The sequence below is a fragment of the Streptomyces sp. NPDC048650 genome, from assembly GCF_043199095.1.
Taxonomy (GTDB): domain Bacteria; phylum Actinomycetota; class Actinomycetes; order Streptomycetales; family Streptomycetaceae; genus Streptomyces.
In genome coordinates, this window is the sequence record NZ_JBICVM010000003.1 from 361,697 (window position 1) to 477,039 (window position 115,343).

The window sequence follows — 115,343 nt, forward strand, 5'->3', positions numbered from 1 at the left end:
CGTACGTCGCCTTCCAGGAGCTGGCCACCCGCATCTCCCACCGCAACACCGGCCACCACTCCGGCGACCCCGTCTGCGACCGGATGCTCGCCCGGATCGCCACCGACGAGAACCTGCACATGGTCTTCTACCGCAATCTGCTCGGCGCGGCCTTCGAGATGGCCCCCGACCAGACCATGTCCGCCGTACGGGACGTCGTCACCGGCTTCCGGATGCCCGGCCACGGCATGCCCGGCTTCGAGCGGGCCGCCGCCCGGATGGCCATCGGCGGCATCTACAACCTGCGCATCCACCACGACGATGTGCTCCAGCCCGTGCTGCGCTTCCTCAAGGTGCTGGAGATCGGCGGACTCGGCCCCGCCGGGCTGCGCGCGCAGGAGGAGCTCGGGCTGTACATGAACGGCCTGGACGGCCAGGCGCGGAAGTTCGACGAGCGGCAGGAGGCCATCCGGGCCCGTCGGGCGGCCAAGAAGGCGTCGTGACCCGCGGATCGGCTGAACCGCGGAACCGGCCAATCGTTCAGTTCTACTGAATGAATCAGGCGTAATTATTCGATGGACCTGATGATTGCCGGACTGTCACGGTGGACCTCCCACCACCGAACGGAGAGGAAACCGTGGCAATCCTGGAGAGGGTCCGCACGCGTCGCGCCGTGCCGACGGAGGGCGGGCGCACCCCGTCCGCACCGGCAGCCGGCCTGGTGCTCGCCCTGACGGCGACCGTCATCTGGTCCGGCAACTTCGTCATCGCCCGCGCCCTGCACGACACCGTGCCGCCCGTGCAGACCGCGTTCTGGCGCTGGATCATCGCGCTGCTGGCGGTGGCCCCGCTCGCCCTCGGGCAGGTCCGCCGCCAGTGGCCGGTCATCCGCCGGCACCTCGGCTTCCTGGCAGTGGCCGCGCTGCTCGGCGTCACCCTCTTCAACACCCTCATCTACCAGGCGGGCCGCAGCACCTCGGCCACCAACATGGCCATGATCGCCGCCGCCTCGCCGGCCATGATCGCCCTGTTCGCCCGGGGCGGGGAGAAGCTCGGTGGGCGGCGGACCGTCGGCATGGTGATCGCGCTGGCGGGAGTGGTGACGCTGGTCGGCAAGGGTTCGCCGGCCGCGGTACTGCGCCTCGACCTCGCCCCCGGGGACCTGTGGATGGTGGCCGCCACCGCCGCCTTCGCCGGCTACAGCGCGCTGCTGCGCCGCCGCCCCGACGGGATCGGCGGCCTGGCGTTCCTCTTCATGACCTTCGCCCTCGGGGCGGCCCTGCTGGCCCCCGCCTACGGCGTCAGCCTCGCCGTCCAGGGCGGCTTCGAGCCGACCGCCGGCACCGTCGGACCCCTGCTGTACATCGGCATCCTCTCCTCCGCCGTCGCCTACTTCACCTGGAACAAGGCCATCGCCCTGGTCGGCGCCACCCGCGCCGGGGTCGTCTACTACCTCCAGCCGGTCTGCGTCGCCCTGCTGTCCCTCGCGGTCCTCGGCGAAGCCGTCGGCGTCACCCAGGTGGCGTGCATGGCCGCGATCATCGCGGGCGTCGCGCTCGGCGCCGGGAGCAGACGCTGACTGCGTACGCTGCCCGCATGGCCGACTGGGACATCAAGAAGCTGCGCATCCTGCGCACCCTGCAAGAGCTGGGCACGGTCACCGCGACCGCCGAGGCGCTGCACATGACGCCCTCGGCGGTCTCCCAGCAGCTGACCGGGCTGGCCCGGCAGCTCGGGGTCACGCTCCTGGAGGCCCACGGCCGGCGGGTCCGGCTGACGGATGCCGCGCAGCTGGTGCTGCGGCACGCCGAGGCGGTCTTCGCCCAGCTCGAGCGGGCGGACGCGGAACTGCTCGGCTACCTCCAGGGCGAGGCCGGGCAGGTGCGGGTCGGCGCGTTCTCCACCGCCATCCCCGCCCTGGTGGTGCCCGCCGTGCAGGAGCTGCGCCGGACACATCCGGGCCTGTCGGTCGCCGTACGGGAGACGGAGGCGGAGGCCGCGTACGAGCTGCTCGCGGAGGGCAGTGTCGATCTCGCGCTGTCGCTGGCCGCGCACGCCCCCACGCCGCGCGACCCCAAGTTCAGCCGGGTCTCGCTGCTCGCCGACCCCCTGGACGTGGCGCTGCCGGCCGGCCATCCGCTGGCCGCGGAGCCGGGGCTGCGGCTGGCCGATCTCGCGGGCGAGCCCTGGATCTTCGGCAGCAGCGGCCCCTGGTCGCAGATCACCACCACCGCGTGCGAGAGCGCCGGCTTCGTGCCGGAGCAGGCGCATGCGGCCGCGGACTGGGGCGCGATCCTGGCGATGGTCGCGGCCGGGATGGGGGTGGCGCTGGTGCCCCGGATGGCGATGGCCGGCGGCCGCGGGGAGCGGGGCGGCGCCGGGGTCGCCCTGCGGGTGCTCCACGCCGACCAGCCGCGCCGCCACGTGGTGGCGGCGGCCCGTCGCGGCTCCGAGGGGGCGCCGGGCCTGGCCCGGGTGCTGGCCGCGCTCCGGCAGGCGGCGGAATCCCAGGCGCCCGGGGAATCGCCGCGGCATCCCGGCTGAAACCCCAAAACCGTTCAGCTCTACTGAACGTAACTGTCAAATACTTTCGATGGACCTGAGGGTTCCGCCTCTGCGACCGTAGAACGGTCCGCACCTCCCTCCCCACCGAAGGGCAACGATGACCGTCACCCCGGCCGCCGACTCCACCGATCCGCACGCCAACGACGCCAACCCGTACGGTGGCGGAGACCCCTACGCCGACTACCGAGGCGGGGACTTCCCCTTCACCTCGCTCGTCGATCTCGCCGACCGCCGCTTCGGCGCCGGTGTGATCGCCGCGAACGACGAGTTCTTCGCCGAGCGCGAGAACCTGCTGAAGTCCACGCCGGCGGTCTTCGACCCCGAGCACTTCGGCCACAAGGGCAAGATCATGGACGGCTGGGAGACCCGGCGCCGCCGCGGCGCCGACGGCGAGCACCCCTTCCCGACCGACGACGAGCACGACTGGGCGCTGATCCGCCTCGCCGCCCCCGGTGTGATCCGCGGCGTCGTCGTCGACACCGCCCACTTCCGCGGCAACTACCCCCAACAGGTCACCGTCGAGGCCACCTCGCTGCCCGGCAGCCCCAGCCCCGAGGATCTGCTCGCCGACGGGGTGAAGTGGGAGGAGCTGGTACCGCGCACGCCGGTACGCGGCCACGCCGCCAACGGCTTCGAGGTCACCGCCGAACGCCGCTTCACCCACCTGCGCCTCAAGCAGCACCCCGACGGCGGCATAGCCCGCCTCCGGGTCCACGGCGAGGTCGTGCCGGACCCGGAGTGGCTCGATGTGCTCGGCACCCTCGACCTGGCCTCGGTGATGAACGGCGGCACCGTCGAGGACGCCTCCGACCGCTTCTACTCCTCGCCCACCCAGATCATCCAGCCCGACCTGTCCCGCAAGATGGACGACGGCTGGGAGAACCGCCGCCGCCGCGTCAAGAACACCAACGACTGGGTCCGCTTCCGCCTCGCCGCGCAGGGCGAGATCCGCGCCGTCGAGATCGACACCGCGTACCTCAAGGGCAATTCGGCCGGCTGGGCGGCTCTGTACGGCTGCGACGGCGACCCGTCCGACGAGTCCGCCTGGTTCCCGATCGTCCCGAGGACGAAGCTCCAGCCCGACACCCCGCACCGCTTCACGCTGCCGGAGACGGTCACCGCCACCCACGTACGGCTCGACGTCTTCCCGGACGGCGGCCTCGCCCGGATGCGCGTGCACGGCAGCCTCACCGAAGCCGGCCGCGCCGCGCTCGGCCGCCGCTTCGACGAGCTCAACGGCTAGGGGACACCCCCAGCAGGCACGCGCTCTTTCGCCGGGCCCCGAGGAGGGGAGGGGCCCGGCGAACCACGATCCGCCCGGCGGACGGCAACGCGACTGGCGCCCGTCCGCCGGGCGACACCATGTGCGGCGGGGAGGGGGCCGGCGCCGCCGGGCCCCTCCCCACGCGCGGCGGTCAGGCCGCCGCGTCCGCCGCCTGCGCCTTCAGCGCCCGCTCGACACCGGACCGGGACTCGGTCACCAGTCGGCGCAGGGCCGCGCTCGGCTGCGCCGAGGCCAGCCAGGCGTCCGTGGCGTCCAGGGTCTCCTGGGAGACCTGGAGCGTCGGGTAGAGCCCGACCGCGATCTGCTGGGCCATCTCGTGGCTGCGCGAGTCCCACACCCGCTTCACCGCGTCGAAGTACCGCGCGGTGTACGGCGCCAGCAGCTCCCGCTGGTCGGTCTGGACGAAGCCGCCGATGACGGCCTCCTGCACGGCGTTGGGGAGCGTGTCGGAGTCGACCACCGACGCCCATGCCTCGGCCTTGGCCTCGTCCGTCGGCCGGGCCGCGCGGGCCGTCGCCGCATGCCGCTCGCCCGCGGAGGTGCGGTCGCGCTCCAGCTCGGCCGCGATGGCCTTCTCGTCGGCGCGCCCGGTGGCCGCCAGACGCTGCAGCAGCAACCACCGCAGCTCGGTGTCCACCGCCAGCCCCGCCAGCGTCTCGGTGCCGTCCAGCAGACCCTGCAGCAGGTCGAGCTGGTCGCCGGTACGCGCCGAGACGGCGAACGCGCGGGCCCACGCCAGCTGGTGGTCGCTGCCCGGCTCGGCCGCCCGCAGCTGCTCGAGGGCCGCGTCGGTCCACTGCGCCAGGCCCGTCGCACGCCACTCGGGGGCCGCGTACAGGTCCAGCGCCAGCCGCACCTGACGGTGCAGCGACTGGACGACGCCGATGTCCGACTCCTTGCCGATACCGGACAGCACCAGCGACAGGTAGTCGCGGGTGGCCAGTTCGCCGTCCCGGGTCATGTCCCAGGCCGAGGCCCAGGACAGGGCGCGCGGCAGGGACTCGGTGAAGTCGCCGAGGTGCTCGGTGACGACCTTCAGGGACTCCTCGTCCAGGCGGACCTTCGCGTAGGTGAGGTCGTCGTCGTTGAGGAGGATCACGGCCGGGCGGGGCTTGCCCACCAGCTGTGGTACGGCGGTCAGTTCGCCGTCCACATCCAGTTCGATCCGCTCGGTGCGGACCAGCCTGCCGTCCCGCAGCTCGTACGCGCCGACGGCGATCCGGTGCGGCCGCAGCACGGGCTCGCCCTTGGCGCCGGACGGCAGCGCCGGGGCCTCCTGCCGGACGGCGAAGGAGGTGACGACGCCGCTCGCGTCCACCTCGATCTCCGGCCGCAGGATGTTGATCCCGGCCGTCTCCAGCCACTTCTTCGACCAGGTCTTCAGATCCCGCCCACTGGTCTCCTCCAGCGCGCCGAGCAGGTCCGAGAGCCGGGTGTTGCCGAAGGCGTGCGCCTTGAAGTAGGACTGCACGCCCTTGAAGAACTCGTCCATGCCGACGTACGCGACCAGCTGCTTGAGGACCGAGGCCCCCTTGGCGTACGTGATGCCGTCGAAGTTGACCAGGACGTCGTCGAGGTCGTTGATCTCGGCCATGATCGGGTGGGTGGACGGCAGCTGGTCCTGACGGTAGGCCCAGGTCTTCATGGAGTTGGCGAACGTCGTCCACGAGTGGGGCCACCTCGAGCCCGGCGCGTAGGCCTGGCAGGCGATCGAGGTGTAGGTGGCGAACGACTCGTTCAGCCACAGGTCGTTCCACCACTCCATGGTGACCAGGTCGCCGAACCACATGTGCGCCAGTTCGTGCAGGATCGTCTCCGCGCGCACCTCGTACGCGGCGTCCGTCACCTTCGATCGGAAGACGTACTGGTCGCGGATGGTCACCGCGCCCGCGTTCTCCATCGCACCGGCGTTGAACTCCGGCACGAAGAGCTGGTCGTACTTCGCGAACGGGTAGGCGTAGTCGAACTTCTCCTCGAACCAGGCGAAGCCCTGCCGGGTGACCGCGAAGATCTCCTCGGCGTCCAGGTGCTCGGCCAGCGAGGGCCGGCAGTAGATGCCCAGCGGCACCGTCCGCCCGTCCGCCTCGTACGTACTGTGCACGCTGTGGTACGGGCCGACGATCAGCGCGGTGATGTACGTCGAGATACGCGGAGTGGGCGCGAAGCGCCGGACATTGCCGCTCGGCTCCGGCGTCGGGGAATTGGAGATCACCGTCCAGCCCTCCGGGGCCTTCACGGTGAACTGGAAGGTCGCCTTGAGATCCGGCTGCTCGAAGGAGGCGAACACCCGCCGGGCGTCCGGCACCTCGAACTGTGTGTAGAGATAAGCCTGTTGGTCCACCGGGTCGACGAACCGGTGCAACCCCTCACCGGTGTTGGTGTAGGCGCAGTCCGCCACGACCGTCAGTTCGTTGCGGCCGGCCCGCAGGCCCGCCAGCGCGATCCGCGAATCCTTGAACACCGCGGCCGCGTCCAGCGCCTCGCCGTTGAGCACGATCTCGTGCACGGCCGGCGCGACCAGGTCGATGAAGGTCTCCGCGCCCGCCTCGGCCGCGTCGAAGCGAACCGTCGTCGCGGAGCGGTACGTGCCGCCCTCCTGCGCACCGGAGAGGTCGAGGTCGATCTCGTAAGCGTCCACGCTCAGCAGCCGTGCCCGCTGCTGTGCTTCGTCGCGGGTCAGATTCGTGCCAGGCACCCGGCCATCTCCTTCGCATTCGTCATCGCATCGGACTCTTCGGCCATCCTTCCACGCGGCCGGACACGCCGGGCGGACGGAGCCGCGGACGCGCTCCGACGTGCTCCGGGCCGCCGTCCGGTGGCCCGGACAAGCCGTCGATCATGACGTCCGAATCCCGCCAGCGAAGGCTCCGCGAAAGTCGCAGACTGGACACATGATCAAGTACCTCCCCCGCCCCATTCCCTCCGCCGCACTCCAGGAACTCCGGGCGGCCGACGACGCCGGCCGGCCCCTCGCCCCCTTCACCGCGGCGGGGGCCGACGCCCCCGTCGACTGCGTCGGCAGCCCGCTCCGCTGCTGCCTGCGGGACATCGCCCCCGGCGAGCGGATCGCACTCGTCGCGTACGCGCCGCTCCGGCGCTGGGCGGCCGCCACGGGGGCCGCACCCGGCGCGTACGACGAGCAGGGCCCGGTGTTCATCCACGCCGGGGAGTGCGCGGGGCCGGACGGCGACGGCGCCGGATATCCGTTCGCGCGCGAAGGGGCGCTGCGAACGCTGCGCCGCTACAACGCCGAGGGGCAGATCGTCGGCGGGCGCTACTTCGAGGTGCCGGCGGCGCCCGGGAGCGGGTTCGACGACGCCCTGGACGAGGCGTTCGCCGACCCGGAGGTGTCGCTCGTGCACGTACGGGCGCTGGAGCACGGCTGCTTCCAGTTCGAGGTGCGGCGCCCCTGAGGCGCGGCCGCCGCACACACGCCGGGTGCCCGTACGGAAGCGGTTCCGTACGGGCACCCGGCGTACATGTACTGGCGGGGGCGGGCCGGCGTCAGCCGCGCAGCTCCGCCGCGACCAGCTCCGCGATCTGCACGGCGTTCAGTGCCGCGCCCTTGCGGAGGTTGTCGTTGGAGAGGAACAGCGACAGGCCGTTCTCGGCGGTCTCGTCCGCGCGGATGCGGCCCACGAAGGACGCGTCCTGGCCGGCCGCCTCCAGCGGGGTCGGCACGTCGGAGAGGGTGACGCCGGGGGCCTTGGCCAGCAGCTCCTGGGCGCGTGCGGGGCTCAGCGGACGCGCGAAGCGGGCGTTGACCTGGAGGGAGTGGCCGGTGAAGACGGGGACCCGGACGCAGGTGCCGGACACCTTCAGGTCCGGGATCTCCAGGATCTTGCGGCTCTCGTTGCGGAGCTTCTGCTCCTCGTCCGTCTCGTTCAGGCCGTCGTCGACGATGGAGCCGGCCATCGGCAGCACGTTGAAGGCGATCGGGGCGACGTAGGTGTCGGGCTCGGGGAACTCCACCGCGCGGCCGTCGTGCACCAGCTTGCCGGCGTCCTGCTCGATGGCCTTGCGGGCCTGTCCCTCGAGCTCCGACACGCCGGCCAGCCCGCTGCCGGACACCGCCTGGTAGGTGGCGACGATCAGCGAGACCAGACCGGCCTCCTCGTGCAGCGGGCGCAGCACCGGCATCGCGGCCATGGTCGTGCAGTTCGGGTTGGCGATGATGCCCTTGGGCCGGTCGGTGATCGCCGACGGGTTGACCTCGGAGACCACCAGCGGGACCTCGGGGTCACGGCGCCAGGCCGAGGAGTTGTCGATCACGACGGGGCCGGCCTTGGCGACCTTCTCCGCCAGGGCCTTGGAAGTGGCGCCGCCGGCCGAGAACAGCACGATGTCCAGTCCCGAGTAGTCGGCGGTGGCCGCGTCCTCGATCGTGATCTCGGTGTCCTGCCAGGGCAGCGTGCGTCCGGCGGACCGGGCCGAAGCGAACAGTCGCAGCTGCTCGACCGGGAAGTTCCGCTCGGCGAGAATGCCCCGCATCACGCCGCCGACCTGTCCGGTGGCTCCGACGATTCCGATCCTCATGGGACTCCCTCTTTTTCCGGCCTGATGGAGATGTCTGCGTGGGAACATCTGCTCAGTAGTGCTCCCATCATGTGTGTGAACCCCGTCGCCTTGTCCAATCCGTTCCATTCCGTGGAGCGTGGGTAGGCGCGTCCGATTGAGGACCGACGGACGGCGGATGCCACGGAGGGTTGCGCCCGCGCTGCGCAGGGTGACTTCCGCGGCGGGAGTGGGCCGGTCGGGTTACCCCGCTACATGAACACCGGATGGCCGTCATGCGTTGCCGCGCGCGCGGGGCGATGGCGGGCCGGTGGCGCCGTGATCCCTGTGCGGTGATGGGCGAGCGGCGTTGCGGTGCCGTTCACTCGCAGGTCATTCCCGATGCCAACCATCCCAGGTGACAGGGCAGTTGTGCTGCCCGGCCGCCTTCGTGTTCGCTCTCGGGGAGTTCGCGCATGTCCCGTATACGGTCCGCCGCCGCCACTCTCGACCGCCGTACCTTCCTCGCCGCCACCGGCGCCATCGGTGCCGCCACCGGGCTGGGGCTCACCCTCGGCCCCGGAGGCGAGCGGCCCGCCGCGGCCGCCACGCCGGGCCCGGCCCCGGCGGCCCCCGGCCCGGTGTCCGCCCCCGCCGTCCCCCGCACCCCGTACGCCAAGGGCACCACCCTCGGCAGCGTCGCCACCCCGCGCGGCACCAGCGGCTACCGCCGCCTCGCCGACGGCCCCGCCTGGAGCCGGGTCGTGCGCGCCGAGCTGGCCGCCGCCCGCAGCGGGCGCGACCGGCGGCGCACCGCGCTGGCCTCGTTCGTGCAGTTCACCGACCTGCACCTGGTCGATGTGCAGAGCCCGCTGCGCTACGAGTACCTGCGCTCCGAGACCGCGAGCGCCTGGCGGCCCCAGGAGGCGCTCTCCGTCGCCGGGGTGATCTCGCTGATCGAGCGGATCAACGCGCTGCCGGGCGGGCCCGCCACCGGCGCCCCGCTGTCCTTCGTGATGACCACCGGCGACAACACCGACAACAACTCCAAGCTGGAGCTGGAGTGGTTCCTGACCGCGATGAGCGGCGGCCGGATCACCCCCAATTCCGGCGACCCGCGCCGCTACGAAGGCGTCCAGGACAGCGGCCTGGCCCTCTACTGGCAGCCCGACAGCGCCCTGCGGGACGCCGACAAGAAGCTCGGGTTCCCACACCTGAAGGGTTTCCTCGACGCCGCGATCCGCACCGTGCACAGCCCGGGGCTGCGGCTGCCCTGGTACTCCACGGTCGGCAACCACGACTCGCTGCCCGGCGGCTGCTATGCGCCCGGCGACCCCTTCTTCACCGAGATCGCCACCGGCGGCCGCAAGCTGGAGACGCTGCCCGCCGCCGAGGCGGCGAAGGTGTGGAAGGCGGTCAAGAACGGTCTCGACCCCAAGGGGCAGGACTTCAAGCGGCTGCTGAAGGCGCACGCCAAGAAGGCCCGCCCGGTCACCCCCGACGAGCGGCGCGCCCCCTTCACCCGCGCCGAGTACCTCAGGGCCCACCTCGACCCGGCCCGCACCGGCCCCGGCCCGCACGGCCACGGCTACACCGCCGCCCACCTCGCCGAGGACCGGCTCTACTACACCTTCCCGGTCTCCGACCACGTCCTCGGCATCAGCCTGGACACCACCGACCCGGGCGGGCACTACACCGGCTCGGTCGGCGACGCCCAGCTGCGGTGGCTCGAGCGCACGCTCCAGGAGAACGACAAGGGCGACCGGCGCCACGTGCTGGTGTTCAGCCACCACACCAGCAAGACGATGAACAACACCCGCCCCGACCCGGCCCGGCCGCACGAGAAGCGGCACGGCGGTGCCGAGCTGGTCGAGGTGCTCTCCGCCCATCCCGCCGTCGTCGGCTGGATCAACGGCCACAGCCACAAGAACGACATCACCGCGCACGGCGGCTTCTGGGAGATATCCACCGCCTCGCACATCGACTTCCCGCAGCTGGCCCGGGTCATCGAGCTGGTGGACAACCGCGACGGCACGCTGTCGCTGTTCACGACCCTGGTCGAGTCGGCGGCCCCGCACCGTACGGACTTCACCGACCTCTCCCAGACGGGCCTGTCCGCCCTCTACCGCGAGCTGTCGTGCAATGCGCCCGAGGCCCGCACCGATCTCGCGGGCACGGCCCGGGACCGCAACGTCGAGCTGCTGCTGAAGCGCGTCTAGCACCGCAGGGTGTGGTGGACCGGGGCAGGAGCCGTGGTGGGTTGCGGTGAGTGGTCGGCCGGGAAGCCGGGGCGTTCGGGCCGTGCTACCGGGGCAGTACGACCACATACGCGCTCGGGTCGCGGTCCTCGGCCGCCATCAGGGCGGTACGCACCACCGTGGCCTGCTCGGCGGGGGCGTCGCGCAGGGCGCGCGGCCGGCAGCGCACCACCGTGATGCCCAGCCGCTCCAGGTGCTCGCGCTTGCGGTCGTGGGGGGCGTGCGGTGCGTCGGCGTCCGCGCGCGGCGCCCGCGTGTCGATCTCCAGGGCCACCGCGTGCTGGGGCCAGTAGGCGTCCATGCCGCCCAGGTGCGGGCCGCCCGGCAGTCGCAGATCGACGTTCCAGCAGGGGTCGGGCAGGCCGTGGTCGCGCACCATCGCGTACAGCCGCTGCTCGGCCAGCGCCCGGCCCTCGGCCATCAGGGTGTCCACCGCGTCCACCACATGCGGCCGGGTCAGCAGCCGGGCCCGGCTCAGCTCGCGTACCAGCGCGGCGGCTTCGCAGTGCCCGCCGCGCACCGCCTCGGTCAGCAGCCGGCGCACCGACGACGCGTCGGTGAGCCCGCCGACCGCGTCCGCCAGTGCGCGCGGGACCGGCGCGGTGGGCACCCCGGTCACCTCCTGCGGCACCGGCAGCTCCGGTGCCCGCACGATCTGCGCGAAGCCGGTCGAGCGCAGCCGCCGGGTGCGCGCGACCAGGACCTCGATGCGGTCCAGGGCGATCAGCGGGGGAGCGGTGGTGAAGCCGTGGAGGGCGAGCGCCGCCAGGCCGGTGATCATCGCCGCCGGGGCGTCCGGCCGGCCACCGCTCTGCGGGGGCACCGTCGGTCCCCGGTGGCGGGCGTAGAGCAGCACCGCGTGCAGCCGTTCCTCGCTGGTGGGCGCCCCCGGGTGGAGCAGGTACACGCCGGGCAGGACCTGCTGCCAGGGACCGCCGGCCCGGCAGCGCTCCGTGGTCTGGGCGGGCAGTACGCCGTGCTCGCGCAGTTGATGGGCGGTCAGCACCTGGCAGCGGGTGTCGGAGAGGTGGCGGAGGGGGAGCGGGGAGACCGGGGTGTCGTGGTTCATGACCCGGCCATTCCCGCCCCCGCTCCGCCCGATAACCGCTGTTACACGCCCGTGCCACAAACCGGACAACCCTGTCCTCAAGTACGGGCGTTCGACTGCCGAAAGGGGCTGGTCGCGAAGCGGGTTACGGCCGGGGGCCGGCCGCCTCGTCACAAGCCTGTGCGCGCAGCGCGCGGCCGAGATCGTCCCGCTCCTCCGCGACCATCCGGCGCAGCGCGGGCGCCGCGTCCGCGTGCTCCGCCAGCCAGGCGTCGGCCGCGTCCAGCGTGGACTGCGCCACCAGCCAGCCCGGGAACAGTCCGCGCACCACCGACATGGCGATCTCGATGGACCGCTCCTGCCACACCCGCTCGACCATCTCGAAGTAGCGCGGTGCGTACGGCGCCAGCAGCTCCCGCTGCCCGAACTGGACGAACCCACTGATGGTGGCCTCCACCAGGGCGTTCGACAGCGCGTCGGACGCGACCACATCGGCCCACGCCTGCGCCTTGATCCCGGCGGACGGCCGTGCGGCGAGGCAGCGGATCTGGTGGCGCTTGCCCGAGGCGGTGTCGTCGCGGGCCAGCTCGGCGGCGATCACGGACTCGTCCGCGACGCCGTGCGAGGCCAGCGGCTCCAGGAACGTCCAGCGCAGTTCCTGGTCCACCGTCAGGCCGTCGATCCTCGCCGTACCGTCCAGCAGCCCCTGGAGCAGCTGCAGGTCGGCCGGGCTCGACGCCACCGAAGCGAAGTGCCGCGCCCAGGCGAGCTGGTGCCCGCTGTCCGGCTCGGCGAGCCGCAGCTCGCGCAGCGCGCCCTCGGCCAGCTCCCGGGCCGCGGCCTCGCGCCGGCCCGGCGCGGAGTACTGCTCCAGCGCCACCCGGGCCTGGGCGTGCAGCGACTGCAGGACGCCGATGTCGGTCTCCCGGCCGGCGAAGCGCAGCACCAGGTCCAGATAGTCGCGGGCCGGCATCAGCCCGTCGCGGGTCAGGCCCCACAGCGCGGCCCAGCACAGCGCCCGCGCCAGGGGGTCGGCGAGCTCGCCGAGCCGGGCCCGCAGAGTGGTCAGCGACCCCTCGTCGAACCGGATCTTGCAGTACGTGAGGTCCTCGTCGTTGACCAGGATCAGCTCGGGCCGCTCGGTCCCGGCCAGCTCCGCGACGACCGTGCGCGGCCCGGAGACGTCCACCTCGGCGCGGGCGTAGCGCACCAGCGCGCCGTCCTCCCGCCGCCGGTACAGGCCCACCGCGACCCGGTGCGGTCGCAGTTCGGGGTGCGAGGGGGCCGCCTCCTGGAGGATGCTCAGTTCCGTGATCCGGTCCTGTGCGTCGTAAGTGGCCTGCGGTGTCAGCGAGTTGACTCCGGCCGTCTCCAGCCAGGCCCGCGACCAGGCGGCCATGTCCCGTCCGGACGTCTCCTCCAGGACGGACAGCAGGTCCGCGAGGCGGGTGTTGCCGTACGCGTGCCGCTTGAAGTACCGCCGCGCCCCTTCGAGGAACGCGTCCTGTCCGGCGTAGGCCACCAGCTGCTTGAGCACGGCCGCACCCTTGGCGTAGGTGATGCCGTCGAAGTTCAGCTTGGCGTCCTCCAGGTCACGGATGTCGGCGGTGACCGGGTGGGTGGACGGCAGCTGATCGGCGCGATAGGCCCACGACTTGCGGCGGTTGGCGAAGGTGATCCAGCCGTCCCGGAAGCGCGTCGCCTCCACCAGCGAGAACGCGCCCATGAAGTCCGCGAACGACTCCTTGAGCCACAGGTCGTCCCACCACTGCATGGTGACCAGGTCGCCGAACCACATGTGCGCCATCTCGTGGAGGATGACGTTGGCCCGGCCCTCGTACGACGCCTGGGTCACCTTCCCCCGGAAGATGAACTCCTCGCGGAAGGTCACACAGCCGGGATTCTCCATCGCCCCCAGGTTGTATTCCGGCACGAACGCCTGGTCGTACTTCCCGAACGGATACGGGTAGTCGAAGTGGTCGTGGAAGAAGTCCAGTCCCTGCTTGGTGACGGTGAAGACGTCGTCCGCGTCGAAGTGCCGGGCGAGCCCCTTGCGGCACAGCGCGCCCAGCGGGATCTCCAGCTCGGTGCCGTCCTCGAAGGTGCGGCGGTAGCTGTCGGCGACGTAGTGGTACGGGCCGGCGACCACGGCCGTGATGTACGTCGAGATCGGGCGGGTCGCGAGGAACCGGTGCCGGCCCTCCTCCGGCTTGCCCTCCGCGGCGCCGTTGCTGAGCACGGTCCACCCGTCCGGGGCGGTCACCTCGAACGTGAACGGCGCCTTCAGGTCGGGCTGTTCGAAGTTGGCGAAGACCCGGCGCGCGTCGGCCGGCTCGTACTGGGTGTAGAGGTAGACCTCGCCGTCCTCGGGATCGACGAAACGGTGCAGTCCCTCGCCGGTCCGGCTGTAGGCGCACTGCGCGTCGACGATCAGGGTGTTCTCGGCGGCCAGCCGGTCCAGGGCGATCCGGGTGCCGTCGAAGACCTCGGCCGGGTCCAGCTCCCGGCCGTTGAGGGTGACGGACGTGACCGACGGGGCGAGCAGATCCGCGAAGGTCGCGGCGCCCGGCTCGGCGCAGCGGAAGCGGATCGTGGTCCGGGAGCGGAAGGTCGCGGCCGTCTCGCCGGGCAGTACCGCTGAGCGGACGTCCAGCGCCACGTCGTACCCGTCAACGCTCAGCAGCCGGCCCCGCGTCCGGGCCTCGTCCCGGGACAGATTCTCACCTGGCACGACGTGACTCCCTCGTCCTCGTCTCGAATATCGAACACTGGGAATCATGGCACGGTGGCCGGTTGTTGAACCGTCCGCACGGCAGGAACCGTCCGTGGCACCACACCACACGGCACTGCACCGCTCTGCACCGCACCGCACCGCTCGCCTGAGGAGACCCCGTGTCCGACGCCGCGAAGACCCCAGCTGACTTCTGGTTCGACCCCCTCTGCCCCTGGGCCTGGATGACCTCCCGCTGGATGCTGGAGGTCGAGAAGGTCCGCCCGGTCGAGGTGCGCTGGCATGTGATGAGCCTCGCGGTGCTCAATGAGGACCGGCTCGACGAGCTGCCCGAGGAGTACGCGGAGAACATGCGGCCCGGCGGCAAGGCATGGGGCCCGGTCCGGGTGGCGATCGCCGCCCAGCAGCTGCACGGCGACGAGGCGGTCGGCACGCTCTACACCGCGCTCGGCACCCGCTTCCACAACGAGGGCCTGGGAGTCGGCCGTGCGTCCATCGAGGCCGCCCTCCAGGATGCGGGCCTGCCCGCCGACCTGATCGAGTACGCCGACAAGGACACCTACGACCAGGAGCTGCGCGCCTCCCACCGGGCCGGCATCGAGCTGGTCGGCCAGGAGGTCGGCACCCCGGTCATCGCCGTCCCCGGCTCCGACGGCGACCAGATCGCCTTCTTCGGCCCGGTCGTCACCCCGGCGCCCAAGGGCGAGGAAGCGGCCAAGCTGTGGGACGGCACGCTGATGGTCGCGTCGATTCCCGGCTTCTACGAGATCAAGCGGACGCGGACGCAGGGCCCGATCTTCGACTGATGCGGAGACACGAAGCCCCCGCGAGTCACGTCCTCGCGGGGGCTTCGCTCATTCCGCCTGCCGGGTGAAGGTTGAGAAGACGATCACGAGGCAGGACGCGGCGGAGGCGCTACGGGGGACCGCGACGTCGCGTCGTCCGCCGCGTCGCGGGCGGACGGGACGTCGTGGGCCACCCCTACGGCCTCACGGCGCCAGCAGCAGGTTGTTGGCGCGCTGCTTGGCGGACGTGTAGCGCTTGGCCACGTCCTGCCAGTTGACGACCTGCCACATCGCCTCGATGAAGTCCACCTTCTGGTTCTTGTACTGGAGGTAGAAGGCGTGCTCCCAGGCGTCGAAGACCAGGATCGGCACCGAGCCCTGGCCGACGTTGCCCTGGTGGTCGTAGATCTGCTCCACGATCAGCCGGCCGGTCACCGGCTCGTAGGCGAGCACGCCCCAGCCGGAGCCCTGGGTGGTGGCGGCGGCCTTGGTCAGCTGCGCCTTGAAACCGGCGTAGGAGCCGAAGCTCTCCGAGATGGCGTCGGCCAGCTCGCCCACGCCGTCCTTCTCGTGCGGCTCGCCGCCGCCGTCACCGGACATGTTGTGCCAGTAGATGCTGTGCAGGATGTGCCCGGAGAGGTGGAACGCGAGGTTCTTCTCCAGGCCGTTGATGCCGCCCCAGGACTCCTTGTCGCGGGCCTCGGCCAGCTGCTCCAGCGTGTCGTTCGCGCCCTTCACATACGCCGCGTGGTGCTTGTCGTGGTGCAGCTCGATGATCTCGGGGCTGATGACCGGTGCCAGTGCGGAGTAGTCGTAGGGGAGTTCCGGAAGTGTGTAGGTCGCCATGCCGATCCCGCCTCCAAGCTGCATACATGCAGTAGTTGCAAACAATGTGCAAGAGCACGCTATCAGCAGGAGCGATCACGGGACGGTCGCGGGGAGCGGCCCGGTCCCAAAGACGTAAGGCGGGGCGGGACCTTTGCAGGAGGTCCCGCCCCGCCTCACGGGGAAGCCGGTGTGCGCTACGCGCCGCTCCGGGCCACCGCCCGCTGCCGGATCAGCCCGACCACGGTCAGCACCACTCCGAAGCCGCCGGTGAACAGCAACTGGATGCGCTGGTTGTCGTCGCGCAGCATCAGCAGCAGGACGCCGACGATGCCCACCAGCGCCACGATGGTCAGGACGGGGAAGGCCCACATCTTCACCACGAGCTTCTCCGGCGCCTCACGTTCCAGCTGCCGCCGCATCCGCAGCTGCGCCACGGCGATGAAGCCCCACACCACCAGCACGGCCGCGCCGACCATGTTCAGCAGCCACTTGAAGAGCGTCTCGGGCCACAGGAAGCTGAAGAGGACCGCGAGGAAGCCGAAGGCGGAGCACAGCAGCACCGCGCGGCGCGGCACGCCGCCGCTGACCTTGCCGAGGAAGGCCGGCCCTTGGCCGCGGGAGATGAGGGAGTACGCCATCCGCGAGGCGCCGTAGAGGTTGGCGTTCACCGCCGAGAGCAGCGCGACCAGGATGACGACGTTCATGATCTGGCCGGCCGCCGGGATCTCGAGGTAGTCCAGGACGGCGACGTAGGGGCCGCTCTTCGCGATCGAGGGGGCGCTCCACGGGATGACGGTGACGATGATGGCCATCGAACCGACGTAGAAGAGGGCGATCCGCCACATCGCCGTGCGCACCGCGCTGGCCACGCCGCGCACCGGGTCCTTGGACTCGGCGGCCGCGATGGTGACCGTCTCCAGCCCGCCGTACGCGAACACGGAGGCGAGCAGGCCGACCATCAGACCGTCCACGCCCTTGGGCAGGAAGCCGCCGTCGCCGGTGAGGTGTGAGGCGCCCGGGGCGCCGGTGCCGGGCAGGGCGCCGAAGATGGCGAGCAGGCCCAGGATCAGGAAGATGCCGATCGCCGCGACCTTCAGCGCGGCGAACCAGAACTCGAACTCACCGAAGTTGCTGACCGCCGTCAGGTTCGTCCCGGTGAAGAGCACCATGAACAGCAGCACCCACATCCACGGCTGGCTGCCCGGGAACCAGTGGACCATGATGTCCGCGGCGCCCAGCGCCTCGGCCGCCACCGCCACACACAGCAGCGCGGTGAACATCCAGCCCACCGTGAAACCGGCCCAGGAGCCGATGGAGCGCTCGGCGTGCACCGAGAAGGAGCCGGAGGCCGGGTTCGCCGCAGCCATCTCGCCGAGCATCCGCATGATCAGCATGACCAGCGCGCCGGATATCGCATAGGCCAGCACGATCGAGGGACCCGCGGCGGCGATGCCCTCGCGGGAGCCGACGAACAGGCCGGCACCGATCACGCCGCCCAGGGCGATCATCGAGAGGTGGCGCTGCTTGAGGCCGTTCGACAGCGCGGGGCCGCCGTCCTGACCGCCCTGGACCGCGTCGGTCTGCTGGCGCGTCGGCGCAGCGGACGAGGGTGTCCGATTCATGTCGTACCTGTCCCAGTATGTGAGAGCGAAGCGGGGTGATACTGCGTTCTCCCGGGGCAGCCGACGGCTCAACTCCAGGGGTCCTGCGGTGAAGCGCGCTCAGTTTGAGCGCCGCTGTCCGCTCAGGGCAACAGTCGTGCAGCGAATGTTCGCTATTCAGACGAGATCGTGACCGTGTGTGTCCGCTTCGTCGTCCATTGCGACGCGGTGTGAGCCCCGCCTCAGCCCCGGAACCGCCGGGTGCGCTCAGGCCCGCGCCCGCCGCGCCCGCACCTCCCGCAACCCCGCCACCGCCAGCACCGCCGCCGTCGCCCCGGCCGACCACAGCAGCTGCGGCCGCGCCGCGTCATCGGTCAACATCAGCACCAGCACGCCGCTCATCGCCACCAGCGCCACCCAGGTCAGATACGGGAACGCCCACATCCGCAGCGTCAGCGTCCCGGGCGCCTCCCGTTCGATACGCGGACGCAGTCGCAGCTGCGAGACGGCGATCAGCCCCCACACGAACAGCAACACCGCGCCCACGGCGTTGAGCATGTAGAGGAACACCGAGTCCGGCCACTTCAGATTGAGCAGTACGGAGACGAACCCGAAGGCGACCGACGCCAGCACCGCGCGTCGCGGCACCCCGCCCCCCGACACCTTCAGCAGCCCGCGCGGCGCCTCGCCCCGCTCGGCCAGCGAGAACACCATTCGCGAGGACCCGTACAGATTGGCGTTCAGTGCCGACAGCAGCGCCACGAAGACCACGATGTTCATGATCTGCCCGGCGCCCGGCACTCCGATGCTGTCCAGCACCGCGACGTAGGGGCTCTGCCCCGGCCGCATCGACGACCACGGCAGCAGCGTCACGATGACCAGCATCGAGCCCACATAGAAGAAGAGGATCCGCCACACTGCGCTGCGCACCGCGCGCCCGACCGCCCGTACCGGATCGTCCGACTCGGCCGCCGCGATGGTCACGACCTCCAGCCCGCCGAAGGCGAACACCACCGCCAGCACACCGGAGATGACGCCCGACCAGCCGTTCGGCAGGAAGCCGCCCTGACCGGTGAGGTTCGCCGTGCCCACCGGATCGGTGTCCGGCAGCACCCCGAAGACCGCCAGCAGGCTCAGCACGAGGAACAGCACGATCGCCGTGACCTTCAGCGCGGCGAACCAGAACTCGAACTCGCCGAAGTTCTTCACCGCCGCCAGGTTGGCCACCGTGAACACCGTCATGAAGACCAGTACCCAGGCCCACTGCGGAACGCCGGGCACCCACCCGTTCGCGATCTGCGCCGCGCCGGTCGCCTCCACCGCCAGCACCACCACCAGCAGGAACCAGTACAGCCACCCCACGCTGAAGCCCGCCCAGCGCCCCAGGGCCCGCTCCGCATGCACCGAGAACGCACCGGAGGCCGGCATCGCCGCCGACATCTCCCCGAGCATCCGCATGACCAGCATCGCCAGCGCGCCGGCGATCAGATACGACAGCACGATGCCCGGCCCGGCCACCGAGATGCCCGCGCCGGAACCCACGAACAGGCCCGCCCCGATCACCCCGCCCAGGCCCATCATGGTCAGGTGCCGCTGCTTGAGGCCGCCGGACAGCGGCTCCCGCTCGCCGGCACCCCCGCCGAGCGGGGCGGTCCCGGTGGGGTGCGTGGTGTCGTGCATGGGCTCGTACTCTCGCAAGGTGTGCTTTGGGGGAACTCCACAGGACTCCGCGGGGCGCCCCCAGTTTCCCCGCCCGCCGCGCGCTACCACAAAACCGGCCCCCTGCCGGGGCACGGGCCGTGATGAGCGTCACGCGAGCGGTGCGGAGGCCCGGCACGCCAACAGGTCTGGCCGTTCCGGTGGTGGGGCAGAACTCTCCAAGCGGGCCGGTGCGGCTTTGTCGCCGCCACACGATGATCGCCACCGGCTCCCTGGACTAACGTCAACGCGACCCGTCCTGCCCGGACACCACTCACCACCCGCGGAGCCCCGATGAGCACTGCAGCCTTCCCCCGCCCCGATGCGGTCCTCGCCGACCTGCTGCCCGCCACCACCGCCACCCGCGCCCGCGTCCGCGACGCCGCGCTGGTCACCGGCGGCGCCGTGCTCACCGGCATCGCGGCCCAGATAGCCGTCCCGGTTCCCGGCTCCCCGGTCCCGGTCACCGGCCAGACCTTCGCGGCCCTCCTGCTCGGCGCCTCGCTGGGCGCGCGCCGCGGCCTGCTCTCCCTCGCGCTCTACGCCCTGGCGGGCATGGCAGGCATGCCGTGGTTCGCGGGCGGTGCCTCGGGCGCGGGCGGCGCCACCTTCGGCTACGTCCTGGGCATGCTGCTGGCCGCCACCACCGTGGGCGCCCTGGCCCGGCGGGGCGGCGACCGGGGAGTCCTGCGGACGGCCGCCACGATGGCCGCCGGCACGGCCCTGATCTACGCGGTCGGCGTCCCCTACCTCGCCCTGAGCACGGGCATGTCCTTCGGCCAGGCGGTGGCCGTCGGACTCGTCCCGTTCCTCATCGGCGACGCCCTCAAGGCCGCACTGGCCATGGGCGCGCTGCCGGCCGCGTGGAAGCTGGCGAACCGCCGCTGACCCGGCCGCGGACGCACCCGGGCCCCGCCTCACCGCACGGTGAGGCGGGGCCCGTTGCGCTGTCTACCGCGGTGCCGGCTGCGCGTCGGCACCCGCCGGGTCCGCGGCGGCCGTCCGCGGCCGCCGCCGGTCCAGCTCCAGCCCGATCACCAGCACCACGACGGCCGCGACCACCGAGAGCACCATCTGCTTCCGCCCGTCGGGGGCGTAGAACATATAGCCGATGACGAACACGATCAGCGCGATCGTCGCGTAGGTCAGCCACGGGTACAGCCACATCCGCACCGTCAGCCGCTCCGGCATCTCCCGCTCGATGACCCGCCGCATCCGCAGCTGGGAGAAGCAGATGACCAGCCAGACGAAGAGCGCGACGGCACCCGACGAATTGAGCAGGAACTGGAAAACGGTGTCCTTCGACGTGTAGCTGAAGATCGTCGCGATGAACCCGAAGGCCACCGACGCCCAGATCGCGACGGCCGGGACGCCCCCCTTGTTGACGGTGGCGAACGACTTCGGCGCATCCCCCCGCGCCCCGAGCGAGAACGCCATCCGCGAGGCCGTGTAGAGCCCGGAGTTCAGACACGACAGCACGGCGGTCAGCACCACCACGTCCATCACGGTGCCCGCATACGGAATGTCCAGCGACTTCAGCACGGCCACGTACGGGCTCTTGTCCACCGCCGGGTCGTTCCACGGCAGCAGCGTCACGATCACCGCGATCGACCCGATGTAGAAGATCGCGATCCGCCAGATCACGCTGTTGACGGCCTTTCGCACGGCCAGCACCGGATTGGGCGACTCGCTGGCCGCCAGCGTCACGATCTCGCTCCCCATGAAGGAGAAGACCACCAGCAGCATGCCGGAGAGGATCGCCCCGGGACCGTGCGGCAGGAAGCCGCCGTGCCCGGTGAGGTTGGCCGCCCCCACCGCGTGGTCGCCGGGCGGCAGCCCGCATATCGCCAGCGCGCCGACCACGATGAACACCACGATCGCGACGACCTTGATGCCGGCGAACCAGAACTCGAACTCTCCGAACGAACCGACCGAGATCAGGTTGGTGCCGGTCAGCACGATCATCACCAGCAGCGCCCAGGCCCACTGCGGGACGGCCGGGACCCAGCCGGTGAGGATCGCGGCCGCGGCGGTCGCTTCGACCGCCAGCACCACCGACCAGAAGAACCAGTACAGCCAGCCGATGGTGAAGCCGGCCCAGCGGCCCAGCGCCCGGTCGGCGTAGGCGGAGAACGATCCGGAGGTGGGGGAGGCCGCGGCCATCTCTCCCAGCATCCGCATGACCAGCACGACCAGCAGGCCGGTCAGTGCGTACGAGATCAGAATGCCGGGCCCGGCGGCGGCGATACCGGCCCCCGAGCCGACGAACAGGCCGGCGCCGATGACCCCGCCGATCGCGATCATCGACAGGTGGCGGTTCTTGAGTCCTGCCTGCAGCCCGTTCTGCGACTGCCCCCCGGTGGGTCCGCCGCCGGGTTCGCCGGCATTCGGGACCGCTGGGGTGGTGAGGCTGCCCCCCGCTCCTTCAGAGCGTGGGGGAGGGTGCGCGCCCATGTGCACCGTCCTTGAGTGGTTCATGGATGGGAACCCCCGTATTAGAACGTCGTTGATCCGTCGTTTGGAAGGCCTGCGGCCGGATCGTTGCCGGAAACGCCGGTCGATTGCCCGATGCGCATGCGTACGGAAGGCGGGGGTGGCCTCCCGTACACGCCGGCACGGCACGACCCGGCGGCGCCTACCCGGGGCGGGCCGTGTCACACTCATCGCATGCGCGTGTACCTCGGCTCCGACCATGCAGGTTTCGACCTCAAGAACCACCTCGTCGAGTGGCTCAAGGCCCATGGCCACGAGCCCGTCGACTGCGGCCCCCACATCTACGACGCCCAGGACGACTACCCGCCGTTCTGCCTGCGCGCCGCGGAGCGGACCGCAGCCGACCCGGACGGCCTCGGCATCGTGATCGGCGGCTCCGGCAACGGCGAGCAGATCGCCGCCAACAAGGTCAAGGGTGTCCGCGCCGCACTGGCCTGGAGCGTGGAGACCGCCCGGCTGGGCCGCGAGCACAACAACGCCAACGTCATCTCCGTCGGCGGCCGGATGCACACCCAGGACGAGGCGACCTCGTTCATCGAGGTCTTCCTGAGCACCCCGTACTCCGGCGAGGAACGCCACACCCGCCGCATCGAGATGCTCTCGGTCTACGAGACCACCGGCGAACTCCCGGCCGTTCCGGCACACCACCCGCAGCCGTAACACCCCGTCCGCACCGTCACACCGTTCTTCCCCCTGTCCGCGAACAGGAGGCGCCGGGCCGCTGCGGCCCGGCGCCCGGGCGCCGCGGCACCGGCCGGCCGCCGGCGTCCCGGCGCCGCCCCGCTCGAGAAGGAGCCCCGTGCCCGAGGGCCACACCATCCACCGCCTGGCCCAGGACTACGCGGACCGCTTCCTGGGACACCAGGTCCGGGCGACCAGCCCGCAGGGGAAGTTCTCCGGCGGCGCGGCCCTCGCCGACCGGCAGGTGCTGACCGCCACCGAGGCCCACGGCAAACACCTCTTCCTCGGTTTCGCCCGGGAAGCCGGCGCCGCCCAGGCCGACTGGATCCACATCCACCTGGGCCTCTTCGGCAAGCTCGGCTTCGGCGCCGCGCCCGCCCCGCCGCCCACCGACACGGTCCGCCTGCGCCTCGCGACGCCCACCGCCTACGCGGACCTCCGCGGCCCCACCACCTGCGCCCTCATCGCCGCCCCCGAGAAGCGGGCGATACACGACCGCCTGGGCCCCGACCCGCTCCGCCCCGGCGACGACGGCGAACGGGCCTGGCGGCGCATCAGCCGCAGCCGCAGCACCGTCGCGGCCCTGCTCCTGGACCAGAAGGTCATCGCGGGCGTCGGCAACGTCTACCGCGCCGAGGTCCTCTTCCGCCACGGCATCGACCCCTACCTACCGGGCCGCGACCTCACCCGTCCCCAGTGGGACGCGATCTGGCAGGACCTGGCCGCCCTCATGCGCGAGGGCGTACGCCACAACCGCATCGACACCGTCCGCCCCGCACACACACCGGAGGCGATGGGCCGCCCGCCCCGGGTCGACGACCACGGCGGCGAGGTCTACGTCTACCGCCGCGCGAACCAGCGCTGCCATCTGTGCGGCGCGCAGATCCGCACCGCGGAACTGGCCGCCCGCAACCTCTTCTGGTGCCCCGGCTGCCAGCCGGCGACGGGCGCCTGACCGGGCCCGACGCAGGCCGGAACGGGCGGTCGCCCGCGCGCCACCGCCCGCCCGCGTGCCGCGGCCGCCGGGCCCCTCAGAACCCGTGCGGCAGCCACGGCGCCACGTCCGACCCGAACGCCGTCGAGGCCGCCCCCACCGCACCGGGCCGCAGCTCCCGCACCCGCCCGGCAGCGGCCAGCGACGACAGCGTGAAACCGCCCAGGTAGGCGGAGCCCAACTCCCGCACGGACAGGGCGAGATCGGCCGCATCGGTGGTCCGTTCGCAGCGCGCGCCCGTCCCGTCGCCGGACAGCCGCCACCGGCCCTCGTTCCAGGGGCAGAACGGATCGGCGACCTCCAGCACCACGTCCACCGGCGTCCGGTACGTCCGTGCCGCCAGTGCCGCGCCCACCTCCACCGGCCGCACGAACAGCGACTCCCGCAGACCGATCCCACAGCGCCGCATGTCCGCCACCAGATGCGGCAGCGGATCGTCCACCGGCCGCGACCGCACCGATATCGACGACGTCAGGTCGATGCCGAACAGATAGCGCCACAGCGCCGCGTACACCACCGGATCCAGCGCCTGGGCGTCCCGCAGCCGCACCGTCCCGCACGGTCCGGCGGCGTCCTGTTCCGGCGTCACCGCATAGCGCGCATACCCTCGCACCTCGCCGTCCACCTCGGCCAGCACACACTGCAGCCCCCCGGCGCCGCCGCGCGCGGCGGGCGGGTCGAGGAGGCCGAACCGATCCCGGCCCGGATGCCGCGCCACCATCCCCGGCCGTGCCGGCACGAGCCGCCCGTAGACCCGCTCGCACGCGTCCAGGCCCGCCTCCGGATCCACCAGCCGTATCCGCACGCCGTCCACTCCCGGCAGCTCGGGCGGGGCCAGCCGCAGCGTGTCCACCGTCATGCGCATCTCCACGGTGGCCGGGCCGTAGCCGAACCGCCCGTAGATCGCCGGCTCCGTCGCGGTCAGCACCGCCAGCGCCTCGCCCCGTTCACGGACGTCGTCCAGCTGATGCCGCATCATTGACCGCAGCACTCCGCGCCGGCGGTGCGTCGGCAGTACGGACACCAGGGTGACGCCGGCCGCCGCCACCTCCGCCCCGCCCGGCACGGTCAGCCCGAACGTGAAGGCCGAGGCGGTGCCGACCCAGCCGTCGCCGTCCCGGGCACCGAAGGACCGGTCGACCTCGGTGACGCCCCGCCACACGGCGACCTCGTCCGGCTCCGAGGGAACCCCGCCGAACACCACGTCCAGTGCGCCGAACCACGCGTCCCACTCGTCCGCCCCCAGCGCACACAACTCTGTTGTCATGGACCATCCCTAGCAGGACGCTCTCCGGCCGCGCGACCGCATTTCGAACGCCGTTTCCCGGCAATTCCCGGCGGTGACGTGCGGCGAATCGACGCACCGCCGAACGGGTGGATAAGGTCCCAGAGCGATGACAAGCGGCCCGGGAACGCAATCACGAACGGACCCCCTGACCGCCCGGATGCACAAAGGTCTGCACCGGGCCAAGATCGGCGTGCGCAAGGCGGGGGTCGACTACTTCCGCGGCGACGGCTCCGACCGGCTCGCCCTGGCAGCCCTGCTGATCGCCATACCCGCCATCGCCGCGGGCACGCTCTGGCGTCCGGAATGGCTCGCCCCCACCGCACTGGTCCTGCCGGTCATCGCCGGCGGACTGCTGTTGCGCCCGGCCAACCTGCTCGTCCTCTACAGCGCCTCGGCCGCCGCTCTGGTCGTCGAGTCCGCACTGTTCGGCCCGTACGACCAGGGACCGGACCGGATCACCCCGGGCACCGTCCTGGTCGTGGCCGCCGTCGGGTTCTTCGGCCTGCTCATCGCCCAGTTCCGCAGCCGGGTCGGGGTGCCCTGGCGGCGCGGCGGCACCATGCTCTTCGACCTGCGCGAACGCATCCGGGTACAGAGCAAACTGCCCCGGCTGCCGGAGGGCTGGCACCACGAGATGGCGCTGCGCCCGGCCGGTGGCCAGTCCTTCTCCGGCGACTTCGTCGTCGCCTCCCGCACCCACGGCGGCGACATCCTCGAGGTCGTCCTCACCGACGTCTCCGGCAAGGGCATGGACGCCGCCTCCCGCGCCCTCCTCCTCTCCGGCGCCTTCGGCGGACTGCTCGGCTCCCTGCCGCCCCACGGCTTCCTCCCCGCCGCCAACGGCTACCTCCTGCGCCAGGACTGGGAGGAGGGCTTCGCCACCTCCATCCACCTCGTCCTCGACCTGGAGTCCGGCGACTACGAACTGCTCTCCGCTGGCCATCTGCCCGCCCTCCAGCTCAGCGCCGGCTCCGGCCGCTGGGAGGAGAAACCGGGCGAGGGGCCGCTGCTGGGGGTCTACGACGGTGCCCAGTTCGACCCGGTCAAGGGCACGCTGCGCCCCGGCGACGTCCTGATGATGTTCACCGACGGCCTGGTCGAGGCCAGCGACCGCGACCTCGCCGAGGGGATCGACCGCCTCACCGGCGAGGCCGACCGCTATGTCACCAGCGGCTTCGCGGGCGCCGCCTGGCATCTGATCGAGGCCGTCGCCAAGGACGTCAACGACGACCGGGCGCTGCTGCTGATCTGCCGGGACGCCTGACCGTCGCACCCGCCCGGCGCGCGGCGTCGGCCGGTGATCCGCACCGGCATCGGGTCATCACGGGGCGGGGGGACGGGCGAACCCCGTGGGCACGCCGCCCCCGTCTACGCGCCGGCCCGCACCCGCGCCGTGTCGGCCGGGTCCTTCTTGAATGCCCACGCCATCGTCGGCTCCATCGCCCACCGGAACGCCCGGCGCACCGGCGGCGTGCACAGCGCCGTGACGACGGCCGCGGCGATGAGGGTGACCGCGATCTCGCCGAGCGGCGAGTGCAGCCACGCGTAGTCGTCGAACCAGCCCCAGAACCGCGAGCCCTTGGCCAGGAAGCCGTGCAGCAGGTAGCCGTAGAGCGTCCCCGCGCCCAGCACCGTGAACCACATCTGCCGCCGGGGCACCCAGGAGTAGAAGCAGGCCGTCATCACCAGCGAGCAGCCGAAGAGGGCCAGCGTCATGATCACGCCGGCCCACCAGGTGGTACCGAGCTCCTGCGCACTGTCCCGGTGGTAGAACCACGCCGAAGTCATCCGGGGCGCCGCCCAGTAGGCCGTCACGACGGCGGCCGCGAAGATCGGCACCGACGCGATCCGTACGGACCGCCGCTGCACCCAGGTGAAGTGCTCCTGCCGCAGGTTCAGTCCGAGCACGAAGAACGGCAGGAACTGGAGCACCCGCTGGAGATCCAGGTCGTCGCCGATGTCCGGCGAGACGGAGGCGAGCACCGCGATCGCCAGCGCCAGCGGGACCGGCCGGCGCACGATCTTCCAGAGCGGGGTGGTCAGCCGCCAGATGAACAGTGCGATCAGGAACCACGTCAGGAACCAGGGGTCCAGGAGGCTGATCGGATGCCCGGGATCGTCGTCCGCCCAGCGCTTGAAGAACGCGTAGGCCGTCTCGAAGAGGACGTAGGGGACGGCGACGCCGGTGATCAGCCGCTGGAGCCGGTCCTTGCGCATGTCGAAGCTGCGCGAGAAGTAGCCGGAGATGATGATGAACGCCGGCATGTGGAAGGTGTAGACGGTCATGTAGAGCGCCTCGGCGGCGCGGCTGCCGTCGGTCAGCGGTTCCCACACGTGCCCCATCGCCACGAGGACGATGGCCAGGTACTTCGCGTTGTCGAAGAACGCGTCCCGGCCGGTCCTGGGCGCGGGCGCCGGCTGCGGTGCCGGTGTGTCCTCCGCGACGGCCGTCTCCGTGGCCGGCGGGAGCTCGCGTCGCGGTGTGGGGGCAGCGGGAAACATCTGAGGCACGATAGCGCCGGACGGCGAATGCGTAAAACCACTGTGGCGTTATTCGGTATTACCCCCGGTGTGACGCCGCATACGGCGCGGATAAGACGCGCAATCGCCCGTGAGATTCCTCGCAGAATCCCGTCGCGCCCGGCGTCACCGCCTCCTCAACCGACGCTCCATCGAGCCGATTTGTCCCACATCGACCTCTCAAATTGGTTGATATCCCCCGAGAGCGTCCCGGAAGGAATGTCCGCTTCCTAGGTGATATGCCCGCAGCATTCGTCACGTCGTGGTGACGGGCGCCACGCGTGGGAATTCACCGCACCGCCCACCCGTCGACCGCCTGGAAGATGGCGCGGAATGATCGCCGTGAATTACCGGCGCCGGGCCCGGCGACCTATGGGTCCGCCCGTCGAATTCCCGCCTTCCGCCGCCCGTTGGCGGCCGGCCCGGCGCCTCGGGGGCGGCCCCGCCACCCCTGGCCACCCCCGCGCCGTGACCGGGGGCGGGAATCGGGCAAAGCGTTGGCCGATGATTCGTCACCCGCCTGCGTTGGGAAAGGAGTTGGTGGCACGATGGGGCCGGGGGGGTGTGCGCGGCATGCTCCCGGGCCGGTGAGGCGTTCCGACCAAGGGTGTGATCAGTGTGGCTCTTTCACTGTCAGTGGTGCTGATGTTGGGGATCATCCTCATCGTGCTGATCAGACAGAAGTCGATCAAAGCGGGCCCCGCGATCATCGCCATACTCTTCGGCTTCTTCCTCGCCTCCACGGGGATGGCGCCGTCGATCACCCGGTTCCTCAATTCCCTCGCGGACACCATCAACCACATCACCTTCTAGGCGGCACACCCCGAAGGCCTGCACCGCCCCTCAAGCGGTCCGCCCGCCCCCGGTACGACCCAGTGCGTCACGTACGGCTTCCTCGCTACGCCCCACCAGCGCCGAACCGTCGTCCGCGGTGATGATCGGCCGCTGGATCAGCCGCGGGTGCGCGGCCAGCGCCTCGATCCACCGACCCCGCTCCGCCGCCGTGCGCTCCCAGGCCCCGATCCCCAGCTCCTCGGCCTCGGCCTCCCGGGTCCGGGTGATGTCCCACGGCTCCAGGCCCAGCCGCTCCAGCACGGCCTCCAGTTCGTCCGCGGTCGGCGGCTCCTCCAGATAGCGGCGCACCGTGTAGCCGGCGCCCTCCTCGTCGAGGAGGTCCACGGCGGAACGGCACTTGGAACACGCGGGATTGATCCAGATCTCCATGCCGGTCAGCCTAGGCGCGCCATGGAACGCGAAGAACCCCAGGCCATCGGGCCTGGGGTCCTTTCTTGAGCGGGCGACGGGAATCGAACCCGCGTAGCCAGTTTGGAAGACTGGGGCTCTACCATTGAGCTACGCCCGCGAGCGCCGCCGGTCACCGGACCGCGGCACGCAGTGCATCGTAGCGGGTCGGGGCGGCCCGCCGCACACCGCATGCCGGGTGGATCCGCCGTCCCGAATTCTGGCAACCGTACGGCCTTCGGCCATGTACCCTACGTGTCGCACCGACGGGGTGTGGCGCAGCTTGGTAGCGCGTCCGCTTTGGGAGCGGAAGGTCGTCGGTTCGAATCCGGCCACCCCGACCAGTATTTTCCGGCCGACCCTTCGGTCAGGCCCTCAGGGCCCGCCATCACGACCGCGCGGCGGCCGGCAGACCGCGGCCCTTTCAAGATCGCGTTGTCGGCGCCATCCTCCCTGCGGTTACTATGCAATCTGCGTGCCCGCGTGTCTCTGTATCCGGGCGCGATCGACCGGACCACACATGAGCGGGCCCGGAAGATCTCAGGCAAAACCCCAGAAGTCAGCCCCAAGGAGACCGAACCGTGAAGAGCGCCGTGGAGAACCTGAACCCGACCCGGGTTCGGCTCACTGTCGAGGTGCCCTTCGAGGAGCTCAAGCCCAGCCTCGACGCGGCGTACAAGAAGATCAACCAGCAGGTCACGGTGAAGGGCTTCCGCCAGGGCAAGATCCCGGCCCGCGTCATCGACCAGCGGTTCGGTCGCGGCGCCGTGCTCGAGGAGGCCGTCAACGACGCGCTCCCGAAGTTCTACACCGAAGCGGTCAACGAGGGTGAGCTCAACGTCCTCGGCCAGCCCGACGTCGACATCACCGAGCTGAAGGACGGCGAACTGCTGGCCTTCACCGCCGAGGTCGACATCCGCCCCGCCCTCGAGATCCCGGACTACTCCGGCATCGAGGTCGAGGTCGACGCCATCGAGGTCTCGGACGAGGACATCGACAAGTCGGTCGAGCAGCTGCGTGAGCGCTTCGCGACCACCTCGCCGGTCGAGCGCGCCGCCCAGGAGGGCGACGTCCTGACGCTGGACCTCGAGGCCAAGGTGGACGGCGAGGTCCTGGAGGACGGTGTCGCCCAGGGCGTCAACTACACCGTCGGCTCCGGTGAGCTCCTCGACGGCATCGACGAGGCCGTCACGGGCGTCGAGGCCGGTGGCAGCACCACCTTCACCTCCGAGCTCAAGGGCGGCTCCGCCGAGGGCAAGGAGGCCGAGGTCAAGGTCGACGTGACCGAGGTCAAGTCCCGCGAACTGCCCGAGCTGGACGACGACTTCGCGCAGCTGGCCAGTGAGTTCGACACCCTCGAGGAGCTGCGCGACGACAGCCGCAAGCGCCTCGCGCAGATGAAGAAGTACGACCAGGCCACCCAGGCGCAGGAGAAGGTCCTGGACGAGCTGCTCAAGCTCGCCGAGGTGCCGATCCCCGAGAAGCTGCTCGCGGACGAGATCGAGACCCGCAAGCACAACCTGGTGAACCACCAGCTCGGCCAGATGGGCCTCGACCTCGCCAAGTACCTGGAGATCCAGGGCAAGACCGAGGAAGAGTTCGACGCCGAGACCAAGGAGCAGGCCGAGAAGGGCATCAAGACCCAGTTCATCCTCGATGAGCTGGTCAACAAGGAGAAGCTGAACGTCAGCCAGGAGGAGCTCACCGAGCACCTCATGCGCCGCGCGCAGTCCTCCGGCATGTCCCCCGACCAGTTCGCCCAGGCCGTCGTCGAGGGTGGCCAGGTGCCGATGCTCGTCGGCGAGGTCGCCCGCGGCAAGGCGCTCGCGGTGGTCGTCGAGGCCGCCACGGTCAAGGACACCAACGGCGAGGTCATCGAGCTGGACGACGAGGACGAGACCGCCGAGACCGTCACCGAGGGCAACGACGAGGCCGCGGCCGACGAGAAGCCCGAGGCCTGAGCCTCGGCCGCCACACGGCACTGCTGACCACGGGCCCGAACACGCACGTCCGCGTGTTCGGGCCCGTAGTCGTGCCGGGCCGGTGAGCCTGCGCTCACAGCGAACAGTTCTCGATGCGGGATGGCGTTGTCCGACCTGCGCGTTAGGGTCCGTAGATACGAGGGCAGGGGAGTCCCTGAAACCGCGCCGGGGCCACATACGGCGCCGCCTCCCCACGCCCCAGCAGACGACGCTGAGACGGCCTGGAGCCGTCCGACAACGAGCAGGTGGACACGTGACGATCCCGATGCCTTCCGCCGCCGCTGAGCCGACCTTCGGTGGCCTCGGCGACCAGGTCTACAACCGGCTGCTCGGCGAGCGGATCATCTTCCTCGGCCAGCCGGTCGACGACGACATCGCCAACAAGATCACCGCGCAGCTGCTTCTCCTCGCCGCGGACCCGGACAAGGACATCTTCCTCTACATCAACTCCCCGGGCGGCTCGATCTCGGCCGGCTTGGCGATCTACGACACCATGCAGTACATCAAGAACGACGTGGTGACGATCGCGATGGGGCTCGCCGCCTCCATGGGGCAGTTCCTGCTGAGCGCCGGCACCCCGGGCAAGCGCTTCGCGCTGCCGAACGCCGAGATCCTCATCCACCAGCCCTCCGCCGGCCTGGCCGGCTCCGCGTCGGACATCAAGATCCACGCCGAGCGGCTGCTGCACACCAAGAAGCGGATGGCGGAGCTGACGGCGTTCCACACCGGCCAGACCGTCGAGCGGATCACCCAGGACTCGGACCGCGACCGCTGGTTCTCCGCCGACGAGGCCAAGGAATACGGCCTGATCGACGATGTGATGACCTCCGCCGCCGGCGTTCCGGGCGGGGGCGGCACCGGGGCCTGAGCCCCGTACCACTCGCCCTACAGCCCCCAGCCCACTTGATCGCCACCAGGACGGTGAACACCACGATGAACAACTACCCCGGCAGCGGCCTCTCCCAGGGCGCGGAGTCCGAGTTTTCCGGCCCGCGCGCCGAGTCCCGCTACATCGTCCCGCGCTTCGTCGAGCGCACCTCGCAGGGCGTGCGCGAGTACGACCCGTACGCGAAGCTCTTCGAGGAGCGCGTGATCTTCCTCGGCGTGCAGATCGACGACGCCTCGGCCAACGACGTCATGGCGCAGCTGCTGTGCCTGGAGTCGATGGACCCGGACCGGGACATCTCGATCTACATCAACTCGCCCGGCGGCTCCTTCACGGCGCTCACGGCCATCTACGACACGATGCAGTTCGTGAAGCCGGACATCCAGACGGTCTGCATGGGCCAGGCGGCCTCCGCCGCGGCCGTGCTGCTCGCCGCCGGTACCCCCGGCAAGCGGATGGCGCTGCCGAACGCCCGGGTGCTGATCCACCAGCCGTACAGCGAGACCGGCCGCGGTCAGGTCTCCGACCTGGAGATCGCCGCCAACGAGATCCTGCGGATGCGTTCGCAGCTGGAGGACCTGCTGGCCAAGCACTCCTCCACGCCGATCGAGAAGATCCGCGACGATATCGAGCGTGACAAGATCCTGACCGCCGAGGAGTCCCTGGCGTACGGTCTGGTCGACCAGATCGTCTCGACGCGGAAGTCCTCCGTCTCGATCGGCTAGCGATCTTGGCGAAGTGAGCCGGAGTGTTGCCCCCTTGGACCGTGTCCGGGACCGAGTGAACCGAGTCGGTCCAAGGGGGGCCCGTACGGGGGGCCCGGCAAGGTACCGTCGATAGGCAAGCACCCGGGTCCGTGGAGCAATGCGGATCCCAGGCGAAGGGGAAGCACCTCGTGGCACGCATCGGTGACGGCGGCGACCTGCTCAAGTGCTCATTCTGCGGAAAGAGCCAGAAGCAGGTGAAGAAGCTCATCGCGGGACCTGGTGTGTACATCTGCGACGAGTGCATCGACCTCTGCAACGAAATCATCGAGGAAGAGCTCGCCGAGACCTCCGAGGTGCGCTGGGAAGAGCTTCCCAAGCCCCGGGAGATCTACGAGTTCCTCAACGGCTATGTCGTCGGCCAGGAGCCCGCCAAGAAGGCGCTCTCGGTCGCCGTCTACAACCACTACAAGCGGGTGCAGGCGGGCGAGAACGGCGGCGGCCGCGGCGACGAGGGCATCGAGCTCTCCAAGTCCAACATCCTGCTGCTCGGCCCGACCGGCTCCGGCAAGACGCTGCTGGCGCAGACGCTCGCCCGGATGCTCAACGTCCCCTTCGCGTTCGCCGACGCCACGGCGCTGACGGAGGCCGGCTATGTCGGCGAGGACGTCGAGAACATCCTGCTCAAGCTCATCCAGGCCGCGGACTTCGACATCAAGAAGGCCGAGACCGGCATCATCTACATCGACGAGATCGACAAGGTCGCCCGCAAGAGCGAGAACCCGTCGATCACGCGGGACGTCTCCGGTGAGGGCGTCCAGCAGGCCCTGCTGAAGATCCTGGAAGGCACCACCGCCTCGGTCCCGCCGCAGGGTGGCCGTAAGCACCCCCACCAGGAATTCATCCAGATCGACACGACGAACGTCCTGTTCATCGTCGGCGGCGCGTTCGCCGGTCTGGAGAAGATCATCGAGGCCCGGTCCGGCGCCAAGGGCATCGGCTTCGGCGCCACGATCCGCTCCAAGCGCGAGATCGAGTCCAAGGACCAGCTCCAGGAGGTCATGCCGGAGGACATGGTGAAGTTCGGGATGATCCCCGAGTTCATCGGCCGTCTCCCGGTCCTCACCTCCGTCCACAACCTCGACCGCGAGGCCCTGCTGCAGATCCTGGTCGAGCCGCGCAACGCCCTGGTCAAGCAGTACAAGCGCCTCTTCGAACTCGACGGCGTGGAGCTGGACTTCGACCGCCCGGCCCTCGAGGCCATCGCCGACCAGGCGATTCTCCGCGGCACCGGCGCCCGTGGCCTGCGGGCCATCATGGAAGAGGTCCTCTCGTCGGCGATGTACGAAGTCCCGTCGCGCAAGGACGTCGCCCGGGTCGTCATCACCGAGGACGTCGTTCACTCGAACGTGAACCCCACCCTGGTGCCGCGCACCCGCGGTGACTCGGGGGAGCCGCAGGAGAAGAGCGCGTAGGCACGCGCACCGTTCGTACGAACCGCCCGGCAGCCGGAGTGCTGCCGGGCGGTTCTGCGTCGCCGGGCCCGACGCTTTGCGCGCGGGGTACGCGAAAGGCTCCCGACGGCGACGAGTAGCCCTGGCGGGAGCCTTTGTGGTCAGCGCTCGGCCGGCCGGTTGCTACTTCTCCTTGCGGACCTCGTTGCGGATCTTGGCGGACTTCTCGGCCAGCTCCTCGAGCCCCGGTGCATGTGCGGTGACCGACCCGGTCTTCGGGTCCAAGGCGTCCGACATGATGACCGTGCCGATCGCGCTGCTGTCGCCCCAGATGCACATGTTGGCATTGGCGGAGATGCTCATGCCGCCCTGGGAGAAACTGATCTTCAGCGCCTTGCACTTCATCACTGCACCGTCGAAGTCGGCCGGCGAGAAACTGTCCGGCCCTTCCACCGTCTCCACCTTGCCGCCTTCGGACTTCATGTTCTTCTCGAGCACCTGGTCCTGCTGGGCGAATGCCTGATCGATGGCGCCTTCCGGGTCGGCGACCTTCCCGTAGATGCCCGTCAGATCCAGGCTCATCTTGCTGTCATTGGCGTACTTGCCCTTGACCATCTTGGCCTCGGTGATCCCCATCGCCTTGGCTTCTTTGTCGTTGGAGAAGTCCTTCGGCTCGCTGCTCCCGCCGAACTCGTCCTTCTTGGTGAACTCCCCGCTCAGCAGCTTGTCCGGCATCGAGATCGTGTACGGCTTCACATCGCCGCCGCCCGACCCGAACGCGAAGTACGCCCCCACGCCGATCGCCGCGACCACGGCCACCGCGCCGATGATCAGGCCGATCTTCTTGCCGTTGCCGCCGCCCTCGGGGCCGCCCTGGGGAATCGCGCCGTAGGGCGTCTGCTGCTGGCCGTACGGGCCGGGCTGCTGGCCCTGCTGGGGGTAGCCGTAGCCCGGCTGCGGGGCCTGGGGCTGGCCGTACGGGCCCGGCTGCTGGGGCTGCTGCGGGTAGCCGTAACCGGGCTGCTGGGGCTGCTGCGGGGGCACCTGGCCGCCCTGCTGGGGGTAGCCGTAGCCGGGCTGCGGGGCCTGCGGCTGGCCGTACGGGCCGGGCTGCTGGGGCTGCTGGCCGTACGGGCCGGGCGGCGGCTGGTTGTAGCTCATGGAGCGGTTCCCCTCGTGACAACTGATGGCAGCCGACCTGTGTGCTGCCCGCATGAGATTTTTTATGCGCTGCCGACATCCTGTACGACGCCACCGACAGCCGGTGCCCCGGGGGCGAAACCGATTCGAACCTGCGACATACGCGCCCGTACACTGTCCGTCGTGACCGAGAACACTCAGCAGAGCAACCACAGCGCCCCCGAACTGCCGACTCAGTACACGCCGGCCGACGTAGAGGGGCCGCTGTACGAGCGCTGGGTAGAACGGGGTTACTTCGAGGCGGACGAGAAGAGCGAGAAGCCGCCGTACACCGTCGTCATCCCGCCGCCGAACGTCACGGGCTCGCTCCACCTGGGGCACGCCTTCGAGCACACCCTCATCGACGCCCTCACCCGCCGCAAGCGGATGCAGGGCTACGAGACCCTCTGGCAGCCGGGCATGGACCACGCCGGCATCGCCACCCAGAACGTCGTGGAGCGCGAGCTCGCCAAGGAGGGCATCTCCCGTCACGACCTGGGGCGCGAGGCGTTCGTCGAGCGGGTCTGGCAGTGGAAGAACGAATCCGGCGGACAGATCTCCGGGCAGATGCGACGGCTCGGCGACGGCGTCGCGTGGTCCCGTGAGCGCTTCACCATGGACGACGGCCTGTCCAAGGCCGTCCAGACCATCTTCAAGCGGCTCTACGACGACGAGCTGATCTACCGCGCCGAGCGGATCATCAACTGGTGCCCCCGCTGCCTGACCGCCATCTCGGACATCGAGGTCGAGTATCAGGACGACGACGGCGAGCTCGTCTCCATCCGGTACGGCGAGGGTGACGCGTCGATCGTCGTCGCGACGACCCGGGCCGAGACGATGCTCGGCGACACCGCCGTCGCGGTTCACCCCGAGGACGAGCGGTACGCCCATCTCATCGGTACCGAGATCGAGTTGCCGCTGACCGGCCGCCGGATCCCGGTCGTCGCGGACGAGCACGTCGACCCGGAGTTCGGCACGGGTGCGGTGAAGGTCACCCCGGCACACGACCCGAACGACTTCGAGATCGGCCGCCGGCACGACCTGCCGATGCTCGCCGTGCTCGACGAGCGCGGCGTGATCACGGCCCACGGCCCCTTCCAGGGCCTGGACCGCTTCGAGGCCCGTTCCGCGATCGTCGGCGCGCTGCGCGCCGAGGGCCGGATCGTCGCCGAGAAGCGGCCGTACACGCACTCCGTCGGACACTGCTCGCGCTGCAAGACGACCATCGAGCCGCGGCTGTCGATGCAGTGGTGGGTCAAGGTCGGCCCGCTGGCGAAGGCCGCCGGTGACGCGGTCCGGGACGGCAGGGTCGCGATCCACCCCAAGGAGATGGAGTCGCGGTACTTCGGCTGGGTCGACAACCTTCACGACTGGTGCATCTCGCGGCAGTTGTGGTGGGGTCACCGCATCCCGGTCTGGTACGGCCCCAACGGCGAGGTGGTCTGCGTCGGTCCGGACGACGAGGCCCCCACGGGCGAGGGCTGGACGCAGGACACCGACGTCCTCGACACGTGGTTCTCCTCCGGCCTGTGGCCGTTCTCCACGCTGGGCTGGCCCGAGCAGACACCGAGCGTCGAGAAGTTCTACCCGAACTCCGTGCTGGTCACCGGCTACGACATCCTGTTCTTCTGGGTCGCCCGGATGATGATGTTCGGGCTGTACGCGATGGACGGCACCCCGCCGTTCCACACCATCGCGCTGCACGGCATGGTCCGTGACCAGTTCGGCAAGAAGATGTCCAAGTCGTTCGGGAACGCGGTCAATCCGCTGGACTGGATGGACGCCTACGGCTCCGACGCCGTCCGCTTCACGCTCGCCCGCGGCGCCAACCCGGGTGTCGACGTCCCGATCGGTGAGGACTGGGTCCAGGGGTCCCGCAACTTCGCCAACAAGATCTGGAACGCCACCCGCTTCGCGCTGATGAACGGCGCGACGGTCGAGGGCGAACTGCCGCCCGCCGAGCAGCTGTCGGCGACCGACCGGTGGATCCTGTCCCGGCTGAACTCCGTCGTCGCCGAGGTGGACGCGTACTACGACGACTACCAGTTCGCGAAGCTGTCGGACGTCCTCTTCCACTTCGCCTGGGACGAGGTCTTCGACTGGTATGTCGAGCTGTCGAAGACGACGTTCATGGCGGGTGGCCCGGCCGCCGACGCCTCGCGCCGGGTGCTGGGCGAGGTCCTGGACGTCACGCTGCGGCTGCTGCACCCGATCGTCCCGTTCGTCACCGAGACGCTGTGGACGACGCTGACCGGCGGCGAGTCGCTGGTGATCGCCGAGTGGCCGAAGGACTCCGGATTCCGGGACGCGGGCGCGGAGCGGGAGGTCGAGACCGTGCAGCAGGTCGTCACGGAGGTCCGCCGGTTCCGCTCCGACCAGGGGCTGCAGCCGGGCCAGAAGGTCCCCGCCCGGCTGGACCTGTCCGGTACGGCGCTGGCGGCGCACGAAGCGGCGATGCGTGCGCTCCTGCGGCTGCAGCCGGCCGGTGACGACTTCAGCGCCACCGCCTCGCTGCCGGTCGCGGGCGCGACGGTCGCGCTGGACCTGTCCGGCGCCATCGACGTCGAGGCGGAGCGGAAGCGGCTGACGAAGGACCTGGCGGCCGCCGAGAAGGAGAAGGCGCAGGCCACCGCCAAGCTCGGCAACGAGGCGTTCCTGGCCAAGGCGCCGGAGAAGGTCGTGGACAAGATCCGCGGCCGGCTGGAGGCCGCGGAGGCGGACATCGTCCGGATCACCGCGCAGCTGGCGGCTCTGCCCACGGCGTAGCACCGGTATCGGCCGCAGGCCCCTCGCCCCCACGGGCGGGGGGCCTGCGGCGTCCCCGGCCGCCCCGCCGGCCCCTCTCCCGGACCGGCCAGAGCAGGACGTACGCCGTGGAGAGGGCCACGAACGCGAGGCGGATCAGGCCGCGGGCGGCGTCGTCGGACACCAGGAAGACGCTGCCGTAGAGGGTGATCAGCGCCAGCCAGCTCCACCAGGGGACCAGCCGGCGCTGGCCGATGACGTCCCACAGCAGCGTGCCGAGCAGGACGGACGCGGTGTAGTACGTGTAGACGCTGGGGTCGAGGACGATCCGGGCGTTGGCGCCGAGGAGGACGACGGCGGCCCAGCGCCCGCGCAGGACGGCGACGGCGCCCAGGGTGAGGCCGAGAGCCGCCTGGGCGGGCCGGTCCCAGCCGGGGGTCTCCGGGTCGCCCACGCCCAGCCAGCGCAGCGCGGACGCCGGATGGTTGGGGATGGCGAACTTCGCCGCAGCGAAGGACTGGGAGTCGCCGACGAAGAACGGCAGCCAGGCGAGGGCCACCAGCCCCGCGCACCACAGCCCGGCCCGCAGCCACTTCTCCCGGGGGAGGGCGAGGAGCAGCGGCAGGAAGGCCAGCGCGGTCGGCTTGGAGTCCATGGCGAGGGCCAGGAAGGCGCCGGTGAGGGCGGCGTCGCCGCGGGTGACGGCGCGTACCGCGAGGGCGGTGAAGAACAGCGCCAGGACGTCGTCGAGATGCCCGAAGCGGACCGCGACCTCGGTCCACATCGGGATGAAGGCCAGCCCGGCGATCAGTACGCGCTGCCGCAGCCGCTGGTGGTTGGTGCCGGTGCCCAGGAAGTGATGGGCGGCGCTGCGGCCCGCCAGCACCACGATGACCAGGCCGAGCAGCGACATCAGGGCCGCCGCGAGGAACTGGCCGGTGGCCTCCGGGAAGGGGTTGAACAGGCCCGCGGTCAGAAAACTGAGCGGGCCCATCTGGAGCTCGGGGTGGTGGGCGTAGAGGTTGAGGCCGCCGGTGCCGTCGCCCGAGGCGCCCGCGTAGATCAGTTCGCCGCCGGCGCGCAGATAGTGCCAGGAGAAGCCGCCGTGCGGCTCCACGACGACGAACCACAGCACGGCCCAGGCGGTGAGCAGCACCAGATGCATCCGCTGACTGATTGCCGGCACCCGTCTTCCGCTCCTGCCTTCCGGTCCGCCCGCGATGCGGTGATCGTCCGGGGCGCACACGCCCCACCGTCGAAGAGGGGGAAACGCGGCGAAAAGTTGTCCCGGACGGCCGACCGGCCCGGTGCGGCCGTCTCTCATGGCGCTCTCATGGCGCTCTCATGAACGCCGGGCACGGTGGACCGGAATGCCGGAATGCCGGAATGCCGGAATGCCGGAGTCCGGCAGCGACCGCCCGCCAGCCACCGAGGAGCCGCGCCCGATGAACAAGCCACTGCGACGGGCCGCGATCTTCTGCCTGGCGCTGATACTCGCCCTGATGGGCTGGGTCACCTGGCTCCAGGGCGCGAAGGCCGGTGACTACAAGGACGACGCGCACAACCCCCGGGTGACGATCGGCAAGTACTCCGCTCCGCTGGGCAACATCCTCGTGGACGGCGAACCGGTCACCGGGTCCAAGGCCACCTCCGACACGCTCAGGTACAAGCGCACCTACAAGGACGGCCCGCAGTACGCGCCGGTGACCGGCTTCACCTCGCAGATCTTCGGAAGCAACCAGCTGGAGAGCCTGTACGGCAAGGTCCTCGACGGCTCCGACAGCCGGCTGCAGAGCCCCGCCGACGCGCTGAGCCGTGAGCGGGCCAAGGGCGGGGACGTGGCCACCACCATCGACGCCCGGGTGCAGAAGGCCGGCTACCGGGCGCTGGGCGACAAGAAGGGCGCCGCCGTCGCCATGGACCCGGCCACCGGCCGGATCCTGGGCATGGTCAGCACGCCGTCGTACGACCCGGGGACGTTCGCCGGATCGTCCGGAGCCGACCAGAAGGCATGGCGGAAGATGTCCGGCGACGCGGAGCACCCCGAGGTCAACCGGGCGCTGCGGCAGCCGCTGCCGCCCGGCTCCACCTTCAAGCTGGTGGTCGCGGCGGCCGCGCTGGAGAACGGTCTGTACTCCTCCGTGGACGAGCCGACCCGCAGCCCCGACCCGTACCCCCTGCCGAACAGCCGCACCAAGCTCACCAACGAGAACGCCTCCGCGCCCTGCAAGAACGCGGACATCCGCACCGCGCTCCAGTACTCCTGCAACACCGTCTTCGGCAAGATGGCCGTCGACCTGGGCAAGGACAAGGTGAAGGCGCAGGCCGAGAAGCTCGGCTTCAACGACGGCAAAATCGACACCCCGGTCCGCGCCGGCAAGAGCGTCTATCCCTCCGACATGGATGCCGCGCAGACCGCGCTGTCCGGTATCGGCCAGTTCAACGACCAGGCGACGCCGCTGCAGATGGCGATGGTCTCCTCGGCCATCGCCAACGGCGGTGAGCTGAAGACCCCGCAGTTGGTGGACAAGCTCACCGACGGCGGCGGCAACACCGTCCAGCAGAACGGCCCCAAGACCTACCGCAAGGCGATGTCGGCGGACACCGCCGGGCAGCTGCGGTCGGCGATGCGGACGGTCGTGGACAAGGGCACCGGGTCCGGCGCGAAGATCGGCGGACTGACCGTCGGCGGCAAGACCGGTACCGCCCAGCACGGTGTCGACAACAGCGGTACGCCCTATGCCTGGTTTGTCTCGTACGCACGCAACAGCGCGGGGCACCAGGTGGCGGTCGCCGTGATGGTCGAGGACGGACACGCGGCCCGCAACGAGGTCTCCGGCAACGGGCTGGCCGCGCCGGTCGCCCGCGCCATGATGAAGGCGGCGCTCTCGTAGCGGAAGACGCCGCTCTCGTAGCGGAAGGCGCTGCTGTCCAGGAGCGATGCGGCGGGGGCGGCGCGCCGCGAGGGCTGTCCGAGGTGCCTCGTAGACTTGTCGTCGTGAGTGAGCGCCCCCAGAACGACGACCCTGACCCGACCGACGACTTCGACGAGATGGTCGAGGCCGAGACCGACCGCGACCCCGATCTGGCGGTGATCGAGGCCGGCAGCCGGACGCTGCGCGCCCAGGCCGGCCCGCCGCAGGGCGACGGCGTTCCCGCCCGGCCCACCGACCCCGAGGTCGACCGTGCGCTGCGCGAAGTCGAGGAGGAGCTGGCCGGCCGCTGGGGCGAGACCAAGCTCGACCCTTCGGTCCAGCGCATCGCGGCGCTGCTGGACATCCTCGGCTCGCCGCAGCGCGCGTACCCCTCGATCCACATCACGGGTACGAACGGCAAGACCAGCACGGCCCGCATGATCGAGTCCCTGCTGGGCGCCTTCGAGCTGCGCACCGGCCGCTACACCAGCCCGCACGTCCAGTCGGTCACCGAGCGGATCAGCCTGGACGGCGCCCCGATCCCGGCCGAGCGGTTCATCGAGACCTACCGCGACATCGCCCCGTACGTGGAGATGACCGACGCCCGGCAGGAGTACCGCCTCTCGTTCTTCGAGGTGCTCACGGCCATGGCCTTCGCGGCCTTCGCGGACGCCCCGGTGGACGTCGCGGTCGTCGAGGTCGGCATGGGCGGCACCTGGGACGCGACGAACGTCATCGACGGCGACGTCGCGGTGGTCACCCCGATCTCGCTGGACCACACCGACCGGCTCGGGGAGACGCCCGAGGAGATCGCCGGCGAGAAGTCCGGGATCATCAAGCAGGACGCCACCGTCGTGCTGGCCCAGCAGCCGGTGGACGCCGCGTCGGTGATGCTCAAGCGCGCCGTCGAGGTGGATGCCACGGTCGCCCGCGAGGGCATGGAGTTCGGGGTGATCTCCCGCGAGGTGGCGGTCGGCGGCCAGATGCTGACGCTGCGCGGGCTGGGCGGCGAGTACCCGGAGGTCTTCCTCCCGCTGTACGGCGCCCACCAGGCGCACAACGCCGCGGTGGCGCTCGCCGCGGTCGAGGCGTTCTTCGGGGTCGGCTCGGACCACGCCCGGACGCTGGACATCGACACCATCCGCGCGGCGTTCGCCGCGGTCTCCTCGCCGGGCCGGATGGAGATCGTCCGCCGCAGCCCGACGGTCGTCCTGGACGCGGCGCACAACCCCGCTGGCGCGCAGGCGGCGGCCGAGGCGGTCACCGAGGCATTCGGCTTCAGCCGTCTGGTGGGTGTGGTCGCCGCCAGCGACGGCAAGGACGTACGGGGCGTGCTGGAGGCCTTCGAGCCGATCTTCGCCGAGGTCGTGGTGACCCGTAATTCCAGCCATCGTGCGATGGACGCCGATGAGCTCGCGGCGGTCGCCGTCGAGGTGTTCGGCGCCGAGCGGGTCCAGGTCGAGCCGCGGCTTGACGACGCCCTGGAGGCGGCCATCACCCTCGCCGAGGAAGAGGGCGAGTTCTCCGGAGCGGGCGTGCTGGTGACCGGCTCCGTGATCACGGTCGGCGAGGCCCGGCTGCTCATGGGGAGGAAGTGACGATGCGCACCCTGTGTGCCAGCACTCTCATCGGTGAGTTCTTCGTGATCGGGTTCGCCGGTCTGGTGGCGATGCAGCTCAGCGACGTGCCGACGGCCACGATCTGGACGGTCAGCGGTGTCGCGATGCTGTTCAGCATCCTGCTGTGCGGGATGCTCGGCCGGCCCGGCGGGATCCAGCTCGGGTGGGCGCTGCAGGCCGCCCTGATCGCCAGCGGCTTCGTCGTGACGACGATGTTCTTCCTGGGCGTGGTGTTCGCCGCCCTGTGGTGGGCCTCGGTGCACTACGGCCGCAAGATCGACGAGGCCAAGGCCCGGTGGGCCGCGCAGGCCGAAGCGGGGGCGTCCGCGGCGGGCTGAGCCGCCCGGCGCCGGCCGCCGGACCCGTGCGCGGCCGGCGTCGACCGGAACGGCCCGGTGGGGTGGTGGGGGCGGGCGTACCCGGCAGGGCATGCCCTGTAGCCTCGGTGCACCCGCTGACCGTTTGTACGTATACAGGGAGCACCTCCGTGAGCCAGCGCACGCTCGTCCTTCTCAAGCCCGACGCCGTTCGCCGCGGTCTGATCGGCGAGATCATCGGCCGTATCGAGAAGAAGGCCGGCTGGACGGTCGCCGCGATGGAGCTGCGCACCCTGGACCGCGAGATCCTCGAGCAGCACTACGCCGAGCACGTGGGCAAGCCGTTCTACGAGCCCCTGGTCGGCTTCATGTCCTCCGGTCCGGTCGTCTCACTCGTCGTCGAGGGGGAGCGGGTCATCGAGGGAGTGCGTGTCCTGGCCGGACCGACTGACCCGATTGCCGCACCGAGTGGGTCCATTCGTGGGGACTTTGGCACGATCACCCGAGAGAATCTGATCCACGCCTCGGATTCCGAAGAGTCCGCAGAGCGCGAGATCAAGATTTTCTTCCCCGGAATCTCCTGACGCCCCGTCAGGCGCATACCCCTTGTGACCAGGGGCGACCGATGGAATCATCGGTCGCCCCTTGGCATATGCGACTCGATCGGGGGAACGCATCCTTGCGACACGACGTCACCGTTAATGGGGGCGGGTGCGTGTACGGCTGACAATGGCGCTCAAGGCTCCACCGTGTTCGAGTGGGTGGCACGGCGAGACTACGATGGAGCTTCCGCGCCAGACAGCGCATCACCTCCTGCCGACCTCAAGTAAGCATTCGCTCCAGTTGGGAAGGCCAGACGTATCCTCATGGGGAACAACATGTCGTTCATCGGCCGTGACATGGCTGTCGACCTCGGGACCGCCAACACGCTGGTGTACGTCAGGGGCCGCGGCATCGTCCTCAACGAGCCGTCGGTCGTGGCCATCAACACCAACACCGGCGGCATCCTGGCGGTCGGCGCCGAGGCAAAGAAGATGATCGGGCGCACGCCCGGCAACATCGTCGCCGTGCGGCCTCTCAAGGACGGCGTCATCGCCGACTTCGAGATCACCGAGCGGATGCTCCGCTACTTCATCCTCAAGATCCACAAGCGGCGCTATCTGGCCCGCCCGCGGGTGGTGGTGTGTGTGCCCTCCGGGATCACCGGAGTGGAGCGCCGCGCCGTCATCGAGGCGTCGACCCAGGCCGGCGCCCGCCAGGTCCACATCATCGAGGAGCCGATGGCCGCGGCGATCGGCTCCGGCCTGCCGGTCCACGAGGCCACCGGCAACATGGTCGTGGACATCGGCGGCGGCACGACCGAGGTCGCGGTCATCTCGCTGGGCGGGATCGTCACGGCCCAGTCCATCCGGGTGGCCGGCGACGAACTCGACAACGCGATCATCCAGCACATCAAGAAGGAGTACAGCCTCCTGCTGGGCGAGCGCACCGCCGAGAGCATCAAGATCACCATCGGTTCGGCGTACGACCTCGAGCAGGACGAGCACACCGAGATCCGCGGCCGCGACCTGGTCTCCGGGCTGCCCAAGACCGTGGTCATCTCGGCCGCCGAGGTCCGCAAGGCCATCGAGGAGCCGGTCAACTCCATCGTCGACGCGGTCAAGACGACCCTCGACAAGTGCCCGCCGGAGCTCTCCGGCGACGTCATGGACCGCGGCATCGTGCTCACCGGAGGCGGCGCCCTGCTGCGTGGCCTCGACGAGCGCCTGCGCCGCGAGACCGGCATGCCCATCCACATCGCCGAGGACCCGCTCGACTCCGTCGCGCTCGGTTCCGGCAAGTGCGTCGAGGAGTTCGAGGCGCTCCAGCAGGTCCTCGACTCCCAGCCGCGCCGCTGACACCTCCCGGTCCGGTCCCCCCCCGCGGCGCACCGCAGGACGCGCCGCGGGGCCGGCACCACCCTCGCAGTACCCGATTCGTCCGCTGAATCGTTGATATACAGGCACCACGGCTCCGCACAGGTTCCGCATCCCGACAGACACGGTGCGCGCTGACGCTTCATCAGCCGGCATCGCACACAAGGCACAACGCTCAACTCCCGAACGAGACCGGCGCGGGCCCGCAGTCGGCCGGTCCTACGAGGAAGGACACGGCCGCCGCACGTGAGGGACACACGAGAGAGCCGGCTGCTGCTGGTGCTGCTGGTCGCGATCGCGTTCGCGCTGATCACGGTCGATATCCGCGGCGGCGAACAGTCCCCGCTCGATGGCGCCCGGCAAGCCGCAGCCTCCGCCTTCGGCCCGGTCGAGAGCGGCGTCGCGCGCGTCGTCAGCCCGGTCGGCAACGCCGTCGGCGCCGTACGGGACTCCGGGGAGCGGCACAGCCGCATCGCCCAGTTGGAGCACGAGAACGCCGCCCTCAAGGCCAGGCTCGGCTCCTCCGACCGCAACCGCAGCCGCGCCGCCCAGCTGGACAAGATGCTCAAGAGCGCCGGCACCGGCCGCTACGGCATCAAGGGCGCCGAGGTCATCGCCATCGGCGCCGCCCAGGGCTTTTCCTGGACGGTCACCATCGACGCCGGCAGCCGCGACGGCATCGCCCGCGACATGACCGTCCTCAACGGCGAGGGTCTGGTCGGCCGGGTCACCACCGTCGGCGCCGACACCGCCACGGTGCTGCTCGCCAACGACCCCGACTTCACGGTCGGCACCCGCATGGAGAAGACCAACGAGATCGGCTTCGCCAACGGCCAGGGCGGCCGCTCGCTGCGCGTCCAGCTGCTCAACGGCAAGGCCGCGGTCAAGCGGGGCGACCGTCTGGTCACCTTCGGCTCCAGCGCCGACAAGCCGTTCGTCCCCGGCGTGCCGGTCGGTCAGGTGGTCAAGGCCGAACCGTCCAACGGCGACCTGACCCGCACCCTCCAGGTCCGCCCGTACGTCGCCTTCTCCCAGCTCGACATCGTCGGCGTCGTCGTCCAGCCGCCCCGTACGGACCCGCGCGACACCGTCCTGCCGGCGAAGCCGGCGAAGCCGAAGCCGGCGCCGACGGTCACCGTCACGGCCACCCCCTCCGCGAGCGCCCCACCCAGGAGCTGACCGATGCACCTCAACCGGATCCTGCTCGCCACCCCTCTGGTGGTCGTCGCCCTGGTCGTCCAGGTCAGTGTCCTGGCCCGGCTCCAACTGCCCGGTGCCGTGCCGGACCTGCTGCTCCTGGTCGTGCTCGGCCTCGCGCTGGTCTACGGTCACGTCGGCGGCTGCCTGGTGGGCTTCGGCGCGGGACTGCTCGCCGACCTCGCCCCGCCCTCCGACCACGCCATCGGCCGGTACGCGCTGGTGCTCTGCGTCATCGGCTACGTCGCCGGCCTGACCAGGCCCGACTCCGGCCAGCACCGCTCGGCCACCATCCCGCTGATGGTCGTCATCGGCGCCGCCATCGGCTCGACGCTCATGTACGCGGGCGTCGGCGCGCTGGTCGGCGACACCGCCGCCCGGCACGTCGGCCTGGTGGGGCTGCTGCTCAGCGCCACCCTCTACGACCTGCTGCTCGCGCCGTTCATCGTGCCCCTGGTGATGGCCGTCGCCCGCCGGATGGAGAACGACCCGCTGGCCGCGGACGGCTCCGGCGGCTCGGGCGGCCGGGAGCCCGCCTACGGCTGGCTGAGTACCGGCAGCGGCTTCCGCTCCACCCGCGGCGGCCTGAAGAAGAGCGGCCGGATCGGCGGCCAGCGCGGCGGGCTGCTCGGCAGGCCGACCCGCGACAAGGCCCGTCTCAAGGGGGTCAAGCGGCTGTGAGCTGCGGACTCGGCTCACCGGCCGCGGGGACGCGGCCGGCCATCGGACAGACAGTGGGGGCGCTGTGAGCAACCCCCTCCCGCCGCCCGGCCACCACCCCTCGAGGAGGCGCTTCGCGCCATGAGCAACATCCCTGAGACGGGGCGGACCTCCCGGGTCACGGTCCGCCTCATCGCGATCCAGATCCTGGTCTTCTCCCTGCTGCTCACCCTCGGTGGCCGGCTGTGGTACCTGCAGATCCGCAACGGCCAGGAGTACGCCAACGAGGCCAAGTCCAACCACGTCCAGCAGGTCGTCGAGCCCGCCACCCGCGGCTCCATCCTCGACGCGCGCGGTGTGCCGCTGGCCGACAACCAGACCCGTCTGGTCGTCTCCGCCAGCCGCACCGAACTGCTGAAGATGAAGGACGACGGCAAGGGCGTCCTCGGCCGGCTCTCCAAGGTGCTGGGCATGTCCGAGCAGGAGATCCGGAACAAGGTCCGGCTCTGCGACGCCAAGACCCCGCAGCCGTGCTGGAACGGCTCCCCGTACCAGCCGATCCCGATCACCGACGAGGCCACCACCCAGCAGGCGCTCCAGATCCGCGAGCGCAGCGAGGACTTCCCCGGTATCAGCGCCGAGCCCACCGCAGTACGTCGCTACGCCGCTCCCGGCAACGCCAACACGGCCCAGGTCCTCGGCTATCTCTCCCCGGTCACCGACGCCGAGATCAACAAGGCCAAGGACAGCCGTTCGCCGCTGCTGCGCTCCGACCAGATCGGCCGGTCGGGGATGGAGCGGACGTACGACAGCGATCTGCGCGGCAAGGCCGGCGTCACCCGCTACGAGGTCGACAACCTCGGCCGGGTCATCGGCAAGGCGAAGAGCGACCCGCAGGTCCCCGGCGCCAATGTGATCACCAGCATCGACGCCCGCGTCCAGGCCCTCACCGAGCGAGAGCTCGACCAGGCGATGAAGGACGCGCGCAAGGAGCACGACAAGATCACCGGCACCAACTACAAGGCGGACTCGGGCGCCGCGGTCGTCATGGAGGCCAAGACCGGCCGGGTGGTGGCGATGGCGTCCAACCCCGCCTACGACCCCAACGCCTGGGTCGGCGGTATCTCCGGCAGGGACTACGCCCACCTCACCGGCAAGAAGTCCAACTACCCGCTGCTCAACCGCGCCATCCAGGGCCAGGCGGCCCCCGGCTCCATCTTCAAGGTCATCTCGACCACGGCCGCGGTCAACGCCGGCTACCCGTTCGACGGGCACTACCCGTGCACCAGCTCCATGAACATCGGCGGCCAGACCTTCAAGAACTTCGAGTCGGAGAACTTCGGGCCGATCAGCCTCGGGCGGGCGTTGGAGGTCTCCTGCGACACCGTCTTCTACGGCCTTGCCTACAAGCAGTGGCAGAAGGACGGCGGCAACAAGCCCAAGGATCCCGCGGACTGGTTCTACCGGACCGCCCACCAGTTCGGCCTCGGCAAGGAGACCGGCATCGACCTCCCCAACGAGGTCAGCGGCCGGGTTCCGGACCGCCAGTGGAAGAAGGACTACTGGAAGGCCAACAAGGACGGCTGGTGCGCGCAGGGCAAGCACGCGGACGACTATGTCTCCAAGATCGCCAGGGAGAACTGCGAGTCCGGCATGAAGATGCGCGCCGGTGACTCCGTCAACTACTCCATCGGCCAGGGCGACACCCTCGTCACCCCGATCCAGATGGCCACCATCTACGGCGCCCTCGCCAACGGCGGCACGCTCTACAACCCGACCGTCGGCAAGGCCGTCGTCAGCCCCGACGGCAAGCACGTCCGCCAGATCAAGCCGCAGTCGCACGGCAAGCTGCCCGACAGCCCCCAGACGATCAAGCAGATCGACGGCGCGCTGGCCGGTGTGGCCACCCGCGGTACCGCCGCCTGGCGGTTCGGCGGTTGGCCCCAGGACAAGATCCCGATGCACGCCAAGACCGGTACCGCCGAGGTCTACGGCAAGCAGACGACGTCCTGGTTCGCCACGTACACCAAGGACTACACGGTCGTCATGACGATCTCCCAGGGTGGTACGGGCTCCGGCGCGTCCGGTCCGGCCGTCCGCAAGATCTACAACGCCCTCTACGGCGTCAACGACAAGGGCGACATCGACAAGAAGGCGGCACTGCTCCCGCGGCCGGAGCCCAGGCTGCCCACGATCGAGGACGACGGCACGATCCAGGCCCAGGCCATCAAGCCGTACGTCCCGCCGAAGCCGTCCTCGTCCGCATCGGGGAGCCCTCAGTGACGACCAGTCCTACGTCCCGGACGTTCTCCATCCGCCGCTACACCCCCGAACTCGGCACCTGGGGAAAGATCACCGCGCGCGATTCGGTGGTCCGCAAGCTCGACTGGGTGCTGCTGCTGGCCTGCGTGGCGCTGTCCATGATGGGCGCGGTGCTGGTCTTCTCGGCCACCCGTAACCGCACCGAGCTCAACCACGGCGACGAGTACTTCTTCCTGCTGCACCACCTCCTCAACACCGGCATCGGGCTCGCGCTGGCCGCCGCCACGATCTGGCTCGGCCACCGCACCCTGCGCGGCGCGATCCCGGTCCTGTACGGGCTGTCGGTCATCCTGGCGCTGCTCGTCCTGACGCCGCTGGGCGCCACCATCAACGGCTCCCGCTCCTGGCTCGCGATCCCCGGCGGCTTCTCCCTCCAGCCCGCCGAGTTCGCGAAGATCACCATCACGCTCGGCATGGCGATGATCCTCGCGGCCCGCGTCGACGCCGGGGACCGCCCGCATCCCGACCACCGCACCGTCGTTCAGGCCCTGGGCCTGGCGGGCGTGCCGGTGGCGGTCATCCTGCTGATGCCGGACCTCGGCTCGGTCATGGTCCTGGGCGCCATCATTCTGGGCGTACTGCTCTCCTCCGGCGCCTCCAACCGCTGGATCCTCGGCCTGCTGGGCACCGGCGTCGTCGGCTGCCTCTCCATCTGGCAGCTCGGCCTGCTCGACGACTACCAGATCGCCCGCTTCGCGGCCTTCGCCAACCCGAGCCTCGACCCGGCCGGCGTGGGCTACAACACCAACCAGGCGCGCATCGCCATCGGCGGCGGCGGGCTGACCGGCTCCGGCCTCTTCCACGGCAGCCAGACCACCGGGCAGTTCGTCCCCGAGCAGCAGACGGACTTCATCTTCACCGTCGCCGGCGAGGAACTCGGCTTCCTGGGCGCGGGCCTGATCATCCTCCTGCTGGGCGTCGTCCTGTGGCGCGCCTGCCGGATCGCCCGCGAGACCACCGAGCTCTACGGCACCATCGTCGCCGCCGGCCTCATCGCCTGGTTCTCCTTCCAGGCCTTCGAGAACATCGGCATGACGCTCGGCATCATGCCCGTCACCGGGCTGCCGCTGCCCTTCGTCTCCTACGGCGGCACCTCGATGTTCGCTGTATGGATCGCCATAGGGCTGCTGCAGTCGATCCGGGTGCAGCGGCCGGTGTCGGCGGGATGAGACGGGGCCCGGGTCTACCGATCCGGGCCCCCGCCCGCGTGCAGCTCGAACCACAGCGACCCCGACCGGGGCGGCCCCTCGCACGGCGTGGTGCCCCAGTGGCCGGCGAGATGGGTGAACAGCGACAGCCGGTGATCGGACTCCGTCGCCGGGGCGGGCGCCGAGTCGTGGACGCTGATGTGCACGCCGCGCGGGGTGGTCAGCACCCGCATCAGGATGTCCTCCGTCGGCGGGGTGCGCAGATGGGATCGGGTGACCGCCTCCGAGGTCAGCAGCACCGCGGTGTCGAGCAGGGCCCGCAGCGGGGTGCCGCGGAGTACGGCGCGGACGAAGTCCCGGGCGACCTTCGGGGCGGCGGGGCCGCTCGGCGTGGTCAGCAGGCAGGGACGCCCGCCGTCCGGGACGCGGCCGGGCGTCCCGACGAGGACGGGAACGGTATGGCGGTGCACGGGTGTCTCCCTCTCCGAGGGTCGGGTGAATACCTGGCGCCACCCTGAGTGGAGGCCCGGTGACACAACGTAATTCACCATCCGGTCCGCGCGCCAGTGTTCCCCGCGCCGCGAACGCGCTGCCGGACGGGTGGTCTCCCGCGGAACGGATGACTAGATTCGACGCATGGCGGACACCGTGCGCGAGATCGAGCGGAAGTACGAGGCCACCGACGACACACCACTGCCGGACCTGACCCTGGGGGGCCGGGTCGCGGCCGTGGTGGAGCAGGGCGTCACCGCCCTGGACGCCACCTATTACGACACCGCCGACCTCAGACTCGCCGCGGCCGGCATCACCCTGCGCAGGCGGACCGGCGGCGAGGACGCGGGCTGGCACCTCAAGCTGCCCGTCGCGCCGGACGTCCGCGACGAGGTGCGGGCGCCGCTGTCCGACGAACTGCCGCAGGAGCTGGCGGCGCTCGTACGGTCGCGGACGCCCGGCCGGGAGCTGCTCCCCGTCGTGCGGCTGCGGACGCGGCGCACGGTACATCTCCTGAAGGGCGCCGACGGCGCCCCGCTCGCCGAGCTCGCGGTCGACGCGGTGCGCGCCCGGCCCGCCGACCGGCCCGGCTCCGAGGCCCGCTGGCACGAGATCGAGGTGGAGCTGACCGCACAGGACGCCGACCCGACCCTTCTGGACGAGATCGGCGAGGCGCTGGAGGCCGCCGGGATCCGGCCCGCCGCCTCCAGGTCGAAGCTCGCGCGGGCGCTGGCCGAGACGGGACAGGAGCCGCGCCCCGGTGCTCCGGGGGAGCGGCCCGGCGCGCCGGGCAAGCGGTCCGGCGGGAAGCCGCCCACCGCCGGGGACGTCGTGCTGCGGTACGTCCGCGAGCAGGTGCGGGTGATCGTCGAACTGGACCCGGCCGTACGCCGCGACCTGCCCGACGCCGTGCACCGGATGCGGGTCGCCACCCGGCGCCTGCGCAGTGCGTTCCGCTCGTACACCAAGGTCCTGGACCGCTCCGTCACCCGCCCCGCCGGTGTCGAGCTGAAATGGCTGGCCGCGGAGCTGGGAGTCGACCGGGACCGCGAGGTGCTGACCGCGCGGTTGCGGGACGCCCTGGCCGGGCTGCCCCGGACGCTGCGGCTCGGCCCGGTCTCCGCGCGCCTGCGCCTCTGGTCGCAGCGCCGGCGTCTGAACTCCCGGCGGGAGGTGCTCGCCGTACTGGACAGCGAGCGCTATCTGGAGCTGCTGCGGACCCTGGAGGCGCTGCTCGCCGCGCCGCCGCTGCGCAAGGCCGCCGCGCGGCCCGCGCCGCAGGTGCTCGCGAAGGCCGTACGCAAGGACCATGCGCGGCTGGCCGCACGCGTCGAGGTGGCGCTGCGGACCCCGCGGGGAACGGCCCGGGACGAGGCGCTGCACAGTGCCCGCAAGGCCGCCAAGCGCGCGCGGTACGCGGCGGAGGCGGCCCGCCCGGTGCTCGGCGGACCTGCGAAGAAGTTCGCCAAGCACACGAAGCGGGTCCAGCAGGTGCTCGGCGACCACCAGGACAGCGTGGTGGCCCGCGCCGCGCTCCGCGAGCTGGCGACCCAGGCCCACCGGGCCGGCGAGGGCGGGTTCACCTTCGGGCTGCTCCACGGGCGCGAGGAGGCCCTGGCGGCGGAGCGTGAGCGGGAGCTGCCCGGCGTCTGGGCGAAGCTCGTGCGGTCCGCGCCGGCCGTCGGGACGAAGGCCGTCGGGAAGAAGGCCGTCGGGAAGAAGGCATAGCCGCGACGGCGGGCCGTACGCTGGGCGTCCCGGGGGCGACGCCGAGCGGGTTACGCTTGTGAGTCGCCCCTTGTCAGCTCACGAAAGTTCGTCGAGATGCCTGCCGAATCGGTCTTCCCACAGCTAGAGGCCCTGCTCCCGCATGTGCAGAAGCCCATCCAGTATGTCGGCGGTGAGCTGAACTCCACCGTCAAGGACTGGGACGCCTGCGATGTCCGCTGGTCGCTCATGTACCCGGACGCCTACGAGGTCGGGCTCCCCAACCAGGGCGTCATGATCCTCTACGAGGTCCTCAACGAGCAGGAGGGCGTCCTCGCCGAGCGCACGTACAGCGTGTGGCCGGACCTCGAGGCGCTGATGCGCGAGCACGACGTCCCGCAGTTCACGGTGGACGCGCACCGCCCCGTCTCCGCCTTCGACGTGCTCGGCGTCTCCTTTTCCACGGAGCTGGGCTACACCAACATGCTCACCGCCCTGGACCTGTCCGGCATTCCGCTGGAGGCCAAGGACCGCACCGAGGACCACCCGCTGATCCTCGCGGGCGGCCACGCGGCCTTCAACCCCGAGCCGATCGCGGACTTCCTGGACTGCGCGGTGGTCGGTGACGGCGAGCAGGCCGTACTGGAGATCACCGGGATCATCCGGGCGTGGAAGGCCGAGGGCCGCCCGGGCGGCCGCGACGAGCTGCTGCTGCGCCTCGCGAAGACCGGCAGCGTCTACGTTCCGAAGTTCTACGACGTCGAGTATCTGGCCGACGGCCGGATCTCCCGTGTCGTACCGAACCGCTCCGGCGTCCCGTGGCGGGTCTCCAAGCACACCGTCATGGACCTCGACGAGTGGCCCTACCCCAAGCAGCCGCTCGTCCCCTTGGCCGAGACCGTGCACGAGCGGATGTCGGTCGAGATCTTCCGTGGCTGCACCCGCGGCTGCCGTTTCTGCCAGGCCGGCATGATCACGCGTCCCGTGCGGGAGCGAAGCATCACCGGCATCGGCGACATGGTGGAGAAGGGGCTCAAGGCCACGGGATTCGAGGAGGTCGGCCTGTTGTCGCTGTCCTCCGCGGACCACACCGAGATCGGCGATGTCGCGAAGGGCCTCGCCGACCGGTACGAGGAAGACAAGATCGGCCTGTCGCTGCCGTCGACCCGCGTCGACGCCTTCAACATCGATCTCGCCAACGAGCTGACGCGCAACGGCCGTCGCTCGGGTCTGACCTTCGCCCCGGAGGGCGGCTCGGAGCGCATCCGCAAGGTCATCAACAAGATGGTCTCCGAAGAGGACCTGATCCGGACGGTCTCCACCGCCTACGGCAACGGCTGGCGGCAGGTGAAGCTCTACTTCATGTGCGGTCTGCCCACCGAGACCGACGAGGACGTCCTGCAGATCGGCGATATGGCGGTCAACGTCATCGCCGAGGGCCGCAAGGTCTCCGGACAGAACGACATCCGCTGCACGGTCTCCATCGGCGGCTTCGTCCCCAAGCCGCACACCCCGTTCCAGTGGGCACCGCAGCTCTCCGCCGAGGAGACCGACGCCCGGCTGACGAAGCTGCGGGACAAGATCCGCGGCGACAAGAAGTACGGCCGCTCCATCGGCTTCCGCTACCACGACGGCAAGCCCGGCATCGTCGAAGGACTGCTCTCCCGCGGCGACCGCCGCATCGGCTCGGTCATCCGCGCCGTCTACGAGGGCGGCGGCCGCTTCGACGGCTGGCGCGAGCACTTCAGCTACGACCGCTGGATGAAGGCCGCCGAGGAGACCCTGCCCGCCTTCGGTGTCGACGTCGCCTGGTACACCACCCGTGAGCGCACATACGAAGAGGTGCTGCCCTGGGACCACCTGGACTCCGGTCTCGACAAGGACTGGCTCTGGGAGGACTGGCAGGACGCCCTCGACGAGACCGAGGTCGAGGACTGCCGCTGGACCCCGTGCTTCGACTGCGGTGTCTGCCCGCAGCTGGACCTCGACATCCAGATCGGCCCCACGGGCAAGAAGCTGCTGCCGCTGAGCGTCGTCAAGTAGGCACACCCGCAAGCCCCTTCGGCCCGGCCCCGCACCGCGCGGTGGCCGGGCCGCGGCGTGCTCGCACACAATGAGCCGATGTCACCGACGCTGATCGTCCCCACCCTCGCCGTCCACGCCTCCTTCCTCGCCGCGATGGACGAGTTCCGGGCCGACGGCACGGCGGACGTCCCGTACTCCGGCCTCGCGCGGGAGCTGCGGACCTGGGGGACGCGGTGGCGGTCGGCCGAGGGGTTCGCGGCGTATGTGGACGTGGTCGCCGGCGTCGCCTCCGAGGAGCGCCCCGACGGCGTCGTCCCGAAGAGCACCCGCTGGTGGGCCGACGGCGACACCTACCTGGGGCGCATCACCTTCCGCCACCGGCTCACCCCCTCCCTCCTCGACCGGAGCGGCCACATCGGCTACGCGGTGCGCCCCGGCGCCCGACGCCGCGGCCATGCCACCGCGATGCTGCGCGCCGCCCTGCCGTTCGCCCACCACGAGCTGGGCATCGACCCGGTGCTGATCACCTGCGACGACACCAACACCGCCTCGCGTAGGGTCATCGAGTCCTGCGGCGGGGTGTTCGAGGACCAGCGGGGCGAGCGGCGGCGGTACTGGATCCGTGCCGATGTGCCCACCGGCTGACGAAGCGAAGGACGAGGGGGAGTCCGATGGAGCCCACGGGGACGGACGGGCGGGTGCCCGCACATCGGGAGCCGGGCGAGGGATGCCTGACCGTGGTGGTGCGGATTCCCGTGCGGATCGTGGTGCTGGTGCTCGTGGTGCCGGTGCGGCTGCTGTGGGATGCGCTGACGGTCTGCGCCAAGGCCGTGGAGCGCACGGCGCTGCGGCCGGTGGGCCGCGCGCTGGCCTGGTCGTGGCGCCGTCTCGTCGTCGCCCCCGCCGGGTGGATCCGGCGGTACCTCGTCGTCGCCCCACTGGCGTGGCTGGTGCGGTATCTGGTGGTGGTGCCCGCGCGGTGGTGGTACGGCTGGGTGCTGGCCCCGGTCGGGCGCGGTTTCGCCTGGTTGGCGCGTGGGGTCGGTGTGGCGCTGGTGTGGCTGGGTATGGCGCTGTTCGTCTGGCCGTGGGTGGCGCTGTGGCGGTATGTGCTCGCGCCCGTCGGACGGGGGATCGGCCTGGCGCTGGCGTGGCTGGTGCGGTATCTGGTGGTGGTGCCCGCGCGGTGGTGGTACGGCTCGGTGCTGGCCCCGGTCGGGCGCGGTTTCGCCTGGTTGGCGCGTGGGGTCGGTGTGGCGCTGGTGTGGCTGGGCAAGGCGCTGTTCGTCTGGCCCTGGGTGGCGCTGTACGCGTATGTGCTCACCCCGCTCGGCCGAGCCGCCGCCCTGCTGGCCCGGGGCGTCGCGGCGGCCGTCGCCGCGCTCGTCCGATGGACCGTCGTCGTTCCGGCCCTCGCACTGTGGCGGTTCGTGCTGCGCCCGGCCGGGCGGGCGCTGGCCGCCGCGGTGACCGTAGTCGGTCGCGAGATCTCCGACGCGCTGGGGCACTGCTGGCGGGCCGCCGGGTTCGTCTCCCGCGCCGTCGGCCGGCTGCTGCGGACGGTGCTGCGGTGGACGTTCGTCGAACCGGCCCGCTGGATGTACCGCACCCTGCTCACCCCGCTCGGGCACGGCATCTGGCGACCGGTCCGCAGCGCCCTGGGCAGTGCCGGGCGGGCCACCCGGGCGGCGCTGAGCGCCGCCCGCCACCACGCGCGCCAGACCCGTCAGGAGATCCGCCGCGCCCTCTTCGGCGCGCCCGGCGAACGGGCACCGGGCCCGGCCGTACCGCCCCGGCGGGAACCAGCGCGTTCCGAGGCACGTACTCTAGGTAAGACGTCCGGGCGCGACTAGTCCCTGTGCATGCGGGGAGGATCCGGACCAGGCGACGCTGGTCAGGCGTCATCCGGAGCGGCCCCCGCGCATGCGGGGCGGTCCGCCGGCAGCGCCCTCACACCAAGGAGAAGTAACACTGGGCAAGCGACAGCCCGAAGGCCCGCCGCCCGCACCGGCGGTGCAGCGCATCCGACTGCGCTACACCAAGCGCGGCCGCCTCCGGTTCACCAGCCACCGCGACTTCCAGCGTGCCTTCGAGCGAGCGCTGCGCCGCGCCAGGGTCCCCATGGCCTATTCGGCGGGTTTCTCCCCGCACCCCAAGGTGTCGTACGCCAACGCCGCCCCGACGGGTACGGGCAGCGAGGCCGAGTATCTGGAGATCCAGCTCACCGAGCGCCGCGATCCGGCCGAGCTCCGCGAACTCCTGGACGCCTCCTTGCCGACGGGGCTCGATGTCATCGACGCCGTCGAGGCACACACCAGCGGACTCGCCGACCGCCTCGAGGCCTCGGTGTGGGAGATCCGGCTCGACGACGTCGCGGCCGAGACGGCCGGTGCGGCCGTCGAGGCGTTCCTCGCCGCGGAGGAAGTGCAGGTCGAGCGGCGCACCAAGAACGGCATGCGCAGCTTCGACGCCCGCGCCGCGGTACTGAGCCTCGAGGCCGCCGACTGTCCGGGCGATAGGCCCGACGGCAAAGCCTGTGCGATACTGCGGCTGGTTGTTCGGCATCTGACACCTGCCGTGCGACCCGACGACGTCCTGTCCGGCCTCCGCGCTGCGGCCGACCTGGCGCCGCCGGTCCCCGCTGCGGTGACCAGGCTGGCGCAGGGGCTGCTCGATGCGGAGTCCGGCGCGGTGACCGACCCGCTGGCGCCCGACCGCGACGCTGCCACGGCCGCCCCACCCATGGCCGCCGGGCAAAGCGCCGCGAAGGCAGCGAGCGGGGTCTCCCCGGAAGCCGGGGAAGGTACTGCGTAGGACCGCCGTCGTCGCGTCGCCGGTCAGCCAGGGAGCCACCCCGGCCCGGCAGGCGCACTGACCAGGAGACTTTCGCCGGCTCCGACCTACGGGCCCGGCGAGCGAGACGACAGCTCCCGTGCGGCGCCCACGCCCCCGGACAGCGGAACCGCGCTCATCACGCGGGCCGCCGCCGGAATCAGGCGCGGCGCCCGGGAGCGTGACGGGAGAACCGCCCGCATGCTCGAACCAACTGAGCCCAACGGATCCACGCAGTCCGCGGACCGTGGCGTTGACGACAACAACTCACCCAGCGACACCCTGCCGCCGCGCCGCAGGCGCCGGGCGGCCTCCCGGCCGGCCGGTCCGCCGGCGGCCGGCGCCGCCGAGGCCGCGGTGGTGAGCACCGAGAGCCCGGCGGCGGCGCAGCCCGCCGTCGACGAATCCGCCGCCTCCGCGGTCACCACCGGGGATGCGGCCAAGCCGGCCCGCACGCGCCGTCGTGCGACCCGTAAGGCCACCGCGCCCGCCGGATCGCCGCAGGCCACCGACGTCGAGCCGGTCGCCGAGGCCACTCCGGTCGCCGAGGCAGCTCCGGCCGTGGCCGAGGCGCCGCAGGCCGAGGAAGAGGCCAAGCCGGCCCGCACGCGCCGTCGTGCGACCCGTAAGGCCACCGCGCCCGCCGGGTCCCCGCAGACCGCCGAAGCCGAGCCGGCCCCGGTTGCCGTACAGGCGTCCGAGCCGGTCGCCGAGGCAGCTCCGGCCGTGGCCGAGGCGCCGCAGGCCGAGGAAGAGGCCAAGCCGGCCCGTACCCGCCGTCGTGCGACCCGTAAGGCCGCCGCGCCCGCCGGGTCCCCGCAGACCGCTGCGGCCGAGGAGATCGTGGCTCCGGCCGCTCCGGCTCCTGCCGCCGCGCCCGTCGAGGAGCCCGTCGAGGAGGCGCCCGCCGAGGACGCCAAGCCGGCTCGTGCCCGCCGCCGCGCCACCCGCAAGGTGACCGCGGCCGAGAGCGCGCCGCAGGAGGCGCCCGCCGCCCCCGTGGCGGAGCCCGAGGCCGCCGAGCCCAAGCGCCGGGGACGGCGCCGTGGCGAGCCGGTCGCCGAGGCACCCCGTACCGAGGAGGAGGCCGCGCCGGAGGCGCCGGCCCGTGGCCGTCGCCGGGCGCAGCGCCCGCCGACCGCCGTGTTCCAGGCCCCGGTCTTCACGGAGCCGATGTTCCAGACCCCGGAGAGCGCGGCTGCCGCGCACGCCGCCGCCCGCCAGGAGGACGCCGCGGCCGAGCCCGAGCCCGAGCCCGAGGAGCAGGCTGCCGCCGTCCCGCGCCGCCGGCGTCGCCGTGGCGCCCCGGCCGAGCCGCAGGCCGTCGCGCCGGTGGAGGAGTCGGAGGCCGAGGAGGCCGACGAGGCCGAGGAGGAGTCCGGGCAGGGCGAGTCCGGGCACGCCGACGAGGAGTCGGGCGAGCGTCCCTCGCGCCGCCGTCGTCGTGGTGGCCGCCGCCGCCGTCGCGGTGAGCTGGCCGACGGAGCCGAGGAGCAGGTCTCCGCCGCCGGGGAGCCGGAGGCCGAGGAGGCCGCCGAGCCCGAGGAGGAGGCCGAGGAGTCGTCGGACGCCGACGACCACTCCGGTGGTGGCTCCAGCAGCAGTCGCCGTCGTCGTCGCCGTCGTCGCCGCACCGGTGACGCCGGTGAGCCCGAGTCCGGCCAGGGCGACGACCCGGAGCGCACCGTCGTCAAGGTCCGTGAGCCCCGGAAGAAGGACGAGGGGACCAGCGCCGACGAGGTGCAGTCGATCAAGGGATCGACGCGTCTGGAGGCCAAGAAGCAGCGCCGTCGCGAGGGCCGCGAGCAGGGCCGCCGCCGGGTGCCGATCATCACCGAGGCGGAGTTCCTGGCGCGCCGCGAGGCGGTCGAGCGGGTGATGGTCGTCCGGCAGAGCGGCGAGCGCACCCAGATCGGTGTGCTGGAGGACAACGTCCTCGTCGAGCACTTCGTCAACAAGGAGCAGGCGACCAGCTACGTCGGCAACGTCTACCTGGGCAAGGTGCAGAACGTCCTGCCGTCCATGGAGGCCGCCTTCGTCGACATCGGCAAGGGCCGCAACGCCGTCCTGTATGCCGGTGAGGTCAACTTCGAGGCCCTGGGCATGTCCAACGGCCCGCGCCGCATCGAGACCGCGCTGAAGTCGGGCCAGTCCGTGCTGGTGCAGGTCACCAAGGACCCGATCGGCCACAAGGGCGCCCGGCTCACCAGTCAGGTCTCGCTCCCCGGCCGCTACCTGGTCTACGTGCCCGAGGGCTCGATGACCGGTATCAGCCGCAAGCTCCCCGACACCGAGCGGGCGCGGCTGAAGCAGATCCTCAAGAAGATCGTTCCCGAGGACGCGGGCGTCATCGTGCGCACCGCCGCCGAGGGCGCGAGCGAGGACGAGCTGGCGCGCGACGTCCAGCGGCTGCAGGCGCAGTGGGAAGAGATCCAGAAGAAGGCCAAGAGCAACAGCTCGAACGCGCCGACCCTGCTCTACGGCGAGCCGGACATGACCGTCCGGGTCGTCCGCGACATCTTCAACGAGGACTTCTCCAAGGTCATCGTCAGCGGTGACGAGGCGTGGGAGACCATCCACGGCTATGTCGCGCACGTCGCCCCGGACCTCACCGACCGGCTGCAGAAGTGGACTTCGGACGTCGACGTCTTCGCGACGTACCGCATCGACGAGCAGCTGATGAAGGCCCTGGACCGCAAGGTCTGGCTGCCCAGCGGCGGTTCGCTGGTGATCGACAAGACCGAAGCCATGGTCGTGATCGACGTCAACACCGGGAAGTTCACCGGCCAGGGCGGCAACCTCGAGGAGACCGTCACCAGGAACAACCTGGAGGCGGCCGAGGAGATCGTGCGCCAGCTGCGGCTGCGCGACCTCGGCGGCATCGTCGTCATCGACTTCATCGACATGGTGCTGGAGTCCAACCGGGACCTGGTGCTGCGGCGGATGCTGGAGTGCCTGGGCCGGGACCGGACGAAGCACCAGGTGGCCGAGGTCACCTCGCTGGGTCTGGTCCAGATGACCCGCAAGCGGGTCGGCCAGGGCCTGCTGGAGTCGTTCTCGGAGCCGTGCGTGCACTGCAACGGCCGCGGCGTCATCGTGCACATGGACCAGCCGACGTCGGCCGGCGGTGGCGGCAAGCGCAAGAAGAAGGGCAAGGGCGCCCAGCCCGAGCCGCACGTCCACGAGGCCGAGGCGGTGGAGTCGACCCAGGACGACGCCGCGCCCGAGCTGGAGCCCGCCCCGGTGTCCGAGGCCGAGCTGCAGCCCGCGGTGGCCGAGGCGGACGAGTGGTTCAGCAGCCCGGCGGAGGCCGAGGCAGCCGTCGGACGCAGCCGTGGTCGCCGCCGCGTGAGCCGGAAGGTCTCCGCTCCGGCGGGCGCCCCCAAGGCCGCGGAGGAGGCCGCCGCGATCGTGGTGCCGGTCGAGCCGGTGGCGGAGGCCGCCGCCGGGCCGGCGCCCGTCGTGGAGCCGGTCGCGGAGGCGCCCGTGGCGGCGCCCGTGCCGCCGCGCGCACGTCGCCGGGCGACCCGTAGGGCGAGCGCTCCGGCAGGTTCGCCCGAGGCCGCCGGTGAGGCCGCCGCGATCGTGGTGCCGGTCGAGCCGGTGGCGGAGCCCGCCGCCGAGGCCGTCGCCGAGCAGGTCACGGAGCCGGCCGAGGCCGGGGACGAGGCGGCGACCGGCAAGAAGACGGCGAAGAAGGCGGCGGCGAAGAAGACCGCGGCCAAGAAGACGACCGCGAAGAAGACCACGGCCAAGAAGACGGCGGCCAAGAAGACCACGACCGCCAAGAAGGCCACGGCCACGAAGAAGACCACCGCGAAGAAGGCCACGACGAAGAAGGCGGCGGCCAAGAAGACCGCTGCCGCCGAGCAGGCCTCGGCCGCGTCGGTGTCGGCTTCCACGGAGGACTGAGCGGCACACCGTGCCCCGGGCCGTCAGCGGCCCGGGGCCGGTTTGACCCCCTGGTCGAGGCCCCGTAACCTTGACCGTCGGTGTCTGTGTGACACCAAACCCCTGAGCAAACACCTCTCGGTTCGCCGAGGGAGGCCGCTCGTCCACTCGGATTCCACGGGCCGTCCCGAGCCCGTGTGAGCGGCTGGCATCAGAGGATCCGTCCCTAGCGAAAGAGAGTTCCGCGTGTACGCGATCGTGCGCACCGGCGGGCGCCAGCAGAAGGTTGCTGTCGGCGACGTCATCGAGGTAGACCGCATTTCCACCAGCAAGGTCGGCGACACCGTCGAGCTCTCCACGCTGCTGGTCGTCGACGGCGACGCGGTCACCAGCGACCCGTGGGTCCTGGCGGGCGTGAAGGTCCAGACCGAGGTCGTCGACCACCACAAGGGCGACAAGATCCGGATCCAGAAGTACAAGAACAAGACCGGTTACAAGAAGCGGATCGGCCACCGCCAGCTCCACACGGCGCTGAAGATCACCGGCATCGACGCTCCGGCGAAGTAAGGGACTGAGGAGACATGGCACATAAGAAGGGCGCATCGTCCACTCGGAACGGTCGCGATTCCAATGCTCAGCGGCTCGGCGTGAAGCGCTTCGGCGGTCAGGCCGTCCTCGCCGGTGAGATCCTGGTCCGCCAGCGCGGCACCCACTTCCACCCGGGCACGGGCGTCGGCCGCGGCGGCGACGACACCCTGTTCGCCCTTGCTGCCGGTGCGGTGCAGTTCGGCACCCACCGCGGCCGCAAGGTCGTGAACATCGTTCCGGTCGCCGAGTAATTCGGCCGGACCGAGCGATAGCTCAGCATCAGCATCACTCAGGGGCGGACCGCCTTTTCCCGCGAGAGCGGGAAGGCCGGTCCGCCCTTGCGTGTTAGTACAGAGACATGCGCGCAGTACAGCGACATACCCGTAGTTACCTGGAGGAACCCCCACCATGACCACCTTCGTGGACCGCGTCGAGCTGCACGTCGCCGCGGGTAACGGAGGCCACGGCGTGGCCTCCGTGATGCGGGAGAAGTTCAAGCCGCTGGGCGGCCCGGACGGCGGCAACGGCGGCCGTGGCGGTGACGTGATCCTGGTCGTCGACCAGGACGTCACCACGCTTCTCGAATACCACCACCACCCGCACCGCAAGGCCACCAACGGCCAGCCGGGCGCGGGCGACAACCGCTCCGGCAAGCACGGCGAGGACCTGGTCCTGCCGGTCCCCGACGGCACCGTCGTCCTGGACCGCGCGGGCAATGTGCTCGCCGACCTCGTCGGCCAGGGCACCACCTTCGTCGCCGGCCAGGGCGGCCGCGGCGGTCTCGGCAACGCCGCGCTGGCCTCCGCCCGCCGCAAGGCCCCCGGCTTCGCGCTGCTCGGCGTGCCCGGCGAGGCCCGCGACATCGTGCTGGAGCTCAAGACCGTCGCGGACGTCGCGCTGGTCGGCTACCCGAGCGCCGGCAAGTCCTCGTTGATCTCGGTGCTCTCCGCCGCCAAGCCCAAGATCGCCGACTACCCCTTCACCACCCTGGTGCCCAACCTCGGTGTGGTGACGGCCGGTTCGACGGTCTACACGATCGCGGACGTCCCCGGTCTGATCCCCGGCGCGAGCCAGGGCAAGGGGCTGGGCCTGGAGTTCCTACGGCACGTCGAGCGCTGCGAGGTGCTCGTCCACGTCCTGGACACCGCGACCCTGGAGGCCGACCGCGACCCGCTCTCCGACCTCGACACCATCGAGGAGGAGCTCGAGCAGTACGGCGGCCTGGAGAACCGACCCCGGATGGTCGTCCTCAACAAGATCGACGTCCCGGACGGCAAGGACCTCGCCGACATCATCCGCCCCGACCTCGAAGAGCGCGGCTACCACGTCTTCGAGGTCTCCGCGGTGGCCCACATGGGCCTGAAGGAGCTGTCCTTCGCGCTCGCCGACGTCGTCTCCAAGGCGCGCGCGGCCAAGCCCGTACAGGAGTCCACCCGTATCGTCATCCGGCCCAAGGCCGTGGACGACACCGGCTTCACGGTCACGGAAGAGGGCGAGAACTTCTACCGGGTGCGCGGTGAGAAGCCCGAGCGCTGGGTCCGGCAGACCGACTTCAACAACGACGAGGCCGTCGGCTACCTCGCCGACCGCCTCAACCGCCTCGGTGTCGAGGACGCGCTGCGCAAGACCGGCGCGCACGCGGGCGACGGCATCGCCATCGGCCCCGAGGACAACGCCGTCGTCTTCGACTGGGAGCCCATGATGGCGGCCGGCGCGGAGATGCTGGGCCGGCGTGGCGAGGACCACCGCATGGAAGCGCCCCGGCCGGCCGCGCAGCGCCGCAGGGACCGGGACGAGGCGCGGGACGAGGCCGACCAGGAGTACGACGGCTTCCGGCCGTTCTGACGGTCCGCGCGGCTGCACAGCAAGGGGAAGGCCCCGGGAGGATCTCCTCCCGGGGCCTTCCCCGTTGTCGTGAAGCCGCTGAGCGGGCCGTGGCGGCCCCGCTGCCGGCTAGACGGCGGCCGGTGCGTCCGGGGCGTCGCTGGGCTCGTGCCCGGCCGTCCCGGCGGCCTCCACGTCGTTCTGCGAGCGCTGCCCGGGAATGCCCGCCAGCCGGCTCTCCATCCGTACGCGCCGCTCGTCCGCCTTCGCGGACAGCGCCAGCGCGGCCTCGTTGAAGCGGACCGCGGACGGCGGGTCGGACGGGCCGAGCAGGTGCTCCTTGAGCTCGGCGCGCTCGGCGGCCAGGGTGTCCCGCTCCGGCGTGCGAACGGCCGCCAGGAGTTCGGCCAGGCCGTCCGCCTCGGGGGTGAGGATGGTCGCCGCGCGGACCGTCGGGAAGTTGGCCCGGAAGTCGCCCTCCTCCATCCCGGAGGTGTTGGCGACCGCGTACGGCTTCTCGCTGGTCAGGTAGTCGGAGACGACGCTGGAGACGTCGCTGATCAGCACGTCGGCCTGGTTGAAGCAGCCGAAGATGCCCGGCTTCGCGGTGGTGATGATCAGGTGCTGCCAGTCCGGGAAGGAGTTCCAGTACGCCTCCTCCCAGGCGTCCACGGCGGCCGACACGGCGGCCGCGCGGCCCTCCGGCGGGGTGCCCTGGAGCCGCATCCGCTCCAGCTCGTCCGCGCTCTTGCGGAAGCCGGAGGTGGTGAGCGCCTTGAGCTCCTCGGCACGACGGGCCAGCTCGGCGGCGGCCTCCGGGCCGGGCTGCGCACCGCTGCGTCGGGTGTTGGCCTCGGTGATCATCGCCTGGATACGGGCGTTGGCGGCCTTCGCCCGCAGGTCCACGGAGCCGGTCATCGGGTGCGGCTTGTACAGCAGGCGGACGTTCTCGTCGGCGAGCAGCTCCCGGACGATGTTCTCGCCCGCCAGGATCACCGAGGTGTTGCCCGGGTTGCCGTCCCAGCCCTCCCAGGTCGGGGCGTACAGCACGGTGGTGAGGCGGTCCGCCGGGGCGCCGTCCTGCCGCTGGACCGGCCGGATCGGGGACAGCTGCGGGCGGCCGACCTCGACGACGTCCTTGTCCTCGACGCCGATGTCGGCGAGCTGGTAGCGGTCACGTGCCGCCGAGCCCGCCACCCAGACCTCGTCGTACGCCTTCGCGTAGGGGTTGCAGGAGGACAGCTTGTCGCTCTCACCGTGGTTGATGAAGGCGTGCTTGATGGAGGGGATGCGCAGGATCTGCGAGGTCTTGCCGGAGTTCGCCGGGTGCAGCAGGACCTTGAGCGCGGAGTGCTCCAGACGCATCAGGTTGGCGACCTTGGGGAGGCAGACGATCGGGATGTCCGTGGCCTCGATCTTCTGCACCATGAAGCGCTCGCGCAGCACGATGATCGGCTTGCCGTCCAGGTCGGCGAGGGTGCTCAGCCACATGTTGGCCTGATAGGCGGAGGAGGCGCCGCCGGAGAAGTACATGCCGACCGTGGGCTCGTACTCGGCGAGCCAGTTGTCCAGCCACTCCAGGGCGCGCTTCTCGCCGATCACCCGCTTCTTGGGCAGCAGCCAGGTGCCCAGGTAGAGGGTGCCGCCGGCGGAGAGGACCAGGGAGAGCGCCAGGCCGATGCCGCCCCAGGTGGCGTCCGTGGTGATCGAGGTCAGCATCATGCCCGCCGTGGTGGGCACCGAGAAGCGCAGCAGCCGCCGGCCGGTCTGGCGGGAGAGGATGCGCGGCGGGGCATCGGAGAGCCGCAGCGTGCTCGCGTCGATGTTCCGCGTCACGAACGGCAGACTGCGGGTCCGTCGCACCAGCACCGCGACCGCCTGGCACACGAAGTGGGTGCCGTAGAAGAGCAGCAGGGTGATGGTGAGCGGCGCCTGCTCCTCGAGCGGGTTGATGCCGTCGATGTGCAACAGGCCGACCAGTATCAGCATGTCGCGCAGCAGCTGGCGGACCGTGACGTCGAAGCGGATCCGGCCGAGCACGGAGAGCAGGCCGGGCTGCTTGTGCTGGAGGATCAGGTCGAGTCCCAGGTTGACCACGGATGCGGCGATGAACAGCGGGATGACGGGCAGCAGCGCACCGACGAGCTGAGCGGTGAACGCGAGCATCATCGCGAAGAGGGCCGCGAGCTGTACGGCTCGGCGGGGGGCGATTCCGGCGGAAGGCACGGGGGAGGGCTCCTGGCAGCAATAAAGGTCAGGGGGAGGCCGAGGGGGGCGGCCGGGTCCCGCGCTGCGACGCCGCCTGAGCGGCGAAACGGGACCGGTGGACACCCGACCGTATGACCTTGTTGGCCTTGGTGACAATCTGCTGTGGCTCTCATCACCGCGAAAGCGGACCAATCGAACGCAACCCTTCGGCCGCACCGTCCGTCTTACGATTTTCCAGAGAAGTGCGGTACCCCACAGATGCAGTAGTGCAGTACCCCACAGATACAGGGGACGGGGCGCGGGCATCGGCACGGCGAACGCCGGTGTCCATACGGGCGTCCGCCAGACGATATCCCGGCGCACCGGCAGGCCGGCCTGCCGTAGATTGCGCCCGTAGGAACCGTACGGCGGACCGGCACGGGCCGTCCGGCGGCGGCACCGGCGAGCACAGGGGTTGGACAGGTGGCAGGCGCAGCAGGCGCAAGGCAGGACGTGGCGGACGCCCGCCGGATCGTGGTCAAGGTCGGTTCGTCCTCCTTGACGACGGCTGCCGGAGGACTGGACGCGGACCGCGTGGACGCGCTGGTGGACGTGCTGGCCAAGCACCAGGACAAGGAGATCGTGCTGGTCTCCTCCGGCGCCATCGCCGCCGGGCTCGCCCCCCTGGGGCTGGAGCGCCGCCCCCGTGACCTGGCCCGGCAGCAGGCCGCCGCGAGCGTCGGCCAGGGTCTGCTGGTCGCCCGCTACACCGCGTCCTTCGCGCGCTACGGCCGCCGGGTCGGCCAGGTCCTGCTGACATCCGACGACACCAGCCGCCGTGCCCACTACCGCAACGCGTACCGCACCCTCGACCAGCTGCTGGCCATGGGCGCCGTACCGATCGTGAACGAGAACGACACCGTCGCCACCGACGAGATCCGTTTCGGCGACAACGACCGGCTGGCCGCGCTCGTCGCCCACCTGGTCCGCGCCGACCTGCTGATCCTGCTCTCCGACGTCGACGGCCTCTACGACGGCGACCCCGCCACCCCCGGCACGTCCCGGATAGCCGAGATCACCGGCCCCCAGGACCTGGCGGGCGTCTCGATCGGGAGCGCGGGCAAGGCCGGCGTCGGCACCGGCGGCATGGTCACCAAGGTCGAGGCGGCCCGGATCGCGGCCGCGGCGGGCGTCCCCGTCGTCCTGACCTCCGCCGTGCACGCCGCGGACGCGCTGGCCGGCGGCCCCACCGGCACCCACTTCCTGCGCACCGGCCGGCGCTCCGCCGACCGGCTGCTGTGGCTGGCGCACGCCTCCACGCCGCGGGGTGCGCTCGTCCTGGACGACGGTGCGGTGCGAGCCGTCGTCGACCGTCACTCCTCGCTGCTGCCCGCCGGTATCGCCTCCGTCGAGGGTGAGTTCTCCGCCGGGGACCCGGTGGAGCTGCGGGACGGCGGAGGGTGCGCGGTGGCCCGCGGGCTCGTCAATTTCGATGCTCGGGAAATCCCACGTTTGATGGGTCGTTCGACCCGGGATCTCGCCCGTGAGCTGGGCCCCGCCTATGAGCGTGAGGTCGTGCACCGCGACGATCTGGTGCTGCTCCACCACTGAGAACGTGCCGCTGCCCCGACCGCCGTCACGCTGGGCGAACAGACCGGCTGCGGGGTGTGAAGTCCGGCCTTTCCGCGGGGACCTTCGGGAAAACGGCCCCGCGAGGGCCCGCGGGCTGGTCAACTTTGTTGCGGGGGCGCCGTCGGGGAGCGGCGCCCGCAGCGCGCGAGCGCACACGTCGAAGTACGACCGCACCGATCGGCTCCGCGCCCCCGGGACGGACCGATTCGCATCACAGGAGGCCGCCGGTGAGACGAGGGCGCCCAGGGGCTCCGCCCCGAGGGACGGCGGAGCGCACACTGACCAGCGTCCGGGCCGGTGAGGACGCCGGCCGCCCGGACGACGAGCGCAGGGAGCGGAACGGCACGGCGGTGCCGGCGCCGCAGGGCGAGCGCCGGGAGGTGTCCCGGCTGTGGCACATCACCCTGAGCGTCTCGGGCGCCGAGGCTCCGCTGAAGGAGGTCCGGCGGGCGCTCGAACAGCTCGCCCACGACCATCCCTTCCTGCTGACCAGCCGTTACGCCAACGACCATGCCGAGATCCGGTACTGGGAGGAGGCGCGGGATCTGCACGACGCCGCGGCGGTCGCGCTGCGGCTGTGGGGCGAGCACCGCTCCACGGCCAAGCTGCCGCCGTGGGAGATCGTCGGCCTGGAAGTCATCGACCGGGAGACCTACCACCAGCGGATCGCGGAGGGCTACGGCCCGCCGCCGGCGTCGCCGGTCGGCGTCCACCCGTACTGACCGGCCCCGGGTCTCTTCGGTGGGCGTCGTCCACAGGCCCGGACCGCCGGTGTGACCCGTGTCCCGCACTGTGAAATCCGGCATGGCCGCGGTCCGCCGCCGAGCTAGGCTGCGGCCATGACCAGCAGCGCATCGCAGTCCTCGCCCGTCCTCGAGACCGCCCGCCGAGCGAAGGAGGCGGCCGCCGTCCTGGCGCCGCTGCCGCGCACGGCCCGCGACGGAGCGCTGCTCGCCATCGCCGACGCCCTGGTGGCGCGCGCCGAGGAGGTCGTGGCCGCCAACGCCGAGGACGTCGCCAAGGCGCGCGCCGCCGGGACCTCGGAATCGATCGTGGACCGGCTCACCCTGACCCCCGAGCGGATCGCGGCGATCGCCGCCGACGTCCGCGAGGTGGTGGCGCTGCCCGACCCGGTGGGCGAGGTGGTGCGCGGCTCGACCCTGCCCAACGGCCTGGATCTGCGTCAGGTCCGTGTCCCGCTCGGCGTGATCGGCATCATCTACGAAGCCCGGCCCAACGTGACGGTCGACGCCGCGGCCCTGTGCCTGAAGTCCGGGAACGCCGTGCTGCTGCGCGGCTCGTCCTCCGCGTACGCCTCCAACTCCGCTCTGGTCCGGGTGCTGCGGGACGCCGTCGAGGGTGCCGGGCTGCCCGCCGACGTGGTGCAGCTGGTGCCCGGTGAGAGCCGTGAGTCGGTGCGCGAGCTGATGCGGGCCCGCGGTCTGGTGGACGTCCTGATCCCGCGCGGCGGCGCCTCGCTGATCCGGACGGTCGTCGAGGAGTCCACCGTCCCGGTCATCGAGACCGGCACCGGCAACTGCCATGTCTACGTCGACGAGGCCGCCGACATCGACATGGCCCTCGACATCCTGGTCAATTCCAAGGCGCAGCGCCCCAGCGTGTGCAATTCCGCCGAGACGGTCCTGGTGCACGCCGGGATCGCGGAGAAGTTCCTGCCGCGCGCCCTGGAGGCCCTGACCCAGGCCGGGGTGATCGTGCACGGCGACGCCGCCTGGCAGCAGGCCGGCCCCGGGCTGGTCGCCCCCGCCACGGACGAGGACTGGGCGGCCGAGTACCTCTCGTACGACATCGCGGCCGCCGTGGTGCCCGATCTGGACGCGGCGGTGGCGCACATCCGCCGCTGGACGTCCGGCCACACCGAGGCCATCGTCACCACCTCGCAGGCGGCCGCCCGCCGGTTCACCCAGTTGGTGGATTCCACCACCGTCGCGGTCAACGCCTCCACCCGCTTCACCGACGGCGGTCAGTTCGGCTTCGGCGCGGAGATCGGCATCTCGACACAGAAGCTGCACGCCCGCGGCCCCATGGGCCTGCCGGAGCTCACGTCCACCAAGTACATCGTCACCGGCGACGGTCACACCCGCTGATCCGGCCCTTCGGATTCCCCGTTCTCTGGGGAAATCTCCCTGCCCAAAACGAGCGGCCGGGGCTAACCTGGACGGGTGCCGGACGACGTGGGGGGCAAGCCGTTCCCGGACGGCGAAGAGCCCGACGAGTACCACCACGGGAGCCACGGAAGCGCGGATGAGGAATTCGCTGCCGTGGTCTTCGACGAGGAATTCGTCCGGTCGGCACGCATCCACGAACCCTCCGCGGTCGAGCGGATGCTGGCCGCCGCCGAGGCGCACGCCGAGGCCGAGGCAGCCCGCTCCGGGTCCGGCTTCGGCCCCGAGGGCGCGGAGGGCCCAGGGCGCCGGGACGACGGCGTACGGAGCGCCGACGACTACGACGTGTACGGCGATTACGGGGAGTACGGACCGTACGGCCCCTACGGAGGGTCGCTGCGGCCCTACCGCGGCGGGCCCCGCTGGCACCGGCCGATGGCCTGGGTGCTGGCCGTGGTGATGGGCATAGGGCTGGTCGCGCTGGCCTTCAGCGCGGTCTACCGCGGGGCCTCCGGCAAGAACCAGAGCCCGGCACCGCGGCCCGCGTCCAGCGAGCCGTCCTCCAACGGCCCCACGGGCGTCCGGACGATACGGCCGGGCCTGCTGCCCTCCGCCTCGGCGGAAACCGCGCCGCCGTCGACCTCCACGGCGCCCAGAGCGCACTGACCGGGTACTGACCGGATGCGCGGCGGGCGGAAGCCACCGGTGGGCCAGGGCGCTCCGGTGCGGGAAACGGAGCGATCCGGCGAAGTTGGCGTCCGTCCCGGCGTTTACCAGCGCCTCGGCGGACCTACCCTAGTTGTATGACCGGGCCTGGTGACCCTCCCGAAGGGACGCCCCACGGCGCCCCGGGAGGCGGTGAGGACGAGTACCGATCCGTTGTGTTCGACGAATCGTTTGTGCGCGCCGCGCGACTGCAGGAGTTCTCCGCCGACGAGCGGCTGGGCGAGCATCATTCGCCCGCCGTCAAAGCGCGTCACCGCTGGCTGCCGCGTGCCACCGGCGGCTCCCGGCAGGCGATCCTGCTGGTGCTGCTGATCGTGCTCGCCTTCGGCACCGCCGTCTACATGGGCATCCGGCACCCCTACCAGACCCCCGACACAGTCCGGGTGCAGCCGCTGCGCTCCGCTGTCGTCCCTCTCGCGCCGGCCGGCAGGGTGCCCGGCGCGACGCCCCAGGACCTCTTCGCACACAGCCCGGCGAAGGACTTCAAGACCGGTGCCGCGGGCGTCAACCTGCCCCCGGTGGCCCGTACGGAGCACTTCTCCGACGGCCAGATCGTCTCGGCCCTGACCATCGTGAAGGACTACATCGTTCGCTCCTCGCTGGACCCGGGCACCCTCACCGGCGGCTCGGTGCGGCCCGTGCGGCTGTTGCTCGACACCGGCCAACTCGATCAGTTCGACCGAAGCGTCGCGCACCCCGATGACAACGGCCGCTACGCGGCGACCGGCTGGCTGGTCCGCTTCGATCCCCAGGAGATCAAGCTCGCCGACCGGGACGTACGGGTCAACGGCACGCTCTCGGCAGCGGAGTTGAGCCCGGACGCGCTCGACGTCACCGCCGACTACACCTTCGTCTACGCCGTGAAACCCACCGGCCGGGCGCGGACCGCCCCCGCCGCCCACGGGGTGGGCAAGGTCACGCCGGGTGCCGCCTCGCTGTTCACCGTCCGACGTGAGGTGCACTTCCGGATCGACCGGGGCGACCTGACCGACCACCGCCTGGAAGTCCTGCAGAGCAACCTCCAGGCGGGGCCGCTCGCCTGCTCCTCGAAGCCGGCCGACACCCTGCACCCGCTGCTCGCGGGGCAGGCTGCCGGGGCCGACCGGCCCTCCGGCACCGACCCGTACGCCAGGAGCCGGGCCAACCCCTCGCTCTGCGGACAGCTGGCGCTCAGCGCCCAGCCGGACCCGAGCCGTCCGATCCGTTAGGGCCGTCCGAGCCGTTGGTGCCGCCCGAGTCGTCGGGTCGCGAGCCGCCGCGGAAGACCGTGTCGCGGAGCTTGCCGCCCAGGTCGCCCGCGCCGCCCGCGATGTCGCGCACCAGGCCCATGAGCGGGTCCTTGCTGTTGCGCACCGAGTCGGCGTAGTGGGCCGCGGAGTCCCGGAAGGAGTCGGACACCGAGGTGTCCTTGTCCTCGTCCCGGCGCGGGTAGTGGCCGTCCATGATCCGCTGGTAGTCGCGGCTGGCGGCCCACTTCTTGAGCTCGGCCGCCCGCACGGTGGTGAACGGGTGGCTGCGCGGCAGCAGGTTGAGGATCTTCAGCACGGAGTCGCGCAGATCGCCGCCCGCTTCGTACTCCTCCGCCTGCTTGAGGAAGGCGTCCACATTCATCTCGTGCAGATGATTGCCGCCGGCCAGCTTCATCAGGCCGCGCATCGAGGCCCGCAGATCCTGCCCGACCAGCAGTCCGGCGCGGTCCGCCGAGAGCTCCGACTTGCGGAACCACTCGCGCAGTGCGGTCACGATCGCCATGACCGCGACACTGCCCAGCGGGATCCAGGAAACCTTCACCGCCACATTCGTCAGGAACAACAGAATCGTGCGGTACACGGCATGCCCGGACAGGGCGTGCCCGACCTCGTGGCCGATGACCGCCCGCATCTCCTCCTCGTCCAGGAGCTCGACCAGGCCGGTCGTCAGCACGATGACCGGCTCGTCCAGGCCGATGCACATGGCGTTGGGGTTCGGGTCCTGGTTGACGTACATCGGCGGGACCTTCTCGAGGTCCAGGATGTAGCAGGCGTCCCGCAGCATGTCGTTGAGGTGCGAGAACTGCTGGTCGCCGACGCGGACCGAGTCCGACAGGAACATCAGCCGCAGGCTGCGCTCCGGCAGTAGCCCGCTGAGCGTCTTGAAGATCGTGTCGAATCCGCTCAGCTTGCGCAGCGCCACCAGCGCCGAGCGGTCCGCCGGGTGTTCGTAGGAGCGCGATGAGATGCCGGGAAACCGCCTGCGGTCCCGGCTGGGTACGTTTTCGCTGCCGCCTGGGCTCTCCGTCATTGGGGCCTCCCCCTGTTCGACTGCGTGTGGTTCAGCCTAGAGGACGCCGCTGAGGGCCGATTGGATGCTCGGGCGTACGCTGGCGATCGCACCAATGCCCGTACACGCTCGTACAAAAGGGATCACATCCATGCTGCATTCGAGCATGCTGTTCGCCGCCGCCCAGCAGGTCTCCCAGGACGACGGCCCCGGCTGGATACTCCGCGCCGTGATCATCGCCGGAGTTCTGGGCGCGGTGTTTCTCGCCTGGTTCCTGCTGCGCGGTTACGGCAGCCAGGACTGACCACCGCAGGTGCCCCCGGGCGTCCGTGGGTGGAGTCGCCGTGGGCCCGCGGTGAGGAGACGCTTACGATGTGGCGGAAGGTACCGCCCGACCCCAGCCCGGATTGGTTCTGTCGACAATGAGCCTGCACTCCACTGCACAGTCCCTGGTCTCCCTCGCCGAAGGCGATCACGCGGGTGGCGGTCACGCCAGCCTCAGCCCGTACCTGACCGGCGGCGGCGCCCTGTTTGTCCTGCTTCTCCTGCTGTGGATCACCACCCGCTTCAACCGCGACCGCTGAGCCCGGCACCGGGCCCCCGTCATCGCACGGCGCCCAGTAGGGTCTGCACGCATGGGAGAGCACACAGGGCCCGTCAAGCGGCGACTCGGCGTGATGGGCGGGACCTTCGACCCGATCCATCACGGACACCTTGTCGCCGCGAGCGAGGTGGCCAGCCAGTTCCACCTCGACGAGGTCATCTTCGTTCCCACGGGCCAGCCGTGGCAGAAGAGTCACAAGACGGTGTCCCCGGCCGAGGACCGGTATCTGATGACGGTCATCGCGACCGCGTCGAACCCGCAGTTCTCCGTCAGCCGCATCGACATCGACCGCGGCGGCAAGACGTACACGATAGACACGCTGCGTGATCTGCGCGCCGAGCACCAGGACGCGGATCTCTTCTTCATCACCGGCGCCGACGCGCTCAGCCAGATCCTGACCTGGCACGATGCCGCGGAGCTGGTCTCGCTCGCACACTTCATCGGGGTGACCAGGCCCGGCCACGTCCTCGCGGACCCGGGCCTGCCCGAGGGAGCGGTGTCGCTGATCGAGGTGCCCGCGCTGGCGATTTCCTCGACCGACTGCCGAGCGCGCGTCGCCCAGGGGGACCCGGTCTGGTACCTGGTGCCCGACGGAGTGGTGCGCTACATCGACAAGAAGCAGCTGTACCGCAGCGACCGCTGACGCACCTGACGGAAGGGGCACCGGTGAGCGACCGACACGATCCGTACGTGCCGCAGGACCCGTATGCCCAGGACCCCTACGCCCAGGAGCGGCAGGGTCAGCAGGGCTACACCTACGACGCCTACGGGCAGCCGGTGTACCACGACGCCTCCCAGGGGCCGTACGAGCAGTCCTACGACCGGTACGGACAGCCGACGGCCCCCGCGGCCGGGTCGTACGACGGCTACGACCCGTACGGCGGCCAGCAGCAGCACCAGGCCCAGCAGGAGTACGGCTACGACGCCTACGGGCGCCAGCAGGTGCAGCAGCAGGGCTATGCGCAGCAGTACGACCCCTACGCGCCGCAGCAGCAGGCCCAACAGACGCAGCAGGCCCAGCAGGACTGGATCCCGCAGCAGTCGCCACGGCCGCCGTACGAGCAGCCGACGTACGCGGAGGACCCCCAGGCGGCGGCGCCCGCTGAACCGGCGGCGGGCCCCTCGGGCCGGTCCGGCGCGTCCGGCGCTTCCGGCGCCCCGGACGACGACTACCGCACCGAGCAGTTCTCCTTCATCGAGGAGCCCGACGAGGACTCCGAAGACGTCATCGACTGGCTGAAGTTCACCGAGAGCCGCACCGAGCGGCGCGAGGAGGCCAGGCGGCGCGGCCGCAGCCGCATCGTCGCGCTGTCCGTCGTGCTGGCCCTCGTGGTGGCCGGCGGGGTCGGCTATCTGTGGTGGGCGGGCAAGCTGCCGGGGCTGGCCGGGGCGGACACCGGAAAGGCCGCCGCAGCCGGCGGGCAGAAGCGGGACGTCCTGGTGGTCCACCTGCGCGACACCAAGAGCGGCAACAGTTCCACCGCGCTCCTGGTGGACAACGAGACCACCCACAAGGGCACCACCGTCCTGCTGCCCAACAGCCTCGTCATCGCCAAGGACGACGGGAGCGCGACCACGCTGGCCCGGTCCGTCAAGCAGGACGGCGCCGACGCCACCCAGGACTCCCTCAACACCCTGCTGGGCACGGACGTGAAGGCCAGCTGGCGGCTGGACACCCCGTATCTGGAGAACCTCGTCGAGACCGTCGGCGGCATCACCCTCGACACCGACGCCACCGTGCCCGGTGCGAAGAAGGGCGACTCTCCGCAGGTCAAGCAGGGCCGCGCCCAGGATCTGGGCGGCCCGGCGGCCGTGGCATACGCCACCTACCAGGGGCCCCGCGAGACCCAGACCGCGCAGCTGGAGCGGTTCGGCCAGGTCATGCAGGCCACCTTGAAGAAGGTCTCCAGCGACGCGGACGGCGCCACCGCCACCGTCAAGACGCTGCTGCAGGTGCTGGACCCGCCGCTGACCGAGGCCGAGCTGGGCAGCTCGCTGGCGCAGCGGGCGGCGCTGGCCAAGACCGGCGCCTACCGCACGACCCTGCTGCCGGTGCAGGCGAACGGCACGCTCAGCCAGTCCGCCACGAACGCCGTGGTCAAGGACGTGCTCGGCGGCACGGTCAAGAAGGACGCCCCCGACGTGGTCGCCCGCGTCGCGGTCCGCAACGCGAGCGGGGCCGCGGCCGCCACCGGAAAGGCGCAGGTCGCGCTCCTCAACGGTGGCTACACCTTCGTCGACGACGGCAGCGCGGCGGCCCGGGTCACGTCCCAGGTGACGTACGCGGACGCGAAGGCGAAGGAGAAGGCCACGGAGGTCGCCAAGACACTGGGGCTGCCGGCCGGCGCGGTCCGGCAGGGCAAGGGCGCCGCCAACGCCGACATCACCGTCGTCCTGGGCCGGGACTTCAAGGGGTGAGCGGCGGGGCGGGGCGGCCGGACGAGCGGATCGAAAAGCTTTCCGGGGGTGTCGGCGGTCCGTGAGACCCTTGAGGGGTACTCGACCGCCGCTCCGGCCGCTCCGGCCGGTGAGGCCACCCCCCGACCGGAAAGCCGCTTGTGACCGCCACGGATCGCTCCATCGAGCTCATCAACGCCGCCGCCCAGGCAGCAGCCGACAAGCTCGCGCACGACATCATCGCGTACGACGTCAGCGACGTCCTCTCGATCACCGACGCCTTCCTGCTGGCGTCGGCGCCCAACGACCGCCAGGTCAAGTCGATCGTCGACGAGATCGAGGAGCGGCTGAACAAGGACCTCGGCGCCAAGCCGGTGCGCCGCGAGGGCGACCGCGAGGCCCGCTGGGTGCTGCTGGACTACGTCGACATCGTCGTGCACGTCCAGCACAGCGAGGAGCGTGTCTTCTACGCCCTCGAACGCCTGTGGAAGGACTGCCCCGAGATCGACCTCCCCGAGGAGGCGAAGGCGACCCACGGCAAGGCCGCGGCGCACGCCGAGGCCACGGCCGGCGCGCAGGACGGAGAGCTGCACTGAACGGCATGAAACGCGACCGTGGCCGTCGCATCGTCCTGTGGCGCCACGGCCAGACGGCCTGGAACCTCGAACGCCGTTTCCAGGGCTCGACGGACATCGAGCTGACCGAGACCGGCCTCGGGCAGGCGCGCCGCGCCGCCCGACTGCTCGCCGCCCTCGAGCCGGACGCGATCATCGCCTCCGACCTGAGCCGCGCCGCCACCACGGCGAACGAGCTGGCCGTCCTCACCCAGCTGGACGTGACGCACGACGCGTCGCTTCGGGAGACCTACGCGGGCTCCTGGCAGGGACTCACACACGACGAGATCCTCGCGGAGTACGGCGAGCAGTACTCCGCGTGGAAGCGCGGTGAGCCGGTGCGCCGTGGCGGCGGCGAGCTGGAGACCGAGGTCGCCGACCGCGCCGCCCCGGTGGTGCTCGAACACGCCGACAAGCTGCCCACCGACGGCACCCTTGTCGTCGTCAGCCACGGCGGCACGATCCGCACCACCATCGGCCGGCTCCTCGCCCTGGAGGCCCGTCACTGGGAAGGGCTGGGCGGCCTGTCGAACTGCTGCTGGTCCGTCCTGGGCGAGGGCGCCCGCGGCTGGCGGCTGCTGGAGCACAACGCCGGCACCCTGCCCGAGCCGGTCCTCGGCGACGACGACTGACCTCCGCCGGTCGGCCCCCGGGGCCGGATTTCACATCTGGGCAGGTCGCAGGCTAAAGTTCTTCTTGTTCGCGGCGCCGCCGGGGGAGACCCGGAGGAGCGGAACAAGACCCGGGGCTATAGCTCAGTTGGTAGAGCGCCTGCATGGCATGCAGGAGGTCAGGAGTTCAATTCTCCTTAGCTCCACAGCCCGGAAGATCCCGTTCCCTCTGATGAGGGGGCGGGATCTCTGCGTTGTCGGCGTACCGGGGGACGGTGCCCGCCCCGGTGGGTGCGGTGCACCGACGGTCGGCCCGCCGGGTTCGGTGATAAGGCGGGCCTGACCCGGTCCGTGGTCCGTGGCAGAATCGGACGGCGCCCAGGGGAGGAGTGATCGCGATGCCGCCGAGCATCCTTGAGGAGGTCAATGACCTGCTCGAATTGGCTGAGGCGCAGGGGTATGACTGGCTGCCGGAGTACGCTCTCCGCTTCACCTGCCCCGTCGGCGGTCACTCTGCCGCCTGCCGCGGCGGCGACGCCTCCGCTCTGCAGTGTCCTTCGTGTGGTTCCCCCCATGTGGCCCAGGTGCTGGGGGACAATGGCGGTATCTCTTTCGTCTGCACGGCCTGCGGCCACAGCTGGAGCTGACTGATGGGCGCTCACAGCAGGAAATGCGACTGGTGCGGCAGCGGTACGCCCATCGTCCGTGACATGGAGCCGGTGAATGTCGACTACCAGTACTGGTGCGAGGAATGCGCCCGCGCTCTGGTCATAAAGGGCGACCCGATCGAGACCTACCGTGAGCTCGACGGAGAGCCGATCTACGGGCGGCTGCTGGACGAGCACTGCACGCTGAAACGCTTCTACTCGTTCGCCACGGCCTGACCCCGTATCTCTCGGGACCATCCCGCAGACCTCTCCGGCGCATCCGGGCAGAGCACAACTCGCCGGTGCACACGGGACGTTGCGGGAACGGGAGCGCGTCCCGCCGTCACTCCGCCGAAGGCACCGGGGTGGCACCGCCGTCGGCCGGAAGGGGACCGCGGCCGGCTTCCAGGCGCTCGCCGGGCCGCCGCAGTCGGGCCGCGGTCAGCGCGAGCAGCGCCAGCCCGGCGAGGGGATAGACGCCGGAGAGCAGCATCTGGACGCCGTTCTGGTGGAGTTCCTCGTGATGGTGCCAGCGATGCGGCACCCACCACAGCGCGAACGAGCAGAAGATCAGCCCCGCCATCGAGGCCGTCGCCCACCAGCGGCGGGCGGAGGAGCCGCTGCGACGCAGCGCCTCGGAGCCGAGCAGGATCAGCATCGGCACGCACCACACCCAGTGGTGGGACCAGGAGATGGGGCTGACCAGCAGGGCGGTCGCCGCGCAGGCGACGGTCGCCCAGCCGCGCTCGGCGCGCAGCAGCGCCCGGGCGGCCAGCGCGAGGCCGACCACGGCCGTGAGCCCGGCCACCATCACCCAGGCCGTTTCCGGCTCGTGTGTGTGCAGCAGCCGGGCGAGGAGGCCGCGCAGGGACTGGTTGGCGGTGATCTCCGCCTCGCCGACCCGGTCGGCGGCGAAGACGATCTCGGTCCAGAAGCGGTGTGAGTCGCGGGGCAGGGCGAGGGCCGCGAGGAGGGCGGTGGCGAGGAAGGTGACGCCGGCGACGGCGGCCTGCCGCAGCCAGGGGTTCCAGGCGGCGCGCAGTCCCGCGCCGGAGCGCAGCATCCGTCCGGCGCGGGCGGCTCCGGCCACTGCGAGGAAGACCGCGAACAGTGCCGGGGTGAGTTTGATGCCGGCTGCGATACCGATGCCGATGCCGGCCCAGCGGTGGGTGTCCTTGCGGGTCAGGTCCCACAGCACCAGCGCGGCGAGGAGGAGGTTTATCTGGCCGTAGCGCAGGGTCGTCCAGACCGGCTCCACCCAGACCAGGAGCGCGGAGACGGCGAGTGTCGCCGCGGGCCTGGGGAGCCGTCGGGGTCGGCCGGTCAGCCGCAGGGAGAGGTGTACGACACAGACGAAGAGCGCGAGGTTGCCGGCGGTGGCGAGGGTGCGCATCGCCGGGACGCCGAGGAGTGTGAGCGGGGCGAAGAGCAGCGCGGCGAAGGGGGGATAGGTGTTGGGCAGGTGGGCCGAGGTCGCCACCATGTCGTAGAGGTCTTCGCCGTTGCGGGCGGTCCAGCCCTCGGCGCGGTAGACCATCAGGTCGATCATGGTCACGTGTGCGAGCCGTTGCGCGATCCAGAAGGCGGTGAAGGAGAGTGCGCAGGCCAGGGCCGCCAGCAGGGTCGGGTGCCGGCGGACGAGGCCGCGGACGGGTGCGGAGCCGCGGGGGTCGGCGGACTGTTGCAGCTCCAGCGCGGTCACGGCGTAGCGCTCCAAGGGACGAATCGGGCATGGATGGTCGACAGTACCGCGATGCCCCGTCGGATGGTCTCTGCGGAACGATTTGGCAGAAGCCCGGGAGGGCCGTGTAATGTAGGCGATGCCGCAGCGGGGAACCGGGCGGCAAAACGCCGCAAGGGGCTATAGCTCAGTTGGTAGAGCGCCTGCATGGCATGCAGGAGGTCAGGAGTTCAATTCTCCTTAGCTCCACAGTAGACAGAGCGGGCCATCCGATAAGGATGGCCCGCTCTGTTGTGTGTGGTGGGCGGTCCCGCCCACCTGCGCGGAGTTTCCCCCGAGTTGCCCTGATGTGTGGGCAACGACCTGTCCGTTATGGCGAGTTGGGTGTCCGTTCCGAGCGCCCTGCAGGTCTGTTCCTGTCCAATCCTTGCCCTTCTTTGGGTTCTTCTTGGTGATCGCATGTCCCTGACATGAACGGTTCACCGAAAGAGTGGCGGATCGCGTGAGCGTCACATCCCACGCCGTCACCGCGCGTGCGGCGACGCGCACCGGCGCACCGGCCCAGCGCGTCACCACGCGGCGCATCGCATCGCCACAGCAGGGGGTCACATGAGATCAAGCCGCACCAGAGCACCGCGCGCCCGCACCGGTCTCGCCTGGGCGGCGGCGCTGCCGCTGGTCGCCGGGGCGCTCGCGCTCGGCGCGCCCGCCGCCGACGCCGCGGGCCACGACGGCGGTCGGCACACGCTGCAGGGCACCAAGCCCTTGTGGGCCACCAGCAGGACCGACCGGGGCGCGACCTCCGGTTCCACCGGCATCGACGCCCGCGTCTACCTCGCCGGCCGTGACGCCAAGGGCCTGGCGAGCTACGCCAAGGCGGTGTCCGACCCGCACTCCGCCGCGTACGGCAAATATCTGAGCGCCGCCCAGGTGCGCGCCCGCTACGGCGCCACGCGCGACCAGATAGCCAAGGTGACCGACTGGCTGAAGCACTCCGGCCTGAAGGTCACCGGCACCACCAATCGCTATGTGACGGTCCGGGGCGACGCGGCGGCCGCCGAGCGTGCCTTCGCCACCGATCTGCACAACTACCTCAAGAGCGGTCACACTTACCACGCGCCGTCGGCCGCCGCCTCCGCGCCCGCCGCGCTGGCCGACGCGGTCCTCACGGTCACCGGTCTGGACAACGCACCGCGGCTCGCCAGGCACCACTCCACCGAACTGCCGCCGCCGTCCCCGGTCTTCCGCAACTCCGGCCCGTTCTCCTCGTACTACGGCTCCCGGACCGGCAAGGGCCTGCCGTCGGCGTACGGGAAGAAGGCTCCGTACGCGGTCAAGGGCTACACCGGCAAGCAGCTGCGTGCCGCCTACGGGGCGAAGAAGTGGACCGGTAAGGGCGTCACCGTCGCGATCACCGACGCCTACGCCTCGCCGACCATCGCCAAGGACGCCGGCACCTACGCCGCCCGCAACGGTGACCGGCCCTACCGCCGCGGCCAGCTCTCCCAGGTGCTGCCCAAGGACTACTCGCACATCGAGGACTGCGGCGCGGCCGGCTGGTACGGCGAGGAGACCCTCGACGTCGAGGCCGTCCACGCGGTCGCCCCGGACTCCGACATCGTCTACGTCGGCGGGGCCTCCTGCCAGGACAACGATCTGCTCGACTCGCTCGGCAAGATCGTCGACGGGCACCTCGCCGACATCGTCTCCAACTCCTGGGGCGACATCGAGGCGAACGAGACCCCGGACGTGGCCGCCGCCTACGACCAGCTCTTCCAGCAGGGCGCGGTCCAGGGCATCGGCTTCTACTTCTCCTCCGGCGACAACGGCGACGAGGTCGCCAACACCGGCATCAAGCAGGTGGACACGCCGGCGAACTCCGCCTGGGTCACCGCCGTCGGCGGCACCTCCCTGGCCGTGGGCAAGCACGACGCGTACCAGTGGGAGACCGGCTGGGGCACCCTCAAGGCGACGCTGGCCAAGGGCGGCGGCGACTGGACAGGCTTCCCCGGCGCCTTCAACGGCGGCGCGGGCGGCGGTGTCAGCAAGACCGTCCCGCAGCCCTTCTACCAGCGCGGTGTGGTGCCGGACGGGCTCTCCGCCGTCGCCCTCAAGGGCGCGATGCGCACCGTCCCGGACATCTCGGCGGTCGCCGACCCGAACACCGGATTCCTGGTCGGCCAGACCCAGACGCTGCCGGGCGGGAAGCTCGGCTACGACGAGTACCGCATCGGCGGCACCTCGCTGGCCGCGCCGGTGATCGCGGGTGTCCAGGCGCTGGCCCAGCAGGCCCGGCACGGCGTCGCCATCGGCTTCGCCAACCCCGGCATCTACCAGCGCTACGGAACCGCCGCCTACCACGACGTCACCGACCACCCGCTGGGTGCGGGGCGTGACCTGGCGGTCGTCCGCGTCGACTACGTCAACAGCACCGACGACAGCAAGGGCACCACGACCTCGCTGCGCAGCCTGGGCAAGGACAGCTCGCTCAAGGCGACCGTCGGCTACGACGACGTCACCGGCGTGGGTACCCCGGGTGCCGCGTACGTGAGCTCCTACCGGCCCTGACGCCGGGACCCACTGTGCGGGGCCCGCACCGGGGGAATCCTCGGAGCGGGCCCCGCACGCCCTGCGGTACCCTGACGCCATGCGTGCCGTACGCCTTCTGCTTAGCCGGCCGCGCTGATCAGTCCGACCGGGCCTACCGCTGTGGCCGCCCGGGTCGGCATCGGCGCGGCGTCCCCTCCTGTGCGAGGGGCATTTTTGTTTCCGCAGAATCCGCGTCGCAGCAGCCGCTGGCAGAGACGATCGATGGAGCTTTGAGGACGATGAGCGAGACGACCACCTCCCCCGCTGCTAAGGGCTCGGGCGGCACCCCCACCGAGGTGGCGGCGCCGCACCGCTATACGGCCGCGCTGGCCGCCGACATCGAGGCACGCTGGCAGGACTTCTGGGACGCGGAGGGGACCTACCACGCCCCGAATCCGAGCGGCGACCTGGCCGGGGACCCCGCGATGGTGGCCCGCCCCAAGAAGTTCGTCATGGACATGTTCCCCTACCCGTCGGGTGCGGGTCTGCACGTCGGCCACCCACTGGGCTTCATCGCCACCGACGTCTACGCCCGCCACCTGCGCATGACGGGCCACAACGTCCTGCACACCCTCGGCTTCGACGCCTTCGGCCTGCCGGCCGAGCAGTACGCCGTCCAGACCGGCACCCACCCGCGGGTCTCCACCGAGGCCAACATCGTCAACATGCGGCGCCAGCTGCGCCGCCTGGGCCTGGGCCACGACCAGCGCCGTTCGGTCGAGACGATCGACCCGGCGTACTACAAGTGGACCCAGTGGATCTTCCTGCAGATCTTCAACTCCTGGTACGACCCGGAGGCGGACGCCGCGCGCCCGATCGACACCCTGGTCGCCCGGTTCGAGGCCGGCACCCGCCCCACCCCCGACGGCCGCGCCTGGAGCGAGCTGAGCGCCATCGAGCGGGCCAACGTCCTGGGCGAGTACCGCCTGGCCTACGCCTCCGACGCGCCGGTCAACTGGTGTCCCGGCCTGGGCACGGTGCTGGCCAACGAAGAGGTCACCGCCGACGGGCGCTCCGAGCGCGGCAACTACCCCGTCTTCAAGGCCAAGCTGCGCCAGTGGAACATGCGCATCACCGCCTACGCCGACCGGCTGCTGGACGACCTGGACGCGCTGGACTGGCCGGAGGCCATCAAGCTGCAGCAGCGGAACTGGATCGGCCGCTCCGAGGGCGCCCGGGTCGACTTCCCGGTGGGCGATGACAAGATCACCGTCTTCACCACCCGCCAGGACACGCTGTTCGGCGCGACGTACATGGTCCTGGCGCCGGAGCACCCGCTGGTCGCCGGCGCCGAGGACGGCACCGGCTCGATCGTCCCGGACGCCTGGCCCGAGGGCACCCACGACGTCTGGACCGGCGGCCATGCCACCCCGGCCGAGGCCGTCGCCGCCTACCGCAAGCAGGCCGCGTCCAAGTCGGACGTCGAGCGACAGGCCGAGGCCAAGGACAAGACGGGCGTCTTCACCGGCGCGTTCGCGACCAACCCGGTCAGCGGCGAGCAGGTCCCGGTCTTCATCGCCGACTATGTCCTGATGGGCTACGGCACCGGCGCGATCATGGCGGTCCCGGCGCACGACGGTCGCGACTTCGCCTTCGCCCGCGCCTTCGAGCTGCCGATGCGCTGCGTGGTCGAGCCGTCGGACGGTCGCGGCGAGTCCCCCGCCACCTGGGACGACGCCTTCTCCTCGTACGACGCGAAGATCGTCAACTCGTCCACCGGGGCGATCGCGCTGGACGGCCTGGGGGTGACCGCGGCCAAGGAGAAGATCACCGAATGGCTGGCGGCCCAGGGTATCGGCGAGGGCACCGTCAACTTCCGGCTGCGCGACTGGCTGTTCAGCCGGCAGCGCTACTGGGGCGAGCCCTTCCCGATCGTCTACGACGAGGACGGTGTGGCGCACCCGCTGCCCGAGTCGATGCTGCCGCTGGAGCTGCCGGAGGTCGACGACTACTCGCCGCGCACCTTCGACCCGGACGACGCCGACACCCGGCCCGAGACGCCGCTGTCCCGCAACGAGGACTGGGTCAACGTCGAGCTGGACCTGGGCGACGGCAGGGGCGTGCGGCCCTTCCGCCGCGAGACCAACACCATGCCCAACTGGGCGGGTTCGTGCTGGTACGAGATGCGCTATCTGGACCCGACCAACGACGAGGCACTGGTCGACCCGGCCGTCGAGCAGTACTGGATGGGGCCGCGTGAGGGGCAGCCGCACGGCGGCGTCGACCTGTACGTGGGCGGCGCGGAGCACGCCGTGCTGCACCTGCTGTATGCCCGGTTCTGGTCCAAGGTGCTGCACGACCTGGGGCACGTCTCGTCCGCCGAGCCGTTCCACAAGCTGTACAACCAGGGCATGATCCAGGCGTACGTCTATCGGGACGCCCGCGGCATCGCTGTCCCGGCGGCGGAGGCCGAGGAGCGCGACGGCGTCTTCTACTACGAGGGCGGCAAGGTCTCCCGACTGCTGGGCAAGATGGGCAAGTCCCTGAAGAACGCCGTCACCCCGGACGAGATCTGCGCGGAGTTCGGCGCGGACACCCTGCGGCTGTACGAGATGGCGATGGGCCCGCTGGACGTGTCCCGCCCCTGGGACACCCGGGCCGTCGTCGGCCAGTACCGCCTGCTGCAGCGTCTGTGGCGCAACGTCGTGGACGAGGCGTCCGGCGCGATCACCGTCGTCGACACCGAGCCGGACGAGGCCACCCTGCGGGCCCTGCACAAGGCGATCGACGGCGTCACCCAGGACATGGCGAACCTGCGCTTCAACACCGCCATCGCCAAGGTGACCGAGCTCAACAACCACCTGACCAAGACCGGTGGCCCCCTCTCGCGCACGGTCGCGGAGCGGCTGGTGCTGCTGATCGCCCCGCTGGCCCCGCACATCGCCGAGGAGCTGTGGCGCAAGCTGGGCCACACCGACAGCGTCGTGCACGCCGACTTCCCGGTGGCGGACCCCGCGTACGTCGTGGACGAGTCCGTGACCTGCGTCGTTCAGGTCAAGGGCAAGGTCAAGGCCCGCCTGGAGGTCGCTCCGACGATCTCCGACGCGGACCTGGAGGCGGCCGCGCTGGCCGATCCGGGGGTCGTCGCCGCACTGGGTGGCGCGGGCATCCGGAAGGTCATCGTCCGGGCGCCGAAGCTGGTGAACATCGTCCCTGCATAGCGGGCCGGCCCGTGCCCTGAGCACCGCTGGGCGCGCCATGGGGGATGTCCCCTACGGGCAGGTTGGGGGTTCTCCTGGAACCCCTGGCCTGCCCCGGCCGTTTACGGTGGAGATACAGGGCGCGGGGGACGAACCGGCGCCCAGACCGCTGGGGAGAGCTCATGGAAGTGGCCGTCGCCGTCTTCGCGCTGCTTTTCGTGCTGTTCGTCGCGGCCGGAGTGATCGTCACGGTCAAGGCGGTCCAGGCGACCAAGCGCGGTGTGGACCGCAGGGTCGCCCAGGCCCGGCGCACCGTCGAGGACACCGGCCTGCGGGCCCGCCAGTTCACCCAGCCGGGGGTGGTCGGCGAGCTGGCGCAGCTGCGGCTGTCGCTGCGCACCTCCATGCGCGCCACCCAGGACGTGCTGCGGGCCGGCGCACCGGACGACGCCTCCCTCACCGAGGCGGCAAGCCTCTTCGAGCGCCTCAGTGCGCATGGCCGCGAGCTGGACGACGAGCTCAGACGCCTGGAGCGCGAGCCCGACCGGGGCACCATCGCGGCCCGGTTGCCGGATCTGCGCGAGCGGACGGAGAGGATCACCCACTCCGCGGAGTCGCTGCGCTGGGCGGCCCGCGACCGGGCCCGGAAGTTCGCCGACGACGATCTCGCGTCGCTGAGCGACCAGATCGATGTCGAGGCGGGTGCGCTGCGGCACTGGACACGGGATCCGCTGGACGAACCGGCACCCGGAGCGGCCGGGGAGCCCGGCGAGGAGCCGGTGTCGACGGCGGACGCTGCCGGTGGCCCGCGCTCCTGGGGGACGCCGGCCGCCGAGACGCCGTCGCTCACGGCCCGGGATCCGCGGGCCAGGCCCGCCCACGTGTGGGAGAAGGAGCCGCAGGCGGAGGCCCATCCGCGAACCGACGGAGCAATGGGGGCCGAGGGAGCGCGGCGACCGGGCGGCCCGCGGTGGACGCGCGGCGCGTCGGACAGAGGAGACCGGCCGACCTGACCGCGTCCCCCACCACGGGGTCGGAGGAGTGGGGTGGGGGCGGGGCGGGGAGAAGGAGCCCTGGGGCTGTTCCGGCGCCCACGCACGGCGTCTTGGCGGAGCCTTGGCGAAACCTGGAGGATCTTGGGGAGGGGCCCGCACTGTCGGGTGCCGGGTTCCCCGGCTAACCTCCCAGTCATGTCCCGCCATGTCGCCATCGTCACCGATTCCACGGCCTACCTGCCGCGGGCGGCAATCGAGCGTCACCGCATCACGGCCGTACCGCTGACCGTCGTCCTGGGGGACCAGGCCCTGGAAGAGGGCACCGAGATCTCCGCGAGATCCGTTGCCCAGGCCCTGCAGAAGCGCCGTGCGGTGACCACCTCGCGGCCCAGCCCGGCGACCTTCGCCGACACCTATCGGGCGGTCGCGGCGGGCGGTGCGAGCGGCATCGTCTCGCTGCATCTCTCCTCGGAGTTCTCCGGCACCTACGACGCGGCGGTGCTCGCGGCCAGGGAAGCCCCGGTGCCGGTACGGGTCGTGGACACGGGCATGGTCGCGATGGCCCTCGGGTTCTGCGCCCTGGCGGCGGCGGAGGTGGCGGAGAGCGGTGGCGACGTGGACGAGGCGGTGGCGGCCGCGGAGAAGCGTGCCGCGGGCACGTCCGCCTATTTCTACGTCGACACCCTCGACTACCTGCGGCGCGGCGGCCGGATCGGGGCGGCACAGGCACTGTTCGGCTCGGCGCTGGCCGTCAAGCCGATCCTCCAGCTCGCCGACGGGCGGATCGAACTGCTGGAGAAGGTCCGTACGGCGTCCAAGGCCATCGCACGGCTGGAGGAGATCGCCGCGGAGCGGGCGGGGGAGGGCGAGGTCGATATCGCGGTTCATCACCTCGCCGCGGCCGAGCGCGCGGACGCGCTGGCCCAACGGCTTCGGGAGCGAGTGCCGGGCCTCGGCGAACTGCACGTGAGCGAGGTGGGCGCGGTGATCGGCGCGCACACCGGGCCTGGGCTGCTGAGTGCTGTGGTGTCGCCGAGGTGAGTGTGGAGCAGGTGGCTTCCGAGGGTGACGTAGTTGTCCACAACTGGCCGGCTGTCCACGGAAATTGAGGCCGCTCGGCGGGATCGGCGCGAGGTCCTTAGCGTCGGGGCATGACCTCTCGATCAGCTTCGTCGTCCGTGTTCGTTTCCGCCCTTCCGCCGCTCCCGGGCCGGTCGACCGCGGCCTCTTCGACTGCGGTTCCGCCGGCTGCGGCGCGTTCAGCTGCGGCCCCTCCGGCCGTGGCTCATTCGTCTGCGTCTGCGTCTGCGTCTGCGTCTGTACCTGTACCTGTGGCTGCGTCTGTACCTGCGCCTGGGCCGTCCGTGCCCCCTGTGCCGTCCGCGGCCCGCGCGCTGTCGGTCCGGGAGCGGGCCGCCGCGTTGTTCGACGACGTGGGGGTGGGGGACGCCGCCCGGGGCCCGTTGGTGACACCGGGCTCGCCGGGCTCGCCGGGCTCGCCGGGCTCGCCGGGCTCGCCGGGCTCGCCGGGCCCGTGGGATCTGCCGGACCTGCCGGACCTGCCGGATCCACCGGCCCCGCCACACCGCCGGCATGACCCGCGGACGGCCCGCCCGGACGAACCGCCGCCGGGGCCGCGCGGTCGGGCGGGCCCGAGCCGACGGGAGCGGGTGTGTCTCGCGGTGCGTGAACGACTGCCGTTGTGGGTGCAGTTGCGCTGCGGCACCGACCCGAAGGCGCTCGCCGCCCTGGCGCTGGTCCTCGCGGTGGCCGTGGGCTTCGCCGTACAGCACTTCTGGGGTGCCCGGCCCGAGCCGGTGCGCGCCCCGGCGGTCACGCGGGCGGACGGAGCATCGGGCCCCGGCTCCCCGTCGGTCTCTTCCGCGCCGCCGGGGCCGCCGTCCCTGTCGTCGCCGGGCTCGGTGGTAAGCGGGCAGCCGGGAGGCACGGGACGTGAGCTGGTGGTCGATGTCACGGGCAAGGTGCGGCACCCGGGGGTGCGGCGGCTGCCCGCCGGATCCCGGGTGACCGACGCGTTGCGGGCTGCCGGCGGGATCTTGCGCGGTGCGAGCAGCCGCGGGCTGAACCGGGCGCGGCTGCTGACGGACGGCGAGCAGATCGTGGTGGGTGGGGCGGGGGAGGGGGCTGCGGCGGATGCCGCGGGCGCAGCGGCGGAGGAGGGCGCTGCCGGGGGCGACGGAATGCCCGGCGGCGGGGGCGGGCCGGGTGCGCCGGTCAGCCTGAGCACCGCGACCGAGCAGCAGCTCGACACCCTGCCCGGGGTGGGGCCGGTCCTCGCTCGGCACATCATCGAATTCCGTACCCAGCACGGCGGATTCACCGCCGTCGAACAGCTCCGTCAGGTCACCGGAATCGGCGACCGCCGGTTCGCCGATCTCCGTCCCCTGGTGCAGCCGTGACCACGCCCCGAGCCTCGGTGCACGCCGCGGCGGAGTCACACCACGGCTCCCCGGACCCACAGCAGGAGGGCCCGACCGATCTCCGCCTGGTCGCGCCGGCGCTGGCGGCTTGGGGCGCCGCGGCGGTGGGCCTGGGCGCACCGGGCGGCGGGGTGGCAGTGGCCTGTGCCGGCGCCGTGGTCCTCGCGGTGCTCGTGCTGTGGGTGGCGGTGGTGCGCCGCCGCGGCGGCTCAGGTCGGAGCGCACCGGTCGGCGCGTTCGTCGCCCTGGCGGCGGTGTTGTCGTGCGCGGCGGCCGGGGCCGCGTCGGCGGCGCTGCACGCGGCGGATCTGCGGCGGGGGCCACTGCCCGGCTGGGCGCAGCGGTATGCGCGGGTCGAGGCCGAGCTGACGGTGACCGGCGACCCCCGAGTGACCCGGCCCCGGGTGCGCGGGTCCCAACGAACGCCTCCGGCGCTCGTGTTCACCGCCGATGCCGTCCGGGTCACCGCCCCGGACGGTGCGGTGACCGCCGTCCGGACGCCGACGCTGGTGGTGGTGCGGGGCCGGGGCGGGGGCGCGCCGTCCGGCGGCAGGGCGGGTGCCGGGTCGTCCCCGGCGTGGCGGACGCTGCTGCCGTCGACCCGGATCCGGGTGGTGGCGCGCGCCGCCCCGCCGCTGTCACCGGCCGACCAGGTCGCCGCCGTACTACGGGTCGACGCCGATGCGCCGCCCGTCAGGACGGGATCGCCGTCCCCCTTGCAGCGGCTGGCCGGGAGCCTGCGTGCCGGCCTTCGGGAGGCGACCGACGGGGTGCGGCCGGACGCCCGTGCGTTGCTGCCGGGCCTCGTGGTGGGCGACACCTCACGGGTGCCGCCGGACCTGGACGACGCCTTCCGGGCCACCGATCTGACGCATCTGCTCGCCGTCTCGGGCAGCAATCTGACCATCGTGCTCGCCCTGTTGATCGGCCCGCCCCATCTCGCGCTTCGTGCCGAACGCCGGGGTCTGGCCCCGCGCCTGGGCCTGTCGCTGCGGAGCACCGCGCTCATCGGCGGCGCCCTCGCGCTCGCCTTCGTCGCGGTGTGCCGACCGGATCCGAGTGTGCTGCGCGCGGCAGCCTGCGGGCTGATCACCCTGCTGGCGATCGGCACCGGCCGCCGGCGCTCCCTGCTCCCCGCGCTCGCCGCCGCGGTCCTGCTGCTGGTGCTCTACGACCCCTGGCTCGCCCGCAGTTACGGGTTTCTGCTCTCCGTACTGGCGACCGGTGCGCTGCTCCTGCTCGCCCCGCGCTGGAGCGCCGCCCTGCAGCGGCGCCGGGTGCCGGCCCGCCTGGCGGAGGTGGTGGCCGCGGCGGCCGCCGCACAGGCGGTCTGCGCACCCGTGGTCGTGGTGCTCTCCGCCCGGGTCGGGCTGGTCGCCGTGCCCTGCAATCTGCTCGCCGAACTGGTCGTGGCCCCGGCCACCGTGCTCGGCTTCGCCGTCCTCGCGGTCGCCCCTCTCGCCCCGCCGGCCGCACAGGCGCTGGCCTGGTGCGCGGCCTGGCCGGCCGAAGCCATCGCCGGCATCGCCCGAGCGGGGGCGTCGATGCCGGGAGCGGAGCTCGGGTGGCCGGGCGGCTGGCCGGGCGGCCTGCTGCTGGCCGCCGTCACCGTCGTTCTGATCACGGCCGGCCGTCGGGTGTTGCACCATCGCTGGCTCTGCGTGCTGTGCGCCCTGGCCCTGGTTCTGGCGATCTGCCGTCCGGCTCCGTTCACCCGCATTCTCACCGGCTGGCCACCGCCGGGATGGCTGGCCGTGGCCTGCAATGTCGGGCAGGGCGACGGTCTGGTCCTGGCCGCCGGGGACGGTACGGCACTGGTGGTCGACACCGGCCCCGAGCCCCGCGCCATCGACCGCTGCCTGACCGACCTGGGTGTCCGGCGCATCCCGCTGCTCGTCCTCACACACTTCCACGCCGACCATGTGGACGGCCTCCCCGGTGTGCTGCGTGGCCGTGCCGTCGGGGCCATCGAGACCACCTCGCTCCAGGAGCCCCCGGGGCAGGCCGAGTTCGTCCGCCGCCGGGCCGCGGCCGCCCGGGTGCCGGTCATCGTCGCCGCACCGGGGGAACGCCGCCGCCTGGGCCGGCTGGCCTGGGAAGTGCTCTGGCCGCCGGGCCCCGCGACGCCGGGGGTGCCCGGCCCGGCCGCCGTCCCCTCACCGCCCCTCCCGGGCCCCAACGACGCCAGCGTCACCCTGCTCGTCCGGACGGGCGGGCTGACCCTCCTTCTGCTCGGTGACCTCGAACCGCCGGCACAGCAGGCCCTGTTGGCAGCCCACCCGGAGCTGTCTGCGGTGGACGTCCTCAAGGTGGCGCACCACGGCTCCGCCTACCAGGACCCGCAGCTGATGCGACGGCTGGCGCCGCGGCTGGCGCTGATATCCGCCGGTGCCGGCAACCCGTACGGCCATCCGGCGCCCCGTACCGTCGCGGCGCTGCGTGCCCAGGGCGCCCGGGTGCTGCGCACCGACACCGACGGCTCCGTCGCGGTCCTGGGTTCCCGGGACCGGTTGACCGCGACGGTCCGGGGTCGCCGGATCCGGGCCGGGCGGCGGAGGCTCAGGGGCGGCAGACGTCGTCCGGCAGGCTCTGCCGGTCGGCGCAGGGGATGTGCTTGTACATCCGCATGATGTTCTTCGCCGTGTCGGAGTCCATGAACGCCAGGAACTTCGCGGTCAGTGAGCCGTCCTCGGGCCGCCCGTAGGTGTAGAGGTACTCCACCGTCCAGAAGGGGTAGTCCCGTTGCCGTCCCCACTCGATGTCCGGCTCGTGCCCGTCGAGCCGCACGCTGACCAGATGAGGACGGTTCGCCGCCGCGTGGACCTCGGCGTAGCCGATCGCCCCCGGCACCCGGTCCACCGCATCCAGCAGGCTCTTGGTGCTGTTCACCTCGCAGCGGGTCAGGCGTGCTCGCTCGTCGCGGTCCTTGTCACCGCAGTCGTACGACGACACCACGCCCGGCTCCGAGCGGTGCAGCACCGCTGTCTCGAACGCCCGGCGGGTGCCCGATCCGGCGTCCCGGCTCACCAGGCGGATCGGCAGGTCGTTGCCGCCCAGCTGCTTCCAGTTGGTGTACGTCCCGTCGTAGATCCTGCGGAGCCGAGCGAGGGTGAGGTCCTCGACCCCGGCCTTCTCGTTCGCCACGAGACCGAGCAGGGCCGCGGTAGGCAGGCGCTACTCCGCCTCGCGCCAGCCCTCGTATGCCGCCGCGAGGCCGTCCAGATGCGCCGGGTCGAGGGCTGCGGTCGGGTCCTCGACCACCACCAGCCACTGTGCGTCCTCCGCGTCGTCCTCGCCGGCCAGCGCGTCGCGCAGGAGCTGGGGCTCCTCGGCCAGGCCGAAGTCCTCGGCCAGTTGCTCCGCCAGCTCCTCCGCCGCATCGCGGTCGGGCAGCACCAGGACATGTCGTAGGTGTTGTGCATCGCTCACCGCACCATTGTCGGGCAGCGGGAGCGGCAGCGGGAGCGTGGGCCGGGACGGCGGTGTCGGTGGGCCGTGGGATGCTGGACCGCGATGGCCAGGAAGACAGCTCACGACGACCCGCTCGCCCCCGTCACGATCGCCGTGGGCCAGGAAGACCTGCTCCTCGACCGTGCCGTGCAGCAGGTGGTGGCGGCCGCCCGCGCCGCCGACGCCGACACCGATGTCCGCGACCTCACCTCCGACCAGCTGCAGCCCGGCACTCTCGCCGAGCTCACCAGCCCCTCGCTCTTCGCCGAGCGCAAGGTCGTGGTGGTGCGCGGGGCGCAGGACCTCTCGGCGGACACCGTCAAGGACGTCAAGGGGTATCTGGGCGCGCCCGCCGAGGAGATCACGCTCGTCCTGGTGCACGCCGGCGGCGCCAAGGGCAAGGGCCTGCTCGATGCCGCCCGCAAGGTCGGCGCGCGCGAGGTGGCCTGTCCCAAGATGACCAAGCCGGCGGACCGGCTGGCGTTCGTCCGGGGCGAGTTCCGCGCGGTGGGGCGCTCCGCGACGCCGGAGGCGTGCCAGGCGCTGGTCGACTCGATCGGCAGCGATCTGCGCGAGCTGGCCTCGGCCTGCTCGCAGCTGACCGCCGACATCGAGGGCACGATCGACGAAGCCGTGGTCGCGCGCTACTACACCGGCCGGGCCGAGGCGTCGAGCTTCACGGTCGCGGACCGCGCCGTCGAGGGCCGTGCCGCCGAGGCCCTGGAAGCGCTGCGCTGGGCGATGTCGACCGGCGTCGCCCCCGTCATGATCACCAGCGCGCTCGCCCAGGGCGTCCGCGCGATCGGCAAGCTGGCCTCCGCCCCGCGCGGCGCCCGCCCCGGCGACCTCGCCCGCGAGCTGGGCATGCCGCCGTGGAAGATCGACCGGGTGCGGCAGCAGATGCGGGGCTGGTCGGCGGACGGCGTGGCCACGGCGCTACGGGCGGTCGCCGCGGCCGACGCGGGCGTCAAGGGCGGCGGGGACGACCCCGAGTACGCCCTGGAGAAGGCCGTCGTCGCCATCGCCCGCGCGGCCCGCTCGCATCGCTGACCGTCCGACTGCGGAGCCCGCGGGCCGAGCCACGCCCGGAGCCGGAGGAGACGCCGGCGAGTGTGTCGCCATCCCTGGCCAGGACCTGATCCGAACGACACCCCCTAGCGGTGCGCGGCGGTCCGCAGCTGCTCCAGGGTGTCCCGCGCGCTGGTCTTCAGCATCGTCGCCACCTCGTCGCCGGTCGGCTGGGTGCCGGTGGTGGTGCTGGAGGTGTAGTTCGACCACGTCGACTGATACGTCATCCAGCCGTCCCGCACGCCGAGGATCATGTATGTGTTGCTGGTGCCGCCGTCGGTCCCCTTCTGGGTCACCAGATACGCCTCGTCGCCGATGCCGGTGACCGGCTCGACGCGGTAGTCGACCGTGGTCGCCTGCTTCTCGTACGCCCGGTAGCCGGCTGCGAACTCCGGGCCGGGGTCGCTCCGCCGGTGCAGGGTCGCGGTGTTGTAGAGCCAGGTCGAGGAGTACGCGGAGCTGCTCGTGCTCTGCCCCTTCAGCGTGACGTTGCACCACATGGTGTCCACGGACTTCTGCTGGGAACCGCTGTGCTGGGGATTGGCGGTGGCGGTCGAGCCGGTGCTGCCGTTCTCCTCGACGGTGAAGTCGGCGTTCTTGAACGGTGTCAGCGCGACGTCCGCGCACAGGTTGTCGGTGTACGCGTAGCCCGCCAGATCAGGGTCCGGCTCCGAGGAGAAGGCGCCGGTGGCGAACAGCACGGAGCCCCAGACCGCGGAGGCGGCGACCGCTCCGAGGACGGCCCACACCCACCCGGACACGCCACGGCCCGTGCCGCCCGCCGAGCCCGGCAGCGCCGGCGGCAGCGGCGGATAGCCGTACGCCCCCGGTGCCGGCGCTCCGTACCCGCCGGGCGCCTGGATTCCGTAGTCGCCGTGCACCGGCCCGAAGGCACCGGCCTGTGGTGCGCCGGGAGCGGCAGGCGCGCCCGGAGTGCCGGGTGCGCCGACCGCGGCAGGTGCGCCGGCTGTCGCAGGTGTGTCGGACGCGGCGGGAGCGGCGGGCGGAGTGGATGCGTTGGGTGCGCCGGATACGTTGGATGCGCCTGGTGCGGCATAAGGGTTGTCTGGGTTGTTCTGTTCCCCCGAGAGCGACATGCCCGAAGATTAGCGGACAAGCGTCCGCCGCGGACCCCTCCCGGGCAACGAAAAACCCCGCCTCCGCTCCGGGGAAGGAGCGTGGCGGGGCATCCGTATCAAGCATGCGCGGCCTGGTCGGCGGAAGCCGCCGGGCCGGGTGCGCCGCACCCGCGTGGCGAACGCAGGCCGTGTGCGGCGCGGTGGTGCACCGGTCAGGGAGCGGAGAGAGGGGCCGCTGGATCCCTGTCGGCAGGGGACTGCCGTGCGGCAGTCGGTCGATCGAAGGGTCAGCCCTTGAGGCCGGAGACCTTCTTGGCCAGCGCCGACTTCTTGTTGGCGGCGGCGTTCTTGTGGATGACACCCTTGCTGACGGCCTTGTCGAGCTTCTTGGCAGCCTCGGCCTGGGCGGTGGTGGCCTTCTGCAGGTCACCGGCCTCCACGGCCTCACGGGTGCGACGGATCGCGGTGCGGAGAGTGGACTTGACAGCCTTGTTGCGCTGACGAGCCTTCTCGTTGGTCTTGATCCGCTTCATCTGGGACTTGATGTTCGCCACGAAAGAGCCTTTTCAGGTTGGAGTTTCGAGTTGCGCCTCGTACGAGAGAGGGCACGAAGCGCAGTGGACCAGGCTACCAGCAGGGCCCGTGGCGCCCCAAAACGGTGCCCCGGTCGCACGGGGAACGCCTCCCGGGGGCCGGCCGGCGCCGTTCACAGACCGCCCAAACCGGACCGCGCCCCCCGCTCATGGGACGATGGGGGAGACGTCATACACCCGAGTCCCGCCTACCCGCGTTCACTGAATGGACCCTGCGTGCCCGCGACCCCTACGAACGTGCCGGAGCCGAGCCGTACCGACCCGGCTCTCCTCCGTAACTTCTGCATCATCGCGCACATCGACCACGGCAAGTCGACGCTCGCCGACCGGATGCTCCAGCTCACCGGTGTCGTCGACCAGCGGCAGATGCGCGCGCAGTATCTCGACCGCATGGACATCGAGCGCGAGCGCGGCATCACGATCAAGTCCCAGGCGGTCCGACTGCCCTGGGCGCCGTCCGAGGGCGAGGAGGACAGTGGTACCACCCACATCCTCAACATGATCGACACCCCGGGCCACGTCGACTTCACCTACGAGGTCTCCCGCTCCCTCGCCGCGTGCGAGGGCTGCATCCTCCTCGTCGACGCCGCCCAGGGCATCGAGGCCCAGACCCTCGCCAATCTCTACCTGGCGATGGAGAACGACCTCACGATCATCCCCGTGCTCAACAAGATCGACCTGCCGGCCGCCCAGCCCGAGAAGTTCGCCCTCGAGCTGGCCAACCTCGTCGGCTGCGAGCCCGGTGACGTCCTCAAGGTGTCCGCCAAGACCGGCGTCGGCGTGCCCGAGCTGCTGGACCGGGTGGTCCGCGAGGTCCCGGCCCCGGTCGGCGTGAAGGACGCCCCCGCCCGCGCGATGATCTTCGACTCGGTCTATGACGCCTACCGCGGTGTCGTGACCTACGTGAAGGTCGTCGACGGCACGCTCGGCAAGCGTGAGCGCATCAGGATGATGTCGACGGGCGCGGCGCACGAGCTGCTGGAGATCGGGACGAACTCCCCCGAGATGAAGCCGGCCGACGGGCTGTCCGTCGGTGAGGTGGGCTACCTCATCACCGGTGTGAAGGACGTCCGGCAGTCCAAGGTCGGCGACACGATCACCCAGTTCAACAAGGGCGCGACCGAGGCGCTGGGCGGCTACAAGGACCCCAAGCCGATGGTGTTCTCGGGGCTGTACCCGCTGGACGGCTCGGACTACCCGGAGCTGCGCGAGGCGCTGGACAAGCTCCAGCTCAACGACGCCGCCCTGGTCTACGAACCGGAGACCTCCGCGGCCCTGGGCTTCGGCTTCCGCGTCGGCTTCCTCGGCCTGCTGCACCTCGAGGTCGTCCGGGAGCGCCTGGAGCGCGAGTTCGGCCTCGACCTGATCGCCACCGCGCCGAACGTCGTCTACCGGGTGGACATGGAGGACGGCACCGAGCACACCGTCACCAACCCCAGTGAGTTCCCGGTCGGCAAGATCGACCGGGTGCACGAGCCGGTCGTAAGGGCCACGATGCTGGCGCCGAGCGAGTTCATCGGCGCGATCATGGAGCTGTGCCAGACCCGCCGCGGCACGCTGCTGGGCATGGACTACCTCTCCGAGGACCGGGTCGAGATCCGCTACACCCTGCCGCTCGCCGAGGTCGTCTTCGACTTCTTCGACCAGCTCAAGTCCAAGACCCGCGGCTATGGCTCGCTGGACTACGAGCCCACCGGCGAGCAGATCTCCGAGCTGGTCAAGGTCGACATCCTGCTGCACGGCGACAAGGTGGACGCGTTCTCCGCGATCACCCACAAGGACAAGGCGTACGCGTACGGCGTGCGGCTGGTCGCCAAGCTGCGCGAGCTCATCCCGCGGCAGGGCTTCGAGGTGCCGATCCAGGCCGCCATCGGCGCCCGGGTCATCGCCCGTGAGACGGTCCGCGCCATCCGCAAGGACGTCCTCGCCAAGTGCTACGGCGGTGACATCTCCCGTAAGCGGAAGCTGCTGGAGAAGCAGAAGGAAGGCAAGAAGCGGATGAAGATGGTCGGCAGCGTGGAGGTTCCGCAGGATGCCTTCATCGCGGTGCTGTCCTCGGACGACGGCGACAAGAAGAAGTAGCCGCCGGCGGTGACACGGGCAGGGCGTCGCTCCTCGGGGGGCGGCGCCCTGTCGTCCGTTGTCGTCTGTCCGGGTGGGTACCGGCGTGTATGCGGCGTGCGTCCCCGGGCTCCACGGGACGTTGCGTAATCGTTCCGTGCATACCGCGATACGGCCTGTGACCTGGAGTTTTGCTCTCGGCGTAGCGCGTCGGCGGGCGATGTGCGTGCTTGCGCACCTATCGCACTGGTCACATCGTCAACGAGTCGGCCGCAGCCCCTTACGTGTCGGCGCCACGCGCTCTAGTCTGATCACTGCTCAAAGGTTACTCGCGAGTCACCAGCAACGAAGCGGGCCCCGGAGGATGCCGTGACGGACACCCACACGCTGATCGACAACCGGCCGCCCTCGGTGGCGACCCTCTTCCTGGAGCGGGTGGCGGCCACGCCCGATACCGAGGCCTACCGCTATCCCGTCCCCCCGGCCTCGGGGGGCGGCCCCGACGACTGGAAGTCGCTCACCTGGGCCGATGCCGCGCAGCGGGTGCACGCCATCGCGGCCGGCCTGATCGCACTGGGCATCGAGCCCGAGGAGCGGGTGGCGCTGGCGGCCAACACCCGCGTCGAATGGATCCTCGCCGACCTCGGTGTGCTGTGCTCCGGCGCCGCCACCACCACGGTCTACCCCAGCACCAACACCGAGGAGACGGCCTACATCCTGGCCGACTCCGGCAGCCGGGTGTTGATCGCCGAGGACGCCGGGCAGCTCGCCAAGGCCCGCGAGCATCGCGCCGAACTCCCCGGGCTCGCACATGTCGTGGTCATCGACGAGGCGGCCGCCCAGCCCGCCGAGGGTGACCCCGACGGCTGGGTGCTCTCGCTCGCCGATCTGGAGAAGCGCGGCGCCGCCCAACTCCAGGCCGAGCCCGACTGCGTCACCGACCGGGTCGCCGCCCTGCGCGCCGACCAGCTGGCGACGCTGATCTACACCTCGGGCACCACCGGCCGCCCCAAGGGCGTGCGGCTGCCGCACGACTGCTGGTCGTACATGGCGCGCGCGATCCAGTCCACCGGGCTGGTCACCGCGGAGGACGTGCAGTACCTCTGGCTGCCGCTGGCACACGTCTTCGGCAAGGTGCTCACCGCCGGGCAGATCGCGACCGGCCAGGTGATCGCCGTCGACGGCCGGGTCGACAAGATCATCGAGAATCTGCCGATCGTGCGGCCGACGTACATGGCCGCCGTGCCGCGGATCTTCGAGAAGGTCTACAACGGCGTCGCGGCCAAGGCCCGGGCGGGCGGTGGCGCGAAGTACAAGATCTTCCAGTGGGCGGCGGAGGTGGCCCGCGAGTACGCGAAGGCCTCGCAGGACAACTTCCGGCGCACCGGCAGCACCTCGGTGCCCTTCGCGCTCGGGGCCAAGCACAAGGTCGCCGACGCGCTCGTCTACGCCAAGCTGCGCGAGGCCTTCGGCGGCCGGCTGCGCGCCGCGGTGTCCGGCTCGGCCGCGCTCTCACCCGAGATCGGCTACTTCTTCTCCGGCGCCGGCATCCACATCCTGGAGGGCTACGGCCTGACGGAGTCCAGCGCGGCCAGCTTCGTCAACCCCGGCGAGGCCTACCGCACCGGCACCGTCGGCAAGCCGCTGCCCGGCACCGAGGTGCGGATCGCCGAGGACGGCGAGATCCTGCTGCGCGGCCCCGGCATCATGCAGGGCTACCACGGCCTGCCCGACAAGACCGCCGAGGTGCTGGAGGCGGACGGCTGGTTCCACACCGGCGACATCGGCGAACTGTCCGCGGACGGCTATCTGCGCATCACCGACCGCAAGAAGGACCTGATCAAGACCTCCGGCGGCAAGTACATCGCGCCGGCCGAGGTCGAGGGCCAGTTCAAGGCGGTCTGTCCGTTCGTCTCCAATGTGCTGGTGCACGGCGCCAACCGGAACTTCTGCACCGCGCTGATCGCCCTCGACGAGCCGACGATCATGACCTGGGCGAAGGAGCACGGCCTCGGCGCCAAGGGATACGCCGAGCTCGTCGCCACCGACCAGGTCCGCGAGCTGATCGACGGCTACGTCGAGCGGGTCAACGAGGGCCTGCAGCGCTGGCAGCAGATCCGCAAGTTCCGGCTGCTGCCGCGTGACCTGGACATCGAGCACGGCGAGGTGACCCCCAGCCTCAAGGTCAAGCGGCCGGTGGTGGAGCGGGCATTCAAGGACCTGCTCGAGGAGATGTACGCCGGCAGCCGCGAGGCGTAGCGGGCGGCCCGGGTGCGGGCGATGGTCCGGGGCGACGTAGCGCCGCCCCGGACCATGCCGCCGGCCGCCCGCCGCCCGGCCCCTCGGGCTGCCCCGGGCGCGGCCCGGACCCGCCGGCCAACTCCCCTGGAGGGTCAGCCGAATCACCCCCCATTGGGCACCGACTTCCGTGACTCCGCGCTTATGGACGCGCTCGGTCTGTCACTCTGTCGGTGGCGCATCCGGCGCTGATGCGGAGCTGCTCGGGAGTTGGTCAATGAGGACGACAACTTCATCACCACCGGACGACGTCACCGGCGGCGCCGCCGCGGCGCGCACCCCGGCCGGCGGCGGCTCCCGTGGCGGACACCCCCACTCCCGTGCCGCCTGTCTGCCCGGTGACCCGCGGGCCGCGGCCGCCGCCCGGCAGTTCGTCCGGGCCGTGTTCACCGAGTGGGCGGCCGAGCGGCTGCCCGGCTCCCAGGACCTCACCGACCGCCTCGCCGACGAAGCGGTGCTGCTGGTCAGCGAGTTGGTCACCAACGCCGTGGTGCACGCGGGCACCGCCGTCGAACTCCGCTGCCGGCTGGAACCGCCGGCCGGGCCGGATCCGTACGCGATCCCGGCCCCGGCGGGGGACCCCGACCCGTACCCGTACCCGCACCCGGGGCCGGACCCCGGCGACGCGGCCGCGCCGGAGCGGGCCGGTGTCGTCGTCGAGGTCTCCGACCACCACCCGGCCCGGCCGGTGCGCGCCCGTGAGGAGGCCCCGGCGCCCGACGGAGGCGGCCACGGGCTCCAGCTGATCAGCGCGGTCGCCGAGTCCTGGGGCATCACCTACCGCCGCGCCATGAAGACCGTGTGGTTCCGGCTGTCCGCCGACGCGCGGCCGGAGCCGGACGGCGTCTACGACAACCAACTGCTCCAGCGCGGGCTGCGGGCCGCCGAGCTCCTGGCACCCACCCCGCGCCGCGCCGTCCGACAGACCTCCGAGGGCGACTGGGTGCACCGCGGCGCCCTCTCCTTCCTCGCCGAGGCGTCCGATCTGCTCTCCGGCCAGCTCGACGCCGACCAGGTCGCCTCCCTCGCCGCCCAGCTGGCCGTGCCGCGGCTGGCCGACTGGTGCGCGGTGTGGCTCTGCGACGGCGACGGCGGGGCGCCCGGGCGCGGCATCGAGGCGGACGGTGAGGCGCAGCGGCTCGCCCGCGTCTGGCACTCCAGCGAGAGCCGGATCGATTCGCTGCGCGTCGCCCTGGAGAAGGACCCGCCGCCGGTGTCCGGCGGGGACACCGGCCTGAGCAGCACGCCCGTCGCCGTCCGCTGGCCCTGGCCGCCGGAGCCCGGCGGCTACGGCCCCGGGGGCGCGTCCCTGGCCTGCCCGCTGGTGGCCGGCGGCCGGCGGCTCGGCACCCTGCTGCTCGGCCGGGCCGGGCTGCTGCGGTTCCCCGACGAGGTGGTCGGCCTGGTGGAGGACCTGTGCCGCCGGGTCGCCCGCGCCATGGCCACCGCCCGCGCCTACAGCCGGCAGGAGCGCATCAGCCAGGTCCTGCAGCGCCGGTTGTTGCCCCGCGGCCGCGCCCAGGTGCCCGGGGTGGCGTCGGCCGTGGTCTACGAACCCCGCGAGGGCGCCTGGGCGGGCGGCGACTTCTGGGACCTCTTCGACGCCGGTGACGGCCGCTGGTGCTTCGCCCTCGGCGACGTCTGCGGCAGCGGCCCCGAGGCCGCGGCGGTGACGGGCCTGGCCCGCCCCGTGCTCCGGCTGCTGGCCCGCGACGGCTTCGGCGTCGCCGACGTCCTCGACCGCCTCAACAAGACCATGGCCCGGGAGGCCGCGGACTCCGTCGCGGCGGTCGCGGCGGCCGTGGCGGCGGCCGGGGCGGGCGCCGAGGCCCCCGTCGAGATCCGCGACGAGGGCGAACAGGCCCGCTTCCTGTCCCTGCTGTACGGCGAGATCGTCCCGTACCACGGCGGCTCCGGCGGGGCCCGCTGCACGCTCGCCAGCGCCGGCCATCCACTGCCGCTGGTGCTCGGCGCGGACGGCGCGGTGCGCGTGGCCGCGGCGCCCCAGATGCTGCTGGGCGTGGTCGAGGACGCGGCCTATGTCAGCGAGTCCTTCGACCTCTGCGCCGGGGAGACGCTGCTGTGCGTGACCGACGGCGTGACCGAGCGCCGCTCGGGCCGGCGCCTGTTCGACGACGAGGACGGCCTGGCCACCGCGCTCGCCGCCTGCCGGGGGCTGGGCGCCACCGCCGTCGCGGAGCACATCCGCAGCACGGTGCACGCCTTCGCGCCGACGCCGCCGGACGACGACCTGGCGCTGCTGGTGCTCCAGGCCGCCGGGGCGGCGGAAGGGGGGAGCGGGGCGGACCCGTCCGGGCCGCCGCTCCCATGACGGACAATGGACCCCATGCCTTCCGCACTGCCTGATGGTGAGCCGATGCCCGAGGACGGGGCGCTGCCCCGTCATGCGCTGACGGGGGCGGCCGACCGGCCCCTCGGCTTCTATCTGCACGTGCCGTACTGCGCGACCCGCTGCGGCTACTGCGACTTCAACACCTACACCGCCAGCGAGCTGCGCGGCTCCGGCGGCGCCCTGGCCTCCCGCGACAACTACGCCGACCACGTCGTCGAGGAGATCCGGCTGGCCCGCAAGGTGCTCGGCGACGACCCGCGGCCCGTCGAGACGGTCTTCGTCGGCGGCGGCACCCCGACCCTCCTCCCGGCCGCCGACCTCGGCCGGATGCTGGCGGCGATCCGCGACGAATTCGGCCTCGCCCCGGGCGCCGAGATCACCACCGAGGCCAACCCGGAGTCCGTCGATCCGCGCTACCTCGCCGAGCTGCGCGCGGGCGGCTTCAACCGTGTCTCCTTCGGCATGCAGAGCGCCCGGCAGCACGTCCTGAAGATCCTCGACCGCACGCACACCCCCGGCCGCCCCGAAGCCTGCGTCGCCGAGGCCCGCGCCGCCGGCTTCGACCACGTCAACCTCGACCTGATCTACGGCACCCCCGGCGAGACCGACGACGACTGGCGCGCCTCCCTGGACGCGGCCCTCGGCGCCGGTCCCGACCACATCTCCGCCTACGCCCTGATCGTCGAGGAGGGCACCCAGCTCGCCCGCCGGATCCGCCGCGGCGAGGTCCCGATGACCGACGACGACGTCCACGCCGACCGCTATCTGATCGCCGAGGAGTGCCTCGCCGCCGCCGGGTTCACCTGGTACGAGGTCTCCAACTGGGCCACCACCGACGCCGCCCGCTGCCGCCACAACGAGCTCTACTGGACCGGTGCCGACTGGTGGGGCGCCGGCCCCGGGGCCCACAGCCACGTCGGCGGGGTCCGCTGGTGGAACGTCAAGCACCCCGGGGCCTACGCCCAGGCCCTGGCCGAGGGCCGCTCCCCGGGCGCCGGCCGCGAGATCCTGCCGGACGAGGACCGGCGGGTGGAGCGCATTCTGCTGGAGCTGCGGCTGGTGGACGGCTGTCCGCTCTCCCTCCTCGCCCCGGCCGGGGCGAGGGCGGCGGCGCGGGCGCTGGCGGACGGGCTGCTGGAGCGCGGGCCGTACGACGACGGCCGGGCCGTTCTGACCCTCCGGGGGCGGCTGCTGGCCGACGCCGTGGTGCGGGATCTGGTGGACTGACCGCTCGTCGGGGTGCGGAGTCCGACTACGCGGTGAGCCGGACCAGCGGGTTCGGGTACCCCGTTCCGCTGGACCACCTCGGCTTCGAGCTGGCTGCCGCCGGATTCCCGCTGTCGTCCCCGGTCACGGGCAGCCGGTAACGAAGTCGATCAACTCCTCCACCCGCCCGAGGAGTTGCGGCTCCAGGTCCTTGTAGGACCGCACGCAGCCCAGGATCCGCTGCCACGCCGCCCCCGTGTTCTCCGGCCAGCCCAGCGCCCGGCACACCCCCGTCTTCCAGTCCTGCCCGCGCGGGACGCGCGGCCACGCCGCGATGCCCACCGACGACGGTTTCACCGCCTCCCACACGTCGATGTACGGGTGGCCCACCACCAGCGCATGCTCCCCGGTCACCTCGGCCGCGATCCGGGACTCCTTCGAGCCGGGCACCAGATGGTCCACCAGGACGCCGAGGCGAGCATCCGGGCCGGGGGAGAAGCCGCGCACGATCGCCGGCAGGTCGTCGATGCCCTCCAGGTACTCCACGACCACGCCCTCGATGCGCAGGTCGTCGCCCCACACCCGCTCGACCAGCTCCGCGTCGTGCCGCCCCTCCACGTAGATGCGCCCGGCGCGGGCGACCCGGGCGCGGGCGCCGGGCACGGCGAGCGAGCCGGACGCGGTACGGGCCGGACCGGCCGGCGCCGGGCCGCTCTGCGGGCGGACGAGGGTGACGACGCGGCCCTCCAGGAGGAAGCCGCGCGGCGCCATCGGGAAGACCCGGTGCTTGCCGAAGCGGTCCTCCAGGGTGACCACCGGGCCCTCGGCCGACTTCTCGCAGCGGATCACGGCGCCGCAGAAGCCGGTGGTGACCTCTTCGACGACGAGGTCGGGATCGGCCGGTACTTCGGGGGCCGGGCGCTGCTTCTTCCAGGGCGGGGTGAGGTCGGGGCCGTACTGCTTGCTGCGCATGGGTCCGGTTCTCTCGTGGCGTCGGTAGTGGGGCGGGTGGTCAGGGGGACGGCGGCGTGCCGAAGCGAACGGTGAGGGCGTCGCGCTGCGCCCGTACGAAGGCCGCGTCCACGGTGGCGCCGTGCCCCGGTACGTACACCGCCTCCTCGCCGCCGAGGGACAGCAGGCGGTCCAGGGCCGCCGGCCACTGCTGGGGCATCGCGTCCAGTCCGGCGCTCGGCTCGCCGGACTCCTCGACCAGGTCGCCGCAGAAGACGATCTCGCGGGCGCCGCCCCGGCCCGGTACGAGGACGGCCAGATCGTGGGCGGTGTGCCCGGGGCCGACATTGGCGAGCAGGACCTGCCGGTCGCCGAGGTCGACGGTCAGTTCGCCGTGCACGTGATGGTGCGGGCCGACCAGGAGGTCGGCGGCCTCCGCGGCGGCCTCCCGGCCGACGCCGTGCCGTACCGCGTCCCGCCGCAGCTCGTCCCCCTCGCGCCGCAGCAGATCGGCGAGTCCCGCGGCGCCGAACACCTCGACGCCGGAGAAGGCGGCGGTGCCCAGCACATGATCGAAATGCGGGTGGGTGAGCGCGACATGCGTCACTTCCCGGCCCAGCACGCCGCGGATGGCGCGGCGCAGATCGGCGCCGTCGCGCAGGGTCGCGCCGGTGTCGACGATCATCACCCCGGTCGATCCGGCGATCACGCCGACGGTCTCGTCCCAGCCCGGCATCCGGCGTCGGGCGACTCCGTCACCGAGCCGTTCCCACCCGGCCTCTTCCCAAGCACTGTGCATACCGAGACGCTAGCTCCCTCGCGATAGCGTTGCCCGGCAGACCGGCCAGAACGGTCGATCACAGTCATCGGACGGCCGTTCATCGCGGCCGCCCTTGCCGGAGCTGTGCTACCCGGCCGTACACTGGGCTTCCGGGTCTGGCACTCGGCCCGCGTGAGTGCCAGGAGTGACGAGACGGCGACGCAGCAGGACTGGAGGTGCGCACCATGCTCAGTGAACGCAGGCTCGAAGTACTGCGTGCCATCGTCCAGGACTATGTCGGGACGGAGGAGCCGGTCGGCTCCAAGGCCCTCACCGAGCGCCACCAGCTGGGCGTCTCCCCGGCCACGGTCCGCAACGACATGGCGGCCCTGGAGGACGAGGGGTTCATCGCGCAGCCGCACACCAGCGCCGGGCGGATCCCCACGGACAAGGGCTACCGCCTCTTCGTCGACAAGCTGGCCGGCGTCAAGCCGCTGTCCTCCCCGGAGCGGCGGGCCATCCAGAACTTCCTCGACGGCGCCGTCGACCTCGATGACGTCGTCGGCCGCACGGTCCGGCTGCTGGCGCAGCTCACCCGCCAGGTGGCGGTCGTGCAGTACCCGTCGCTGACCCGTTCCACGGTCCGCCATGTCGAGCTGCTGTCGCTGGCCCCGGCCCGGCTGATGCTCGTACTGATCACGGACACCGGGCGCGTCGAGCAGCGGCTGATCGACTGCCCGGCGCCGTTCGGTGAGACGTCGCTGGCGGATCTGCGGGCGCGGCTCAACAGCCGGGTCGTGGGGCGCCGGTTCGCGGATGTGCCGAAGTTGGTGCAGGATCTCCCGGAGTCCTTCGAGCAGGACGACCGCGGCACGGTCTCGACAGTGCTGTCGGTACTGCTGGAAACTCTGGTGGAGGAGACCGAAGAGCGGTTGATGATCGGCGGCACCGCCAATCTCACGCGCTTCGGGCACGATTTCCCCCTGACCATCCGGCCGGTGCTGGAGGCCCTCGAGGAGCATGTGGTGATGCTCAAGCTGCTCGGAGAGGCCAAGGACTCGGGCATGACCGTACGTATCGGGCATGAGAATGCTCATGAAGGCCTGGCGTCCACATCGGTCGTCACGGTCGGCTACGGTTCGGGCGACGAGGCAGTCGCCAAACTCGGCGTGGTCGGACCGACCCGCATGGACTACCCCGGAACGATGGGAGCGGTACGCGCAGTGGCACGTTACGTCGGACAAATCCTCGCGGAGTCGTAAAAGTGGCCACGGACTACTACTCGGTCCTCGGCGTCAGCCGTGACGCCTCGCAGGACCAGATCAAGAAGGCCTTCCGCCGGCTGGCGCGCGAGCTGCACCCGGACGTGAACCCGGACCCGAAGACCCAGGAGCGGTTCAAGGAGATCAACGCCGCTTACGAGGTGCTGTCGGACCCGCAGAAGAAGCAGGTCTACGACCTCGGCGGCGACCCCCTCTCGCAGGCGGGCGGCGGCGGTGGCGCGGGCGGCTTCGGCGGCGCGGGCTTCGGCAACTTCTCCGACATCATGGACGCGTTCTTCGGCACCGCCTCGCAGCGCGGGCCGCGTTCGCGCACCCGCCGCGGCCAGGACGCCATGATCCGGCTCGACATCGAGCTGGGCGAAGCGGCCTTCGGCACGACCAAGGACATCCAGGTCGACACAGCCGTGGTCTGCACGACCTGCAGCGGTGAGGGTGCGGCGCCCGGCACCTCCGCCCAGACCTGCGACATGTGCCGCGGCCGCGGTGAGGTCTCCCAGGTCACCCGGTCCTTCCTCGGCCAGGTCATGACGTCGCGGCCGTGCCCGCAGTGCCAGGGCTTCGGCACGGTCGTGCCGACGCCGTGCCACGAGTGCGCGGGCGACGGCCGCATCCGCTCCCGCCGCACCCTGACCGTCAAGATCCCGGCCGGTGTCGACAACGGCACCCGGATCCAGCTGGCGGGCGAGGGCGAGGTGGGCCCCGGCGGCGGCCCGGCCGGTGACCTCTACGTCGAGATCCACGAGGTGGCGCACTCGGTCTTCCAGCGGCGCGGCGACGATCTGCACTGCACGGTCACCATCCCGATGACGGCGGCGGCGCTGGGCACGAAATGCCCGCTGGAGACCCTCGACGGAGTCGAGGAGATCGATGTCCGGCCCGGCACGCAGTCCGGCCAGTCGATCCCGCTGCACCAGCGCGGTGTGACGCATCTGCGCGGTGGCGGCCGCGGCGACCTGATCGTCCACGTCGAGGTGCAGACCCCCTCCAAGCTCGACCCCGAGCAGGAGGAGCTGCTGCGGCGGCTGTCCAAGCTGCGCGGCGAGGAGCGGCCCACCGGGCAGTTTCAGCCGGGACAGCAGGGGCTGTTCTCGCGGTTGAAGGACGCGTTCAACGGGCGGTAGACGCCCGGGAGCCGCAGCGGGTGACACCCGCTGCGTGCTCCGGCCCCGGTTCGGGGCGTGGCGGTGGGCGTGACACGATGTGGTCATGCCCACCGCGCTGACCGATCTCTGCCGCTACCCGATCGTGCAGGCCCCGATGGCGGGCGGCGCCGCCCGCCCGGAGCTCGCCGCCGCCGTCAGTGAGGCCGGCGGCCTCGGCTTCCTCGCCGCCGGTTACAAAACCGCCGACGGCATGTACCAGGAGATCAAACAGCTGCGCGGGCTGACCGGCCGCCCCTTCGGCGTCAACCTCTTCATGCCGCAGCCCAGCCTCGCCGATGCGGCCCCCGTCGAGGTCTACCGCGAGCAACTCGCGGGCGAAGCGACCTGGTACGAGAGCCCGATCGCCGAACTCGACCCCTACGGCGGCGCCGACGACGGCTACGAAGCCAAGCTGGCCATCCTGCGCGAGGACCCGGTCCCGGTCGTCTCCTTCGCCTTCGGCTGCCCCTCCCGCGCCGTGTTCGACGGCTTCGCCGAGGTCGGTACGTACACCATCGTGACGGTCACCACCGCGGCCGAGGCGCAGGCCGCGCAGTGGTCGGGCGCGGACGCGGTCTGCGTCCAGGGCATAGAGGCGGGCGGCCACCAGAGCACCCACCGCGACGACCCACAGGCCGACGGGACCGGCGCCGGCGTCGGGCTCCTCTCCCTGCTGGCCCAGGTCCACGAGGCCGTGCAGATCCCGATCATCGCCGCGGGCGGACTGATGCGTGGCTCGCAGATCGCCGCCGTACTGGCCGTGGGTGCCTCGATGGCGCAGCTCGGCACGGCCTTCCTGGTCACGCCGGAGTCGGGCGCCAACACCCTGCACAAGCAGGCCATGACCAACCCGCTGTTCACCCGCACCGAGCTGACCCGGGCGTTCTCCGGGCGTCCGGCCCGCGGCCTGGTCAACCGTTTCCTGCGCGAGCACGGCCCGTACGCCCCGGCCGCCTACCCCGCCGTCCACCACCTCACCTCCGGGCTGCGCAAGGCCGCGGCGAAGGCGGGCGACGCGCAGGGTATGGCGCTGTGGGCCGGACAGGGCCACCGGATGGCGCGCGAGCTGCCGGCCGGGCAGCTGGTGGAGGTGCTGTCGGCCGAACTCGACGTCGCACGCTCCGCGTTGAACCTCCCCGCAGGCGGTAGCGCGTCATGACCGCCCCCGTCTTCCTCGTCGACTCGATGGCGGACGTACGGGCCGGCGGCTCGCTGACCCTGGACGGCCCCGAGGGCCGGCACGCGGTGTCGGTGCGGCGGCTGCGGGTGGGCGAGGACATCGTGCTGACGGACGGCGCCGGCTCCGGCGCCGAGGGCACGGTCGCCGCGGTCGAGGGCAAGGACCGGCTGACCGTCACGGTGACGGACGTCCGCACCGAGGCCCCTCCGACGCCCACCCTCACCGTCGTCCAGGCGCTGCCCAAGGGCGACCGGGGCGAACTGGCCGTCGAGACGATGACCGAGACCGGCGTGGACGCCGTCGTGCCCTGGCAGGCGGCGCGCTGCATCACCCAGTGGAAGGGCGAGCGGGCCGCCAAGTCGCTGGCCAAGTGGCGCGCCACGGCCCGCGAAGCCGGCAAGCAGTCGCGCCGGCTCACCTTTCCCCGGGTCGCCGACCCGCTGACGACCCAGCAGGTGGCCGCCCTCCTCGCGGACGCCGCCTTCGCCGCCGTCCTCCACGAGGAGGGCAGCGCCCCCCTGGCCACCGCCGAACTCCCCACCGAGGGTTCGATCGTGCTCGTCGTCGGCCCCGAAGGCGGCGTGTCCCCCGAGGAGTTGGCGGCCTTCGCCGAGGCCGGTGCGCGGCCCTACCGCCTCGGTGCGACCGTGCTGCGCACCTCCACCGCCGGTACGGCCGCGACGGCGCTGCTGCTGGGTCGTACCGGACGCTGGAGCTGACCGCTCGCCCCGGGCCGCCGCTCCGGCGGTGGCCATCGGCTCGGTGACGGTGCCGGCGCCACGTCGTCGCTACCGGGTGGGTCCCGCCGGCCCCCTCACGGACAGCGCCGGGGCGCGCGGATTCAGGGGTGCACGCGGGCCACCGACCCTGCTGTCGCGACGAGTTCGGGCAGCGCGCCGGTGAACGTCGGCAGCAGTTGCAGACAGACGGCCCATGCCTCGACGTTCGCGGCCAGATGCTCCCGGGTGAGGGCCTCGGCGCGCGCCCGCACCGGCTCCCAGGCCGGGGCGCCGGCCTTCTCGCGGGCATACCGGCGCAGACAGCCGAGGGCCGCCGACGCGGGCGCCCCGTGGGTCAGGAGGTCGTCCGGGGCGAGCTTCCCGCACCGCAGCGCCCGGCCGATCCAGTCCGCTCCGTACTCGGGAACGGCAGCCAGGGCCGCCACCAGCAGTTCACGGGGGCAGTCCGGACGGTCCACCAGGGCCTCCGGAAGGCCGTCCGGGAGGGTGCCGGCGCCGAGTGCCGCCACGAGCGCGGGCCAGGGCGGCTCCATGCCCTCGGCGAGGAGGCGGTGCACCCGCTCCGCGGGGGTGCCGGCCGCATGGGCCAGAAAGGCCAGCAGCCGCTCCGGGGACTCTTCCTCGGCCAGCCGGGCCCGCAGCCGCGCCGGCCCGTCCGGGGCGTCGAGCAGCTGCTCGGTGTGCCGCCGCAGCAGCGCCGGGAGCCGGTCCATGGCCAGGACCTCCCGGACGGCGTCCGGGCCGCCGCGCTCCCACACGGCGGTCAGCAGCCGGAGCCGGGCGGCCGGCACATGGAGCCGCAGCCGACCGACGATCGTGCGGGCCACGCCGGTGTCGCCGGACTCCAGGCCGGCTGTCAGGCGGTCGCGGTGGTGGCTGACGCTGGTCTCCTCCAGGACGGCCAGCAGCTCGTCCGCTACGGGGCGGGTGCCGCCGCCGCGCAGCCGCCCGGCGAGCAGCCGCTCGCGCTCGCCCCGGGGGAGATCGGCGCAACGGAACAGCTGGGCGTCCACCGCCGGTTCGTCGAGATCGAGGAGGTGGGCCAGCTTCTCCTCGCACAGCTCGTCCGTGGCGGCCATCGCCACCTGCGCGGACAGGCCGTGCGCGGCGACGACGGCGTCGCGGACCGCCGGGGTGGGGTTGCCGTAGACGAGGAGGTGCTGGACGGCCCGCGCGTCCAGGTGCGGGACGACGGCGCTCTGCGCCTCCTCGGTGGCGCACTGGAACATGCCGAGGAACGCCGGCCGCGAGGAGTCCGACCGGACGGCCGGGAACTCCGCCTCCAGCGGCCGCGGCCAGCTGGTGTGGCGCTTCCTGCGGCCGGACGGCACGGCGGCGTCCGCGATCAGCTCGGCGACGGTGCCCCGGGCGCGGCCCGTCCGGGCGTAGCACGTCAGCCAGTTGACGGGGTCCGTGCCGAGTGGTGTGAGCAGCGCGGCGAGGGCCTTGCGGGTCGGTTCGTGGTCGTAGGGCAGGGTGTCCAGCACATACGCCGCCGGCCGCACCTCGGTCAGCACCCGCTCCACCGGCAGCCAGCCCTCGCGGATGCCGCGTCCGAGGGTGTGGTGGAGGATCATCCAGGTGGGGTCCGCGTCGGGGCCGGCGAGGGTGTCGAAGGGCAGTTCGGCGGCCCACCGGGCGGTGCCGCCGGGGTCGGCGCGGAAGCTCTCCCGCACCAGGGCGGCGGGGCAGCCCTCCCACTGGGCGAGCCGGAGCAGCCGACCGCCCGGGCGGAAGGTTGATCCGCGGCGGGTCTCGCTGTCGAAGGGGAGGCGCTCGTGCTCGCGCAGGATCAGCTCCCAGTCGAGACCCGCGGGCTTCACGGTGGGGTCCTTCCCGAGCCGGAGCGCGATCAGGGCACGTAGCTGCTCCGGGTCGGTCCACTCCCCGGCGGGCCGCCGCTCACGCAGGAAGGCCGCGGTGTCGGGTGCCTCCAGGGCCGCGTGCAACACGCCCGGCAGCCACGGGTGTCCGAGCCGGGCGTGCCGCGGCAGCCGCGGTATGCCGCCGGCCAGCGCCTCGATCCCCTCGGCGCCGGTCAGTTCCGCGAGGGTGCGGCAGGCGTCCAGGACCACGGGCGGCGGCAGGAACGGGCCCAGGGCGACCAGCGACTGGGCGATCAGACCGGGGAACGGGCCGGTCAGGGCGAGGACCAGCTCGACCTCCGTGGCCTCCTCGCCGAGCACCGCGACCAGGCTGTCCTCCCCGTCGTCCCAGGCCGGGTCCGCGGGGTCGGCGGCGCGGAAGACGGCCGGCAGCAGGCCGGGGAGGCGGTGCATCGCGCGGACCCTGACGTCGTCGTCCGGGCGGAATTGGGCGCTCCACAGGGCCCGCGCGAGGACCGGATCGCCGGTCGAGGCTGCCGCCAGGAGGAATTCCCCGGCGTCCGTGGCAAGCGCCGCCCGCAGCGCCGCGGGCTCCGGGCCGGTCAGCCGCACCACCAGCTCCTGGGAGAGCCCGAACCGATCGGCGAGGGCGGCCAGTAGCTCGGGGCGCAGTCGCTCGGTGAGCGCGTCGGCGGCGGCCGGTTCGGCGAGGCTCAGCGCGAGGCAGAGCGCGGAGCGGGAGCTGTCGGTCACGGGGGCGGTCCCTTCGGGGCGTGTGCGGCGCACGGCCGGCGATGTGCAACGCCGGTACGCGAACGATCGTGGCACGCCCCACTGACAGTGCCCGCCCACAGCGCGGCGGTGCGCCGCCCGGCCCTCAGGAGCCGCGCGGCGCACCGCCGTTCACGCCGGCCGACCGAAGGTCAGACCAGCTCGGCCTTGAGCGAGATGTCCTTGACCCCCGCCAGCGCCTGGCTCACCGGGCAGTTGGCCTTGGCGTCCTGGGCGGCTGCCTGGAAGTCCTCCTCGGACAGGCCGGGGACGCTGGCCCGGACGTTCAGGACGATGGAGGTGATGCCCTCGCCCGGCTGGAAGGTGACGTCGGCCTGGGTGTCCACCGCCGTGACGGTGTAGCCCTTGCCCGCCAGGCCGTGCGAGAACGCCATGGAGTAGCAGGCGGAGTGGGCCGCCGCGATCAGCTCCTCGGGGCTGGTGACGCCGTTGGGCTGCTCCGCGCGGGCGGGCCAGTTCACGTCGTACGTACCGACCTTGGAGGAGTCGAGGGCGACGGAACCCTTGCCCTCCAGGAGGTTGCCTTCCCAGTGGGTCTTGGCGGTGCGCGTGGTTGCCATGGTGGATAACTCCTGGTTGTGGGCGATAAGAGGTCTGCCGGGCCAGCTTAGTGATCCGCGGGCCCCGCGGCCGGGTGAACGGGCCGCAGCCCGGTAGCATCCGAGGCCGTACGCACCGTGCGTACGGCGGGCGCGTACGGCGTCCGCCGCGTGAACCGTGAGGAGCCCACCGGTGGCGGGAGAACCGCAGGCCGACTGCCTGTTCTGCAAGATCGTCGCAGGGGAGGTGCCGGCGACCATCGTCCGGGAGACCGCGACCACCGTCGCCTTCCGTGACATCAACCCCCAGGCCCCGACCCACATCCTGGTGATCCCCAAGGTCCACTACCCCAATGCCAAGGAGCTCGCCGCCGCGGAGCCGGCCATCGCCGGCGACGTGCTGCACGAGGCGGGGATCGTGGCGGCCGAGGAGAAGGTCGACGAGACCGGCTACCGCATCGTCTTCAACACCGGACCCGGTGCCGGCCAGACCGTCTTCCACGCCCATGCGCACCTGCTGGGCGGCCGCGACCTCCAGCGCCTGGTCTGACGGAACCGAGGATCCGAGTTGTCCCCACGTGAACTGGTCGTCCTCGGCACGGCCAGCCAGGTCCCCACCCGGCACCGCAATCACAACGGCTATCTGCTGCGGTGGGACGGCCAGGGGGTGCTCTTCGACCCCGGTGAGGGCACCCAACGCCAGATGCTGCGGGCCGGGGTCGCCGCGCACGACCTCAACCGGATCTGCGTCACGCACTTCCACGGCGACCACTCGCTGGGCCTGGCCGGGGTGATCCAGCGGATCAACCTGGACCGGGTGCCGCACCCCGTCACCGCGCACTATCCGGCCGGCGGCCAGCACTTCTTCGACCGGCTCCGGCACGCCACGGCCTACCGCGAGACGGTCCGCCTCAAGGAGCGCCCGGTGGCCGCCGACGGCGAACTGGACCGCACGAAGTCGTACGTCCTCGAGGCGCACCGCCTCTCCCACCCCGTCGAGTCCTACGGCTACCGCCTGGTGGAGCCGGACACCCGGCGGATGCTGCCCGACCGGCTGGCCGCGCACGGCATCGCCGGCCCCGACGTCGGCCGGTTGCAGCGCATGGGCGAGCTCGACGGCGTCCGCCTCGACGAGGTCAGCGAGGAGCGTCCGGGGCAGAAGTTCGCCTTCGTGATGGACACCCGGCTGTGCGACGGCGTGTACGCGCTCGCGGCGGGGGTGGACATGCTCGTCATCGAGTCGACCTTCCTGGACGAGGATCGCCAGCTGGCCGTGGAGCACGGGCACCTGACGGCCGGGCAGGCAGCCGGCGTGGCCGCCGAGGCCGGGGTGCGCCATCTGGTCCTGACCCATTTCTCGCAGCGCTACTCCGACCCCGGGGAGTTCGAGCGGCAGGCACGCGCGGCCGGGTTCGACGGCGAACTCACCGTCGCCCAGGACCTGATGCGCGTGCCGCTCCCCAAGCGGCGCTGAGTCCGCCCGCGCCTGCGGCGGGGCGGACCGTCCACGCCTACGGCAGGTAGTACATCGGGTTCGGCAGTTTGAACGTGCGCTTGCCAGCGCCGCCCTGGAGGTCGCTGTACTGGTCGCCGAAGTTGGCGACGACGGTGTAGCCGAGCGACTCGATGTGCTTGCGCGTCCCCGACTTGTACTCGACGGTCGAGCACGTCGAGCCGCAGGGCAGGTACGGGGGCGGGTGCTCGGTGTTCTTCAGGAAGACGTGCCCGCGGTCGAGCGGTACCCGGTAGCCGACGTTCTTGAGGTTGCGCACGCTCCACTTGCGCTGCGCCTCTTTGCGGCCGGTGAGGAAGAAGACCTCGGCGCCCTTGTCGTGGGCCCAGTCGACGAGCCGGTTCATCCCGAAGACCGGGTCCATGTCGGTGCCTGCGAGGTACTTGTCCTGGCTCTCCGGGGTGAAGTGGAAGCCGACCTGGAGCTCGTAGTTGTACGTGAGCAGGGTGGTGTCGTCCATGTCCAGGACGATGGCGGGCCGTGCCCGCCTGCCGGAGCCGGCGGCGGGGTGCGCCAGCTCTCCGGCCAGATAGGCGCGGGCCTTCTTCTCGATGCCGCGGACCTGGTGGGCGTAGTTGCTGTGCGGTGAGGCGTAGTGCTCGCCGTCCTCCGTCACCGTGTCGCCGTAATACGCCTTGATCTTGTCCTGCACCTGCGTGAGGTTGGGTATCTCCTTGTCGGTGCGCGGCACGGAGTGCTCGGCGCTCGCCTGGCCGACGCCGAACGCGGCGCTGCCGGCGACGAGGGCGGTGACTGCCGCGGCCCCCAGGCGGGTGCGGCGGGAGAGGGCAGGGCGGGTGCGGTGGGGGAGGACAGGGCGGCTGTGGTGGGGGAGGAGGGGACGGGGCATGCGCGGCTCCTTCGGACGGTGTGAGCGCCCGGCGGGCGCTCCGTTAGGTGTCTAACAGAGCCGCCAATTCCCTATCTACGCGCGAAGATTCAACGGTTGGTAAAGCCTTGCGGGGGTGGGGTGTTGACGGGCCTGACGCGGGCTCCCTACTCTCCGACTGCATATGGGGACGTCGCCCACATATGCAACCGACCCTCGGCAGCGCAGGAGTCACCCGCATGGACAGCCTCGTCATCGCCGAGGTCCGGCTCATCCCGGTCCTGGTGGCCGATCCGCCGCTGCTCAACACCCTGGGCGTCCACCAGCCCTACACGCCCAGGCTGATCATCGAGGTGACGACGGAGGGCGGGCCACCGGCCTCGGCGAGACGTACGGCGACACCGAGTACCTCGACCTGGCGCGCCCGTTGGCCACCGCACTCGTCGGCCGCGCGGTCACGGATCTGAACCAACTGCCGATGCTGGCCGCCGAGGTGTGCGGTGACTCGCCCGCCGCGACCGCGACCGCGACCGCGACCGCGATTGCGACCGGGACCGCGATTGCGACCGGGACCGCGACCGACGCCGTCGACGCCGGCGGACTGCGCGGCGTACAGACCGCCGACAAGCTGCGCCCGTCCGTGCTTTCGGGCTTCGAGGTGCCTGCCTCGACGCAGATCGTCCTCTCCGACCACCACTACTGGGGCGGCCTGCGCAACACCCGCGAACTCGCGGCGATCTGCCGGACCTTCGGCGTCGGCCTCTCCATGCACTCCCACACCCACCTGGACGTCGGCGACGCCCCCGGCCTGGGCGTCGCACTCGACCGCGATCGGCTCGCGGTGCTGCACCGCCGCCGGCTGGACGACGACGGCGCCTTCCGCTCCCGCGACGACGTCGCCGCGATGTGGGTGGCGGATCCGGAGTGGGTCGCCCCTGTGGTGCCCCGCTGGTGACCTCCCGCCACCCGGCCCGCACGGCCGCGGCGGGCGAAGAGGTGACGACGGGACGGCCAATCCTCCCCAAACACCCGCCATCCGCGTACGGTGTGGCACGGCTCGTGGCGGTGCGCCACAGTGGTCCCGTAAGTGATCTTTGAAAGGGGCTGTTCCATGGCACAGGAAGTGCGCGGCGTCATCGCGCCGGGAAAGAACGAACCCGTTCGGCTGGAGACGATCCTGGTGCCGGACCCCGGCCCCGGCGAGGCCGTGGTGAAGATCCAGGCGTGCGGGGTGTGCCACACCGATCTGCACTACAAGCAGGGCGCGATCAACGACGACTTCCCGTTCCTGCTGGGGCACGAGGCGGCGGGTGTGGTCGAGTCGGTCGGGGCCGGCGTGACGGACGTGGCGCCGGGTGACTTCGTCGTCCTCAACTGGCGGGCCGTCTGCGGAGCGTGCCGGTCGTGTCTGCGCGGACGTCCGCAGTACTGCTTCAACACGCACAACGCACAGCAGAAGATGACGCTGAAGGACGGCACCGAGCTCAGCCCCGCGCTGGGCATCGGCGCGTTCGCCGACAAGACGCTGGTCGCCGCCGGGCAGTGCACCAAGGTCGACCCCGGGGTCTCACCGGCCGTCGCCGGGCTGCTGGGGTGCGGTGTGATGGCCGGCATCGGTGCGGCCATCAACACCGGCGGCGTGGGGCGCGGCGACTCGGTCGCGGTCATCGGCTGCGGCGGTGTGGGCGACGCCGCCGTGATGGGCGCGCGGCTGGCCGGCGCGGCCCGGATCATCGCGGTCGACATCGACGACCGCAAGCTGGACACCGCCCGCACCATGGGGGCCACCCACACCGTCAACTCCCGTTCCACCGACCCGGTCGAGGCGGTGCGCGAGCTGACCGGCGGCTTCGGCGCCGATGTCGTCATCGAGGCGGTCGGCCACCCCGAGACGTACAAGCAGGCGTTCTACGCCCGGGACCTGGCCGGCACGGTCGTCCTGGTGGGCGTGCCCACCCCGGAGATGACCCTGGAACTCCCCCTGCTGGACGTCTTCGGACGCGGCGGCGCCCTCAAGTCCTCCTGGTACGGCGACTGTCTGCCCTCCCGCGACTTCCCGATGTTGATCGACCTGCACCAGCAGGGCCGGATCGACCTCTCCGCGTTCGTCACCGAGACCATCGGCATCGAAGACGTCG

Annotated in this window: 92 protein-coding genes, 4 tRNA genes and 1 pseudogene (2 of these 97 running past the window's edge); 70 read left to right on the forward strand and 27 right to left on the reverse strand. The window is 71.6% G+C overall.

Going from position 1 to position 115,343, the window contains the following annotated elements; genetic code table 11:
• From ACGFML_RS10930 to alc, 4 genes are all read left to right on the forward strand, one after another.
• Nucleotides 1–482, forward strand: partial view of an acyl-ACP desaturase gene (locus ACGFML_RS10930; RefSeq protein WP_393542246.1) — the final stretch only. It extends 499 nt beyond the left edge of the window; the window shows 482 of its 981 coding nt (coding positions 500–981); its start codon lies off the left edge, out of view; it ends in the stop codon at nucleotides 480–482.
• A 134-nt stretch (nucleotides 483–616) separates the two neighbouring features.
• The gene (locus ACGFML_RS10935) at nucleotides 617–1,558 is read left to right on the forward strand and encodes a DMT family transporter (RefSeq protein ID WP_393542248.1); all 942 of its coding nucleotides are present in this window, start codon (nucleotides 617–619) and stop codon (nucleotides 1,556–1,558) included.
• Nucleotides 1,559–1,575: 17 nt separating this feature from the next.
• Nucleotides 1,576–2,523 carry a LysR substrate-binding domain-containing protein gene (locus ACGFML_RS10940; RefSeq protein WP_393542249.1) on the forward strand — a complete coding sequence of 316 codons (948 nt, stop codon included), beginning with the start codon at nucleotides 1,576–1,578 and terminating at the stop codon, nucleotides 2,521–2,523.
• Between the two features lie 118 nt (nucleotides 2,524–2,641).
• The gene (gene alc / locus ACGFML_RS10945; protein ID WP_393542250.1) at nucleotides 2,642–3,787 is read left to right on the forward strand and encodes an allantoicase; all 1,146 of its coding nucleotides are present in this window, start codon (nucleotides 2,642–2,644) and stop codon (nucleotides 3,785–3,787) included.
• Between the two features lie 172 nt (nucleotides 3,788–3,959).
• Here alc and pepN (ACGFML_RS10950) read toward each other — a convergent pair whose 3' ends face one another.
• Nucleotides 3,960–6,524 carry an aminopeptidase N gene (pepN, locus tag ACGFML_RS10950; RefSeq protein WP_393542251.1) on the reverse strand — a complete coding sequence of 855 codons (2,565 nt, stop codon included), beginning with the start codon at nucleotides 6,522–6,524 and terminating at the stop codon, nucleotides 3,960–3,962.
• A 196-nt stretch (nucleotides 6,525–6,720) separates the two neighbouring features.
• Between pepN (ACGFML_RS10950) and ACGFML_RS10955 the strand changes: the two genes are divergently transcribed.
• Nucleotides 6,721–7,242 (forward strand): DUF1203 domain-containing protein, encoded by a 522-nt coding sequence (locus ACGFML_RS10955; RefSeq protein ID WP_393542252.1) that lies wholly within the window; start codon nucleotides 6,721–6,723, stop codon nucleotides 7,240–7,242.
• Between the two features lie 91 nt (nucleotides 7,243–7,333).
• Here ACGFML_RS10955 and ACGFML_RS10960 read toward each other — a convergent pair whose 3' ends face one another.
• Nucleotides 7,334–8,365, reverse strand: coding sequence for an aspartate-semialdehyde dehydrogenase (locus ACGFML_RS10960; RefSeq protein ID WP_393542254.1), 1,032 nt, complete (start codon nucleotides 8,363–8,365; stop codon nucleotides 7,334–7,336).
• A gap of 434 nt (nucleotides 8,366–8,799) precedes the next feature.
• On the opposite strand from ACGFML_RS10960, the gene ACGFML_RS10965 reads away from it, so the two are divergent.
• Complete coding sequence (locus ACGFML_RS10965; RefSeq protein WP_393542257.1) at nucleotides 8,800–10,542, forward strand: TIGR03767 family metallophosphoesterase; 1,743 nt, start codon at nucleotides 8,800–8,802, stop codon at nucleotides 10,540–10,542.
• Nucleotides 10,543–10,627: 85 nt separating this feature from the next.
• Here ACGFML_RS10965 and ACGFML_RS10970 read toward each other — a convergent pair whose 3' ends face one another.
• Entirely contained in the window at nucleotides 10,628–11,650 is a 1,023-nt protein-coding gene (locus ACGFML_RS10970; protein ID WP_393542259.1) for a hypothetical protein, read from the reverse strand.
• 124 nt (nucleotides 11,651–11,774) lie between these two features.
• Nucleotides 11,775–14,360, reverse strand: a complete 2,586-nt coding sequence (gene pepN, locus ACGFML_RS10975) for an aminopeptidase N (protein WP_393542261.1) — start codon at nucleotides 14,358–14,360, stop codon at nucleotides 11,775–11,777.
• Between the two features lie 161 nt (nucleotides 14,361–14,521).
• On the opposite strand from pepN (ACGFML_RS10975), the gene ACGFML_RS10980 reads away from it, so the two are divergent.
• Entirely contained in the window at nucleotides 14,522–15,166 is a 645-nt protein-coding gene (locus tag ACGFML_RS10980; protein ID WP_393542263.1) for a DsbA family protein, read from the forward strand.
• A gap of 183 nt (nucleotides 15,167–15,349) precedes the next feature.
• Here ACGFML_RS10980 and ACGFML_RS10985 read toward each other — a convergent pair whose 3' ends face one another.
• The 3 genes from ACGFML_RS10985 to ACGFML_RS10995 form a co-directional block, all read right to left on the reverse strand.
• A complete protein-coding gene (locus ACGFML_RS10985; protein WP_393542265.1) occupies nucleotides 15,350–15,991 on the reverse strand; it encodes a superoxide dismutase in 642 nt (213 codons plus the stop codon).
• Between the two features lie 176 nt (nucleotides 15,992–16,167).
• Nucleotides 16,168–17,595 carry an amino acid permease gene (locus ACGFML_RS10990; protein WP_393542267.1) on the reverse strand — a complete coding sequence of 476 codons (1,428 nt, stop codon included), beginning with the start codon at nucleotides 17,593–17,595 and terminating at the stop codon, nucleotides 16,168–16,170.
• Nucleotides 17,596–17,841: 246 nt separating this feature from the next.
• The gene (locus tag ACGFML_RS10995) at nucleotides 17,842–19,254 is read right to left on the reverse strand and encodes an amino acid permease (RefSeq protein ID WP_393542269.1); all 1,413 of its coding nucleotides are present in this window, start codon (nucleotides 19,252–19,254) and stop codon (nucleotides 17,842–17,844) included.
• Between the two features lie 312 nt (nucleotides 19,255–19,566).
• On the opposite strand from ACGFML_RS10995, the gene ACGFML_RS11000 reads away from it, so the two are divergent.
• On the forward strand, nucleotides 19,567–20,160 hold the full coding sequence (locus tag ACGFML_RS11000; RefSeq protein WP_393542271.1) for a biotin transporter BioY: 594 nt from the start codon (nucleotides 19,567–19,569) through the stop codon (nucleotides 20,158–20,160).
• A gap of 63 nt (nucleotides 20,161–20,223) precedes the next feature.
• Here ACGFML_RS11000 and ACGFML_RS11005 read toward each other — a convergent pair whose 3' ends face one another.
• The gene (locus tag ACGFML_RS11005) at nucleotides 20,224–21,726 is read right to left on the reverse strand and encodes an amino acid permease (protein ID WP_393542273.1); all 1,503 of its coding nucleotides are present in this window, start codon (nucleotides 21,724–21,726) and stop codon (nucleotides 20,224–20,226) included.
• Nucleotides 21,727–21,939: 213 nt separating this feature from the next.
• Between ACGFML_RS11005 and ACGFML_RS11010 the strand changes: the two genes are divergently transcribed.
• Nucleotides 21,940–22,425: a ribose-5-phosphate isomerase gene (locus tag ACGFML_RS11010; RefSeq protein WP_393542275.1), complete on the forward strand. Its 486-nt coding sequence runs from the start codon at nucleotides 21,940–21,942 to the stop codon at nucleotides 22,423–22,425.
• Nucleotides 22,426–22,564: 139 nt separating this feature from the next.
• A complete protein-coding gene (locus ACGFML_RS11015) occupies nucleotides 22,565–23,401 on the forward strand; it encodes an Fpg/Nei family DNA glycosylase (protein WP_393542277.1) in 837 nt (278 codons plus the stop codon).
• A 76-nt stretch (nucleotides 23,402–23,477) separates the two neighbouring features.
• On the opposite strand, the gene ACGFML_RS11020 is transcribed toward ACGFML_RS11015, so the two are convergent.
• Complete coding sequence (locus ACGFML_RS11020; protein ID WP_393542279.1) at nucleotides 23,478–24,707, reverse strand: GNAT family N-acetyltransferase; 1,230 nt, start codon at nucleotides 24,705–24,707, stop codon at nucleotides 23,478–23,480.
• A gap of 178 nt (nucleotides 24,708–24,885) precedes the next feature.
• Here ACGFML_RS11020 and ACGFML_RS11025 point away from each other — a divergent pair, with 178 nt between their 5' ends.
• Nucleotides 24,886–25,992, forward strand: a complete 1,107-nt coding sequence (locus ACGFML_RS11025) for a PP2C family protein-serine/threonine phosphatase (RefSeq protein WP_393542280.1) — start codon at nucleotides 24,886–24,888, stop codon at nucleotides 25,990–25,992.
• A gap of 104 nt (nucleotides 25,993–26,096) precedes the next feature.
• Here ACGFML_RS11025 and ACGFML_RS11030 read toward each other — a convergent pair whose 3' ends face one another.
• Nucleotides 26,097–27,230 carry an acyltransferase family protein gene (locus ACGFML_RS11030; RefSeq protein WP_393542282.1) on the reverse strand — a complete coding sequence of 378 codons (1,134 nt, stop codon included), beginning with the start codon at nucleotides 27,228–27,230 and terminating at the stop codon, nucleotides 26,097–26,099.
• A 636-nt stretch (nucleotides 27,231–27,866) separates the two neighbouring features.
• Here ACGFML_RS11030 and ACGFML_RS11035 point away from each other — a divergent pair.
• Nucleotides 27,867–28,061 (forward strand): hypothetical protein, encoded by a 195-nt coding sequence (locus ACGFML_RS11035; protein ID WP_393542284.1) that lies wholly within the window; start codon nucleotides 27,867–27,869, stop codon nucleotides 28,059–28,061.
• Between the two features lie 30 nt (nucleotides 28,062–28,091).
• On the opposite strand, the gene ACGFML_RS11040 is transcribed toward ACGFML_RS11035, so the two are convergent.
• Both ACGFML_RS11040 and ACGFML_RS11045 read right to left on the reverse strand, forming a co-directional pair.
• Nucleotides 28,092–28,472, reverse strand: a complete 381-nt coding sequence (locus ACGFML_RS11040; protein ID WP_393542286.1) for an arsenate reductase family protein — start codon at nucleotides 28,470–28,472, stop codon at nucleotides 28,092–28,094.
• A 68-nt stretch (nucleotides 28,473–28,540) separates the two neighbouring features.
• A tRNA-Gly gene (locus tag ACGFML_RS11045) sits at nucleotides 28,541–28,611 on the reverse strand.
• 146 nt (nucleotides 28,612–28,757) lie between these two features.
• Between ACGFML_RS11045 and ACGFML_RS11050 the strand changes: the two genes are divergently transcribed.
• The 5 genes from ACGFML_RS11050 (at nucleotide 28,758) to clpX (ending at nucleotide 33,537) form a co-directional block, all read left to right on the forward strand.
• Nucleotides 28,758–28,834: transfer RNA gene (locus ACGFML_RS11050), tRNA-Pro, on the forward strand.
• Nucleotides 28,835–29,071: 237 nt separating this feature from the next.
• Entirely contained in the window at nucleotides 29,072–30,451 is a 1,380-nt protein-coding gene (gene tig, locus ACGFML_RS11055) for a trigger factor (RefSeq protein ID WP_393542288.1), read from the forward strand.
• Between the two features lie 286 nt (nucleotides 30,452–30,737).
• Entirely contained in the window at nucleotides 30,738–31,340 is a 603-nt protein-coding gene (locus ACGFML_RS11060) for an ATP-dependent Clp protease proteolytic subunit (protein WP_030283915.1), read from the forward strand.
• A gap of 65 nt (nucleotides 31,341–31,405) precedes the next feature.
• A complete protein-coding gene (locus ACGFML_RS11065; RefSeq protein WP_030082099.1) occupies nucleotides 31,406–32,083 on the forward strand; it encodes an ATP-dependent Clp protease proteolytic subunit in 678 nt (225 codons plus the stop codon).
• 170 nt (nucleotides 32,084–32,253) lie between these two features.
• Nucleotides 32,254–33,537: an ATP-dependent Clp protease ATP-binding subunit ClpX gene (gene clpX / locus ACGFML_RS11070; RefSeq protein WP_393542290.1), complete on the forward strand. Its 1,284-nt coding sequence runs from the start codon at nucleotides 32,254–32,256 to the stop codon at nucleotides 33,535–33,537.
• A gap of 162 nt (nucleotides 33,538–33,699) precedes the next feature.
• Here clpX and ACGFML_RS11075 read toward each other — a convergent pair whose 3' ends face one another.
• Nucleotides 33,700–34,677 carry a hypothetical protein gene (locus tag ACGFML_RS11075; RefSeq protein ID WP_393542291.1) on the reverse strand — a complete coding sequence of 326 codons (978 nt, stop codon included), beginning with the start codon at nucleotides 34,675–34,677 and terminating at the stop codon, nucleotides 33,700–33,702.
• A 162-nt stretch (nucleotides 34,678–34,839) separates the two neighbouring features.
• Here ACGFML_RS11075 and ACGFML_RS11080 point away from each other — a divergent pair, with 162 nt between their 5' ends.
• A complete protein-coding gene (locus ACGFML_RS11080) occupies nucleotides 34,840–37,461 on the forward strand; it encodes a valine--tRNA ligase (RefSeq protein WP_393542293.1) in 2,622 nt (873 codons plus the stop codon).
• Here ACGFML_RS11080 and ACGFML_RS11085 read toward each other — a convergent pair.
• Nucleotides 37,427–38,605, reverse strand: a complete 1,179-nt coding sequence (locus tag ACGFML_RS11085) for a hypothetical protein (RefSeq protein ID WP_393542731.1) — start codon at nucleotides 38,603–38,605, stop codon at nucleotides 37,427–37,429. The genes ACGFML_RS11080 and ACGFML_RS11085 overlap by 35 nt on opposite strands.
• A 280-nt stretch (nucleotides 38,606–38,885) precedes the next feature.
• On the opposite strand from ACGFML_RS11085, the gene ACGFML_RS11090 reads away from it, so the two are divergent.
• The 9 genes from ACGFML_RS11090 (at nucleotide 38,886) to rodA (ending at nucleotide 49,555) form a co-directional block, all read left to right on the forward strand.
• A complete protein-coding gene (locus ACGFML_RS11090) occupies nucleotides 38,886–40,334 on the forward strand; it encodes a peptidoglycan D,D-transpeptidase FtsI family protein (RefSeq protein WP_393542296.1) in 1,449 nt (482 codons plus the stop codon).
• 104 nt (nucleotides 40,335–40,438) lie between these two features.
• A complete protein-coding gene (locus ACGFML_RS11095) occupies nucleotides 40,439–41,953 on the forward strand; it encodes a bifunctional folylpolyglutamate synthase/dihydrofolate synthase (protein ID WP_393542298.1) in 1,515 nt (504 codons plus the stop codon).
• Nucleotides 41,954–41,955: 2 nt separating this feature from the next.
• Nucleotides 41,956–42,312 carry a DUF4233 domain-containing protein gene (locus ACGFML_RS11100; protein WP_393542300.1) on the forward strand — a complete coding sequence of 119 codons (357 nt, stop codon included), beginning with the start codon at nucleotides 41,956–41,958 and terminating at the stop codon, nucleotides 42,310–42,312.
• Between the two features lie 149 nt (nucleotides 42,313–42,461).
• Complete coding sequence (gene ndk, locus ACGFML_RS11105; RefSeq protein WP_393542302.1) at nucleotides 42,462–42,875, forward strand: nucleoside-diphosphate kinase; 414 nt, start codon at nucleotides 42,462–42,464, stop codon at nucleotides 42,873–42,875.
• 294 nt (nucleotides 42,876–43,169) lie between these two features.
• Nucleotides 43,170–44,189 (forward strand): rod shape-determining protein, encoded by a 1,020-nt coding sequence (locus ACGFML_RS11110; RefSeq protein ID WP_003985182.1) that lies wholly within the window; start codon nucleotides 43,170–43,172, stop codon nucleotides 44,187–44,189.
• Nucleotides 44,190–44,453: 264 nt separating this feature from the next.
• Nucleotides 44,454–45,386, forward strand: coding sequence for a rod shape-determining protein MreC (mreC, locus tag ACGFML_RS11115; RefSeq protein ID WP_393542304.1), 933 nt, complete (start codon nucleotides 44,454–44,456; stop codon nucleotides 45,384–45,386).
• A 3-nt stretch (nucleotides 45,387–45,389) separates the two neighbouring features.
• Nucleotides 45,390–46,085, forward strand: coding sequence for a rod shape-determining protein MreD (gene mreD, locus ACGFML_RS11120; RefSeq protein WP_393542306.1), 696 nt, complete (start codon nucleotides 45,390–45,392; stop codon nucleotides 46,083–46,085).
• A 120-nt stretch (nucleotides 46,086–46,205) separates the two neighbouring features.
• Complete coding sequence (gene mrdA / locus ACGFML_RS11125; protein ID WP_393542308.1) at nucleotides 46,206–48,347, forward strand: penicillin-binding protein 2; 2,142 nt, start codon at nucleotides 46,206–46,208, stop codon at nucleotides 48,345–48,347.
• On the forward strand, nucleotides 48,344–49,555 hold the full coding sequence (gene rodA, locus ACGFML_RS11130) for a rod shape-determining protein RodA (RefSeq protein WP_393542310.1): 1,212 nt from the start codon (nucleotides 48,344–48,346) through the stop codon (nucleotides 49,553–49,555). Before mrdA ends, rodA begins: the two co-directional genes overlap by 4 nt.
• Before the next feature lie 14 nt (nucleotides 49,556–49,569).
• Here the strand turns inward: rodA and ACGFML_RS11135 are convergent, their stop codons facing one another.
• Nucleotides 49,570–50,004 (reverse strand): ATP-binding protein, encoded by a 435-nt coding sequence (locus ACGFML_RS11135; RefSeq protein ID WP_393542312.1) that lies wholly within the window; start codon nucleotides 50,002–50,004, stop codon nucleotides 49,570–49,572.
• A 166-nt stretch (nucleotides 50,005–50,170) separates the two neighbouring features.
• On the opposite strand from ACGFML_RS11135, the gene ACGFML_RS11140 reads away from it, so the two are divergent.
• The 9 genes from ACGFML_RS11140 to obgE all read left to right on the forward strand — a co-directional run bounded on the left by ACGFML_RS11140 (nucleotide 50,171) and on the right by obgE (nucleotide 62,914).
• Complete coding sequence (locus tag ACGFML_RS11140; protein ID WP_393542313.1) at nucleotides 50,171–51,754, forward strand: CHAD domain-containing protein; 1,584 nt, start codon at nucleotides 50,171–50,173, stop codon at nucleotides 51,752–51,754.
• Nucleotides 51,755–51,850: 96 nt separating this feature from the next.
• Nucleotides 51,851–53,776 carry a TIGR03960 family B12-binding radical SAM protein gene (locus ACGFML_RS11145; RefSeq protein ID WP_393542315.1) on the forward strand — a complete coding sequence of 642 codons (1,926 nt, stop codon included), beginning with the start codon at nucleotides 51,851–51,853 and terminating at the stop codon, nucleotides 53,774–53,776.
• Between the two features lie 78 nt (nucleotides 53,777–53,854).
• Nucleotides 53,855–54,403, forward strand: coding sequence for a GNAT family N-acetyltransferase (locus tag ACGFML_RS11150; protein ID WP_393542317.1), 549 nt, complete (start codon nucleotides 53,855–53,857; stop codon nucleotides 54,401–54,403).
• A gap of 26 nt (nucleotides 54,404–54,429) precedes the next feature.
• A complete protein-coding gene (locus ACGFML_RS11155; protein WP_393542318.1) occupies nucleotides 54,430–55,611 on the forward strand; it encodes a hypothetical protein in 1,182 nt (393 codons plus the stop codon).
• 160 nt (nucleotides 55,612–55,771) lie between these two features.
• Nucleotides 55,772–56,572 (forward strand): TIGR03936 family radical SAM-associated protein, encoded by an 801-nt coding sequence (locus ACGFML_RS11160; RefSeq protein ID WP_393542320.1) that lies wholly within the window; start codon nucleotides 55,772–55,774, stop codon nucleotides 56,570–56,572.
• 219 nt (nucleotides 56,573–56,791) lie between these two features.
• Nucleotides 56,792–60,502 (forward strand): Rne/Rng family ribonuclease, encoded by a 3,711-nt coding sequence (locus ACGFML_RS11165; RefSeq protein ID WP_393542322.1) that lies wholly within the window; start codon nucleotides 56,792–56,794, stop codon nucleotides 60,500–60,502.
• Nucleotides 60,503–60,727: 225 nt separating this feature from the next.
• Complete coding sequence (gene rplU / locus ACGFML_RS11170) at nucleotides 60,728–61,048, forward strand: 50S ribosomal protein L21 (protein WP_393542324.1); 321 nt, start codon at nucleotides 60,728–60,730, stop codon at nucleotides 61,046–61,048.
• 14 nt (nucleotides 61,049–61,062) lie between these two features.
• Nucleotides 61,063–61,320: a 50S ribosomal protein L27 gene (rpmA, locus tag ACGFML_RS11175; protein ID WP_018088248.1), complete on the forward strand. Its 258-nt coding sequence runs from the start codon at nucleotides 61,063–61,065 to the stop codon at nucleotides 61,318–61,320.
• Nucleotides 61,321–61,477: 157 nt separating this feature from the next.
• On the forward strand, nucleotides 61,478–62,914 hold the full coding sequence (obgE, locus tag ACGFML_RS11180) for a GTPase ObgE (RefSeq protein ID WP_393542326.1): 1,437 nt from the start codon (nucleotides 61,478–61,480) through the stop codon (nucleotides 62,912–62,914).
• A gap of 108 nt (nucleotides 62,915–63,022) precedes the next feature.
• On the opposite strand, the gene ACGFML_RS11185 is transcribed toward obgE, so the two are convergent.
• Nucleotides 63,023–65,119 carry a hypothetical protein gene (locus ACGFML_RS11185; protein ID WP_393542327.1) on the reverse strand — a complete coding sequence of 699 codons (2,097 nt, stop codon included), beginning with the start codon at nucleotides 65,117–65,119 and terminating at the stop codon, nucleotides 63,023–63,025.
• Between the two features lie 474 nt (nucleotides 65,120–65,593).
• Here ACGFML_RS11185 and proB point away from each other — a divergent pair, with 474 nt between their 5' ends.
• From proB to ACGFML_RS11210, 5 genes are all read left to right on the forward strand, one after another.
• Nucleotides 65,594–66,691, forward strand: a complete 1,098-nt coding sequence (gene proB / locus ACGFML_RS11190) for a glutamate 5-kinase (protein WP_393542733.1) — start codon at nucleotides 65,594–65,596, stop codon at nucleotides 66,689–66,691.
• A 248-nt stretch (nucleotides 66,692–66,939) separates the two neighbouring features.
• Complete coding sequence (locus ACGFML_RS11195) at nucleotides 66,940–67,434, forward strand: hypothetical protein (protein ID WP_393542329.1); 495 nt, start codon at nucleotides 66,940–66,942, stop codon at nucleotides 67,432–67,434.
• Nucleotides 67,435–67,551: 117 nt separating this feature from the next.
• Nucleotides 67,552–68,820 (forward strand): glutamate-5-semialdehyde dehydrogenase, encoded by a 1,269-nt coding sequence (locus ACGFML_RS11200; RefSeq protein WP_393542331.1) that lies wholly within the window; start codon nucleotides 67,552–67,554, stop codon nucleotides 68,818–68,820.
• Between the two features lie 75 nt (nucleotides 68,821–68,895).
• Nucleotides 68,896–69,504 carry a hypothetical protein gene (locus tag ACGFML_RS11205; RefSeq protein ID WP_393542333.1) on the forward strand — a complete coding sequence of 203 codons (609 nt, stop codon included), beginning with the start codon at nucleotides 68,896–68,898 and terminating at the stop codon, nucleotides 69,502–69,504.
• 137 nt (nucleotides 69,505–69,641) lie between these two features.
• Nucleotides 69,642–70,772: a hypothetical protein gene (locus tag ACGFML_RS11210; RefSeq protein WP_393542335.1), complete on the forward strand. Its 1,131-nt coding sequence runs from the start codon at nucleotides 69,642–69,644 to the stop codon at nucleotides 70,770–70,772.
• Here the strand turns inward: ACGFML_RS11210 and ACGFML_RS11215 are convergent.
• Nucleotides 70,735–71,844 (reverse strand): M48 family metallopeptidase, encoded by a 1,110-nt coding sequence (locus tag ACGFML_RS11215; RefSeq protein ID WP_393542337.1) that lies wholly within the window; start codon nucleotides 71,842–71,844, stop codon nucleotides 70,735–70,737. The two genes, ACGFML_RS11210 and ACGFML_RS11215, sit on opposite strands and share 38 nt — an antisense overlap.
• Nucleotides 71,845–71,974: 130 nt before the next feature.
• Between ACGFML_RS11215 and ACGFML_RS11220 the strand changes: the two genes are divergently transcribed.
• From ACGFML_RS11220 to ACGFML_RS11260, 9 genes are all read left to right on the forward strand, one after another.
• A complete protein-coding gene (locus ACGFML_RS11220) occupies nucleotides 71,975–72,127 on the forward strand; it encodes a hypothetical protein (protein ID WP_393542338.1) in 153 nt (50 codons plus the stop codon).
• Between the two features lie 118 nt (nucleotides 72,128–72,245).
• A complete protein-coding gene (locus tag ACGFML_RS11225) occupies nucleotides 72,246–72,407 on the forward strand; it encodes a hypothetical protein (RefSeq protein ID WP_393542340.1) in 162 nt (53 codons plus the stop codon).
• A 51-nt stretch (nucleotides 72,408–72,458) separates the two neighbouring features.
• Nucleotides 72,459–73,070, forward strand: a complete 612-nt coding sequence (nadD, locus tag ACGFML_RS11230; protein WP_393542341.1) for a nicotinate-nucleotide adenylyltransferase — start codon at nucleotides 72,459–72,461, stop codon at nucleotides 73,068–73,070.
• Between the two features lie 23 nt (nucleotides 73,071–73,093).
• Nucleotides 73,094–74,845: an LCP family protein gene (locus ACGFML_RS11235; RefSeq protein WP_393542343.1), complete on the forward strand. Its 1,752-nt coding sequence runs from the start codon at nucleotides 73,094–73,096 to the stop codon at nucleotides 74,843–74,845.
• A 140-nt stretch (nucleotides 74,846–74,985) separates the two neighbouring features.
• A complete protein-coding gene (gene rsfS / locus ACGFML_RS11240; protein WP_393542345.1) occupies nucleotides 74,986–75,420 on the forward strand; it encodes a ribosome silencing factor in 435 nt (144 codons plus the stop codon).
• 5 nt (nucleotides 75,421–75,425) lie between these two features.
• On the forward strand, nucleotides 75,426–76,070 hold the full coding sequence (locus ACGFML_RS11245) for a histidine phosphatase family protein (protein WP_393542347.1): 645 nt from the start codon (nucleotides 75,426–75,428) through the stop codon (nucleotides 76,068–76,070).
• 112 nt (nucleotides 76,071–76,182) lie between these two features.
• A tRNA-Ala gene (locus tag ACGFML_RS11250) sits at nucleotides 76,183–76,255 on the forward strand.
• Between the two features lie 192 nt (nucleotides 76,256–76,447).
• The gene (locus ACGFML_RS11255) at nucleotides 76,448–76,696 is read left to right on the forward strand and encodes a hypothetical protein (RefSeq protein ID WP_393542349.1); all 249 of its coding nucleotides are present in this window, start codon (nucleotides 76,448–76,450) and stop codon (nucleotides 76,694–76,696) included.
• Between the two features lie 3 nt (nucleotides 76,697–76,699).
• On the forward strand, nucleotides 76,700–76,933 hold the full coding sequence (locus ACGFML_RS11260) for a hypothetical protein (protein ID WP_393542350.1): 234 nt from the start codon (nucleotides 76,700–76,702) through the stop codon (nucleotides 76,931–76,933).
• A 106-nt stretch (nucleotides 76,934–77,039) separates the two neighbouring features.
• On the opposite strand, the gene ACGFML_RS11265 is transcribed toward ACGFML_RS11260, so the two are convergent.
• Nucleotides 77,040–78,398, reverse strand: a complete 1,359-nt coding sequence (locus ACGFML_RS11265; protein ID WP_393542734.1) for a glycosyltransferase 87 family protein — start codon at nucleotides 78,396–78,398, stop codon at nucleotides 77,040–77,042.
• Nucleotides 78,399–78,553: 155 nt separating this feature from the next.
• Here ACGFML_RS11265 and ACGFML_RS11270 point away from each other — a divergent pair.
• From ACGFML_RS11270 to ACGFML_RS11300, 7 genes are all read left to right on the forward strand, one after another.
• Nucleotides 78,554–78,626, forward strand: a tRNA-Ala gene (locus tag ACGFML_RS11270).
• Between the two features lie 360 nt (nucleotides 78,627–78,986).
• The gene (locus tag ACGFML_RS11275) at nucleotides 78,987–80,945 is read left to right on the forward strand and encodes a protease pro-enzyme activation domain-containing protein (RefSeq protein WP_393542351.1); all 1,959 of its coding nucleotides are present in this window, start codon (nucleotides 78,987–78,989) and stop codon (nucleotides 80,943–80,945) included.
• A 260-nt stretch (nucleotides 80,946–81,205) separates the two neighbouring features.
• Nucleotides 81,206–84,127, forward strand: coding sequence for a leucine--tRNA ligase (locus ACGFML_RS11280; protein ID WP_393542353.1), 2,922 nt, complete (start codon nucleotides 81,206–81,208; stop codon nucleotides 84,125–84,127).
• A 161-nt stretch (nucleotides 84,128–84,288) separates the two neighbouring features.
• Nucleotides 84,289–85,119, forward strand: a complete 831-nt coding sequence (locus ACGFML_RS11285) for a hypothetical protein (protein ID WP_393542355.1) — start codon at nucleotides 84,289–84,291, stop codon at nucleotides 85,117–85,119.
• 177 nt (nucleotides 85,120–85,296) lie between these two features.
• A complete protein-coding gene (locus ACGFML_RS11290) occupies nucleotides 85,297–86,142 on the forward strand; it encodes a DegV family protein (RefSeq protein WP_393542356.1) in 846 nt (281 codons plus the stop codon).
• A 641-nt stretch (nucleotides 86,143–86,783) separates the two neighbouring features.
• Nucleotides 86,784–87,521 (forward strand): helix-hairpin-helix domain-containing protein, encoded by a 738-nt coding sequence (locus ACGFML_RS11295; RefSeq protein WP_393542358.1) that lies wholly within the window; start codon nucleotides 86,784–86,786, stop codon nucleotides 87,519–87,521.
• Nucleotides 87,518–90,172 carry a ComEC/Rec2 family competence protein gene (locus ACGFML_RS11300; protein ID WP_393542360.1) on the forward strand — a complete coding sequence of 885 codons (2,655 nt, stop codon included), beginning with the start codon at nucleotides 87,518–87,520 and terminating at the stop codon, nucleotides 90,170–90,172. Before ACGFML_RS11295 ends, ACGFML_RS11300 begins: the two co-directional genes overlap by 4 nt.
• Here the strand turns inward: ACGFML_RS11300 and ACGFML_RS11305 are convergent.
• Nucleotides 90,102–90,686, reverse strand: a complete 585-nt coding sequence (locus tag ACGFML_RS11305) for a substrate-binding domain-containing protein (protein WP_393542361.1) — start codon at nucleotides 90,684–90,686, stop codon at nucleotides 90,102–90,104. The two genes, ACGFML_RS11300 and ACGFML_RS11305, sit on opposite strands and share 71 nt — an antisense overlap.
• Before the next feature lie 30 nt (nucleotides 90,687–90,716).
• Nucleotides 90,717–90,971, reverse strand: a complete 255-nt coding sequence (locus tag ACGFML_RS11310) for a hypothetical protein (RefSeq protein ID WP_393542362.1) — start codon at nucleotides 90,969–90,971, stop codon at nucleotides 90,717–90,719.
• A gap of 84 nt (nucleotides 90,972–91,055) precedes the next feature.
• On the opposite strand from ACGFML_RS11310, the gene holA reads away from it, so the two are divergent.
• Entirely contained in the window at nucleotides 91,056–92,042 is a 987-nt protein-coding gene (gene holA / locus ACGFML_RS11315; RefSeq protein ID WP_393542364.1) for a DNA polymerase III subunit delta, read from the forward strand.
• Between the two features lie 104 nt (nucleotides 92,043–92,146).
• Here holA and ACGFML_RS11320 read toward each other — a convergent pair whose 3' ends face one another.
• Together ACGFML_RS11320 and rpsT are read right to left on the reverse strand one after the other, a co-directional pair.
• Complete coding sequence (locus ACGFML_RS11320; RefSeq protein WP_393542365.1) at nucleotides 92,147–92,941, reverse strand: hypothetical protein; 795 nt, start codon at nucleotides 92,939–92,941, stop codon at nucleotides 92,147–92,149.
• Nucleotides 92,942–93,426: 485 nt separating this feature from the next.
• The gene (rpsT, locus tag ACGFML_RS11325) at nucleotides 93,427–93,693 is read right to left on the reverse strand and encodes a 30S ribosomal protein S20 (RefSeq protein WP_393542367.1); all 267 of its coding nucleotides are present in this window, start codon (nucleotides 93,691–93,693) and stop codon (nucleotides 93,427–93,429) included.
• Nucleotides 93,694–93,948: 255 nt separating this feature from the next.
• On the opposite strand from rpsT, the gene lepA reads away from it, so the two are divergent.
• The 4 genes from lepA to hemW all read left to right on the forward strand — a co-directional run bounded on the left by lepA (nucleotide 93,949) and on the right by hemW (nucleotide 101,671).
• Nucleotides 93,949–95,814, forward strand: coding sequence for a translation elongation factor 4 (lepA, locus tag ACGFML_RS11330; RefSeq protein ID WP_393542369.1), 1,866 nt, complete (start codon nucleotides 93,949–93,951; stop codon nucleotides 95,812–95,814).
• A gap of 348 nt (nucleotides 95,815–96,162) precedes the next feature.
• Nucleotides 96,163–98,052: an AMP-dependent synthetase/ligase gene (locus ACGFML_RS11335; protein ID WP_393542371.1), complete on the forward strand. Its 1,890-nt coding sequence runs from the start codon at nucleotides 96,163–96,165 to the stop codon at nucleotides 98,050–98,052.
• Nucleotides 98,053–98,308: 256 nt separating this feature from the next.
• Complete coding sequence (locus tag ACGFML_RS11340) at nucleotides 98,309–100,423, forward strand: SpoIIE family protein phosphatase (RefSeq protein WP_393542373.1); 2,115 nt, start codon at nucleotides 98,309–98,311, stop codon at nucleotides 100,421–100,423.
• A 15-nt stretch (nucleotides 100,424–100,438) separates the two neighbouring features.
• The gene (gene hemW / locus ACGFML_RS11345; protein WP_393542375.1) at nucleotides 100,439–101,671 is read left to right on the forward strand and encodes a radical SAM family heme chaperone HemW; all 1,233 of its coding nucleotides are present in this window, start codon (nucleotides 100,439–100,441) and stop codon (nucleotides 101,669–101,671) included.
• A gap of 123 nt (nucleotides 101,672–101,794) precedes the next feature.
• Here the strand turns inward: hemW and ACGFML_RS11350 are convergent, their stop codons facing one another.
• Nucleotides 101,795–102,622 carry a DUF3097 domain-containing protein gene (locus ACGFML_RS11350; protein WP_393542376.1) on the reverse strand — a complete coding sequence of 276 codons (828 nt, stop codon included), beginning with the start codon at nucleotides 102,620–102,622 and terminating at the stop codon, nucleotides 101,795–101,797.
• A gap of 40 nt (nucleotides 102,623–102,662) precedes the next feature.
• Nucleotides 102,663–103,400: an MBL fold metallo-hydrolase gene (locus ACGFML_RS11355; RefSeq protein WP_393542378.1), complete on the reverse strand. Its 738-nt coding sequence runs from the start codon at nucleotides 103,398–103,400 to the stop codon at nucleotides 102,663–102,665.
• A gap of 206 nt (nucleotides 103,401–103,606) precedes the next feature.
• Here ACGFML_RS11355 and hrcA point away from each other — a divergent pair, with 206 nt between their 5' ends.
• The 4 genes from hrcA to ACGFML_RS11375 all read left to right on the forward strand — a co-directional run bounded on the left by hrcA (nucleotide 103,607) and on the right by ACGFML_RS11375 (nucleotide 107,685).
• Complete coding sequence (hrcA, locus tag ACGFML_RS11360) at nucleotides 103,607–104,623, forward strand: heat-inducible transcriptional repressor HrcA (RefSeq protein WP_393542379.1); 1,017 nt, start codon at nucleotides 103,607–103,609, stop codon at nucleotides 104,621–104,623.
• Between the two features lie 2 nt (nucleotides 104,624–104,625).
• Nucleotides 104,626–105,765, forward strand: a complete 1,140-nt coding sequence (gene dnaJ, locus ACGFML_RS11365; protein WP_393542381.1) for a molecular chaperone DnaJ — start codon at nucleotides 104,626–104,628, stop codon at nucleotides 105,763–105,765.
• Between the two features lie 85 nt (nucleotides 105,766–105,850).
• The gene (locus tag ACGFML_RS11370) at nucleotides 105,851–106,945 is read left to right on the forward strand and encodes a nitronate monooxygenase (RefSeq protein ID WP_393542383.1); all 1,095 of its coding nucleotides are present in this window, start codon (nucleotides 105,851–105,853) and stop codon (nucleotides 106,943–106,945) included.
• A complete protein-coding gene (locus tag ACGFML_RS11375) occupies nucleotides 106,942–107,685 on the forward strand; it encodes a 16S rRNA (uracil(1498)-N(3))-methyltransferase (protein WP_393542385.1) in 744 nt (247 codons plus the stop codon). The genes ACGFML_RS11370 and ACGFML_RS11375 overlap by 4 nt, the downstream gene beginning before the upstream one ends.
• Nucleotides 107,686–107,807: 122 nt before the next feature.
• Here ACGFML_RS11375 and ACGFML_RS11380 read toward each other — a convergent pair whose 3' ends face one another.
• Together ACGFML_RS11380 and ACGFML_RS11385 are read right to left on the reverse strand one after the other, a co-directional pair.
• Entirely contained in the window at nucleotides 107,808–110,285 is a 2,478-nt protein-coding gene (locus tag ACGFML_RS11380; RefSeq protein WP_393542387.1) for a hypothetical protein, read from the reverse strand.
• A 170-nt stretch (nucleotides 110,286–110,455) separates the two neighbouring features.
• On the reverse strand, nucleotides 110,456–110,884 hold the full coding sequence (locus ACGFML_RS11385) for an OsmC family protein (protein WP_393542389.1): 429 nt from the start codon (nucleotides 110,882–110,884) through the stop codon (nucleotides 110,456–110,458).
• 172 nt (nucleotides 110,885–111,056) lie between these two features.
• Between ACGFML_RS11385 and ACGFML_RS11390 the strand changes: the two genes are divergently transcribed.
• Nucleotides 111,057–111,413, forward strand: a complete 357-nt coding sequence (locus ACGFML_RS11390) for a histidine triad nucleotide-binding protein (RefSeq protein ID WP_393542391.1) — start codon at nucleotides 111,057–111,059, stop codon at nucleotides 111,411–111,413.
• A gap of 18 nt (nucleotides 111,414–111,431) precedes the next feature.
• Nucleotides 111,432–112,337 (forward strand): ribonuclease Z, encoded by a 906-nt coding sequence (locus ACGFML_RS11395; RefSeq protein ID WP_393542393.1) that lies wholly within the window; start codon nucleotides 111,432–111,434, stop codon nucleotides 112,335–112,337.
• 37 nt (nucleotides 112,338–112,374) lie between these two features.
• Here the strand turns inward: ACGFML_RS11395 and ACGFML_RS11400 are convergent, their stop codons facing one another.
• Nucleotides 112,375–113,226, reverse strand: coding sequence for an HAD family acid phosphatase (locus tag ACGFML_RS11400; RefSeq protein ID WP_393542395.1), 852 nt, complete (start codon nucleotides 113,224–113,226; stop codon nucleotides 112,375–112,377).
• A 218-nt stretch (nucleotides 113,227–113,444) separates the two neighbouring features.
• Here ACGFML_RS11400 and ACGFML_RS11405 point away from each other — a divergent pair.
• Nucleotides 113,445–114,160 (forward strand): annotated as a pseudogene (locus ACGFML_RS11405) (hypothetical protein).
• A 156-nt stretch (nucleotides 114,161–114,316) separates the two neighbouring features.
• Nucleotides 114,317–115,343: the 5' portion of an S-(hydroxymethyl)mycothiol dehydrogenase gene (locus ACGFML_RS11410; RefSeq protein ID WP_393542397.1), read on the forward strand. 59 nt of this gene lie beyond the right edge of the window; 1,027 of the gene's 1,086 nt are visible here — the first part of the coding sequence; its start codon is at nucleotides 114,317–114,319; its stop codon lies beyond the right edge, outside the window.

Coding starts and splice junctions, on each gene's coding strand:
- ACGFML_RS10940 (WP_393542249.1), top strand. CDS start 1,576: ATGGCCGACTGGGACATCAAGAAGCTGCGCATCCTGCGCACCCTGCAA.
- alc (WP_393542250.1), top strand. CDS start 2,642: ATGACCGTCACCCCGGCCGCCGACTCCACCGATCCGCACGCCAACGAC.
- ACGFML_RS10955 (WP_393542252.1), top strand. CDS start 6,721: ATGATCAAGTACCTCCCCCGCCCCATTCCCTCCGCCGCACTCCAGGAA.
- ACGFML_RS10960 (WP_393542254.1), bottom strand. CDS start 8,365: ATGAGGATCGGAATCGTCGGAGCCACCGGACAGGTCGGCGGCGTGATG.
- ACGFML_RS10965 (WP_393542257.1), top strand. CDS start 8,800: ATGTCCCGTATACGGTCCGCCGCCGCCACTCTCGACCGCCGTACCTTC.
- ACGFML_RS10970 (WP_393542259.1), bottom strand. CDS start 11,650: ATGAACCACGACACCCCGGTCTCCCCGCTCCCCCTCCGCCACCTCTCC.
- ACGFML_RS10985 (WP_393542265.1), bottom strand. CDS start 15,991: ATGGCGACCTACACACTTCCGGAACTCCCCTACGACTACTCCGCACTG.
- ACGFML_RS10990 (WP_393542267.1), bottom strand. CDS start 17,595: ATGAATCGGACACCCTCGTCCGCTGCGCCGACGCGCCAGCAGACCGAC.
- ACGFML_RS10995 (WP_393542269.1), bottom strand. CDS start 19,254: ATGCACGACACCACGCACCCCACCGGGACCGCCCCGCTCGGCGGGGGT.
- ACGFML_RS11000 (WP_393542271.1), top strand. CDS start 19,567: ATGAGCACTGCAGCCTTCCCCCGCCCCGATGCGGTCCTCGCCGACCTG.
- ACGFML_RS11005 (WP_393542273.1), bottom strand. CDS start 21,726: ATGGGCGCGCACCCTCCCCCACGCTCTGAAGGAGCGGGGGGCAGCCTC.
- ACGFML_RS11010 (WP_393542275.1), top strand. CDS start 21,940: ATGCGCGTGTACCTCGGCTCCGACCATGCAGGTTTCGACCTCAAGAAC.
- ACGFML_RS11020 (WP_393542279.1), bottom strand. CDS start 24,707: ATGACAACAGAGTTGTGTGCGCTGGGGGCGGACGAGTGGGACGCGTGG.
- ACGFML_RS11025 (WP_393542280.1), top strand. CDS start 24,886: ATGCACAAAGGTCTGCACCGGGCCAAGATCGGCGTGCGCAAGGCGGGG.
- ACGFML_RS11030 (WP_393542282.1), bottom strand. CDS start 27,230: ATGTTTCCCGCTGCCCCCACACCGCGACGCGAGCTCCCGCCGGCCACG.
- ACGFML_RS11040 (WP_393542286.1), bottom strand. CDS start 28,472: ATGGAGATCTGGATCAATCCCGCGTGTTCCAAGTGCCGTTCCGCCGTG.
- ACGFML_RS11060 (WP_030283915.1), top strand. CDS start 30,738: ATGCCTTCCGCCGCCGCTGAGCCGACCTTCGGTGGCCTCGGCGACCAG.
- ACGFML_RS11065 (WP_030082099.1), top strand. CDS start 31,406: ATGAACAACTACCCCGGCAGCGGCCTCTCCCAGGGCGCGGAGTCCGAG.
- ACGFML_RS11075 (WP_393542291.1), bottom strand. CDS start 34,677: ATGAGCTACAACCAGCCGCCGCCCGGCCCGTACGGCCAGCAGCCCCAG.
- ACGFML_RS11085 (WP_393542731.1), bottom strand. CDS start 38,605: ATGCATCTGGTGCTGCTCACCGCCTGGGCCGTGCTGTGGTTCGTCGTC.
- ACGFML_RS11090 (WP_393542296.1), top strand. CDS start 38,886: ATGAACAAGCCACTGCGACGGGCCGCGATCTTCTGCCTGGCGCTGATA.
- ACGFML_RS11100 (WP_393542300.1), top strand. CDS start 41,956: ATGCGCACCCTGTGTGCCAGCACTCTCATCGGTGAGTTCTTCGTGATC.
- ACGFML_RS11110 (WP_003985182.1), top strand. CDS start 43,170: ATGTCGTTCATCGGCCGTGACATGGCTGTCGACCTCGGGACCGCCAAC.
- mreD (WP_393542306.1), top strand. CDS start 45,390: ATGCACCTCAACCGGATCCTGCTCGCCACCCCTCTGGTGGTCGTCGCC.
- mrdA (WP_393542308.1), top strand. CDS start 46,206: ATGAGCAACATCCCTGAGACGGGGCGGACCTCCCGGGTCACGGTCCGC.
- ACGFML_RS11140 (WP_393542313.1), top strand. CDS start 50,171: ATGGCGGACACCGTGCGCGAGATCGAGCGGAAGTACGAGGCCACCGAC.
- ACGFML_RS11145 (WP_393542315.1), top strand. CDS start 51,851: ATGCCTGCCGAATCGGTCTTCCCACAGCTAGAGGCCCTGCTCCCGCAT.
- ACGFML_RS11150 (WP_393542317.1), top strand. CDS start 53,855: ATGTCACCGACGCTGATCGTCCCCACCCTCGCCGTCCACGCCTCCTTC.
- ACGFML_RS11155 (WP_393542318.1), top strand. CDS start 54,430: ATGGAGCCCACGGGGACGGACGGGCGGGTGCCCGCACATCGGGAGCCG.
- ACGFML_RS11165 (WP_393542322.1), top strand. CDS start 56,792: ATGCTCGAACCAACTGAGCCCAACGGATCCACGCAGTCCGCGGACCGT.
- rpmA (WP_018088248.1), top strand. CDS start 61,063: ATGGCACATAAGAAGGGCGCATCGTCCACTCGGAACGGTCGCGATTCC.
- obgE (WP_393542326.1), top strand. CDS start 61,478: ATGACCACCTTCGTGGACCGCGTCGAGCTGCACGTCGCCGCGGGTAAC.
- ACGFML_RS11200 (WP_393542331.1), top strand. CDS start 67,552: ATGACCAGCAGCGCATCGCAGTCCTCGCCCGTCCTCGAGACCGCCCGC.
- ACGFML_RS11210 (WP_393542335.1), top strand. CDS start 69,642: ATGACCGGGCCTGGTGACCCTCCCGAAGGGACGCCCCACGGCGCCCCG.
- ACGFML_RS11215 (WP_393542337.1), bottom strand. CDS start 71,844: ATGACGGAGAGCCCAGGCGGCAGCGAAAACGTACCCAGCCGGGACCGC.
- ACGFML_RS11220 (WP_393542338.1), top strand. CDS start 71,975: ATGCTGCATTCGAGCATGCTGTTCGCCGCCGCCCAGCAGGTCTCCCAG.
- ACGFML_RS11225 (WP_393542340.1), top strand. CDS start 72,246: ATGAGCCTGCACTCCACTGCACAGTCCCTGGTCTCCCTCGCCGAAGGC.
- nadD (WP_393542341.1), top strand. CDS start 72,459: ATGGGAGAGCACACAGGGCCCGTCAAGCGGCGACTCGGCGTGATGGGC.
- ACGFML_RS11245 (WP_393542347.1), top strand. CDS start 75,426: ATGAAACGCGACCGTGGCCGTCGCATCGTCCTGTGGCGCCACGGCCAG.
- ACGFML_RS11255 (WP_393542349.1), top strand. CDS start 76,448: ATGCCGCCGAGCATCCTTGAGGAGGTCAATGACCTGCTCGAATTGGCT.
- ACGFML_RS11260 (WP_393542350.1), top strand. CDS start 76,700: ATGGGCGCTCACAGCAGGAAATGCGACTGGTGCGGCAGCGGTACGCCC.
- ACGFML_RS11275 (WP_393542351.1), top strand. CDS start 78,987: ATGAGATCAAGCCGCACCAGAGCACCGCGCGCCCGCACCGGTCTCGCC.
- ACGFML_RS11280 (WP_393542353.1), top strand. CDS start 81,206: ATGAGCGAGACGACCACCTCCCCCGCTGCTAAGGGCTCGGGCGGCACC.
- ACGFML_RS11285 (WP_393542355.1), top strand. CDS start 84,289: ATGGAAGTGGCCGTCGCCGTCTTCGCGCTGCTTTTCGTGCTGTTCGTC.
- ACGFML_RS11290 (WP_393542356.1), top strand. CDS start 85,297: ATGTCCCGCCATGTCGCCATCGTCACCGATTCCACGGCCTACCTGCCG.
- holA (WP_393542364.1), top strand. CDS start 91,056: ATGGCCAGGAAGACAGCTCACGACGACCCGCTCGCCCCCGTCACGATC.
- ACGFML_RS11340 (WP_393542373.1), top strand. CDS start 98,309: ATGAGGACGACAACTTCATCACCACCGGACGACGTCACCGGCGGCGCC.
- hemW (WP_393542375.1), top strand. CDS start 100,439: ATGCCTTCCGCACTGCCTGATGGTGAGCCGATGCCCGAGGACGGGGCG.
- ACGFML_RS11350 (WP_393542376.1), bottom strand. CDS start 102,622: ATGCGCAGCAAGCAGTACGGCCCCGACCTCACCCCGCCCTGGAAGAAG.
- ACGFML_RS11355 (WP_393542378.1), bottom strand. CDS start 103,400: ATGCACAGTGCTTGGGAAGAGGCCGGGTGGGAACGGCTCGGTGACGGA.
- hrcA (WP_393542379.1), top strand. CDS start 103,607: ATGCTCAGTGAACGCAGGCTCGAAGTACTGCGTGCCATCGTCCAGGAC.
- ACGFML_RS11370 (WP_393542383.1), top strand. CDS start 105,851: ATGCCCACCGCGCTGACCGATCTCTGCCGCTACCCGATCGTGCAGGCC.
- ACGFML_RS11375 (WP_393542385.1), top strand. CDS start 106,942: ATGACCGCCCCCGTCTTCCTCGTCGACTCGATGGCGGACGTACGGGCC.
- ACGFML_RS11385 (WP_393542389.1), bottom strand. CDS start 110,884: ATGGCAACCACGCGCACCGCCAAGACCCACTGGGAAGGCAACCTCCTG.
- ACGFML_RS11400 (WP_393542395.1), bottom strand. CDS start 113,226: ATGCCCCGTCCCCTCCTCCCCCACCACAGCCGCCCTGTCCTCCCCCAC.